The following is a 114592-nucleotide window of genomic DNA, read 5'->3' as shown; positions in this document are numbered from 1 at the left end:
ACACTACCCACGAAGACGCGAAGATTCGAAAAATAAGACCTTCGCGTCTTCGTGGGAAATCCCCGGCTGATCAAGAACGCAGAGGCTCTGATGCGCTGGGCGGGCCGTCGCTGCCGCCCAGCGCCGCCATCATCGCCCCCAGCTTCTCCTCGCCCACCACCCACAGCAGCTGCTCGATGCCCTGGGCCGAGGCGCTGATCGTGGCAAAGACCACGGGCGGCTCGCCACCCGTGATCAGCAGGCCCGCCTGGCCGTTGGCCTCCACCCATGTGAACTGCACCGCAGCCCACTGCCGCGTGGCGATGTTGGCCACGAAGCGGGCCACCAGCTCGCGCCCGACCACCGGCAGCCGGGCCACCCCAGCCCTGCCGTTGCCATCCGAGTACGAGACGATGTCATCCACAAACAGCCGCTCCAGCGCGGCCAGGTCGCCCTGCTGCGCCGCCGCGATGAAGGCCGCCAGCAGCCTGCGGTGCTCGGCATTGCTCACGGGCGCGGGGCGGGCCTCGGCCAGGTGCCGGCGCGCGCGGGTGACGATCTGGCGCGTGTTGGCCTCGCCCACCTGCAGCACGCTGGCGATCTGGGGGTAGGGGTAGTCGAAGGCCTCGCGCAGCACGTAGGCGGCGCGCTCGCGCGGCGGCAGCTGCTCCAGCAGGCGCAGCACCGCCAGCTCCAGCGCCTCGCCGCGCTCGGCCCCCAGCGCGGGGTCGGCGCTGGTGTCCACCGGCTCGGGCAGCCACGGCCCCACGTAGGTCTCGCGGCGGGCGCGGGCCGACTGCGCGGCGTTGATCGCCAGCCGCGTGGCGGCGGTGGCCAGGAAGGCCTGGGCGTCGCGCACCGCGCTGCGGTCGGCGGTCTGCCAGCGCACCCAGGTCTCCTGCACAATATCCTCGGCCTCGGCGGCGCTGCCCAGCATGCGGTAGGCGATGCCGAACAGCCTCGGGCGCGCCCGCTCGAAGGCGGCCAGCGCGTCGTCGTGCGGCGGTAGCTCCATAGTTCCTCTCTGCACCCCTCTGCCTTGTGGCGAGCAGGGCCTATGCGTTCTCGGCAGACTGAAGGTTTTTTACCACGAAGACGCGAAGACGCGAAGGTTGCTCTTCCTTTTTTGTTCGCGTCTTCGTACTTTCGTATTGTTCGCTTTCTTGCTTGGCTTCTTGGAGTCTTGGTGGTGAAAGCATCGGTGCCCTGTCGAGCACGTATAGACCCTATGTGGCGAGGCCCAGCACACGATGCGGGCGGGCTTTATGCCCGCCCAGTACGCCCACCCGTCTACTCCTGCGCCACCCTAGCCCATGCGCCGCGCCAGGCCGGTGTAGCGCGCGGCCACCTCGTTGTTCTGCACCGCGCGGGCCAGCGCGCGCCGATCGCCCGCCAGCACCACCAGCCGCTTGGCGCGGGTGATGCCGGTGTAGATCAGGTTGCGCTGCAGCAGGTTGTAGTGCTGCATCAGCAGCGGCACCACCACGCAGGGGTACTCGGCCCCCTGGGCCTTGTGGATGGAGATGGCGTAGGCCAGCGTCAGCTCGTCCAGCAGCCCGAAGTCGTAGGCCACATCGCGCGCGGCATCGTAGCGCACCGTCAGCTCCTGGGCCTCGAAGTCGATCCCCAGCACCTCGCCGATATCGCCGTTGTACACATCCAGGTCGTAGTTGTTGCGCAGCTGCATCACGCGGTCGCCCAGGCGGAAGGTGGTGCTGCCAAAGGTTTTCTCGGGGCGGCCCTTGGCGGGCGGGTTGAGCGCGGCCTGCAGCTGGGCGTTCAGGTTGGCCACGCCCGCCGGGCCACGGTGCATGGGCGAGAGCACCTGGATGTCGCGGCGCGGGTCCAGCCCGAACTTGTTCGGGATGCGGCTGGCCACTAGCTCGACCACCAGCTCGGCGCACGGCTCGGCCTGGGCCGCGTTGAAGAAGAAGAAGTCGGGCATGCCCTGCAGCTCGGGCATTTCGCCGTGGTTGATGCGGTGGGCGTTGGTGATGATCCCGCTGTCGGCGGCCTGGCGGAAGATCGTGTCGAGGTGCACGCTGGGCACCGCCATGCTGTCCAGCAGGTCGCGCAGCACGCGGCCAGGGCCGACGCTAGGCAGCTGGTCGGCGTCGCCCACCAGCAGCAGGTGGGCCTGCGGCGGTATAGCCTTCAGCAGGTTGTTGGCCAGCAGCACATCCAGCATGCTCACCTCATCCACCACCACAAAGCTGGTGTCTAGCGGGTTCTCCTCGTTGCGGCTGAAGTGGCCCCCGCCCGCCATCGAGTACTCCAGCAGCCGGTGGATGGTCTTGGCCTCGCCGCCGCTGGCCTCGGCCAGGCGCTTGGCGGCCCGCCCGGTGGGCGAGGCCAGCACCACCTTCTCGCCACGCTGGCGCAGCGCCGCGATGATCGTGCGCAGCGTGGTGGTCTTGCCCGTGCCCGGCCCGCCGGTGAGGATGGCCACCTTGCTGGTGAGCGCCATCTTCACCGCCTCGCGCTGCTTCTCGGCCAGCTCGATCCCGCGCTTCTCGGACAGGAACGAGAACACCCGCTCCCAGCTCACCCGCCGGAAGAACGGCACGATCTCGGATGGGGCGCGCTGGAGCGCGCGCAGCCGCTCGGCCACGCCGTGCTCGGCCCTATCGAAGGGCAGCAGGTACACGCAGCGCTCGCCGTCCCAGGTCTTCACCGCCACCTCGCGCGTGATCGCGATCGCCTCCAGCGTGGCGGCCACCGCCGCATCCTCGCAGCCCAGCAGCTTCGCGCCGCGCCGCACCAGCTCATCCCAGGGCAGGTAGCAGTGGCCGTCGTCCGCCGCCTGCGAGAGCGCGTAGCGCAGCCCCGCGCCGATGCGCTGCGGCGAGTCGGCGGGGATGCCCATGGACTGGGCGATGGTGTCGGCGGTCAGGAAGCCGATGCCGTAGATGTCGTCGGCCAGGCGGTAGGGTGTGGCCTGCACCACCCCCAGCGACTGCGCGCCGTACTGCTTGAAGATGCGGATGGCCAGCCCTGGGGTGATGTCCAGCTCCTGCAGGAACAGCATGATCGCCTTGATCTCCTGCTGCTCCTGCCAGGCGCGGGCGATCAGGTCGGCGCGCTTGCTGCCCAGGCCGGGCACCTCGGTCAGGCGGTGCGACTCGTGCTCGATCACGTGCAGCGTGTACGCGCCGAAGGTCTCGGCGATGCGCTTGGCGGTGGCTGGGCCGATGCCCTTGATCAGCCCCGAGCCGAGGTAGCGGCGGATGCCCTCGACGGTGGCGGGCAGCAGCGTGCGGTAGCGCTCGACCACAAACTGCCTGCCGTGCTCGGGGTGGTCGGCCCAGCGCCCCTCCAGCTCCAGCGACTCGCCCACCTGTACGCCCAGCAGCCTGCCCACGATGGTGACAAGGTGCTTCTTGTCGCGGGGCTGCAGCCGCGCGATCATGTAGCCGTCGGCGGGGCTGTGGAAGGTGATCCGTTCGAGCGTTCCTTCGAGGGTTGGCATAGGCGTTCTGCGGGCTACGGTGGGCTTCTGAATGCCGACAGTATAGCAGCTTTACCACTAGGCGACCAAGGGGGGATAAATACCACGAAGGCGTGAAGATTCTTTACCACCAAGCCAAGGGAGGACGAGAAACGAATACCACGAAGGCGCGAAGATTCCAACAGCGCTATCAAAAATCGAGCGTGCGCCACATGCCAAAACGCCTGCGCCGCTCATCTAGTGCACCTCGGCATCCAGCAGCGCATCGAGGCGATCCAGCAGGCCCCTTAGGATGGTCGACAGCTACTCGGCCACGGCCTCCACTTGTGGCAGCGTGGCGATGCCGAGCGCGCGGGCGAGCCGCTGGGCCTGCGCATCGGTCGCTATGTCCATATGTTTCCTCCCCAGTGTCATCCAATAGTCGCTGGTTCCTGCGCATCGGTTGAATCTATGATGTGAGGGTGTTTTCGCATACCAAAAGGAGCTATTCCATGGCTTCAGCCGACCCCACCGCCGCCAGCTACGACCGTGTGGCCGCCGAGTACACCGCCAATATCGCCGACGAGCTTGCCGGAAAGCCGCTCGACCGCGCGCTGCTGCTGGCCTTCGCCGAGCAGGCCGGGGCCGTCGGCCCGATCTGCGACATGGGCTGCGGCCCAGGGCACGTGGCCGCCTTCCTGGCCTCGGCGGGGGCGCAGGCCGAGGGCGTCGACCTCTCGCCGGGCATGGTCGATCAGGCCCGCCAGCGCTTCCCCAGCATCCCCTTCCGCCAGGGCGACATGCGCAGCCCAGATCTAGCCGACGCCTCGCTGGGCGGTATCGCCGCGTTCTATAGCATCATCCACTTGGCCCCCGAGGATCTGCTGCCCACCTTCGCGACCTGGCACCGCGCACTGCGCCCCGGCGGGCTGGCGCTGGTAGCCTTCCATATTGGCGCGGATGTGCTGCACCTCGACCGCTGGTGGGAGCAGCCGGTCGATCTCGACTTCCACTTTCTGGCGATGGAAGATGTGGCCGAGCGGCTGCGCCAGGCCGGGTTCAGCATCGCGGCCACTATCCAGCGCGCGCCCTACGCTGGGGTGGAGCACCCCAGCCAGCGCGGCTATGTGCTGGCGCGGCGGGATGCCTAGGTTTTTTTCTGCCTGAAAGGAGCACCCAATGGCTTTTGCACTGCGTGACACCGACCTCGGGCGGCTCAACTCCGCCACCAAGTACCCCTCGATCGCCACCTACCACCAGCTCGACCCGGCCAACGGCGGCCTGTTGGAGATCGCCACGCCCTACGCGCAGGCGGCGCTGGCCACCGAGAAGATCGACGGCACCAACGCCCGCATGATCTTCCTGCCCGACCAGAGCTACCTGCTGGGCAGCCGCGAGGAGCTGCTGTATGCGCGCGGCGACCTGATCGGCAACCCCGCGCTGGGCATCGTGGATGCGCTGCGGGCCGATGCCGAGCGGCTGGTCGGCCAGCTCGCCAGCGCCGACGCCATCACCGTGGTCTACGGCGAGCTGTACGGCGGCAAGGTGACCGGGGCCAGCAAGCAGTACACCGGCGAGCGCCGCGTGGGCTACCGCGTGTTCGACGTGGTGCGGCTGCCGCTGGCCAGCTACCAGGAGCTGCTGGCCTGGGAGCCGCAGCAGATCGCGCAGTGGCGCGAGCAGGGCGGCCAGCCCTTCCTGCCCGAGGAGGCGTTGCAGCAGCTGGCGGCGGACGCCGGCCTGCCGGTGACGCCGCGCCTGTTCAGCATCGAGCCGGGCGAGCTGCCGCAGAGCATCGACGCGGCGCTGGCCCTGCTGCGCGAGCGTCTGCCGCGCAGCCTCAGCGCGCTGGACGAGGGCGCGGGCGGCCAGCCCGAGGGCATCGTGCTGCGCACCCTTGACCGCGCCACCATCGCCAAGCTGCGCTACGAGGACTACGAGCGTACCATCCGCCGCCGGGGTGGCGCTGGACGCCAGCGCTGAGCGGGGCTGCGGCGCTGGCCGCCCTTTCCTGGTGCTTCCGCGTCGGGCCGACCTGCCCTGACTTTGATGATGGTAGTGGTGCTTGTTTCGTAGGTGCGTGCCCTGCGCGGGCGACGAGGGGCCAGCCCTTAAGAACACCGCCATGGGGCTACGCCCCCTTGGAACCCCTATTTTGAGCGTTCCTATGCTGTTCCCAAACTGCCGGTGTTCGTGCATATGGCCATCAAAACCGTAGCGGCACCTTCGCCGCATGGGCCGGATGGGGCTGGCCTCTCGCTATTTCACCCTCTTCTCTTCCCTTTGTGTTTTGGCGTCTTGGTGGTAAAGAATCCTCGCTAGGGCGCGGGCGGCAGCGCGTACTCCGCCCGCACCCCTGCGATGATGATCCGCACCCCCGTCTCAAAGCGTTGCTCGGCGTCCTGCCCGCGCTGCTGCCACTCGCGCAGCGCCGCGCCGATGCTGCTTGGGCTGGTCGCTGGCCGCCCCGCATCGGCATCTAGCCACCCCAGCGGCGGTGAGGCCTGCTCCTCGATCACAAAGCCGAACGCGAAGGTCAGCATCGTCATGGTTGCGGTGGCGGCGTCGCCGGTGCTCAGCCCGGCGCGGCGCAGCACCGCCACGGTGCGCTCCATCAGCGCTGTCAGCGTCACGGCGATGCCGAGGTGCGCCCCGGCCACCACCCGCGCGCCCTCGCGGCGGGAGAGCATGGCGCGGCGCAGCTCGCTGGTCATGCCGCCCAGCCACGCGGCCCAGCCGCTCCGCTCGTCGGCCAGATCCACGCTGGCGAAATGTGCGGCCAGGATGCGCTCGGCCATCTCGTCCATCAGCGCATCTTTGTTGGGGATATGCCAGTAGAGCGAAGCGGCCCGCACGCCAAGCTCGCTGGCGAGGCGGCGCAGCGTCACCCCCTCTAGCCCGTCGCGGTCGAGGATTGCGAGCGCGGTCTGGATGATCTGATCTTTCTGTAATGACATAGCTTGGCCCCTTGACAAACGATATATCGGGTTGTACTCTAACAGTGTTAGTCTAACACTGTTAGAGTGCTCACCATGCTGGCTGCCATCATACTGGCGGCGCGAGCGCAGCGCAACTGCCCGCAGACCGCGCCGCATTGCTATGCCTTACACAAGGAGGAATCCCTATGTCGCATGTTCTGTTTCTCTGCATCCCATCCCACGGCCACGTCAACCCCATGCTGGGCCTGGCCAGCGCGCTGATCGGCCAGGGCGAGCGCGTCACCTTCTTCAGCTCGCCGGAGTTCAAAGGCGTGATCGAGGCGGCAGGGGCCGACTTCCAATGCTACACGAGCGACCTAAACATCTTTGGCAAGCAAAAAAAACCAGCATCCGGCGGTAAGAAAAAGGGCGTGCCGGGGTTTGCCAGCGCGCTGCTCGCGCCCGAGCGGTTTATCGACGACGTGCTGGCCCTGGTCGCGGGCAGGCGCTTCGACTATATGGTCGCCTCGTCGGCCTACCCCTACGCCAGCGTGGTGGCGCACGCGCTAGGCATCCCCGCGATCTACTCGCGCGCCGTCTTCGCGCCGATGGAAAAAATGTTTTCCCAGGCACAGGGTACAGGCATGCGCGACATGATGACGCAGTATGACAGCGCATACCAAGCGATTTGCAAGAAGATCGCAGATCGCTACCATATCACGCTATCCAGCGACATGATGGAGCAGATGCACAACACCAGCGATCTCAACATCATCTACACATCAAAATACTTTATGGGCGATCTGGGCAGCTACGACGAGCGATTTATCTTTATCGGCCCGCCGATATACGAAAAGAAATATACTGTCGATTTTCCATTCGATGCGATTGCGGGCAAAAAGGTGCTGTATATCTCGCTCGGCACGGTGTTTGGCAGCGCCGCGCCCGCGCTCAACCGTATGTTCTTCGAGGCCTTTGGCGGCAGCGAGTTTACGGTGGTGATGGCCGCACACCACGTGGACACGGCGGGGGTGGAGATCCCCAGCAACTTCATTATTCGCGACTACGTGCCGCAGCTCGATCTGCTCAAGCACGCCGCCGTGGCCATCACCCACGCGGGTATGAACAGCATGGGCGACCTGATCGGCCACGGCGTGCCGTTCGTGTCTATCCCGCTGGGGGCCGACCAGTTCTACCTGGCCCGGCGCGCGGCGGAACTGGGTGCGACCGTGGTGGTGGATGCGGCCAGCGCCACACCCCAGGCCCTGGCCGAGGCGGTGCGCCGCGTGCTGGAGCAGCCGAGCTACCGCGCCAGCATCGCCAAGATTCGCCAGTCGTTTGACGAGGCGGGCGGCTATTCCTACGCCGTCGAGCGCATCTTTCAGCTCAAGCGCGCCAAGTGCATCGCTGGGTAGATAAAAAAGCGCCACCGTATCTTTTTTTGCCATGCCGCAAAACCATGTATGATATGCAGATTCATACGCGAGCAACAGAAAGATCGTAGGAGATGCATATCACTCGACAGATGTGGCGCTTTATTTGGCAAGATGTGCAGATTATGATTATATTGGTGCTGCTGGCGGGCATCGCGATAGCGTTTGGGCCGCCCGCCGTGCAGCAGCTGGCGCTTGTGGTGGCGGGCACGCTCTGCGTGCTGCTGCTGTGCATGATCGCGATGTATGTGGTGAACACGCGCAAGGCGCTGAAGCAGCGCGCCGCGATTCTGGCGCAGGCACCGGTGGCCACGTGGCGGCTCTCCGCCGAGGAGTGGGCGCAGTTTGGCGGCCTTGCCCAGGTGCAGCGGGCGCTGGATGAGCAGCTGGCGCAGTGGCAGCCCTCGCTGACGCGCAATGCGCTGATCGTGAGCGTGGCGATGTTTGTGATGCTTGGCCTGCTGAATCTGTACGAGCAGGATTTTGTGGGCGTTTTCGGCGCATTTTTGGTGGCGCTTGGCCTGTTCGGGCTGATGCTGCGCTCGGCCTACCGTGTGCGGCACAGCCTGCGCTACCCCTTCGGCATGGTAGTCGAGCCGCCGGATGTGATTATCACCGCTGGTGGCGCGGTGGTCGGCATGCAGGGGATCGTGTTTCAGCAGCCGCGCATGACGATCCAGAAGGCGTATGTCATCCCAACGGAGCCATCGCTGCTGCGCATCGACCTGAGCTACGCCATGGGCAAGCGGCGGGCGCTGCCCTACACGCTGATGATCCCGGTGGCCGCTGGCCACGAGCCGGAGGCCGAGCAGGCGGTGGCCTTTTTGCGCCGCACGTTCGGGGCGATCTAGGCGTATCAGCCCGCCATGCAGGCCTCTAGCTCGGCCTCTAGCCCGGCCATGGTGGCGTCGTGCACCTGGTGCTGCACGCGGCGCTCGTTCAGCAGCTTGGCCCAGCCATCGCGGTAGCGGAAGGGCAGCTGGCTGGCGAAGCGCGCCACCAGCTCGGCCTCGAAGTCGGCGAAGCTCAGATCCCACCAGCGGGCCATGCGCGGCCCCGGCGTGGCCCCGGCGGGCGTCAGGTCGCGCATGATCTTGCGCAGGGTGTCGCGCTCTAGCTCGGCGCGGTCGCGGGCCTGGATGACCAGCTGCTCGGCCAGATCGCCGATGCGGGCCTGGGCCTGCTCGGATGGCTGGGGGATGGGCAGCCTAAAGCTATCATCCGACCCGAGCGAGGGCAGCGCGGCGGCGGCGGCCTCCACGCGGCGGCTGCCCAGCGCGCCCAGCAGGAAGGTGGTGGGCGCGGTGGTGAGCGTGATGCCCGCCAGCAGATACACGCCCGCCAGCGATGGCGCGGCCCGCAGCGGGGCCTCGGCGGCCCAGATGATCGACTGGGCCGCGAAGAAATCCACCGGGTAGGGCGGCAGCTCCCACCAGAGCGGGCTGGCAGCGCGCTCGCGCAAGGGCTGCTCGTGGCGGGCAAGGTGGGCGGCCAGGGCCGCATGGCGCTGGCCCAGCGCCTCCAGCGCCTGCGCGGGCGTCAGCTCGCGCCCGAGGGTGGCCGCTGTCCAGCCGCGCGGTATGGCGATCAGCCAGTGCTCGGGGCGGGCGTAGTGCCAGCGCCGGATGGCCTGGGGGCCGATGGCCTGGCGGATGAAGGGGGCGCAGCTTGGGTCGAGCAGCACGAGCTTGTCGCGGGTGGCCTTGTCGAGCACCAGCGGGCTGTCGAGGTCGATCGGCAGGCTGTCGTAGACCTGGCCCTCGGTGGCCTCGCCCAGGCTGCGGGTGGGAAGCGGGTTGGCAGTCATCGTCGGTCTTTCATGTGTTAGGGTTGCAGTGCGAAGAGCGCCTCGCGCAGCGGCTGGGCGTCGGCCTCTAGCTCGATCCAGCTGAGGCTGCGGTAGAGCGCGGCGCTCTGGCCGCGCAGGGCGTAGACCCACAGCCCGCCGGGCGCTGCCACCACGAACGAGGGCAGCCCCATGGCGCGGGCGTAGCTGTGGGCCTGCTGGGCGGCCTTGGCCAGCTCGGCGGGCGAGCGGATGATCCGCTTGCTCTCCACCAGGCTTACCGCGCCGCGCTCGTCGTGGATCAGCACGTCGATCCGCCCGCCGCGCGCGCTGGGCCAGTTCACGCAGCGCTGCTGGCGGGTGTAGCCCAGCCCCAGCGCACCCAGCAGCGGCAGCAGCGCCACATCCTCAAAGGCCTCCTCCAGCGGCATCCAGATCCGGGAGTATTCACCATGGGCGCGGGCGGCGGCGTCGCACAGCAGCGCCAGCAGCGGCTCGGGCAGGAAGCCCACCGAGCGCAGCACCTCGGCCCCGTGGCGGAAGGCCAGCAGCGTGGGCGAGCTGGCCACCCCGTACTGCTCGGCGATGGACTGGGCGTCGGGGGCATCCACCACGGCCAGCAGGCCGCCCATGCGCGCGGCCTGGCGCTCAAGCGCGGGGCGCATGGCCTGTGTGGCCGGGCAGCCCGGCGCGCTGAAGCACACCAGCGCGGGCAGCGGCGCGCGCAGCACGCGGCTACGGAAGGTGGTCTCGTCGGCGGTCAGCATGTTCGGCATGGCGCTATGGTACCATATGCGCAAAAAGCGGCGGGCGGGGCCACTGGCCCCGCCCGCCGCGATCTATGCCACAGCTCTGGCTATTGCTCGCTATCCACCGGCACCAGCACGCCATAGTTGCCGTCGCGGCGGCGGTAGACCACGTTGATCTGGTCGGTGTCGGCGTCGCGGAACATGAAGAAGTCGTGCCCCAGCAGCTCCATCTGCTCTACGGCCTCGTCGCTGAACATTGGCTTGGTGTAGACCTCTTTGGTCCTCACCAGGCGTGGCGGCTCGGTCGGATCGACCTCGATAGGCGCGGGGGTGGGCTGCTCGATCTCGACGATCTCGCCCGCCTGACGGCGCAGCTTGCCCCGCCGCCAGTATTTGTCCTTGTATCGTTCGATCTGGCGCTGGAGCGAGTGCTGCACGCCATCGACGGCGGCGTACAGGTCGGGCGCGCGCTCCTCGGCGCGCAGCAGCACCCCACGGTTCCCCACCAGAGTCACCTGCACACGGTGAACGCTACCCTCGGTCTTGCGCTGCTCCTCGGCCACCTCGATCGTCGCCTTGTCGATCAGATCGAGATACCGCTCAAGCTTGGCCAGTTTTTCGGAGATGTAGTTCTGCTGGCGCTGCGTGATCTTACCGTTGCGGCTTTTGACAACAAGCTCCATAGCGTTCCTCCTCACGTTCAGGTACCCGTGTACCCCCTGCCGCGACACCGTTATCGCGCGGGATACGAACGGCCCTCGGATCACACGTGATCCAAGGGCCGGAATTTAGCACACAGGAAAGGAGCGGTTCTGATTGGCGTATCGGCTGCAAACGTTCTGTCGCATGCACTAGCCTTTTGATAAGAGGCTCCTATTACCTTCCATTGTACTATGCTGCGCGGCCCAGCGCAATAGAACTTTTTTAAGGGAAGATTAAAGGGCGGCGCTCGTTCTGGCGGCGGTTTCGCGCTGGGCCAGGCGGTAGTATCGTTGGGGCATCCGCAACAGACAAGGATGAAGTGATGCGTCTCTATGTGCTGCAGTATGGCCTCGTGCGGGATGTTGGCGTTCCTGTGCCGGGGTACCTCATCCAGACTGACGACGGGCGGAATATCTTGGTGGACACGGGCTTCTCCCGCGAGGCGGTGGGTGGCCCGCCGGTGCTGCCTGGGCTGTGGGTTGGCGAGGATGATCACGTGGTGGCCCAGCTGGCCCGCGCAGGCCTTGCCCCCGCCGATGTGGATGTGCTGATCTGCACCCACTTCGACCCCGATCACTCGGGCGCGCACGATCTGTTTGCCCACGCCCGCCTGCTGGTGCAGCGCGCCCACCACCAGGCCGCCCGCGCCCCCGGAGCCGCGCGCTACGCTGCCACCCGCGCCGCCTGGGATCACCCCAGCCTGCGCTACGAGCTGCTGGATGGCGATGCCGACGTGGCCCCCGGCGTGCGCGTGATCGAGACCGGCGGGCATGTTCCTGGCCACCAGTCGGTGCTGGTGCGGCTGCCGCGCACCGGCGCGGTGCTGCTGGCCATCGACGCCATTCCCGACGCGGCGATGCTGGAGCCGGGCGGCCCGCAGGCAACCATGGATGTGGATCCGCAGCAGTCCGCCCGCAGCATCGCCAAGCTGCGCGAGCTGATCGAGCGCGAGCGTGTGGCGCTCACTATCTTTGGCCACGACGAGCGGCGGTGGCCGGGTGTGCGTAAGGCCCCGGATTTCTACGAGTAGCGCGCGGCGCTAGCGCGCCCCGCCCGGCTGCGGCAGATGCAGCAGGGTGTTCTCCATCACCAGCTGGGGGTTCACGTTCTCGCGCAGCTGCTGGGCCGCCATGTCCAGCCGCGCGATGAAGCCGCTCACCTCGGCGATGCTGTAGCTGCTGGCCAGGGCGCCCAGGGCCTCGCGCTGGTCGATGTGGGTGACGGACTCGGGGCAGCCGCCCGCCGTCAGCATCACATCGCGCCACCAGCTCTGCCACAGCCGCAGCGCGTCGATCACTGTGGCCTGCTCGCCGCCACGGTAGGCCTTGGCGCACTCCTCGGCCCAGCGGAAGCCCTCGGCGCGGGGCTGGCTGGCCAGGGCCACCAGCTGCTCCAGCTGCTCCTGGCGCGCGGCCAGATCGTCGGGGCTGTCCACCATGTGTGCGGCCCAGCCGAAGCGCCCGCCGCTCCACGCCGCCAGCAGCTCGGCATCCTCCTGGGCGAGCTGGCGGCGTTCGACCAGGGCCTGGGCGATCTGCGCGCGCGGCACCGGGCGTAGCTTCAGCGGCTGGCAGCGCGAGACGATGGTGGGCAGCAGATCGCCCGAGGTGTTGGCCACCAGGATGAGCGTGGCGTAGGGCGGCGGCTCCTCCAGCGTCTTGAGCATGGCGTTGGCGGCGGCCTCGTTCAGCCGCTCGGCGTCGTGCAGGATGAAGACGCGGCGGCGGCCCTCGTAGGGCTTCAGGTTCACGTCGCTCAGCCACTCGCGCACGGTGTCGATCTTCAGGTCGCGCTGCTTGGCCGCGTCCTCGGCCTTCATGCCGATCGTCTGCACCGCCATCCCCGAGATCCGCACATCCGGGTGGTTGCCGCGCTCGATCCGCCTGCACGATCGGCATTCCATGCACGGGTCGATCTCGCCGCGCTCGCAGTTGAGCACCTGCGCCAGCCGCAGCGCCAGCAGCGCCTTGCCCACCTGGGCTGGCCCGCTGAGCAGGTAGGCGTGGCTAGCCCGCCCGCCAGCCAGCGACTGCCGCAGAAATTGGATGGCCCACTCGTGCCCCACGATGCCCCAGTTGCTCATGGCGATAGTACCTCGGTTACGCGCACAGCGTATTATTCTCCCGACAAACGTCATATAATTGTAGCATACGGATTTTTAACGAGGGTGGCCTATGAGCATCCTACAGCCTACGATCCTGCTGATCGATGACACCCCCGATCATCTTGAGGTGGTGCGGCGATTCCTGCTGTCGGCGGGCTACCGCGTGGTGGCGGCGGCCTCGGGCCACGAGGCGCTGGCATCTGCCGATGTGGTGATGCCCGACCTGATCATCACCGCGCTGTCGCTGCCCGGCCAGCTGGCCTGGGAGACGGCGCGGCGGCTGCACGCGCGGCCCCAGCTGTCGCACACGCCCATCCTGGGCACCACGGTGTACGGCACGCTGCTGCCATCCTCGCGCGTGCGCGACCTAGGCTGCGCCGATCTGATCGAGAAGCCCTTCGACTTCGATAACCTGCTCTACCATATCGGTCGGCTGCTGCCCGCCTCTTCGGCTGGCTAGCGCATGGAGCGCACAAGAACGCCGCCCCTGAACATTTCAGGGGCGGCGTTCTTGTGCGCTGGCGGCCCGGCGGCCTAGATCGTGGGCGGCGGCTGCTGGAAGATCAGCACCGCGTTGACCCCGCCGAACCCGAACGAGTTCGACATAACAACCTGCAGCGACGCCCGCCGCGCCGTGTGTGGCACATAGTCGAGGTCGCAGCGCGGGTCGGGGTCGAACAGGTTGGTGGTGGGCGGGATGAGGCTATGGCGCATGGCCAGGATGGCCGCGCTGGCCTCCACCGCGCCTGCCGCGCTGGTCAGGTGGCCCAGCATGGATTTCGACGCGCTGATCGGCACGCTGTAGGCGTACTCGCCAAACGCCTGCTTGATCGCCAGGGTCTCGGCCAGGTCGCCAGCGGCGGTGCTGGTGGCATGGGCATTGATGTAGTCTACCTGCTGTGGTGTGATCTCGGCCTTCTGCATGGCGCGGATCATCGCGCGGGCCGCGCCATCGCCGTCGGGGTGGGGCGCGGTCACGTGGAAGGCGTCGGAGGTGGATGCGTAGCCGATCAGCTCGGCGTAGATGCGCGCGCCGCGCCGCCGCGCGTGGGCCAGGCTTTCCAGCACCAGCACGCCCGCGCCCTCGGAGACAATAAAGCCATCGCGCTGGGCGTCGAACGGGCGGGAGGCGTGCTCGGGGTCGTCGTTGCGGGTGGAGAGCGCCCGCGCCGCGCTGAAGCAGGCCAGGGTGAACTTGCACACCGGTGCCTCCGAGCCGCCCGCCAGCATCACCGTGGCGTCGCCGCGCCGGATGATCTCGGCGGCCTCGCCGATGGCCTGGGCGCTGGCCGCGCATGCGGTGGCGATGCTGGTGTTGTAGCCGCGCAGGCCCAGCTGGATGGAGACCTGGCACGATGGCATGTTGGGCAGCGAGCCGGTGATGTAGAAGGGGTTGACCTTGTTCAGGCCGCGCTCGATCAGGGTATAGGCCGCCGCCTCGGTGTCGGGCGGCGATGAGCTGCCGTTGCCGATCAGCGCGCCGATCTGGTGGCTGTTGCTGGCGTCCACCGTCAGGTCGGCGTCCTCTAGGGCCATGCGCGCCGCCGCCACCGCGAACTGGCTGGCGCGGCTGATCCGGCGGGCATCCTTGGCATCCATATAGCTCTTGGGGTCGAAGCCGGGCACCTCGCCGGCGATCTGGCTGGCCAGGGTGCTGATGTTGAAGCTCTCGACGCGGTGGATGCCGCTCTTGCCGGCGGTCAGGTTCTGCCAGAACGGATCGAGGCCGATGCCGAGCGGCGTGACCACGCCCATGCCGGTCACGACGATCCGCTGGTCTTCATCCCAGCTCTCTTGTGGGGAGCGCATGGGCAGCGGGTCGAGGTCGGCCAGGCCAATGTCTTCGATCAGGGCGTCGATCTGCTGTTCTATTGTGGTGGCGTCGTGTGTCGCCGCTAGGTCGAGAAGACGGCGACGCAGGAGCGCACGCCGCTGCTGCGTATCCCTGGAAATGGGCCGCATCGCCAAATCCTCCTGCGTGCTGTGAGGGCATGGAAATCGCGAGTGTGAGCGCGCGAGTATGCCGTGCGGTTGTGCTAGGGATTATAGCACAAAGGCTCGCTGGCCCATGCTTAGCGTGGTTTTGCGATGGCTTTGCGGCGCTGTGCACTGTGGTGGCTCGGTGTGTATACAAACATGGCCAGAATATGACGAAAAGAGCTGCTTTGAATCTGTTCCGATAGTTCGGCGCTCGAAGCGCTTCGATCCAGGTTAAAAAAGCGTTCTACGTCGTATCATTGCTGTGAATAGTTTTTGAACGTACGGCATCCTAATAGGGACTGCAACTAGAAGTGATGTTGGAAATAATCGATGTTTGCTGGCAGAACACACCCATATATATTCGGCCAGCGAGCATGGTGCAACAGGCTATTAAGCAAGAATCTGGTAGATGTACGAGTATGTAGCAGAAATGGTAACAAAAATCTATAGAATCGTATTTGCAAAAAATAGTTTCTTAGAGTAGTATAATTGGTAGAGGCTTACGTAGCAAAGGAGAAATATATGCCAAAGGTGCGCAAGCTCAGTGTCGACGAAGTACGAACCATTGAGCACAAGAACAAGGGCCAGCGCAAGGTTGTCGAGGAACTCTACGATACCTTCCTTGATGGCTATAATGTGGGCGATTATGGCGAAGCGGAGCTGGAATCGGGCGAAAAGCGCATAACCGTGCGAAACCGCCTGAAAGCCGCCGCCGCCCGCCGACAGGTCAATCTCGAGTTTCGGCGTACAAAGGGCGATACGCTGCGTTTCCGCGTGATCGAACTGAGCGACATCGATAATAGCGATGACGAGGATGAGGAAGTCGCGCGCGTCGCTGCCGCCACGCTTCCGCCCATAACGCCAAAGCGCCGCGGTCGGCGCAAGAAATCCGAGGTATAGTCAGCGCTTCGGCAATTTCTGTTAGGAAACTCTACAAAAGAAAGCGGCTCTGTTTTCTAAAGAAACAGAGCCGCTTTTTTGCATGCTACGAGCCGCAACGTGTGGGATTTTGCGCCTGGCCGAAGACCCGGCTGAACTCATCGAGGTAGATGCTGGCTATCGTAGGGCTGTCGATGATCACGAGGTTTTCATCGTTGCTGCGCTCTGCGCTCGCGGTGAAGTTGTACGAGCCGGTGATGACAATATGGTCATCGATGATGATTGTTTTATGATGCATAATATAGCAGTTGCCATCGGTAAGGATATTCACCCCGCCATTCTGCAGCTTGCTAAAGTCGGCACCAGTTCCCTTGGCGTTCTGCGCCTCGAAGACACCATCGACGGTAAGCCCGGCCTTGTGCTTCGATATCATCGCGTCGGCGATCGGGTCGGCGGTGTACGAGAACGCCATAAATCGAATGCTCTTTTTGGCTTGGTTGAGCGACTCTAGCACATGTTTGGCTACGCCATCTTCTGGCGAATAAAAAACAGAGATCGTCGCATCGCCGATCTGTACGGTGGGGTAGGGCGTGCCACTTTTCTTTGCGGTGCCAAATGCGCCGCCAAACATCTGCTCGAACTCGTTGCGGTAGTCAGCGGCCAGCTGATCATTCACAAAGCGTATAAAGTTGTTATTGTTGCGAAATGTATCATTGGTGGTGACGTTCCACGATCCCATCCATGCGATCTTATCGTCGATCGAGGCGAACTTATTATGCATAAATGGTTCGCGATCGTCGAAATGCACAGGAATCCCCGCCGACTTTAGCCTTCCGGTCTCCTGCGCCACCTCCTCGGTCTCCAGATTCTCGCTATCGACGATCAGCCGCACCTCGACGCCGCGCTTTTTGGCTGCGATCAGCGCGTCGGTGACCTCGGGGATGTCAAAGTCGAAGGTAGCGAGGTCGATGCGCTTGCTGGCGGCGTTGATGTCGGCCAGAAAGGCCTCAAGCAGCGGGGCCTTGCCGCGCGTGCTCTGCTTGTCGGGGTAGACCAGCGCGGTGGTGGTGAAGTAGGGCGTGATCGCGCCGTCGGCGGCGGGCTGGCCGGGGGCGGTGGTGGGCGGCTGGGCCTCGTCGGTGACGCCTGGCCCGTTGCCCACTGGGGGCGTGCCGAGCACCCCACTGAGCCTGCCGCTCTCGTAGAGGTAGCCGAGGATGAGCAGCAGAATCACCCCGATCACCGCCAGCGGCGAGGTTTTGCTGCTGGATGTGCGTCTGTGCGAGGACTTGCTGGAGGATGAACGCCGGGGCATAGCTCTGCTCCTTTCGTGGGCAAGGGATAAAAGAGGTCGCCTGGGGCGCAAGCGCTGCGGGGCGACCAGAAGGGATGCTGCTGCGAGTGTGGGCTATCTGCCGAGCCAGCGGCGCAGGCGCTCGCGCCACTGCTGGAGGGCGTCGCTTTCGGCTGGCGCAGGCGTGGTGGCGTTGGCCGGTGCGGCGGGCTGTTCGGGTTGGGCTGGCGCGAGCGTGGCCTGGGTAGGCTGCGGCTCAGGCGTGGGCTGCTCGGGTTGGGCTGGCGCGAGCGTGGCCTTGGTAGGCTGCGGCTCAGGCGTGGGCTGCTCGGGCTGGGCTGGCGCGAGCGTGGCCTCGGTAGGCTGCGGCTCAGGCGCGGGCTGCTCGGGCTGGGCAGGCGCGAGCGTGGTAGGCTGGGCTGGCGCGAGCACGGCCTCGATGGGCTGTGGCTCAGGCGCTGGGCTGGGGGCCTGGGCCGCGCCGCGCAGGCTGGCCAGCTCGGCATCGGCCTGGGCGGCGATGGCCTGCGGGTCGTCGGCACCGCTCTTGGCGGCGCGGCGCGCTGCCGAGCGCACCTGGAGCACGGCAGGCTCGACCTCGGCATCGGGGCGCGCGGGGTCGTCGGTGAGGGCGCGCACCTGGGCCTCGGCCCAGGCCAGCAGGGCTGCGGCGGCCTCGTCGCCCAGGTCGCCGCGCAGGCGCTCATCCTCCTGCAGCCGCTCGATCATCTCCTGCTGGCGCTCGTTGTCTGGCATCGGCTCGCCTTTCGCTAAGACCATGTGCTACCGCGTGGGTCGCTCGTTGGGCGGGTGGCTCCATTCTCGTATTGTACTATAGCTGCCGGTAGCCCGCCTCGAATTGCGGGATGATCGCCTCCCAGTCGTAGGTCTCGCAGACCAGGCGGCGGCCCTCGGCCCCCAGGCACCTGCCCAGCAGTGGGTCATCGAGCAGGCGCAGGGTGGCCTGGGCGAACTCGTCGGGGCTGTCGGCCAGCAGGCAGTGCTCGCCGCCCACCAGCCCGGCCACGCCCTCGGCACCCATGGCGGTGCTCACCACTGGCGCGGCCAGGGCCAGCGCCTCCAGCAGCTTGAGGCGCACGCCGCCGCCGATGCGCATCGGCACGATGTATACGCTGGCCCCGGCGATGTAGGGCCGCGCGTCGGCCACCTCGCCCACCAGCGTCACCAGCTGGGGCGGCAGGGCCTGCAGCGCGGGCGCGGGCCGCCGCCCTATGAGCACCAGCCGCACGTCGGGGCGCTGGGCGTGGATGCGGGGCAGCACCTGGCGCACAAACCACAGCGCCGCATCCACATTGGGCCGATAGTCGAGCGTGCCGCTGAACACCAGGGTGGGCGGCCCGAACGAGAGCGCGCCCGCGCGGTCGTGCTCGAGCTGGGCGCGGCTGAAGACCGTGGTGTCCACGCCGTTGGGCGCGACCTGGATGGTGCTGTGGGGCGCGAGCGCCTGCATAGTGGCGCGGTCGTCGTCGGAGACAGCGAACACCACATCGGCCTGGGCGATAGCGCGGCGCTCGTAGCGGGCCAGCTTGGCCCACTGCACCGTGGAGTAGGCGGCACCGGCCAGGTTGCGCGGCGAGAGCGCGCCGCGCCGCAGCGCGTCGAAGCTGGTGATGGCGGCGCGCTTCTGGATGACGTACTCGGCGTTGAACTGGTCGAAGGCGCAGATCGGGCGGCGGTGGCCTGCGGCATCGGCCACCTGGCGCACGATGTCGAGGTAGGGGGCCATCTCGATGCTCTCGGCCTGCACGATGTCGAAGTGCTCGCGGGCCAGCAGGTCGCGCAGGGCCTGGGCGTAGCTGGCCGATGCGTTGCGCAGCGCCATGTCGGGCAGGGGCGAGAGCGCGGTGGAGACAGCGCGGCGGGCTAGGCTACGATCATCGGGGCCGCGCACCACCAGGGTACGGCAGACATCGCGGAAGGGCGCGAGGCCGCGCTCGGCCCGCGCGTCGGCGGCGAAGGTGAGGCATGTGACCCGGTGGCGGCGGGCCAGCCCGCGGGCGATCTGGTAGATGCGCATCGTACCGCCGCCGTAGGGTGGGTAGGGGGCGTAGGGCGAGAGCAGCAGAATATTCATGGGTTTAACGTATCACAAAGCTCAGCAGCGGCGGACCAAACACAAGCAGGCCGACAGCCACCGCGCCGATCGCGGTGAGCAGCACGGTGCCCGCCGCCACATCCTTGGCCACTTTGGCCAGGGGGTGGAAGTCGGGCGAGGCCAGATCGACCACGGCCTCGACGGCGGTGTTCACGCCCTCGGCGGCGATCACCAGGGTGCACGTGACCGCCAGGATGGCCCACTCTACGCGGCTGATGCCCAGCGCCGCCCCCAGCGCCACCACCAGCGCGATCGCGGCGCAGTGGATCTGGGCGTTGCGCTGGGTGGCGATCAGGTGGGCCAGCCCAGCGAAGGCGTAGCGGAACGAGGCCAGCACCGACTCGGCCCGCTTGTGGGGCTTGGCGGCGGCCTTGGCCTGCGATTTTGAAGCAAGGTGCATGGGTGCCTGTTTTTTCTGGTTACTCGCGGGTCAGGCCGATCTGGGCCATGGCGGCCTCCTCGCGGGCGCGCATGTCGGCGGCCTCGTCTGGCCCCAGCTCGTGGTCGTAGCCCAGCAGGTGCAGCAGGCCGTGGGCCACCAGGTAGGCCAGCTCGCGCGCGGGGCTGTGGCCGTACTCCTCGGCCTGGTCGAGCACGCGCTCGTAGGAGATCGCCAGGTCGCCCAAGAAGCGCGGCTCCTCATCGGGGCGCACGAAGGCCACCGGGGCATCGTCCGGCTCCTCCTCGCTGGCGAACGAGAGCACATCGGTGGGGCGGTCCACGCCACGGTAGTCGCGGTTCAGGCGGTGCAGCTCCTCGTCGCCGGTGATCAGGATGCTCAGCTCGATCTCCTCGTCGATGCCCTCGCCCGCCAGCACAGCGGCCACCGCGCGCTCGATCAGGCTCTGGTCGACCTTGCCCTCGAACGCCTCGTCGATCTCAATATCAATCTGCATAGGTTCTCACCGTATCCATATTATTGTGGCTATGTGGTCTTCACCAGCTGGGGCGCGTACTCGACGCGCGGGTGGTAGATGCCCTGGAGCGTGGTGATAAAGGCCTGCCGGATGCAGGCCAGCTCGTGCAGGGTCAGCGGGCTCTCATCCAGCTGGCCGCTGCGGATGCGCTCGTCGATGATGAACGAGACCATCTCCTCCAGCGTCTGCGCGCCGGGCTGGCCCTGGCCGCTGGCGCGCTGGCGCGGTGTCACCAGCTTGCCGTGCTGCGATTTCGAGCGCACCGTGGCCTCGACCGAGTCGGCCAGCATCAGGATGGCGTGCTCGCGCGTCTGCGGCTTGGGGCCGGGGTAGCGAAAGTCGGCCACATCCACGCTGTCCTGCTCGCGCAGAGCCATCTGGTAGAAGTGCTGGATGATGCTGGTGCCGTGGTGGGTCTGGATGAACTCGATGATCTGGATGGGCAGGTGGGCGGCGCGGGCCATATTGACGCCCTCGCGCACGTGGTCGGCGATGATCTGGGCGCTGGTGCGCGGGTCCAGCTCGTTGTGCACGTTCTCGCGGTCGTTCTGGTTGTCGGTGTAGAAGTAGGGCCGCGCCGACTTGCCGACATCGTGGTAGTAGGCGGCCACACGCAGCAGCAGCGCGTCGGCCCCGATCAGCTCGGCGGCGCTCTCGGCCAGGTTGCCCACGGTGACGCTGTGGTAGTAGGTGCCGGGGGCCTCGCGGATGAGCTTGCGCAGCAGCGGCTGGGTCGGGTTGGAAAGCTCCATCAGCTGAAAGGGCGTGACCACCCCGGCCAGCTGGCCCAGCAGGTTGTACAGCCCTAGGGCTAGGATGGAGGCCAGCGTGCCGTTGACCAGGCTCATGGCCAGGATCATGGGCAGCTGCTGCGGCGAGATCTGGCTGGCGCTGGTGGTCCACAGGGCGATCTGCACCAGCGCCACCACAGCGGTGAGGGCCAGCCCGGCGATCAGGAAGCGCAGCGAGCGATTGGCGCGGCCCAGCGCGAACACGCCAGCGGTCGAGCTGAGCAGCAGCGCCGCATTCAGCCCAAAGCTGCTGCCGTCGATAAAGGCGATCAGGAAGCTGAGCACGATCGCCACCAGCAGCGCGATGCCGCTGTCAAACAGCGCCGCGATCAGCAGCACCGCCGCGCCCAGCGGGAAGGCGTAGGGCCAGGTGTCGCCCAGCGGCAGCCCGACCAGCATGCGGGCCAGGGCCAGCGTGATCAGGGTGAGGCTATAGATCACCAGGGTGTAGCGGCGGCTGCGGCGCACGTGCTTGCGGGTGGTGGCCAGATAGCCACCCAGGATGCTGGCCGCCAGCCAGGCGAAGATGCCGCGCCCCAGCACCCTCATAATGTTCAGCTCGCCCTCAAGCTCGCCTAGGGCCTCCAGCTTCTCCAGCACGTCGGGGGTGATCAGGTCGCCGGCGCGCACGATGCTCTCGCCCTGCAGCAGCTGCACATCCACCGGCTGGATGGCCTCGCGGGCCTCCTGTTTGCGCTTGCGCGTGGCGTCCTCATCCACCAGCTGGTTGGCCTTGAGGAAGGGCGTGGTGAGCGAGATGACCAGATCGCGCATGGCCCCGTCGGCGCGCTCGGCGGCCCAGTAGGGCAGCGAGCGCTCGCGCAGGTTTTTCACATCCTGGTCGGTCAGCGCGAAGTTGTACTCGCGCATGGCCATGTCGTAGAGGTCGGTGCCGAGCTGGCGCACGCTCTTCCACTGGTCCTCGCTGAGCGTCACGATCGTGTCGGCCATGGTGGCGGTGATCACCAGGGTGCTATTTGGCAGCTCGGTGAGCCGCACGCGCTGGTCGTTGGCGCTGAGCGTGGGGTCGTCGCGGATCTGCGTGGCGGTGGTGAGCAGCTCGCTGAGCAGGTTGCGCTGCTGGGTGGGCACGGCGGTGTCGCGGGTATAGACGACGGTGCTGGGGTCGCTCTCGGCGCGGGTGCGGGCCTCCTCGGTGCGGGTGGCGCTGTAGTAACGCGCGTCGTGGCTGGCCTGGATGGTCACCGGGCTGGGCTTGCCGACCTGCAGGTTGGGGTCGAGCGGGGCGCGCACAACCAGAATAAGCCAGGCGATCAGGCCGAAGCTGAAGGTGAGCAGCCAGAACATGCGCTCGGCGTACAGTACGCTTTCTGCTATGGCAGGCGCGGGCGTGGTGCGCCTATTATGCCAGAAACTCCATCGCCGCCGCATAGGTATCTATTCGTGTGAAGGTGTGGGCAGGGCCGGGGTGGGGCGTGCGCCCGCACCCCTGGCCCGTGCTATTTGGAGGAGAGCACCTCGCGCGCGACCTGGTTGATCACGCGGCCATCGGCCTTGGTCTTGAACTCTTTCATCAGCGCGGGCATGATCTTGCCCATCTCGCTGGGGCTGGCCACGCCCAGGCCCGCGATGAACTCGGCCACCAGCGGGCGCAGCTCGTCGGCGGTGAGCTGGCGGGGCAGGTACGAGTCGAGGATCGCGCCCTCGGCCTCCTCGGCCTCGGCCAAGTCGGCGCGGTTCGCGCTACGGTAGACCTCGGCGGCCTCGCGGCGGCGCTTCGACTCTTTCTTCAGCACATCCAGCGCGGCCTCGTCGCTCATGGCTGTGTGGTCGAGCTCGATTGTCGACTCGTCGGTGGCGGCGGCGGCGCTGGCGTCGTACGCCTGCTTCAGCTGGGCGATGTGGGCGTTCTTGATTGCCGCCATCGCCATGCGGATAACCTCAACGCGGCGCTTGTCGCCCGAGCGCATGGCCGCCTTTAGATCGTTTTGCAGTTGCTCTTGCAGAGCCATATCCCTATCACTTTCTCACTAGATATTTGGCGGTATTGTAGCACACTCGTCGCCGCCATCCTTATTTATGGGTGTGCCCAGCCCGATGCGCTGCCGGCACCCGAGCGCTATGGGGGAAACCGGCTTACCCCTGCGACGCCATGGTTTTGGCGGTGCGCATGCTGCGCGTGTGTCGCTCTGGGAAGGGCAAAGCGCGTGCCACCCGCCTAGAGCGTCACCTTCTGGGGCACCACGCGCAGGCGCTCGGCGTGGATGATCGAGCGGATCTGGCCCACCGCCTCATCCAGCTTGTCCTCGCGGTTCACCACCACGTAGTCGAAGTTGCGCACCTGCTCCATCTCGGCCATGGCCACGCCCAGGCGGCGCTCCATCTCGTCGTCGGTCTCGGTGCGCCGCCAGCGCAGGCGGTTGCGCAGCTCGTCGATGCTGGCCGGGGCGATGAAGATGAAGATCGCCCCGGGCACCAGCTGGCGCATGGTGGCCGCGCCCTGCACGTCGATGCGCAGGATGACATCGCGCCCGCTGGCGTGAGCCTGGCGGATCTCGGATTTGGGGATACCCTTGTAGTGGCCGTAGACCTCGGCCCACTCCAGTAGCTCGTCGCCCGCGATCATGTCGCGGAAGCGCTCCTCGCTCACAAAGTGGTAGTCGTAGCCGTCGCGCTCGCTGGGGCGGCGGGCGCGGCTGGTGGCCGTGACCACAAAGTGGAAGGGGAAGCCCAGCTCGCGCATGCGCATGAGCACCGTGTCTTTGCCCACGCCCGACGGGCCAGAGATGACGACCAGCAGCGGCAGCGGCGGCTGGCCGGAGAGCACCGGGTTAAGATCTTCAAATGACATCGCGCTCTTGATCCCTCATGCTATACTTGTTAATCGGAAAATCACCTATTTAGCGTCTCTGACGCCTCACAATAATCTATGTATTTTGACACTCTGACCCTGGCCGCCGTGGCCGACGAGCTGCGCGCCACGATCGTGGGCGGGCGCGTGCAGCGCGTGGTGCGCCCCAATGCACTCAGCATCGCGCTGGAGATCTACAACCGTGGCCGCCGCCACCACCTGCTGATGTCGGCCCACCCCCAGCACGCCCGCGTGCACCTGCTGGGCGCGCGCGCCTCGCGCGGGGTGGAGGGCGAGACGCCCATGCTGCTGCTGATGCGCAAATATGTGCTCGGCGGGCATATTCTGGGCATCGAGCAGCCCGACCTAGAGCGGATTATTCTGCTTAGTATAGCCAAAGGCCCCGCTGCGCGCAACACGGGCGACCCCGCCCCCGACGAGCCGGAGGAGCAGCTGGATGAGCTGCACCGCACCGAGCTGGTGGTGGAGGCCATGGATCGGCGCAGCAACATCATCCTGGTCGGCGACGACAACATCATTAAAGAGAGCGTGCGCCACGTCTCGCCGCTGATGAGCCGCCGCCCAGTGCAGCCGCGCGAGCCGTACGAGCTGCCGCCCCGCCAGGACAAGCTGAACCCGCGCCGCGCCACCGCCGCTGGCCTGCAGCACCTGGCCGAGACCACCGCCGAGGCCGATTTCGCCCGCGCCCTGGTGAGCGCCTACAGCGGCCTCTCGCCGCAGGTGGCGCGCGAGGTGGTGTTCCGCGCCACCGGTGCCGCCAAGGCCGCGCCCGCGCCCGACCTGCCCTTCGAGCCGATCGTGGCCGCGCTGCACCAGATCCTGGCTGGCCCCTGGCAGCCCACCCTGGCGCGCGGCCCCGAGGGCGCGCCGCTGGCCTACGCGCCCTACCCGCTGGCCCACCTGGGCGGGGGCGAGCCGCAGCCCAGCATGAGTGCCGCGCTGGAGGCCTTCTACGCCGCCCGCGAGCAGCTCACCTCGCACGCGCAGCGGCGCGCGGCCCTGGCCGTGGCCCTGGGCGAGACCCGCGAGCGCCTGGACCGCCAGCGCCGCCAGCTGGCCGAACAGATGCAGCAGGCCAGCACGCTCGACCGCACCCGCTGGGAGGGCGAGATGATCTACGCCTTCCTGCACAGCATCCGCCCCGGCCAGATCGAGCTGGAGGTGGAGGGCGAGAAGATTGCGCTGAACCCCGGCCTAACGCCAGTGGAGAACGCCCAGGCCCGCTTTCGCACCTACGACAAGGCCAAGGGCGCGCTGGCCCACGTGCCCGAGCTGCTGGCCGCCACCGAGGCCCGCATCGCCGGGCTGGACGAGCGGCTGGCCCTGCTGGCCATCGCCGACAGCTTCGACCAGATCGAGGAGATCGCCCGCGAGGCCGAGGACCAGGACTACCTGAAGCCCAGCGGCAAGAAGCGCCTGAAGCTGCGCCGCCAGCCGCCGCTGCGCACCACATCCAGCGATGGCTACACCATCTATGTGGGGCGCAGCGCCAGCCAGAACGAGCACGTCACCTTCCACGTGGCCGCCCCCGACGACCTGTGGCTGCACGTGCGCGGCATCCCCGGCGCCCACGTGGTGATCAAGGGCGGCGACGGCGTGCCCGAGCGCACCATCCACGAGGCCGCCGCGCTGGCCGCCTACTTCAGCAGCGCGCGCGGCGAGGCCGCCGCCGATGTGGAGGTGGCGCGGCGCAAGCATGTGCGGCGCGTGCCCGGCGGCCCCACCGGCCTGGTCACCTACCGTTCCGAGCGTAGCGTGCGCGCCGCGCCCCAGCTGCCGCGCTGAAGCCCGCGTCTATTCTTCTGCTATAATAGCCCAGCCGATGAACGTGACGGCACGACAATGGGAGAAGGATATGACCGCAAAGCAGACCGTCCTAATCATCGATGATGATCTCGCGCTCCAGACGGTTCTTGAGATAGCTCTGCGCGATGCCGGCTACGAGGTGGTGCTGGCGAATAATGGCGAAGAGGGCATCGAGAAGCTGCACACGCTCAAGCCCAACCTGGTGATGAGCGATATTATGATGCCCCAGCTCGACGGCGTCGAGACCTTCCAGCGCATGAAAGAGACGCTGCAGGATGAGGGCATCCCCGTGTTCATCATGACAGCGCTGAGCCGCAAGCCCTGGTTTGCGGATCTAGAGGCCGATGGCGCGGTTATCATCCAGAAGCCCTTTGAGATCGATCAGGTGCTGCATCTGGTGCGCGACCTGCTTTCCTAACCATCGTACCTCCACCCTCGCGCGGCAGGCAGCGCCCTCGCGCCGCCCTACTACGGACACCCCGACCGTGCTCCTACGCGCATCGGTAGCGCCCCTACATGTGGAAAGAACAGCCTGTTTTCTCGTTTAACATCACGCCGACGGTCGCGTATCCTGCGCTGCCGTGGCGTCGGCGGGTCAAGCGAAGCGGCTTTGGCGTGCTGCATCTATGCTGCGGCGCGCCCTCTGTGATGCCATGTTTTGGCTATACCGAGCCACACTTCACCTATACGCATGCTGTAACACATCTTTGAGGTGGCCCTTGGATCGATGCAATGTACGCCGTCTGCTGGTAGCCCTTTTCATCCCCATCCTGCTGACGGTCGCCCTGGTGCCGCCGCACGAGGCCCAGGCGGAAGACCTGCCCTGGCGGGACAAGAGCACCCCCTTCGGCATGGTGGCTAATGTGGCCAACCGCGTGCGCCGCGACGAGATGTCCTCCTACATCCAGCTGCTGCAGGAGGCGAATGTCCAGTGGGTGCGCGAGGAGATCTTCTGGCACGAGGTGCAGTTCTCGCCGGGCGGCGAGTTTCGCTGGGGCGGCAACGACGCCGGGCTGTACGACTATGACATGAGCATTGGCGCCCTGCACAACGCCAATATCAGCATCTTGGGCCTGCTGGACTACAACCCGGCATGGACCAAGGGCACCGCGCCCAATATCAACGAGTGGATCGGCGCGTGGGGCGACTATGTGTACCAGACCGTGGCGCGCTACGGTCGCACCGGCCAGATCCGCTACTGGGAGATCTGGAACGAGCCGAACCTCAAGCATTTTGGCTACGAGAGCGGCCTGTACACCATCGCCGACTACGTGCGGGTGCTGAATGTGGCCCGCGATGCGGCCAAGGCCGCCGATCCCAACGCGGTGATTGTGCTGAGCGGCCTAGCCAGCGTGTGGAGCGAGCCGCCCTCGCCCTATACCTACGACTACTTCGACTATCTCGACCAGCTGGGCAAGCTGGGCGCGTGGCAGCTGTTCGATGTGCTGGCCATCCACCCCTACCGCCCCGACGCCCCCGAAGGCTCGCCATGGCGTCGCGACACTGGCCAGACCTTCCCCGACGAGATGGAGCATCTGGACGCCATGATGCGCAAGTACGGCGCGAAGCCGGTCTGGCTCACCGAGGTGGGCTTTCCATCCAGCGGCTGGAATGTGGGCGTGGGGCTAGATCAGCAGGCCCAGTTCATGGTGCGGCTGTATGTGCTGGCGATCGCCCACCCCAGCGTCGAGAAGATCTTCTGGTACGACTTCCGCAACGACATGAGCTCGTCGGTCTACGATCAGCCCAACTATAACTCCAACGAGCCAGAGTTTCACTACGGCCTGATCCGGCGCACCTTCCCGCTGAATGTGGCCGACCCCAACCTGCGCAAGCCAGCCTTCCTGGCCTACCGCACCATGGCCGAGCTGCTGCGCGGCAGCTACCTGAAGTCTACCTTCGCCAACGGACGCCAGCCCGATCTGCCAGCCACCTACTGGTTCCGCTTCGAGGGCGAGCGCCGGGTGGATGTGCTCTGGAACACCGACCGCGCCGATCAGGTGGTGAATATCCCCTGCAACTGCCGCGAGGCCATGGTGCGGCGCTGGAACGGCGAGATCCGCTATGTGATCTACCCGGTGAACGGTGTGCTGTCGCTGAAGCTGGATGAGCAAGGCTCGCCGACCTATCTGGAGTTCGACCCGGCGGTGCAGAGCGGCGGGCGCTACTTCGCCGAGACCGGTCACTCGGTGCGCGGCGGCTTCCTCAGCTTCTGGCAGAGCAACGGCGGCCTGCAGCGCTTTGGCTACCCCCTGACCGAGGAGGTGACCGAGCCTGCCGCAGGCAGCGGGCGACCCAAGACCGTGCAGTACTTCGAGCGCGCCCGCCTGGAGTACTTCCCCGATCTGGCGGGCACATCCTACGCGGTGCAGCTGGGCCACCTGGGCACGGCGGTGCTCAAGCAGTTTGGCATCGACTGGACCACGCTGCCCAAGGTGGAGAGCGCGCCGCCCGAGTGCCAGCTGTTCCCCGAGAGCGGCCATAGCATCTGCCCGCCGTTCCTGTCGCGCTGGCAGCAGCTGGGCGGGCTAGAGTTTGTGGGCCTGCCGATCACCGAGCCGTTCCCCGCCACCGACCCGAGCACAGGGCAGAGCTACACAGTGCAGTATTTCGAGCGCGCCCGCTTCGAGTTCCACCCCGACAAAGCTGGCACCGACTACGAGGTGCAGTTTGGCCTGCTGGGCCGCGAGATCCTGACGCGCTGGGGCGGCACCTAACGAAGATGGCGAACCTGCCAAGCGGCTCGATCCAGAACGGATCGGGCCGCTTTTTTGCGTGCTCTGCAGTCAATCGGGCATCTGGCGCATACCATAGCCATGGGCCTCTTGGCGGTGCCTAGCGGCCACTGCCCCCGAGCCTCGAATGTTAACAAAATGCTACCGCGCACTTGCTGGCCTGTGCCTCACTGTACCTGCGGATTGTGCGCTGGGAAGCGATCTATTGCGCGCGCTCGTAGAAATGATAGCGAATACAGCTGTTCTCATGCTCTAGCGATTGTGCTACAATAGACGCGCTCCACTATATAGCGACCATGTCTGTTGGCTATGGAACATAGACATACTATTCCAGCACGAAGCCGCCATCGCGCCACCTGGGCGTTCGTATGCCCAACGACGGACTTTGCCACCTACCTTTTTCCCCCGCCGTATCGCTGCGCCTGCGGCTGCTGGCTGCCCGTTGCGCCCGCCTGTGGCTCGCCCACGCCGGGCGTGCGCTGAGTGCACCTGCGCATCAGCGCGCCGATCACCCGCGATCAACCAGTAGCATAGGAAAACAAAACACTGCTATGGAAGCCGCACTTGCCTTTGCCACCACCACTGAGCGTTCGGAGCTGTACCGCGACCTTGCCCACGCCGCGCAGGAGATCCGCCTGCTCACCGATGTGCTAGATGTTGTCACCGCATCGGCCAGTATTGAGGATGTCGTACGGATTCTTGAGGGCGGCATCAAAAGCGTGCTTCCCGCCACCCACTGGAGCGCTATCGAGCTTTCGCTGCTGGATGAGGGCGGGCAGCTGCGTGATTTTCGCGTGACTGGCACGGTGAGCAGCCGCTACTGGAGCAATGTGCGGCGCGGCGCGGCGACGGCGGCTCGCGACCTAGGTGTGGAGCTGCGCTATGTGGCGGGCAGCAGCGACGATCAGCTGCGCCTGTTCGACGCGGCGCTGGCCGATGGCTCGCACGGCGTGGCGATCGCGCCGATCGACGCGGCCCTGGCCGAGCCGAAGTTCTCCGCCGCTGCCGCCCGCCGCGTGCCCGCGATCGCCTTCGACACCCCGCCGCTGCCCAAGAGCGCCGCCCTGGCCTACGTGGGCACCGACAACTACCAGGCGGGCGTGCTGGCGGGCGATGTGCTGGCCCGGCTGCTGCCCAAGGGCGGCCTGATCGGCGCGTCGATCGACTCGGCCATGACCGAGAACTCGATCGACCGCATGATGGGGCTAGAGGCTGGGATCGCCGGCGTGCCCATCCGCATCCTGCCGCCCTTCGAGGAGGAGCACGACGCCCACCTGGGGCTCCAGCGCTCGTGCCAGACCCTGGCAGACTACCCGATGCTGGCCGGGGCGTTTGGCGCGTGCGGCTCGAACGGCCCGAACTGGGGCATGGCGGCCCTGCATGCGGGCAAAGACGAGTCGTTTAAGATCGTCTGCTTCGATGTGACTGCCGACACCATCTACATGCTGCGCGAGGGCACCATCCAGGCCACCATCGCCCAGCGCGAGTTCTCGATGGGCTACCAGTGCATCGAGCTGCTGGCCCGCATCCTGACCGATGGCGAGGAGCGCGCGCTGGATACGCTGCCCGACGACCGCGTGCTGAACACCGGCGTGGATGTGGTGACGCTGGAGCCGACCGACTGGTCGATCGCCCTGGCCGACTACCTGCACGACACCGACCGGCAGAAGCCCGACATCAGCCTGCGCGAGCGCATCCGGGCGCGCGGCAAGAAGCTGGTGCTGACCATGATCGGCATGGCTGATGCTGGCGATGAGGGCGTGGTCGAGCGGCGCGCCACCCTCGATGCGGCCTCGCCGCTGGCCCAGGTGTTCAACACCGGGCGCACGCTGGTGCAGCGCGAGAGCGGCGAGGTGCAGACCAGCGTGCTGGTGCCGCTGCTCATCCACGGTACCGTGTTTGGGGCCATCCGCCTGGCCAGCCCGCAGCCCGACGCCTGCAGCCGCCACGACCTCTCGCTGATCGAGCGGATCGCCGGGGCCATGGCCATGGTGATCGAGAACGCCCGCCTGTTCAGCCAGCTGGAGCGCCGCGCCAAGGAGATCGAGGAGGCCTACCAGCGCCAGGAGCAGATGCTGCGCACGATCAGCGAGCTGTCGAGCACCGTCATCCCGATCGCGCGCGAGATCCTGATCGTACCGCTGGTGGGCACGATGGACACCCAGCGCGCCGCCGAGTTCGTGGAGACGATGCTGGGCGCGATCAGCGAGCGCCACGCCCGCGTGGTGATCATTGACATCACCGGCGTGACGGTGGTGGACACCAGCGTGGCCAACCATATCCTGCAGGCGGCCCAGGCGGCGCAGCTGCTGGGGGCCGAGGTGATCGTGGTGGGCATCACGCCCGCCGTGGCGCAGACGATCGTGCAGCTGGGTGTGGTGATGGCGGGGGTCTCGACCTACGCTGATCTGGAGAGCGGCTTCGCCTACGCCATCCAGAAGGTGGGCGGGCAGATCGTGTACCGCGAGCGGCAGATGGGCGGGCTGGCCCAGTTCACGCGCTCGCGCAACTAGTCGCTGGGGTCGCAGCGGGCGTGGGGCAAGCTGCCCCACGCCCTTTTTGTTTTACACCTCGGGCGGCTGCCTGCGCCCGCGCTCGGCCTGCAGCTGGCCGACCAGCGCGGCCAGGGCGTCGATCTGCTCGCGCAGGCGCTCGATGTCGCTGGCGCTGGGCAGCATGGACGGCGGGCTGGCGGCGGGCGCGCGGTGCGGGGCCAGCAGGGCCAGCATGCGCTCGTGCTCGTCGGGGGCGATCGCGCCGCTGTGCACTAGCGCATCCAGACGCCGCGCGATCTCCTCATCCACCTCGTCGCCGCCGCCGATGGCGCTGGCCAGGGTACGGCGCAGCCCGCTGAGCGTGTCGTTTCCGGCCTGGATCAGGCTGGTGAGCACCGCGATGGGCAGCGGGCTAGGCCCGCCCAGCGCCACCTGGGCCAGGATCTGCGCGGTGATGTTCTGGCCAGTCTCATTGTCAATAATTTCCACCGGCTCGCCTCGACGCACCAGCGTCGAGATCCCATCGAGTGTGATGTACTGCTTCAGCGCGGTGTGGTAGAGCTTGCGGTTGGCGTATTTTTTGATCGTGTGCATGGTGGTGCGGGGCTAGGCCGTAGGCTCGCGCTTGATGATCACCATTGTGATGTCGTCGAAGGGCGGGCGGCCCTCGGTGAAGCGGCCCAGGGCCTCGCCGATGGCGCGGCGGATGGCGTCGGCACTGGCCTCGCGCTGCTGGCGGATGACCTCGGTGAGCCGGGGCACGCCGAACTCTTCGTCGGCGTTGTTGATCGCCTCGGTGATGCCGTCGGTGTAGCACACCAGCACATCGCCGGGGTGGAAGTCGACCGCCGTCTCATAGAGCCGCGCCTCCTCCAGCACACCCAGGGCGATGCCGGGCGTCTTCAGCTCCTCCACACTGCCGTCGGCGCGCACCAGCAGCGGCGGGTTGTGCCCCGCGCACGAGAAGCGCATGCAGCCGGTCTGCAGCTCCAAGATGCCGTAGAACAGGGTCACAAACATGGCCGAGTCGGAGTCGCGGGTGATCCAGCGGTTGGCGCGCATCAGCGCGGTGCTGGCCGAGGATCCATCCAGGGCGGCGGCACGCACCAGGCTGCGCGAGAGCGCCATGAACATGGCGGCGGGCACGCCTTTGTCCGACACATCGGCGATCACAAAGCCCAGCTTCTCGCTCTGGCCCAGGATGGGCGCGGCCTGTTCGATCTGGGGCTGGTGGTCGGGGCCGTGCAGCGGCCAGAAGTCGTAGAAGTCGCCGCCCACCAGCCGCGCCGAGCGCCAGTCGGCGGCGATGCCCCAGCCGGGGATGTGCGGCACCTCGGAGGGCAGCAGCGCGGTCTGGATCTCGCGGGCCACGCGCAGCTCCTCCTCCAGGTGGGCGGCCTGGGCGGCGTCGATGGCTAGGAAGGCGGCCTCCAGCGCCGAGGCGATCTGGTTGGCGATGCCGGTGATCATGGCCTGGGTGCGCGGCGGCAGATCGTGGCGGGGGCTTTCGTAGTCGAGCACCAGCGCGCCCAGCGGCAGGTTGCGGGCCATCAGCGCGTGGGCCACCAGAGTGCCGCCGCCCAGCTCCACCACCGAGGGCAGGCGGCGCATGTCGGCCTCGACGTTGCATGCGGCCACCAGCCCCGCGCTGTCGCGGGCCTCGGCCAGCATGGGGGCCGAGGCATCGTCGAGCAGCGTGGCGAAGAAGCGCTTGCGCTGGTCGTCGGCTAGGCCGTAGGCGGCCAGCGGCGCGAAGTGGCCGTGGGCGGCATCCCACTCCCAGCAGTAGCAGCGGGTGCAGCCCAGCAGCAGCGGGGGCAGCCGCACGATCGTGGGCAGCAGATCTTCCAGCGTGGATGCGCGGGCCAGATTCTCGGCCACCTGCAGCAGCGCGTTGAGCGTCCAGGCCTCCTCGCGCTGGGCCTGGAAGGCGCGGGCGCTCTCGATCGCCACCGCGATCTGGCCAGCCAGCGTCTGCATGATGAACATGTCGTCGTTGGTGAAGGCGTTGGCGGTGTCGCTCTGCACATCCAGCACGCCCAGGTTCTGCGCGCCGAAGCGCAGCGGCACGGCCAGCTCGGCGCATGTGTTCGGGTCGTCGCTGATGTAGCGCGGGTCGGCGGCCACGTCGTTCACCAGCAGCGGCATGCTGCTCTGCGCGGCCACGCCGATCAGGCCCTGGCCGGTGTGCAGCATGGTCAGGCGGCTGCGGCCCTCGGACTCGGCGGTGGAGGCGCGGAATAGCAGGCGGCCATCTGGCTCGATCGAGAAGATGTGGACGGGGTGGTAGCCGAAGCGCTCGCGGATGAGGCTCACCACCGAGGGCAGCAGCTCATCCATGTCGAGGATGGCGGTGATCTGCTCGCCAACGCTGTGGATGGCCTGCAGCTGGCGCGCGCGCTTGGAGGCCTGGTCGAACACGCGGGCCTTGGAGATGGCCACCGCCGCCTGGTCGGCGATCAGCGAGAGCATGCGCATGTCGTTGATGTCAAAGGCGCGGGGCCGGTAGCTCTGGATGGAGATGGTGCCGATCACGTGCTCGCCATCGCTCAGCGGCACGTAGATGCCCGAGCGCGGCGGGTGATCGCTCTGGTAGCGCGGGCGGGCGGGCAGCTTCTCCATCTCCAGCTCGAAATCCTCCACCAGCAGCGACTGCCCGGTCTCGCGCATCCAGCCCACGATCCCGTCGCCCATAGGCAGATCCATGCTGATCGGATCGAGCCGCACCCGCTGCTGCACGCGCACCACCAGGGTATATTGGTCGCCCTGGGCCGCGAACAGGCCCAGGTGGAATGAGGATGTGTCGACGAGCTTGGAAGCCTCGCGGTAGATCAGCTCGCACAGCTCGCCCACGTCCATGTCGGCGCGGATGATCGCGCGGCTCACCTGGTTCAGCAGGGCCAGCTCCTGCACCGAGCGGCGCTGGCTCTGCACCTGGCGGGTGGCGCGGCGCACCGTCAGCCCCACCACGAACAGGCCCGCGCCCGCCAGCAGCATGTAGAGGCTGCCCAGCCGCAGGTAGATCGCCGCGCCCAGCCATGCGATCGGCAGCGGCAGCAGCTCGGTGCTGAGCGAGGAGCGCCATGTCGAGCGCCACCAGATGCCCACGCCGGTGGGGCCGCCCTGGATGTACTCGCGGATCACGCGGTTGAGGTGGATGATCGCGGGGTAGCAGACCAGCAGTGCCACCAGCTGGGCCAGCAGGCTGGGCGCGGGGCCGGCCAGCGCGCTGGCCGCGCCGTAGCTGCCCAGCACGCCCAGGGCGCGCACGCCGCTGCGCAGGAAGGGCCTGGCGAAGATGTAGAAGGGCGTCTTGGCGCGGCGGTAGAACAGCGGGGCGGCCGTGCCGAACACCAGGCCCGAGAGCGCCGCCAGCAGCGCGCCATCGGCGGGGCCGAGCACCAGCGCGGCGGTCAGCAGCACCACGCCCACCAGGCTCACCGAGTCGGCGGGCGGGGCGCGGAACCCGGTGCTCTCCACCAGCAGCGCCAGGGCCAGCAGCCAGAGCAGCTGGGGTGAGGTGGGGTGGAGGGGCTGGGCCAGCAGCAGCACCCAGCCCAGTGCGCCAGCGCATACGCAGTAGATGATCAGCCAGCTCTCGCGCCGCACAGCAACCCCTATCTAAATGCCGCCAGGGCCTCCTCGCGGGTCTGGTGGATGGTGAAGACCTGGGTGAAGCCGGTCAGGAGGAAGACCTCGTACACATGGTCGCGCATCTCGCACAGCCGCAGCTCGCCGCCGTGGGCCAGCAGATCTTTGCGCAGCAGCAGCAGCGCCCGCAGCCCGCTGCTGGACATAAAGGTGACCTCGGCCATGTCGAGCAGCACGCGGTTGGCCCCCGAGGCGATCGCCGCCAGCGGTCGCTCCAGCGCGTGCTGGCTGGCCACCGCATCCAGGCGCCCGCTGAGCGCGAACACCTGCACGTTCGCGCCGGTGTTCGCCAGCCGCTTGGTCATCACCAGCGTGTTGCCGTAGGTGGCGCTGTGGGTGTACTCCACCGTGTCCATCAGCTGGTTCATCAGGAAGATGCCCAGGCCGCCTGGGGCGCGCTCCTCAAGTGGGGCGGTGATGTTGGGCGAGGGCACCTGGTTGGGGTCGAAGCGCCGCCCGTGGTCGCGCAGGCTGATCTCGAGCGTGCAGCCGTCGATCAGCCGCCACTCTAGCTCGATGGTCCCCCGCGACTCGCCATCATAGCCGTGCTGGATGATGTTGGTGGCGGCCTCGTCCACGGCCAGCTGCACCTGCCACGCGGCGTGATCGTCGAAGCCCACCTGGCCAGTGGCGCGCGAGACGAACTGGCTGATGGACTCGAGCGAGTCGAGCGTTGCGGGAACGATCAGCGATTCCATAGTATGTTGGGGGTGGAACGCGAGCGATGCGAATCCTTGGTGGGTGGTGGTGTCAAACATCGCTCGCGCCGCCTTTTGATCCTAGAACGATCCAACTGCTTCGGTCACGTCGTCGTAGATCTCGAACAGCGAGGTGAACCCGGTGAGGTCGAACACCTCTTTGATGTTGCCGGGCAGGTTCACGATCCGGATGTCGCCGCCATCCAGGTCCGGCAGCTTCAGATCGCGCGCCCGCTTGCGTGCCTCGATCAGCACACGCAGGCCGGGGCTGGCGATATAGGCGAGCTTGGCCATATCGATGACGATCCGGTAGCGCCCCTGCTCGAACAGCTCGTCGATCTGCTGCTTGAACTGCGGTGCGCTGGCCGCATCCATGCGGCCCTCGATCGAGAGGAGATCGACTCGATTATACGCCTTGTGTGTGATGACCATAGCGCCTCCAACATTCACTGTCATACCTTCAAACTCGGTGCCTGGCTAGTGCTTCTTGCCGCCTGCGGCTGCCCGCCTGGCCCCCGGCATGCTGGGGATGGCCTGCAGCGGGGTCTCGGTGTCGGCGGTGGGCTTGGGGCGGTAGAACATGGCCGCCAGCGCGATCACGATGGTGAGCACCGACATGCCCACCAGGGCCAGCGCCGCCGTCATATCGCGGGTCAGCTCGACCGCCGTGGCCGCGTAGGGGAAAATGGTCGCAACAATAATCAGGGCGATTAGCAGGACGTTCTTCATCGCTCTCCTCTTCCTCTTCTCGTTGTACTGAGCGTGTTGGTGCCAGCTGCTGATGTACCGATAATAATACCATATACGGCGCAGGCGAAAGCTGGCAGATCTGGCCTGTGGCAGGGCCGCTGTGCTTTCGTTCGGCAGAACGTTCTACCACCAAGACTCCAAGACACCAAGGGGTGAAGAAACGCCGTTATTTTTCTGGGTTTCTGGTGTTGTCTGGTCGGCGGCGGGCGTATTTCCCATGAGTGCTGGCGGTGATGGTTGTTCGGTGGGTGGATGCCCTGCGCGGCCATCAGGCAGCTGGTGTTCGTGCATATGGCCAGTTTGCAGGAGCGACACCTTCGCCGCATGGGCCGAGTGGGGAAGGTTGGCGTTACGCCCATTCCTTCTTTGACCATTATTCCTTCGCGTCTTTGGATATTCGTTTCTTGCGTTCCTTGGTGTCTTGGCGTCTTGGTGGTGAATCGTCCGCGTCTTCAAGGTTGGCGTTACGCCCATCCCTTCTTTGACCATTATTCCTTCGCGTCTTTGGGTATTCGTTTCTTGCGTTCCTTGGTGTCTTGGTGTCTTGGTGGTGAATCGTCCCCCTTCGAGCCTTCGCGTCTTCGTGGTATCCGTTCTTTTGCGTTCCCTCGCTGTCTTGGTGCCGTGGTGGTGAGAACGCAGTGGCCCCGTAGCTGGGCACGAGGCTTGCTTGCGATGCTATAATTGCCAGTGAGCGAAAGAGAAAGATGGTGCATAGGCTATGCCCGCCACGCTGACAAACCACGATATCGCCGAGGTGTTTGCCAAGATCGCCCTGAGCCTTGAGGTCGCGGGCGAGAGCCGCTACCGCTTCCAGGCCTACCAGCGCGCCGCCGACTCGATCGGCGAGCTGCCCGCGGCGCTCGCCACCTACCGCGAGCGCGGCGAGCTAGAGGCGATCCCCAACATCGGCAAAACTCTGGCCGACAAGATCATCGAGCTGTTGGACACCGGCCAGCTGCAGTTCTACGAGAAGCTGAAGCAGCAGGTGCCGCCCGGCGTGCTCGACCTGATGAAGGTGCCCAGCATCGGCCCGCGCACCGCCGGGAAGCTCTACAAAGAGCTGGGCATCGACAGCCTGGCCGCGCTGAAGCAGGCCGCCGACACCGGCAAGCTGGCCGGGGTGAAGGGCTTCGGCGCGAAGACCATCGCGGGCATCTCCGCAGGCATCACCGCCGCCGAGCAGGCCGACACCCGCGTGCTGATGGGCGAGGCCCTGGCCATGGCCGAGCAGCTGCTGGCCGCGCTGCGCGAGGCCGTGCCGCTGCGCGAGGCGGCCTACGCGGGCAGCCTGCGCCGTGGCCGCGAGACCACCGGCGACCTCGACATCCTGGCCGCCGCCGAGGACACCGCCTCCGTGGTGCGCGCCTTCACCGCGCTGCCCATGATCGCCTACGTCGACTCATCCGGCGATGCTAAGGCCACCGCCTACCTGCACAGCGGCATGCAGGTCGATCTCTACGCGGTAGACCCCGCCGTGTGGGGCGCGGCGCTGCACCACTTCACCGGCAGCCGCGCGCACAACATCCGCTTCCGCGAGCTGGCCCTGGCCCAGGGTATGAGCTTCAGCGAGCACGGCTTTAAGCGCCTTGAGAGCGGCGAGACCGTGCCCTGCGCCACCGAGCAGCAGGTCTACGCCACGGTGGGCCTGCCCTGGATCGCCCCCGAGCTGCGCGAGGACGCGGGCGAGTTCGAGGCGGCCCAGGCTGGCGCGCTGCCCCGCCTGGTCGAGCTGGCCGACATCCGCGCCGACCTGCACATGCACAGCACATGGAGTGATGGCAAGCACAGCATCCGCGCCATGGCCGAGGCCGCCATGGCCCGTGGCTACAGCCACATGGCCATCACCGACCACAGCGCCTACCTGGGCATTGTAAACGGGCTGGACGCCGCACGGCTGAAGGCCCAGGCCGAGGAGATCCGCGCGCTGAACGCCGAGCTGGGCGGCTTCCGCATCCTGCGCGGCGTGGAGGTGGACATCACCCCCGACGGTGGGCTGGCCCTGCCCGACGAGGTGCTGGCCGAGCTGGATATCGTGGTGGCCTCGCCCCACGTGCAGCTGCGCCAGCCCGCCGAGCAGGCCACCGAGCGCATCCTGAAGGCCATCCGCAACCCGCATGTGGACATCATCGGCCACCCCACCGGGCGGCTGATCGGCGGCAGGGCCGGGGCCGAGCTGGACATCGACGCGGTGGCCCGCGCCGCCGCCGAGACCAACACCCTGCTGGAGGTGAACAGCGGCCCCGACCGGCTCGATCTCTCGGCGGCGCACGCGCGGCGCGCGCTGGAGCTGGGCGCGCTGCTGGTGACCGACAGCGATGCCCACCACACCGATAACCTGGCCTGGATCAGGCTGGGCGTGGTCACGGCGCGGCGCGGCTGGGCCGCCGCCGACCAGCTGGCCAACACGTGGGATCTGCCGCGCCTGCTGGCGTGGCTGGCCGCCCCCAAGCCCGAGCGGCGCTAGGGGCCTTCCCCCGCACCCTTTTGCGGCGGTGCTATGGCCCCGCCGCGCCCGAGCGTATAGAAGCAGGTGATCAATGGCCTCGATCTTCTCGAAAATTATCAGCGGCGAGATCCCCTCGACCAAGGTCTACGAGGATGCGCACACCTACGCCTTCCTCGACATCGGCCCGGCCTCGCGCGGGCATACCCTGGTGGTGCCCAAGCAGGAGTACCCCGACATCTACAGCATCCCGCCGGATGTGCTGGCCGCCGTGATGGCCTCGGTCCAGCGCGTGGCGACAGCCATCAGCCAGTCGCTGCACCCCGATGGCCTGAACATCGTGCAGAACAACGGCGCGGCGGCGGGGCAGACCGTGTTCCACTTCCATGTCCACCTCATCCCCCGCTGGGATGGCGACCGCGCCATGCTGCCCTGGAAGACCCAGCAGTTCGAGCAGGATGAGCTGAGCGCCATCGCCGCCAGCATCCGCCAGCATCTCTAGGCCGTTCTACCGCCATGGGGTGTCGGGCCTGCTGGTGTTCTCTGGCCTTGCCACCTCTCTCATCAATGGGTGCATATGAGCGATAAAGATAACCGCACCACTACCGCCGCCACCTCCAGCGATGCCGTAGCGGCTGCCCGCCGCGAGGCCGACGAGAAGATCCAGCGCGAGCGCGCCGCCCGCGAGGCCGCCGCCCTTGAGCAGGGCAAGACCGAGCTGGTGGCCAGCGAGACGGCGGCGCTGGATACCGAGGCCGACCGCATCCGCCAGGAGATCGCCCGCAAGACCCCGGCGGAGGAGCGCGCCGAGGCCCGCGCCCGCGCGCCGGGGCACATCCTGCTGCTGCTGCTGATCTTCCTGATCTGCTACCTGATCGCGGCGGCCACCGGCCACGCTGGCATCATCTCGTTCCCCGGCACCCGCGCCGCCGATAGCCCAGCGCCGCTCACGGCGGCGCTGGGCGGCACGGGCCAGGCGGGCACGCGCGGCGCGGCCATCACCACATCCTACGAGGTCGCGCCGGTGTTCCGCGACTACTACCAGGCCCACAGCGGCGAGCGCGTGTTCGGCAGGCCGATCAGCGGGCTGGTGCAGGTGGGTGGCCGCGAGGCCCAGTGGTTCGAGCGCTCGCGCCTGGAGTACTGGCCCGAGCACAAGGGCACGGCCTACGAGGTCCAGCCCGCTCTGGTGGGCGTCGAGTTCACGCAGAACGTGCCCTTTCCCAACCAGCAGTTCTTCCCCAGCAACCCCGAGGTGGTCTACTCGCCGATCACCAACCACGGCGTGAGCGATCGCTTCTACACCTTCTGGGAGCAGAACGGCGGGCTGGATGTGTTCGGCTACCCGCTGAGCGACGAGCTGCAGGAGCGCTTTGGCGAGAAGATGTACACCGTGCAGTACTTCCAGCGCGCCCGCCTGGAGTACCACCCTGACGCGGGCGACGGCAGCCAGATCCTGATCGGCCTGCTGGGCCACGCGCTCTACTTCCAGGATAGCGCGCCCAACATCGTGTCGGCGGCCAAGCCCACGCCGGTGCCGGTGGTAGCGCCATGAGCGAGCCAGACAACACCATGGAGACCTTCGCGGCCTACGGCATCGCCCCCGAGCACATCGCGGCGCTGCTGGCCAGCCTGCGCCCGCAGCTGCCGGGCGAGGTGTTCTACGTCTTTCAGGCGGGCAGCGCCACCGGCGCGGGCGGCAGCGGCGGCACGGGCAAGCCGCGCACCCTGCTGGCCTTCGCCTCGCCCGATGTGGCGCTGCTGTTCGCCCAGCGCAACGGCCTGATCAAAGACCAGACCCCGCCCCGCCTGCGCGCGGTGCCCATCCCCCGCCTGCTGCTGGCCATGGCCGTCGGCCCCAACATCCGCGCCCTGCTGTTCGTGCCCGACAGTAGCGACCCCCAGCGGGGCCGCCTGCCCGAGGGCGTGGTGGTCGAGCGCGCGGCGCTGGGCGGCGCGGCCTAGCCCTCGGGCTCGGGCTGGCAGTGCGGGCACACGTGGGTGCCGCGCTGCGCCACCACCAGCTTCTCGATCTGCGCCCCGCACCGCTGGCACGCCTTCCCCTGCTGATCGTACACCAGAAAGTGCTTCTGATTCTCCCCGGCCTCGCCGTAGCTGTTGCGGTAGTCGCGCAGCGTGCTGCCGCCGTGCTCCAGCCCCGAGCCGAGCGCGGCCTGGATGCCCGCGTGCAGCGCCCCCACCTCGGCGGCGCTGAGCGTGCAGGCGGCGCGGCGTGGGTGGATCTTGGCCCGCCACAGCGCCTCGTCGGCGTAGATGTTGCCCACGCCCGCGATCAGGCTCTGGTCCAGCAGCAGCGGCTTGATCTTGGTGGTGCGCCGCCCGACGATCGTTCCCAGCGCCTCGGGGGTGAAGGCGGGGCCGAGCGGCTCGATGCCGTGGGCGGCGTCGAGGGCCAGCAGGCCCTGCGCATCCAGCAGGCGCGCGCGGCCAAACTTGCGCGTGTCGTGGAAGAAGATCTGCCGCCCGTCGGTCAGGTCGATCACTAGGTGGGTGTGCTTGTCCGGCTCGCCGCCGCGCTGCACGGTGATATAGCCCGACATCCGCAGGTGCAGGGCCAGCGTCCACCCGCCATCCAGCGTCGCCACGATCCACTTGGCCCGCCGCCCCACCGCCTCGAACCGCCGCCCTTCCAGCAGCGCCCGGAAGCTGGTGGGGTCAGGCGTCTCGACCATCGGCTCCCAATCCAGCTTGCTGACATGGGCGATGGTTCTGCCGCATACTTGCGCGCCGAGTCCGCGCGCCACGTGCTCTACTTCAGGTAATTCTGGCATAGCTGTATTATAGCGTCGCCGCGCTGCATTTTTCACCGCGAAGATTTTTACCACCAAGACACCACGGCACCAAGAGAACGAATACCACGAAGACGCGAAGGCTCCAAGAATACAAAAGGTGCGAGGAAGTGGCGAGAGGCCAGCCCTACCCACCCGGCCCATGCGGCGAAGGTGCTGCTCATGTTTTGATGGCCATATGCACGAACATCAGCCGTGCGCTGGGAGTATTGGAACGCCTCACATTGGGGGTTCCAAGGGGGCGATGCCCTCTGGTGGGGTTCCTAGGGGCTAGCCCCTAGGTGCGGCCCGCGCAGGGCATCCACCCAGTAGCCAACCACCACCGCTGTAAACGAAGGCACACCCTGGCCGAATCAACCACAACGTATATTTTTACCAAAAATGTGGCGGAAACCCGCACAAAGTGACATCATGTGAGGTGCAGTGCCCCCTGGCTGCCGCCCGCGTGGGGCATGCAAAAAGGGGGCAGCGCGCCCCCTTTCGCCCCCGCATGTGCTGCCGAACTAATCGCTGGCCCCGGACAGCGCGGGCTTGCCCCGCCTGCGCAGAATGCGCTGGGCCACGGTGGTGATCAGCCCGCCGATGGCCGTGAGCACCAGCACGATCGCGAGGTTCTTGAACAGCTCCATGATGGCGTTTCCGCCGCGCTCGCCGCCGCGCCCGCCGCGCTGCTGGCCCTGCCCGGCGCTGGTGGTGGCCGCGTCGGCGCTGGGTTGGGCGCTGCCCTGGCCCTCGCCTTGCTCGCCCGCAGGCGGGCCGCCCTGGCCGCCCGAGGGCATGCCGGTGAGCGACTGGCCGAACGTCGAGTGGATGAGCGTCTGCCCGCCGAAGCTGACGACCGCCGCCGCCGCGAGGATGATCACGACCCGCAGAAGGATCTGAAGTGTGCTTTTCATGCTAGGCCCCCTTCGTCTGCTTGCTGGCCCCGCCGTGCGCCAGCAGGCCTCGGATGGGCGCGCCGATATACTTCTTGGCCATGCTGGCCATCCAGCCCCAGTGCAGCGCCAGGTGCAGCCCCAGCAGCAGCACGCAGGCGTTCGAGGCCAGCCCGTGGATACGCCGCCACGACATGTCGCGCCCGATCTCGATGCCTAGCGCGGGCAGGGCGTGCTCGGAGATCATGATCCCGCTGAAGATCACGATCGTCATGGCTAGGAAGAACAGCACATTCAGCACATAGTTGGCGCGCGCCGACCCCTTGGCGCTGCGGAAAAACTGCTTGGTGATGCCCACGATCCACTGCCAGTGCAGCAGCAGGTGGGCGATGATTGCGGCCCCGAAGGCCAGGCTCAGCCACTCGTGGATGGCGATGCCGCTCAGGTGCGGCGCGGTGGTGACCAGGAAGACGATGAAGACCGCGCTATCGAGCGCGATGTTGATGAGGTTTCGGTTTGCCTTGGGTTTGCTCTGCTGCATTGTTCGGCTCTCTTTCGGACGTTGTGCGTGTTGCCAATGCAGCGTATGGTAGTGCAAACTTTTTAGGAACCTGTGAAGAAGTTGTGGCAAGCTGGCGAACTTTTGGGGCCCACATGCAGAACGGCCAGGGGAAGTGCTCCCCTGGCCGTTCTGGTTGCTGCGGTGCCGCGCTAGCCCTGCGGTGTGGCCGACTGATCGGCGGTGGCCGCATCCTCGGCGGGGGCGGCGGTGGCTGCGGCTGTGACCGGTGGCTGCTGGGCCTGGGCCTGCTCGGCGGCCAGCCGCGCCTGCTCGGCGTACTCGCTCTCGACCTCGGCGGCGGGGCGGGCCTGGCGCATATGGTTGTAGATCAGCCCGGCTGCGCCGATGGCCACCAGCGCCAGGCTGGCGATCTGGGCGGCGCGGAACGAGCCGTCGCACGAGCCGCCCACGCCGTTGGTGCATAGGCTGTCGGTACGGAACGACTCGACCCAGAAGCGGCCCAGGCCATACCAGATGGCGTAGAGCGCGCCTAGGTCGCCCACCCGACGCCAGCCGCGCAGCCTGCGCTCCAGCCACATGATCAGTCCGAAGCCAATGACGTTCCACACCGCCTCGTAGAGGAAGGTGGCGTGAAACAGCGTGGTGTCCAGCGGGTACTTGGCCGGGTCGTCGAAGGGCGGCAGGCGCTGCTCGGGGCGGTTGATGATCACGCCGAAGGGCGGGAAGCCGCCCTCGATGGCGCGGCCGTACGCCTCCTGGTTGAAGAAGTTGCCGAAGCGCCCGATGGCCTGGGCCACCAGCACGGTGGGCATACAGATATCCACCCACTGCCAGAAGGGCAGCTTGCGCCAGCGCGTGTAGATCAGGCCCGAGATAATCGCGCCGATCAGCGCGCCGTGGATGGCGATGCCGCCGTTCTGCGGGTTGATGATGTACAGAAACGGCTTGTCGGCAAAGCGGTGCCACTCGAAGGCCACGTAGTAGGCGCGGGCGCAGGCGATGCTGATGACCATGCCGATCATCAGCTGGTTCCATATGTCCTCGGGGTCGAAGCCGCGCCGCTCGGCGCGACGCGACGCGATCCACGCCGCCAGCATCGCGCCGCCGACGATGAAGATGCCGTACCAGCGCAGCTGGATGGGCAGGTTTCCGATCGTGGTGTTGATCAGAAATGGGTCATCTGGTGGGAGAAATCCCATAGTGTTCCCTCTGGTGTGCGGCGTCGTGCGCCGCGCTATCGATTGCATCTGGCTGGGAGGCTGGCCCTATTGTACGTATGGCTCTAGCCCATGTCAAAATGGCCAGCGCGCCACAGCGCGCCATAAAGCTAAAGATCCGATTAGATCAGGGCGAAGGCCACGGCCAGCGTCAGCAGGGTGACCGGCAGCCCCACCCGCAGGTAGTCCATAAAGCTCACCCGCGCGCCCCAGCGCTCGGCCAGCTCGGCCACGATCAGGTTGGCCACGCTGCCCAGCAGGGTCAGGTTGCCCGCCAGCGTGGATGCGGCGGCCAGCATCAGCCAGCCGCGCTGCGGGTCGGCCAGGCTGGGCACCAGGCCCTGCAGCAGCAGCACGGCGGGCACATTGCTGATCAGGTTGGAGAGCACCACGGTGGCGATGCCAAACGGCACCAGCCCGGCCTGGGCCAGCGGGGCCAGCAGCGCAAACAGCTGCTGGGTCCAGCCCTGCACATCCAGCCCGTGGGTGAGCGCGAACAGCCCGCAGAAGAACACCAGCAGCGGCCAGTCCACCGTGGCGAACACGCGCTTGGGGCGCAGCCGCCGCGTGGCCGCCATGGCCGCCGCCGCCAGGAAGGCAGCCATGGCCACCGGCACGCCCGCCAGGAACATGACGAGCATGCCGCCCACCGCAAGGCCGCCCTTGATCAGCAGGGGCCGCAGCACGGCGCTGCGCGACACATCCGGCACCTGGAAGGAGCCGCCGCGAAACTCGCGGCGGTGCACCGCCACCACCACCAGCCAGCAGATCGCCAGGCCGATGAGCGAGGTGGGGCCGATGGCGGCGGCGAAGCGCAGGTAGGGAATGCCGGATGCGCTGCCGATCACGATGTTCTGCGGGTTGCCGGTGATGGTGGCCGCCGAGCCGACGTTGGCGGCGGTGGCCAGCCCCAGCAGGTAGGGCAGCGGGTTGCGCTTCAGCGCCCTGGTGGTGTCCAGCACGATCGGTGTGAGCATCAGCACCACGGTGTCGTTCAGGAACAGCGCCGAGAGCAGGCCCGAGGCCACGATGATCAGGGCTAGAAGCGTGCGCGGGCCGCTGGCCACCCGCAGGATCTGGCGCGTGACCACGCCGAAGAACCCGGCGAGGAACAGGGTGCCGTTCAGCATCATCATGCTGAACAGCAGCAGGATGGTGCCGTAGTCCACCGACTCGTAGAGCTGGGGCGGGGTGAGCGCGCCGACGGCCAGCAGCAGCGCCGTGCCCAGCAGGGCGATCACGGGGCGGTTGGCGCGCAGCAGCGGCCAGCGCCCCACGGCGATGCCCGCCAGCGCGGCGGCTACGATCAGCAGGGTTGCCCAGGGTAGGGCACTAGACCACATGGGGAATCTCCTCTTCTCACACATCGGGCGGGCGCACGTCGCGCCTGCTGGCCAAGTGCATTATCTATGCCTTTTCTCTTTCGTGCGAGGAGAACTGTTTCCCACCAACCCACCAAGGGAACGAATACCACGAAGACACGAGGGCGCGAAGGGATCCAGCGCACCGTTTACCACCAAGACGCCAAGGCACCAAGGGGATGGGTTTCTGGGTGTGGGCAATGGCTTGGGAGGCGTGGGGAGTTGCTTGGGATGCGTGGGGAGTTGCTCGGGAGGCGTGGGGAGTCGCTCGGGAGGCGTGGGGAGTTGTTCGGGAGGTGTGGGGAGTTGCTCGGGAGACGAGGGGGGTTGCTCGGGAGACGAGGGGAGTTGCTTGGGAGGCGTGGGGAGTCGCTCGGCGGCAGTGCTGGAGTGTTGCCCAGCCCCGCGCTGGCAGGGCCAGCATGCCAGCGGCCTTGCCCATCCAGCGAAGGCGCATGACCAAGGCAGCTAGTCATAATCCCGCCCAGCGCGGTACGGCTGCGCTCGTGCGGCGGCGCTTTTTTTCTTCCTGTACTGCTTGTGCCTCTGCGGGGTGCTGCGCTCCCACGGTCGTGTCTTTGCCCCTTGGAGTCGTGGTGGCCGGGCCAAGCTGGGGGCGCGATCCCCTATAGCGTCGGTGCTTGGTTGGTGGATGCACTGCGCAGGCGGCACCTAGGGGCCTGCTCTCACATAGTGTCTTGCTCCCCATGAAGTGATGGCGTAGTGCTTGTTCGGTGGGTGGATGCCCTACGCGGGCAGCGCCTAGGGGCCTGCCCCTAGGAACCCCGCGAGGGGGTGTAACCCCCTTCGAAACCCCCAATTTTGAGCGTTCCCGTGCTGTCTCCTGGTGGCTGGTGTTCGTGCATATGGCTATTAAGACTCTCGTGGCACCTTCGCCGCATGGGCTAGGTGGGATGAGGAGAGGAGCCTGCTCATACCTATTCCCTGATCCCTATTCCCCTTGGTGCCTTCGTGTCTTCGTGGTATTCGCCCCCTTTTGTCCCCTTGGTGTCTTGGAGCCTTGGTGGTAAAGAGCCTTCGTGTCTTCGTGGTATTCGCCCCCTTTTGTCCCCTTGGTGTCTTGGAGTCTTGGTGGTAAACGGTTCCTATGGATGTGGCGCGGCAGTTGAAAAGCGCGGCGGGATGCGGTATAACAGACGGCATGAACACCATCCGCGCCGTACTAGCCGACGACCACGCCGTGGTGCGCTCGGGGATCGCCAACGCCCTGCGCGACCTGAGCGCCATCCAGATCGTGGATGAGGTGGGCGACGGCCAGGCCCTAGAGCGGGCCTTGGCCCAGCACCAGCCCGACCTGCTGCTGACCGATGTGACCATGCCGAACTTTGAGCCGATCGTGGGCGTGCAGCACATCCGCCAGCGCTACCCGCTGCTCAAGATCCTGATCGTGAGCGCCTACGCCGACGATGTGTATGTGCAGGGACTGCTGAGCGTGGGCGTGAACGGCTACCACCTGAAGGATCAGCCGCTGAGCGACCTGCGGCTGGCCGTGCAGCGCGTGTTGGCGGGCGAGCGCTGGATCTGCTCGCCGATCGTCGAGAAGCTGCTGCACTACAACGAGGCGGTGGCCAGCGGCCCGGCGCTGACCCCGCGCCAGCAGGATCTGCTGCGCCACCTGCAGCAGGGGCTGGACAACCAGGCGATCGCGCGGCACACCGGCCTGAGCGTGAAGACGATCGAGAACCACCTGACGCGGCTGTACCGCCAGCTGGGCGTGCAGAGCCGCCTGGAGGCGGTGAACTACCTGGCGCAGCACCCGGCGGCCATCCGCAGCGGCGGCGCGCCCCACCCCGCCGAGCCGCCCGCGCCCCACGCGGGCCTGCGTATCCTGCTGGTGGATGACAACATGCGCTACCGCACCCAGATGCGCAAGATGATCGGCAGGAGCTACCCCCACGCCCAGATCGGCGAGGCCGACCAGATCAGCGCCGCCGTGGCGCTGGCCCGCCGCACCCAGCCGCAGCTGGCCTTTGTGGATGTGGTGCTGGGCGACGAGAACGGCATCGAGTGCACCCGCCAGCTGAAGGCGGCGGCCCCGACCACCCGCGTGGTGCTGATCAGCGCCTACCCCGACCGCGAGTTCCACCGGCGCGGCATCGAGAGCGGGGCGGTCGCCTTTCTGGACAAAAAGGATCTGGATGCCGCCGCCATCCGCCTGGTGATCGACGACCTGGGCGATTAGGGGAAATCCCCTAATCAGAATCAGGGTCGCGGGGGGTTGAGCGCGCCCACGCGATGGCGTACACTATCCGCTATCAGCACTCATTTGAGCTATACGCGATCTGTAGATCCTCGCTAACAGCGTCAGTTAAGGGGACAGATTCTATGCACAGCCCTACACCCCACCGCGCCGATGGGGCAGGCGGCCCACCGCCAACCACGCCTGTCTCGGCACCACCTAGCGATCTTCACCACCCTATGTAGCTGCGGCACCGCGCCACAGCCGCGCGTCTACGCGCCCTCGCCATCGTATGGCCTGGGCCAGGCAGCGTGCGCCCTGTGGCCGCGCAGATAGATTCTACGGCCCTGGATCATTGCAGAGCAAAGGAGCTACCAATGCACCGCCTGTTCTCCCGCTACTCGCTGCCCACGCTGGCGCTCAGCGCCGCGATGGTCGGCATCACCGCGTGCGGCCAGCCCGCCGCGCAGACCCAGCAGCAGCCCGCGCAGGGCGCTGGGGCCACCCAGGAGGCAGCCCCCGCCGCCGCTGGCGGCCAGATCACCGTCGGCCTCTCGTTCTCCGATTTCGCCACCGAGCGCTGGAAGCCTGAGTCCGAGCTGCTGACCAAGCTGCTGAAGGAGAAGGGCTACAACGTCGTCGTTCAGCAGGCCGACCAGGATGTGAAGGTGCAGAACGACCAGATCGACAACATGGTGGCCCAGGGCGTGAAGGCCCTGATCGTGGTGCCGCAGGATGGCGACGCGGCCTCCACGGCGGTGGCCAAGGCGGCCAAGGCGGGCGTGAAGGTGGTGGCCTACGACCGCCTGATCAAGTCGCCCGACATCGCGGCGTACCTGTCGTTCGACAATGTCGAGGTGGGCCGCCAGCAGGCCGACGGCATCATGAAGGCGCTGGACATCGAGAAGTGGGACGTGGCCGCCAAGGGCAAGGTCAAGCTGGTGAAGCTTGGCGGCAGCCCGACCGACAACAACGCCATCCTGTTCCGCAAGGGCCAGGATGAGGTGCTGGCGAAGTACGCGGACAAGATCGACGTGGTGGCCGACCAGTGGGTGGAGAACTGGGACCCGGCGAACGCGGTGAAGATCATGGAGAACATCCTCTCCTCGCAGGGCAACAAGATCGACGCCGTGGTGGCCTCGAACGACGGTACGGCGCTGGGCGCGCTGCAGGCGCTGAGCGCGCAGAAGCTGGCTGGCGTGGTGCCGATCTCGGGCCAGGACGCCACCGCCGATGGCTCGAACAGCATCGTGAAGGGCGAGCTGACCCTGACGATCTATAAGGACATCCGCCAGCTTGCGCCCAAGGCGGCGGATCTGGTGGACGCGCTGCTGAAGGGCCAGCCGGTGCAGGGCCTGGAGACCAAGAGCCTGGCCGAGCTGACCAACGACACCGCCCAGCAGGGCAGCGTGCCTGCGCTGTTCCTGCCGGTGAAGCAGGTGACCAAGGCCAACGTGTACGACGAGATCGTGAAGAGCAGCTTCCAGTCGTACGACGATGTCTACCGCGACATCCCCGAGGGCGAGCGCCCGGCGAAGCCGTAGGCCCTGCCCCCCGCCGCTGCGCCGCGCCCCACGGGGCGCGGCGCAGCGGTGCCACGCCCGCATCCCCGAGCACATGGCGGCACCCCTGGCGCACCGAGCGCCGCAGGGCCACCGGCCCCGCCGCCAAGGTCTGTCAAGGAGACCCCCATGGATGACAACATCCTCGATCTAAATAGTGTGACCAAGCAGTTCCCCGGCGTGCTGGCGCTCAGCAACATCAGCTTCCAGGTGCGGCGCGGCAGCGTGCACGGCCTGTGCGGCGAGAACGGCGCGGGCAAATCCACGCTGATGAAGATCCTCGCCGGACTCTACCCCTACGGCAGCTACGATGGCAGCATCCTCTACGACGGCAGCGAGCTGCGCCTTGAGGGCGGCTCCATCCGCCAGGCCAGCGAGGCCGGGATCGCCATCGTCTACCAGGAGCTGACGCTGGTGCCCAACATGACGGTGGGCCAGAACATCTACCTGGGCCGCGAGCCGCGCAACGCGCTGGGCGGCATCGACTGGGACAAACTCTACATCGACACCCAGCAGCTGCTGGACACCTACCGACTCGACATTGACCCGCGCGCCCTGGTGCGGCACCTGGGCGTGGGCAAGATGCAGATGACCGAGATCGCCAAGGCGCTCTCCGAGCACGCCAAGGTGCTCATCCTCGATGAGCCGACCAGCGCGCTCTCCGAGGCCGAGATCGACAAGCTGATGGAGATCGTGGACACCCTGAAGGCTCGGGGCGTCACGTGCCTCTACATCACCCACAAGCTCGACGAGTTTTTCCGCATCACCGACAACATCACGATCATGCGCGATGGCAAGGTGGTGACCACCCAGCCCACGGCGACCCTGAACAAGGAGAAGCTGGTGAGCTATATGGTGGGCCGCGAGATGAAGGAGCGCTTCCCCAAGGGCAACCGTGTCCCCGGCGAGGTGCTGCTGGAGGTCGAGGGCCTGCGCGCCAGCGACCCCGCCGCGCCCAGCCGCGAGGTGGTGAAGGGCGTGAGCTTCAACCTGCGGCGCGGCGAGATCCTGGGCATCGCGGGCCTGATGGGCTCGGGCCGCACCGAGCTGGTCACCACGCTGTTTGGCGAGTACGGCACCATCACCCAGGGCCGCATCCGCATCGACGGTAGACCGGTGACGATCCGCAGCTCGCGGCAGGCCATGCGGGCGGGCCTGAGCCTGGTGCCCGAGGACCGCAAGCAGCACGGACTGGTGCTGATGCAGTCCATTCTGAAAAATATCTCGCTGGCTAACCTCGACCGCTTCTCGGGCTTCGGCTGGATCAACAGCAGCGAGGAGCACGTGGCCAGCAGGCAGTTCGCCAAGAGCCTGTCGATCAAAGCGCCCCACCTCGACACTGTCTGCGACTCGCTCTCTGGCGGCAACCAGCAGAAAGTTGTGATCTCAAAATGGCTGATGTCGCAGCCCAAAGTGCTGATTATGGATGACCCCACGCGCGGCATCGATGTGGGCGCAAAATATGAGATCTACAAGCTGATGAATGATCTGACCGAGCAGGGCATGGCGATCATCATGATCTCCAGCGAGCTGGAGGAGGTGCTGGGCATGAGCGATCGCATCATGGTGATGTGCGAGGGGCGCTCGGCGGGCATCCTTCCGGTGGCCGAGGCCACGCAGGAGAAGATTATGGCCCTGGCGACCGGCCTAGAGACCGCCCCGATTGTGGAGAGATGAAAGGTATACGATTATGAGCACTGCTGCTTCAAGCGTTCCGCAGACCCCGGTGCAGCGCATCACCAAGGGGTTCCGCGCAAATGTCCAGACCTATGCGCTGCTGGTGGCCCTGGTGGCGATCTGGGGCATCTTCTTCAGCGCCACCAATGGCAACTACACCACGCCGCAGAACATCTCGAACCTGTTCCGCCAGATGACCGTCACCAGCTTCCTAGCGGTGGGCATGGTGCTGATCATCGTCACCGGCAACATCGACCTGTCGGTGGGCAAGCTGGCGGGCTTTGTCTCGGTGGTGGTGGCCTTCTTCCAGGCGCGTATCTGGCCGCAGGTCTTCCCCAACCAGGAGGTGCTGACCACCGTGCTCTCGATCGTGGCAGGCATCGGCGTGGGCCTGCTGTTCGGCATGCTGCAGGGCTCGATCATCGCCTACCTGAAGGTGCCGTCGTTCATCGTCACCCTGGGCGGCATGTGGATCCTCAACGGCGCGCTGCTGCTGGTGACAGAGGGCAAGACCATCCCGGCCAACCAGCCGCTGTTCTCCGAGATCGCGCAGGGCTACCTGCCGCCCGCCGCTGGCTGGGTGCTGGGCGTGGTAGTGGCTGCGGTGCTGTTCGTGCTGATGGTGATGGGCAGGCAGCGCAAGCAGCGCTACGGCCTGACGCTTGAGCCGATGTATATGGACGCGCTGAAGACCGGCCTGGTGGCGGCCCTGGTGCTGCTGTACGTGGGCATCGTGAACCAGTACAACGGCGTGCAGACCCCGGTGCTGCTGCTGGCCATCGCCGCCGTGGTGATGAGCTACGTGTCGGACAACACGCGCTTCGGGCGCTACGCCTACGCCATCGGCGGCAACCGCGAGGCCGCGCGGCTCTCGGGCGTGAACATCCGCAAGAACATCTTCCTGATCTACGTGCTGATGGGCTTCCTGTGCGGCATCTCGGGCACGGTGCTGGCCTCGTACGTGGGCTATGGCACCATCGCCGCAGGCCAGGGCTACGAGCTGGATGCGATTGCCAGCTGCGTGCTGGGCGGCACATCCACGCTGGGCGGTTCGGGCACCATCCTGGGCGCGATCATCGGCTCGCTGATCATGAGCAGCCTCACCAACGGCTTGCAGATGATGAACGTGCAGCCCGCCTGGCAGTACCTGCTGAAGGGCGCGGTGCTTGTCGCGGCGGTGTACGCCGATGTATACTTCAAGAAGAGCCGCTAGGTTTTGCTGAAGATACGCTGCTGGTCGATCTGATCTGCCAGATCGGCCAGCGCGGCTGCACACCGTAACGCACACGCCACACAGGGGAGCAGGATGGAAAACATCGCCGTTTTCTCGCCCAAGGAGCCGCGCTCGCGCATCCAGCGGGCGATGCGCTACGGCTGGGGCCGGCTGCTCCAGCGCCAGGAGCTGTTTGTCGCGCTGGTGCTGCTGGGCATCGGCGTCGCGCTGAGCCTGAGCACCAGCACCTTCTTCACCAACGCCAACCTGCTGAATGTGGCGCTCGGCCTCTCGTGGTATGTGATCGCGGCCTTCGGCGCGGCGATCGTGATCATTGTGGGCGGCATCGACCTCTCGGTCGGCTCGACCATCGCGCTGTCGGGCATGGTCTGCGCGATGGCGCTGCAGCAGGGGCTGGGCGTGCCCGCCGCCCTGCTGCTGGGCCTGCTCAGCGGCGCGGCCATCGGCCTGGCCAACGGGCTGCTGGTGGGCCACACGCGGCTGCCGCCGTTCATGGTTACGCTGGGCACCATGGGCATCACGCGCGGCCTAGTGCTGAGCCTCACGGGCGGCGCGCCAGTGAGCCGCCTGCCCGCGCCGTTCCTGTTCCTAGGCCAAGGCGAGCTGACGCTGGGCTGGCTGGCGGTGCCGCTGCCGATTGTCTGGATGCTGCTGGTGGCGGTGGCCGTGAGCGTGCTGTTCCACCAGACCGTGCTGGGGCGCTACATCTTCACCATCGGGCGCGACGAGCGGGCCATGCTGGCGGCGGGCATCTCGCCCGCGCACCTGAAGACGGTGGCCTACACCATCAGCGGCATGCTGGCCGCGCTGGCCGGGCTGGTGATGGTCGCCCGCCTGGGGGTGGCCGCGCCCATGGCCGCCTACGGCTACGAGCTAGACATCATCGCGGCGGCGGTGATCGGCGGGGCCAGCCTGTTCGGCGGCGAGGGCTCGGTCACAGGCGTGATCTTGGGCGCGGCGCTCATCCAGATCATGCGCAACGGCGTGGTGCTGCTGGGGCTGCCCAACCAGAACCAGTGGCAGTTTGTGTCGATCGGCGGGATGGTGCTGCTGGTGCTGCTGCTGGACTTCTGGCGGCGGCGGCGGGCCTAGCCGATGCGCGCGCCGCACACCCGCCGCATCTGGCTGCTGGCCGCCGCGCTGCTGGCGCTGGCCGCATGCCAGCCCGCGCCAGCCTCGGGCCGCCCCAAGCTCACCATCGCCTGGGTCACCAAGTCGCTGGGCAACCCAGTGTTCGACCCCGGCAAGGCCGGCGCGCTGCAGAAGGGCCGCGAGCTGACCGAGGCCGGGCCGTACGATGTGGAGGTGCTGGTGGTCGGGCCGGTCTCTGCCGATGCCATCGAGCAGGCCCGCATGATGGACGACCTGATCGCCCGCCGCGTGGATGGCATCGCCATCTCGTGCAACGACCCCGCCGCCTGCGTCGCGCCGATCGACCGCGCGGTGGCTGCGGGCATCCCCGTGATGACCTGGGACTCGGACTCGCCCGACAGCAGGCGCTTCAGCTTCCTGAGCATCGACAACTACAAGATGGGCCAGGAGTCGGCGCGCATCCTGGCCGACTCGATCGGCGGGCAGGGCAAGGTGGCGATCATCAGCGGGGTGCCGGGGGCGCTCAACCTCGACCAGCGCGTGGCGGGGTTCAAGGACGCGGTGGCCGCATCCTACCCGGGCATCCAGGTGGTGGCCACCATCGCCAGCAACGAGGATATCAACCTGGGCGTGCAGGGCGTGGAGGAGACCATGCAGGCCCACCCCGACCTGCGCGGCTGGTTCTTCGCGGGCCTCTGGCCGCTGTTCGCCGACCGTGGCTCCATGCCGCTGTGGGAGCGCGCCACCCGCGAGCGCGGCCTGAAGACGGTGGCCTTCGACACCCTGCCGGTGGAGATCGCGCTGATGCGCGAGGGCTATGTGGAGGCCCTGATCGGCCAGAAGTACCGCAGCTGGGGCTATCAGTCGGTGCAGATGGTGTACGATTACATCGCCCTCGGCACGCGCTACCCGCCCTTCATCGACATGGGGGCCGACATTGTGACCCGCGACACCCTGGATGCCTTCGTGCAGGCCCAGGCCACCGGCACGCCGCGCTAGGGCTGGTTGCCCAGCGCCGCCCACGCTGCGCAGCGCGCCGCCCACTCGCGCTGGGCGGGTGTATCGGGCACAGGGCGTCCGCGCGCCAGGGCGATGGTGGTGAACGCCTGCTCGGTGGTGTCGCCCAGCGCGGCCATGGCCAGCGCCGCCAGCAGCGATGACCGGCCTATACCCTGTCGGCAGTGGATGGCCACTCCCGCCCCGCCCCGGATGCGCTCGGCCAGCGCGCCCGCCAGCTCCAGCGCCGCGCCCATCGACTCGGGCACCTGCATGTCGGCCACGGGCAGGCGGTGGAAGGCCAGCGGGGTCGCGCCGCACAGCTCGGCCTCGCGCTCTAGCTCTAGCTCTAGCTCCTCGCCGGGCGTCAGCAGCGAGACCAGGTCGGTGAAGCCCAGCGCGGCGATCTCGCGCAGCTCATCGGCCAGCCAGTCGCCGCCGCGCGGGTGCGGCATGGTGGCCAGCAGCCCCGGCGCGGCCAGCGGGATGCGGTAGATGGTCGGTCTCATACAAGTCGCTCCTCGATAGATGCGATGACCAGTGGCATGATTGTACCGGCATTTCTTCAGAATGTGCCAGCCGCGCCCAGCTTGGAGCCTTGGCGTCTTGGTGGTAGATAAGGCGAGACCGCTATGGAACCACAGCCCCTCCTCCGCTGCATCAACCTCTCCAAGACCTTTGGCGAGCTGCCGGTGCTGCGCCAGATCAGCTTCGACGTGGCGCAGGGCGCGGTGGTGGGGCTGGCGGGCCGCAGCGGCGCGGGCAAGTCGGTGCTGGCCATGCTGCTGGGCGGGCTGGCCGTGCCCAACGAGGGCGACATCTACCTGGGCGGCAGACGCCTGCCCTGGCCCATCCGCGCCCGCCACGAGGGCATCGCCGTCATCCCCCAGCACCCCGCCCTGGCCGACCGCCTCGACGTGACCTCCAACATCTTCCTGGGCGACGAGATCGGCTGGCCCGCGCTGGGCAGCTGGCTGAAGGTGCCCGACCGCCGCCGCATGGACCAGCGCGCCGCCGAGATCCTGGGCCAGCTCGATGCATCCGTGCCCTCGCTGCGCGAGACCGTGGAGAACCTCACCAGCGAGCAGCGCCAGATGATCTCGATCGCCCGCGCCCTGGTGCGCCCCGCCCGCCTGGTGGTGGTGGATGAGCCGACCATGCCGCTCAACTACGCCCACCAGCAGAAGCTGCTGGCCCTCATCCGCTCCTGGCAGCAGCAGGGCGTCGCGGTGATCTTCGCCAGCAACAACCTCGACCACCTGTTCGCGGTGTCCGACCGCATCCTGGTGCTGCACGATGGCCGCCTCACCGCCGACTTCTGCGCCGACACCACCAGCCGCGAGGATCTGGTCTCCGCCATCGTCGGCTCTAGCGACCGCCAGCAGCTCACCCCGATCATGTGGGCGCTCGACAGCTACTACCAGACCCGCGACCAGTCCGAGCGGCTCAGCCACCAGCAGGCCCTGCTGGAGCAGAACCTCGCCGCCAAGGACTCGCTCAACCGCCAGCTGATCGACCAGCTGGGCGAGCAGGTCTCGGCCCTCGACCGCGCCAACATCGCCCTTCAGGATGCCCACCGCCGCCTGCTCACCGAGCGCGAGCAGGAGCGCAAGGCCCTGGCCCGCGAGCTGCACGACCAGATCATCCAAGATCTGCTCAGCATCAACTACCAGCTCGAAGACCTAGGCAGCGAGGATAGCGAGGCCGATCTGAGCGCCGAGCTGGCCGATGTGCGCGGCAGCATCCGTGGCCTGGTGGATGATGTGCGCCGGATCTGCGGCAACCTGCGCCCGCCCACCATCGACAGCCTGGGCCTGGGGGCCGCCATCAAGTCCTACGCCCGCGACTGGGCCGCGCGCACCGGTATCCGCGCCGAGCTTGACCTGGGCACCGAGCTTGGCCGCCTGCCCGAGGCCATCGAGCTGTCGATCTTCCGCATCGTGCAGGAGGGCCTCAGCAACGTGCGCAAGCATGCCCAGGCCCACGCCGTGCGCATCGCGCTGCGCCACACCTCGCCGCGCACCCTGCTGGTCTCGCTGTCCGACGACGGGCGCGGCCTGCCCGAGGGCTTCGACCTGGCCGCGCTGGCCGCCGAGGGCCACTATGGCCTGCTGGGCATCACCGAGCGCGTGGCCCTGCTGCAGGGACGCCTGAGCGTGCAGAACCAGCCCGAGGGCGGCCTGCTGCTTCAGGTCGAGATCCCCCACCCCCGCATCGGCTGATCGTCTGGGGAAAATTAGCCCGCCTCACGGCCCGCGCCTCGTCGCTGCGGTCTGGATTATGGCCAGCCTCCTCACGTGCCACCTTCGCCGGATGGGCTAGGCGGCGTCTTTTCTTCCACACCCTCGCTGGTCGTGCCAGCCTCCGCGCATATGTTCCCATTGCGCTGTATCGCGCTCATCGCTCGCATCGCGTGTGGATCGATGTTTGCGATGTGTTCGATGATATCAATGTGGGCAGACATAAAATCTGCCCCTACACCCATGGTCGCTGATTGTACGCATCGTATGGGAATGCGATGGATGCAATGCCAGATCATCGCGCGGGCGATGTTCATTCACCGCCGTAGGGGCGTATCTCGTGTCCGCCCGCAGCGAACCGCATTGCGGGCATCGTGTGTCTTCTGATGTGCCACAATGCGGTTCGCTGATGGCCACATGGGCATATCCGCTGGTACGCAGCTTGCCCAGCTTGCCTAGATCGTTCATAGCGCGACACCAAACGCCAGATACTACGTACATGGAACCATAGCAGAGTTCACGTTAGGAGGAAGACCAATGTCACTCTATCGCTGGATGTATCGTGGCGGACGCCCCAACGGCGTGGCCAAGTTCCTGAACGGCATCTCGGCATTCATCCACTCGCGCGGCGTCGCGCCCAGCTACCTGGTGACGCTGGAGGTGCTCGGGCGCAGCTCGGGTAAGCCGGTGAGCTTCCCGCTGGTGATGACGGTGATCGACGGCGAGCGCTACCTCGTCTCCATGCTGGGCGAGGCCAACTGGGTGCGCAACGCCAAGGCCGATGGCAACCGCGCCACGCTCCACCACGGCGCGACCGAGCGCGTGCTGCTGGAGGAGGTTCCCGTCGAGCAGCGCGCCCCGATCATCAAGGCGTTTCTGGCCCATGCCCCCGGCGCGCGCCCGCACATCCCGGTGGAGAAAGATGCGCCTCTCGCCGCCTTCGAGGAGATCGCGCCCAAGTACCCCGTGTTCCGCGTCCTCCCGGCGGAGTAGCAGTGGCTAAATTGATCACGTATCGACCTTATGGATAACGTACGCCCCAATTTCATACGCTACGATACAATCAATAGATTTTGCGCCGATGCCGTATCGCAGCGTATGAAAAACAGCGAAAACGACCGAACAGCCACTTTCTAGTGAAATGGTTTTGCACCACGCAATTATTTGCCCCCGCCCCAAAAAAGCATCTTGGAGCCTTGGAGTCTTGGTGGTAAACGGTCTTTTTTTCGTGTCTTCGTGGTATTCGTTTATTCTTCGCGTTTAGACGCTCTCCCCCGCGTAGACCCGCTCCACCTGGGCCACCACGCGCTGCGCGCTGAAGCGCTCGCGTGCGGCGGCCTGCGCTGCCGCGCCCAGCCGCGCCCGCAGCGGCGCGTCGGCCAGCAGCGCGGCCAGGTGCCCCGCGAAGCCCGCCGGGGTCGCCGCCAGCAGCCCCTGTGTGCCATCGGCGATCACATCGTGGATGCCGCCGGTGGGCATGGCCACGATGGGCGCGCCGCACGCCGCCGCCTCCAGCCACACGCGGCTCAGCGGCTCGCCCCAGGCGCTGGGGAACAGCAGCGCGGTGCAGTGCGCCATCAGCCGCAGCACCTCGTCGTGCTCGGCCCAGTCGAGGAAGCGCACATCCACCCCCAGCGCGGCCAGGTCGCGCTCTAGCTGCGGGCGCAGCGGCCCGCTGCCCGCCACCACCAACGGCGGCAGCGCCGCGCCGGTGTAGCCCCGCTCGCGCAGCGCCGCGAAGATCGGGGCCAGCAGCTGCGCGCCCTTGTTCATGTCCAGCTTGCCCACGAACAGCAGGTACTCGCCCGTGATCGAGCGCGGCAGCTCGGCGGCCACATGCGCGATCGCCTCGGTGTCGACCATATTGGGGATGACGTGGATCTTCTCATCCGGCACGATCCCGCGCAGCCTCTGGGCGATGTAGCCGCTCACCGCGATCACCGCGTCGGCCTGGCGCAGGTAGGCCTGCCGCCGCCGCAGGTGGCCCAGCATGTAGGGGATGGCGGGCAGCGCTAGCGCGCCGCGCAGCGGCCCCTCGCGGGCCGCTAGGTCGGTGGCCAGCGAGGCCCAGGTCTGTCCCTGGTAGGGGATCCTGTTGCCGTGCAGCCCGGTGGCGAAGTAGTCCCACGGCCAGTGGTCGCGCACCGTCACCACCACGCGCGCCCCCAGCGCGCGCCCGGCCATCACCGCCGCCGGGGCCACCTGCACGTGCTGGGCGTGGATCACCAGTGGCCTCGGCGTGCCGCCCGCCTCGGCCACAATCGCGCGGGCCAGGCGCGGCCACAGCAGCTCGTGGCGGAACATATTCTTGACAAACGGGATGCCGGGGGCGCGGTAGGGCACGCGGGCGGTCGGCACCCCCAGCACATCGGCGTGCGGCGCGCCGGGGCCGGGCACCACCGCCGCCACTGTGTGCCCGCGCGCGATCAGGGCCGTGGCCAGGGCGTGGCTGCTCCAGCCCGCGCCGCCGCAGCGCGGGGGGAAGACATCGCTCGGGATGATGATATGCATATCGGTGTCCGCTCACTTTTCATAAAAAAAGGCGAAAGCCAGATCGTGATCCAGCCTTCGCCCTGAGTCTCTGCGATTATGCTACTCGATCGGGCGGATCTCCATGCCCAGCTTCTCTAGCGCGTACTCCACGCCGCTCTGCAGGTCGCTCAGCGTCACCAGCGAGCCAAGCTCCACATTCATCATCACCAGGGTCTGCGCGATCTCGGCGCTGATGCCCACCAGCACCACCTGTGACCCCAGCAGCGAGGCCGCGCTGGCTGTCTGCATCAGGTGGTTGGCCACGCTGGTGTCCATCGTCGAGATGCCGGTCACATCCATCAGCACGATGTCGGCCTGCTCGCGGGCGATCGCGTCCAGCAGTTGCTCGGTGATGTTCTGGGCGCGGGCGTCGTCGATCCGGCCCACCAGCGGCACGCCCAGGATGCCGCTGTAGAGCGGGATGATCGGCGTCGAGAGCTCCTGCACGGCGGCGCGCAGGGCCATCTTGTCGGCGCTGCTTTCCTGCAGCTGCTGCTGCAGCTGGTCGCTCATGCGTTTGGTGACAGCGCGATTGCGGCGGACCGTCAGGCGCTCAAGCTCGAAGACCAGGTTCAGCGCCTCGGCGCTCTCGGGATACTTCTCTAGGATGGCCGCGCGCACCGCATCATGCTCGTGAAGGATGGTCTGCATGGCCGGGTCGATATCGTCGGAGTAGGCCAGCTGGCTGCGGGTCAGCTCCTGGAGCGTCTGTTCGAGAATCTGGTCGGACTGGTCGGACATGCCGATCATGCTATCGATCTGGGCGAGCGCGATCGCGGTGCGCTCGTCGGCATTCTGGGGTGTCTGGCCGGTCGGGGCTGCGATTCGCTCGGCGATGGCCGCCTTGTGCTCGCGGATGAGCTGTGCAAGTGCGCTTGGCATAACGTTCCTAGGTTGATTGTAGGCGAGATCTGGCTACCGTCTGCTATCTCGTGCCAGGGGAGCGAAGGAGCTGCACAGTCGCCGGAATCGTCGCGTTGTCTCTAGCGCATAGCGTTCGCTCATATCCATGCTACCGCAGGATGAGGAAGCCTGCAACCTAGCCACGTGACAATTTCGTAGCCTAGCGCAGCTGGGCGCTGGCCGGTGCCGCATCGCACAGCTCGTGGGCGATCCGCTCAAGCTCGGCGCAGTGCCTGGCCCAGCTGTAGTGGTCGGTCACGCGCTGCCGGGCCTGCTGGCCCATGGCCCTGGCCTGCTCGGGCGCATCCAGCAGCCCGCCGATCGCCTGGGCCAGAGCGGCCACGTCGCCCTCGGGGTAGAGCCGCCCCTCCTTGCCGTCGCGGATGATCTGGTTGAGCGGCGGGATGTCGGCGGTGACCACGGGCAAACCTGCCGCCATGTACTCGTAGATCTTCAGGGGCGACCAGAAGAAGCCCGCGTGGCGCAGCGCCGGGTGCCGGGCGGTGTTGAAGGGGGCGATACCCACGCTGGCGCTGGCGATCAGGCCTGGCACCTGCTCGTACGGCACCGCGCCGGTGAAGGTGAAGCGGCCTGGCCACGCGCTGGCGGCCTGCTCCGCCGCCGCGCGGTCGGGGCCGTCGCCCACGAACAGGAAGCGCAGGTCGCGGCCCTGCTCCAGCAGCGCCGCCCCCGCCCGCACCCCATCCAGCACGCCGTGCCACGCGCGGAACGAGCCGAGGAACAGCACGGTGGGCGGGCCATCCGCGGGCGCGGGCGGCTCGATGTGGGCTAGCCGCTCGACATTCGCGCCCCAGGGCAGCTCCTCGATCTTGGCGCGGTCGATCTCCTCGGGCACCGTGGTGTGCAGCGGCGTCACGATCCGGCCCGCCATGCGGCACTGCGCCACCGCCCAGCGGCGCATCGGCCCGCCCAGCGCATCGTCGATCTGGCGCTTGCGCACCTGCGGCGGGTCGACGATCAGCGCGTTCACCTCCAGGATGCTGGGCAGACCCATGGCCCTGGCGGCCAGCAGCCCGCCGCCCGCGAAGTTGTAGTAGCGCTCCATCACCACATCGGGGCCTAGGGCCTCGGCCAGCCGCCGGATGACCGGCGCGCCCAGCAGCGACGCAGCCTTGGGGATGTCGACATAGTGCAGGGTGATGCCATCCAGCCGCGTGGACTCGGGGCGGAGCAGCGGGGCGATGCCCCGCCAGCCCATCTGGGTGCAGGCCACCACGTGCAGCTCGTGGCCGCGCGCGGCCAGACCCCGCGCCACCTCGATAGTGTGGGTCGAGCCGCCCAGGGTGCCCGGCACAGGGATGCCGCTGGCGATGTAGAGGAACTTCACAGTCGCTCGTAGCGATCCAGATCCAGCGCGATCACCAGCGCGCCGGGGGCGGTGCGCTTCACGATCGCCACCGCGCTGTCGATGGCGCTCTCCTCAAGGCCCACCAGCAGCGTGGTGTTGCCCTTGCGTAAAAAGCCGCCCGTCGAGGCCAGCCGCGTCACACGGAAGCCCTGCTCAACCAGCGCATCCACGGTCGGGTCGGCCACATGGGCCTCGGTGATGAACATCAGTAGTTTCATGGAGAACCTCTATGCTTGATACGCTGGCCGCATGCTATCCGCCGTCTGTATGCCCTGGCCGCCGCGCAGGAGCCACTCTTCCAGCGTTTTGCCCACCGCCGCGAGGCTTGGGGCGCTCACCTTGTCGAGCGTGTCCTGGGTGGTGTGCCAGTAGGGGTAGTCGAAATCGATGATGTCGATGGCGCGGTAGCCGCGCTGGAGGAAGGGCGTGTGGTCATCCAGCATCGAGTAGCGCACCTGCGGCACAAAGCTGGCCAGGGCCAGGTCGCCCGCCACACCCCAGATCGCCTCGCGCAGCGCCGGGTCGGAGCTGCCCTCGTAGTAGATCTGCTGGTCGGCGTCGCCGATCATGTCGATCACGATCACCGCCGCAGGGGCCTCGGTCAGCGAGTTGGCCATGTAGCGCGAGCCGACCACCCACTCCCAGCCGTCGATGTCGCCGTTATCCTCGGCGTCGAAGGCAGCTAGCCACACCTCGAAGCCCAGCTCCTCGGGCCGCAACACGCTGGCCAGCTCCAGCAGCACGGCGATGCCACTTGCCCCATCGTTGGCGGAGGGCACCACCTCATTCTGCTTGGCCGGGTCTTTGTCCTGGTCCGAGCGCCGCCGCGCGTCGTAGTGCGCCCCGATGATCACGCGTGGGCCGCTGCCGCGCCTGCCAATTATGTTGCGGCACTCCACATCGTGGTAGGGGAAGCGCTGGTTTTCCACCTGCCACCCGGCCTGCTGGAGCTGGTCGGCGATATAGTCGCCGCACTGCTTCCAGCCCTCGCTGCCGGTGTCGCGCGGCTGCCACTGCATCTGGGCCGCGGCATGGGCCAGCGCGCGCTCGCCGCTGAACTGGGCGGCGCTGGGCATGGCGGTGGCGGCAGGCGAAGGCAGGGTGGTGGCGGCAGGCGAAAGCAGGGTGGTGGGCGTGATAGTGGGCGGGATGGTGGGTGTGATAGTGGGCGGGATGGTGGGTGTGATAGTGGGCGGGATGGTGGGTGTGGCCGGCGTGGCGGCGCGGCATGCCGAGGCCCAGGCGGCTACAGACAGCAAAAACCCACCCCGCAGGAACGTTCGTCGGCTGTTCTGGATCGGCATAGTGCTCAGAGATATCCTTCTGCGGAGGGGCTAGGCAAGTGCTGGTGTGGGTGCTATAATCACCAGAACGACCAGCGACAGGCCTTGCCTGAACGTGGTGCGCCTGTCCAATCGAAAGGAGCGGACCAATGGGCGACAAAAATCCGAAGAACAAGCAGAAGCAGGATAAGCAGAAGATCAGCAAGAAGACGCCGAAGATTTAGTTCTGCTACGGTCTCTCTTGGGGGCTGACATCAGTTGGCCCCCGCTCCTTTCCCGCAGGCGTGAGCATACCACACCCCGTAAGATCCGGTCAAGTCGCGTTGACATCCACCAGCGCCGCTGCTACAATCCCGCCCCAGGAAACGACGAACCCGCCGCCACATACACAGAAATGCCCATATGCGATACACCCCCGCTCTCGGCGCGCTGCTGGCCAGCGCCGCCCTGGCGCTGCCCGCGCTGAGCGCCTGCGCCCCGCCCGAGTCGAGCCTCAACCGCCCGACCGCAGCTACCATCCTTGAGATCACGCCAGCGCCCACCCAGAACATCGACGCCACCGCCACCATGTACGCCAGCAAGCTCATCCCCACGCCCACGCCCGCTGGTCTCTACATCGTGCAGCAGAACGACACGCTCGGTGGCATCGCCGGGGAGTTCGGCTCCACCGTCGAGGAGTTGCTGGCCGCCAATGGCCTGACCGACGCCGACGCGCTGCAGGTTGGCCAGGCTTTGCTCATCCCCTCGCTGATCAGCCAGACCCTGGTGCTGGGCACGCCCGTGGCCGATGCCACCGCCGAGGCTGCGCCCGCCGCCCCAGCAACCCCAGCGCAGACCCTCACGCCCACGCCCACCTTCACCTCGCCCTGATTGCCAAAAAAGCTCTTTTCGCAGCTGTGAAAAAAAGTGCTTGACATTTGGTCATGCGGCATATATACTAACACCTGTCAGCATCATTTGGAGATATGCCGATCAGGCGTAAAGGAGGTGATGCCCATGAGTGATAGTATGCGTATGGGCATTGCCGGGAGCGCTTCCCGCTAAGTTGCCCCGGTAGTGCCCGACCTGTGTCTAGACCCTCGCCACCACGGCGAGGGTCTTTTTTTGTCCCAGCGCAGGGCACAAAAAAACGGGCGCGGGAAAACCCCGCGCCCGCCAGAAGCTAGCCCTACTCGGCGTCCGCGCCGCGATCCTCGCGCACCAGCTCCGGCTCAGCCGGGGCCTCGTCGGAGGGAGCAGTCTCGACGGTGGCCGGGGTCACGCTGGCCACCACCTCGTCGGCGGCGGTCACGATCGTGGCCTCGCCGGGCAGCTTGATGTCGCTGACCAGGATGTTCTTGTCCAGGCTATCCAGCACGCTCACATCCACCTCGATGTGCGAGGGGATTTCGGTGGGCAGCGCGTGCACCGAGACCGTGGACAGCGTGTGGTTCAGCACCGCGCCCTCGTTCTTCACCACCGGCGACTCGCCGATCAGGTGCACCGGCACATCCACCGTGATCGCCGTCTTCAGGTCGACGATCAGCAGGTCGGCGTGGATGAACTCGCGCGAGACCGGGTGCCGCTGGACCGCGTGCACCAGCGCCGTGCGCACCGGCTGGCCGGGGATGGAAACCTCGATCAGGCCGGTCTTGCCCGACTTGCGCACCAGATCGCTGAAGGTGCGGCCGTTGATCTGCACGGCGAACGGGCCGATGTTCTTGCCGTACACGGTTGCGGGCAGGATGCCCTCGCGGCGCAGCCGGTTGACCTTCTTGCCAAACAGGGTGCGGGTCTCAAACTCGAGCTTGAATGTTTCTGCCATGGTTGCTTTGCTCCTTGAGCTGCAAATTCCTTCGCCAAAAGCTATGGGGATTCGCCCGTTAGCTCCAAGCGGGCAATGTTACCATATTGTGCGCTGTGGCGCAAGTGGGCGCTCGGGCTTCTGGATGCCGCAGTCGGCATCTATGGCGTGTGGCGATAGATTGCGTCGGCGATCCGCGCGGCGCGCAGGTTCATCTGCACGTTATGCACGCGCACCACATCGGCCCCGGCGGCCACGGCCAGCGCGGTGACGGCGGCGGTGCCCTCGTCGCGCTCCTGTGGCGGCAGGCCCAGCGGCAGCCCGATGAACGACTTGCGCGAGGCCCCCACCAGCATGGGCAGCCCCAGCGCGCGGAACTCGGCTAGGCGGCGCACCACCTCTAGGTTCTGCTCGGGGGTCTTGCCGAAGCCGATGCCGGGGTCGATGATCAGGCGCTCGCGGGGGATGCCGCGTGCCACCGCGTAGGCCACCGACTCGGCCAGCCCCGCCAGGATCTCGCCAATTAGGTCGGCGTAGGCCACCTGGGCGTAGTGCCCGCCCAGGTGGCTCTGCTGGGCCTGGGCGCGGCGGTTGTGCATCAGCACCAGGGGTGCGCCGCGCTGGGCCACCGCGTGGGCCAGCGGCTCGTTCCAGCCGCCCTCGGGCGTGCGCAGCCCCCAGATGTCGTTGATGATGTGCGCCCCGGCGTCAAGCGCCGCCGCCGCTACCTCGGCGTGGTAGGTGTCCACCGAGATCGGTAGCCCCACCTCGCGGGCCAGCGCCGCCACCACTGGCACCACGCGCTCGCGCTCCTCGTCGAGGCCTACCGGCGCAGCGCCAGGGCGCGTGGACTCGCCGCCCACATCGAGGATGTCGGCACCCTCGGCGGCGAAGCGCTGGGCCTGGGCGCAGGCTGCCGCGATCGCCCCCTCGGCGCGCTGGGCCAGCCCATCGGCGCTAAACGAGTCGGGGGTGATGTTGATAATGCCCATCACAAAGGTCTTGCTGCCCCAGCGCAGCGTCGAACCGGCGATCTCGAGCTGCATAGCGCGCCTCCTGTTTTTGCAATGAAAAGAGCGCAGGCCAGAACCTGCGCTCGGACAATGGGAGAGGGGTAGGTTTTTAGGCTACGTCTTTGGAGGCCTTGGCCACCGGCTTGGCCTCGGAGCGCGACTTCAGCCACTCGACGCCCATAGGCAGCACCGAGATCAGCACGATCGCGATGGCCACCCACTCGAAGTTCTCTTTCACGAAGGGGATGTTGCCAAACGTGTGGCCTGCAAAAATAAAGATCGCCACCCAGGCGATGCCGCCGATCACATTGAAGAGGATGAATTTTGAGTAGTCCATTTTGCCCACGCCTGCCACAAAGGGCGCAAAGGTGCGCACGATCGGCACAAAGCGGGCCAGGATGATGGTTTTTCCGCCATGCTTCTCGTAGAAGGCGTTGGTCTTATCAATATATTCCTGCTTCATGAACGGGATATTTTTCTGCAGCAGCTTCTCGCCCAGAAACGCACCGATGAGATAGTTGACCGTGTCGCCGGCGATCGCCGCGATGGCCAGCAGCAAGAAGATAAAGAACACATTGATCGGGCTATTGTCGCTGGCCGAGAGCGCGCCGACAGCAAACAGCAGTGAGTCGCCCGGCAGAAAAGGAGTGACGACCAGACCGGTCTCACAGAAAATGATCAGAAAAAGCAGCGCGTAGGTGAGCGCCCCATGTTCACTGGCAAAGGCATTAAGATGCTTGTCAACATGGAGGAAGAACTCGATAAACTGCTGGATCCATGACATCGTGTGTACATCCTTTTGTGTAGTGGGCAAAGCCAGCTAGAAGCCGCGCGAGGCGCGCTCCGCCTGGTAACGCTGGCGCTCGCGCCGGTAGGAGCGCAGCGCCTCGAAGACCAACAGCGGGATGAGCACCGGCCACCATGGACGGAAATCCAAAAACACCTGGACAAATAGCCGTGCCGGTGCGAGAAGGGGGGATTGCCACACCTGCTGAAGGAGTGATACCTGCTCGACCTCGGCCAGCGCTGGTAGGCCCTGGCGAATGAGTGAACGCATGCTCATGTGCGGCCCTCTTTGTGCATAGGTGCTTTCTGCACCATCAGCAGAAGATTGTACTTCACGTGAAAAGGGCAGTCAACCACTCGGCTGGGGCATGGCGGCGTCGGCGGCAGCTGCGCTCAGATGTGGGGAGTAGGAGGGGTATTTGCGCTAGGCGCTGCTATACGATGGTTCGTAGTAGAAATCTGTTTTGCGCCACCCTGGGAATAAAGGCATAGAAAAGCAGGATCGAATGGTATGTCGCGCCGAGAAAAACTGGACATAAGTACTATTTTATTCATGGGCTATAAGTAAGGGTGACTTGTGGGCTATTGCAGCAACTGGTATACTTTCTCATGATATGTTAACTTTCTTGAACACATATACTAGTGCGTATTGAAAGTTATGGGGCGGGCTGCAAGGTGTCTCAACGCATAACTCTTTCAATGGCACTAGATTCTTACCATGAAAGGGGGTGAATGGCGAGTGAGGTACCTTTTCACATTGTTTGCCGCAGTGCATCTGCGGTTCCTTCAGGCTCAGCTACGGCTTCGCCGTGCTGCTGCGCCACTTCCAGGCCAAGGTTTGGTCGAGTATTCTCTTGTTCTTGTTCTGATTGCTGTCACCTGCATTGCGATCATGTCTGCTATGGGCACAAATCTTAGCAGGGTATGGTACGAGCAGATCATCGGCGCGTTTGACTCGCACTAGTTCTTAACCCTTTTGTCGTTTCTGCAGCACCTCTGGCAGTACTGCCAGAGGTGTTGTCATGCCTGGGAAAGACACCTGAGCGGTGTTTGACCATACCTACGCCCTGCGGTAGAGTACCGGCAGGATGTGAACGTAGGATAGGACGCCTGTGCTATGCAATCTGTCTCGCGCATTCTCGACGTACTCGGGCGATACCCCACGCTGCGCCAGTATATGCCCTCGGTCGCCGCACAGCAGCGTCGGGTTGATGAACGCCTACGCCATATTGTCCAGCGCACCGAGCTGTTCGCTGAGTTTGACACCCTGGTCGGCGAGATCGGCAGCGGCCTGCTGCTGGTGGAAGGCCCGGCGGGAGCTGGGGCCACCACCCTGCTGTGCCAGCTGGCGCAGCAGCGCGGCTACCCGCTGTGGCTTCCCGACGACGACCTAGGCGAGGGCCTGGCCGCGCTCTGCGCCCAGATCATCGCCGCACACGATCTGCCCATAGCCGTGGTGCCGCCTGCCGCCGGTCGCGACTCTTCGGCCACCGAGCTGCTGATCGCCGAGGCGGCGGCGCGCAGGCCCGCCAACGATCCGCTGATCATCCTGGTGGATGCGCCCCCGCCACTCTACGCCGCCCACCCGCCGCCGCTGCCCATCCATATGCCCCCAGGCGCGGTGCTGGTCTACACCACCAGCGATCCGAGCGCGCCCCCGCCAGTGGAGCCTGCCGCGCGCCTGCGCCTGCCCACCGCCGGGCCGGTGCTCATCCGCTCGCTGGTGGAGGCGGCCATGGCGCATGGCCTAGCCAAGCAGACGGCGGCCCACGTGGCGGCGCACAGCGGGCGCTCGTTTCTGTATGTGGCGCTGGCCTGCAGCCTGATCGAGCAGGGCATCATCCAGCGGCGCGCGCTGCCCGAGGGGTTGGCCGCCCTGCACAGCATCTGGTGGGGCCAGATCGGCCAGCGCGGGCAGGATGTGGCGCGGCTGCTGGCGGTGGCCGCCGAGCCGCTGCCGCTGCCGCTGCTGGCCGAGGCCAGCGGCACCACCGCCCCTGCGCTGGCGAAGATGCTGCGCGGCTGGGGTGCGCTGGCCGAGCTGCACGATGGCCACGCCGCGCTGTACCACCATGTGACGCGGGCATTTGTGGCGCAGCAGGGCGACCTGCAGCCTGCCCACGCAGCCCTGATCGCGCTGGGCCGCGCTCGATTTGGCCAGGATCTCGATCTGCTGCCCCAGGCCGAGCGCTACCTGACCCACCACCTCTCACGCCATATCGCGCTGTCGCAGCCCTACGATGGCGAGGCCAGCGCCCCGCTGATCCAGCGATCGTGGGTGCTGGCCCAGGAGCGGCGCGCTGGCGACCTGCGGCAGGCCGCCCAGGATGCAGCCTGGGTGGCGCGCGCCACGGCGGGCCAAGATCTGGACATGATGATCCGCGCGGCGATCACGGGCGGCACGCTCACCACACTGAGCCGCCGCATGCTGCCGGATGTGGGCGGCGACGCCTTCGTGGCTGCGCTCGACCGCGGCGAGCCACGCGAGGTGGCGCTGCGCCGCATGCGCGCCCTGCTGGACCAGCTGCCCGATGGCCGCGAGAAGGCGCTGGTGCTGCGCAGGCTTGGCGAGATCTGCTTCGAGCGCGGCTTTCGCACCCAGGCCATGCGGCTGCTGGCCGAGGCCCTGGACCTGGAGGTGCCGGGCCTGCCGCGCACCTGGCGCGACGAGCGCGAGGAGGCCCAGGTGACGCTGGCTCGCGCCGCGCTGACAGCCAACGCCTACGACCGCGCGCTGGGCATCACGGTGCGGATCGCCCACCCCGAGCGGCGCGGCATGATCGAGACCGAGGTGGTGCGCCACCTGATCGCCAGCGGCAACCTGACGCGCGCCGAAGAGGTGGCCCACGCCATTGGCCACGAGCATACCCACGAGTGGGCCATGGCCGAGGTGGCGGCAGGCCACGCCCGCGCGGGCCAGACCCGCCGCTTCCGCGAGGTGCTGGGCACCCTGAAGACCGACACGGCCAGCGCCTGGGCCAGATCGGAGCTGGCCTGCGATGCGGCGCGGCGCGGCGATACGGCGGCGGTCGAGCAGGTTGCCCTGATCACCAACGAGCGCCTGCGCCACCAGGCGCTGGGGCTGGTGGCGCAGGCGCTGGTGGTGGGCGGCCAGCCGCCCAGCGCGCTGATGGCCGCTCGCATGATCACCCAGCGCGAGGTGCGGGTGCGCACGCTGATCGATCTGGCGCTGCTGAAGGCTCCCAACGCGCCGGTGGCCCTGGGCCTGGCCTACGACGATGTGCGCCTGATCGGCGACGACGAGCATATGCCGCTCACCGTGCTGCTGGCCACCGCCTACGCCACCATCGGCGATCTGGCCGCGGCCATGCACACGGTGGAGATGCTGGATGAGGGCGAGGAGCGCGACCGCGGCTACTCGCGCGTGGCGGCGGCGCTGGCCCGCGCGGGCGAGCTAGACACCGGCGTGCGCATCGCGCTCTCCATCCCCGACGCCGACGAGCGCGACTGGACGCTGCACGAGCTGGTGGTGGCCTACGGCAACGCGGGCAAGGTTGAGCGCGCCGCCGAGCTGCTGGAAAAGATCGCCGACGACGCCCAGCGGGCGCGGGCTATGGCCGACTTGTGCATCGCCAGGGCGCGCGGCGGGCGGATCGCCGGTGCGATCACCGCCATCGGGCAGATCGGCCCGAGCGCCGAGCGGGCGCGCGCGCTCAGCGGCATGGCCGAGTCGATGGTGACGCGCGGCTTTGAGGCCCGCGCCGAGACCGCGCGCGAGATGATCGCCGACATCGCCGCGCGCAGCCGCTACACCCTGGCGCTTACGGTTGCGCTGGCCGGGGCGGGCCAGATCGACGCTGCCGAGCGCATGGCGCGGCTGGCCGACCGCCCGCTCGATCGGGCGCGCGCCCTGGTGGCCTGCGCCCGCGCCTCGGCCCAGCCCGATGCGGCGCGGGCGGCGCGATTGCTAGGCGCGGCGCTGCTGCACGCGGCGGCGCTGGGCCGCAGCGAGATCGTCGCCGTGGTCACCGCCGCCGCCGACCTGCTGGTGATGCTGGGCGGCACCGAGCTGCTGCTGAGCGCGGCCCACGCCCTGGATGAGGTGGATAGCTGGTGGGGGTAGCGCCCACGCAAAAAGCGCCCGGCGGGTATATGTCCGCCGGGCGCTTTTTGCTGGGTTCTGGGCGCTAGCCTCGGCCCTCGTGCAGATCCTGGGGGGTGAACCCGCCGGGCAGCAGCGCCTCGGGCGTGGTCGCCACCGCCGCATCGCCCATGTTGGCCAGGATGATACGCGCGTCGTGGGCCAGCTCGAAGATGACCTGGCGGCAGCTGCCGCAGGGGCTGACCGGCCCTGGCGTGTCGGCCACTACCGCCAGCGCCACAATATCGCGCTGGCCTGCGGCGTAGGCGCTGAAGATCGCCACCCGCTCGGCGCAGCATGTGGCCGGGTAGGCCGCATTTTCGATATTGCAGCCGTGGAAGATCTGCCCGCTGGCTGTTCGCACCGCCGCGCCCACCGCAAACTGCGAGTAGCTGGCGTAGGCTCGCGCCCGCCCTTCGCGCGCCGCTTCGATCAGCGCGGCGTCATCAGCTGTTATCATCGCTCTGCGCTCCTCGTCCACCGCCATTGGCGGCTATCTCCTGCTCCTGCGGGAAGGTGATCTTCAGCCGTTTCGGCCCCAGCCCCTCGACCGAGAGCACCGTGATCACCACATCGCGCTCTAGCTCGACTGTGTCGCCCACCTGCGGCACGCGCCCGAGCTGCTCGTAGATCAGGCCGCCCAGCCGATCCGAGTCGCTCGACTCCAGGCGCAGGTCGGTGGCGTCGTTCAGATCGTCGAGCGAGATGCGGGCGTCGGCGATCACCTCGCCCTCGCCAATGTGCTCGATCGCCAGATCTTCGGCGTCGGACTCATCCTGGATGTCGCCGACGATCTCCTCCAACAGATCCTCGATAGTGGCCAGCCCGGCGGTGCCGCCGTACTCATCCACCATGATCGCCAGGTGGCTCTTGCGGGTGCGCAGCTCTTTGAGCAGCTGGTCGACCTTCATCGTCTCGGGCACAAAGTAGGCGGCGCGCAGCAGCCCGCCGATCGCCTCATCGCGTCGACCCTCGCGCAGCACCGGCAGCAGATCTTTGATGTAGAGGATGCCCACGATCTGGTCGATGCTCTCCTCGTACACTGGCACGCGCGAGTGCCCGTGCTCGATCATGCAGTCCAGCGCCTCATCGAGCGATGCGTTGGCCTCAAGCGCCACGATGTCCATGCGCGGCAGCATCACCTCGCGCACCAGCGTGTCGCCAAACGAGAAGATGCCCTCGATCATCTCGCGCTCGCCCGAGTCGATCAGGCCCTCCTCCTCGCCCACGTTGACCAGCAGCAGCAGCTCCTCCTCGGTCACCAGCGGGGCCTTGGCCTCGGCTGGCCCGGCGATGATCCGCACGAACGGGCCGACGACCCAGCCCACCAGCCGGATGAACGGGCTGAGCAGCATGGTGATCAGCACCATCGGGCGGGCGAACAGGCTGGCCGTGCCCACCGGGTTGCGGATGGCGGCGGCCTTGGGCAGCGCCTCGGTGAAGATCAGGATGAGCACCAGCAGCGCGAACATGGTGCCGATCCGCCAGAGCGGCGTGAGCTCGCGGCTCAGGTAGAGCGTAAAGGCGGTTGCGGCGATGATCGCCCCGGCGTTGAGGCAGAGGATGGTGGCCTTGAACTGGTATGGCTCGTCGATCAGGCGCGTGACGAACCGCGAGCGTGGCGACTGCTCGTGCTGCAGCTCGCTCAGGCGGTGCCTGCTGACCGCGCTAAAGGCCGCATCGACCGCCGAGGTACATGCGAGGATGAAGAGGCAGGCGACAACACCAAAAATGTACGAACTAGGGTCAGGGTCCAAAGGGACACACTCCTTGTGTTGGGCGGTGGGGCGGGCGGCGGGCACAGTTGCCCGCCGCCGGATGCCGGACCGCCTACGAGAACAGCGCGCTCAGCGATAGGTCTTTATGGATGCGCAGGATGGCCTCGGCGAACAGCGGCGCGACGCTGATCACCTTGACGCGGGCCTTCTTGTGGTCGGCGGGCAGCGGGATGGTGTTGGTGACGATGGTCTCCAGCAGCATCGAGTTGGCCATGATCTGCAGGGCGTTGTCGGCAAACACGCCGTGGCTGGCGCAGCAGTAGACCGCGCGCGCGCCGCGCTCCTTCAGGGCCTGGGCGGCCTGGGCGATGGTGCCGCCGGTGGAGATCAGGTCATCCACGATGATCGCGGTCTTGCCCTCGACCTCGCCCACCATCTCCAGCATCTCCACCGCGTCGGGCTGGGGCCGCTGCTTGGCGATGATCGCCAGCCCTGCGCCGATCTGCTCGCGGAAGGCGTTGGCGCGGCCCACGCCGCCCACATCGGGCGAGACCACCACCGGGTCGGGCAGGTTGAGGCTGTGGATGTACTCGGCCAGGATCGGCCCGGCCTGCAGGTGATCGACCGGGATATCGAAGAAGCCCTCGATGGCTGGGGCGTGCAGATCCATGGTCAGCACGCGGTCGGCGCCGGCGGTGTGGATCATGTTGGCCACCAGCTTGGCCGAGATCGGCTCGCGCCCGGTGGTCTTCTTCTCCTGCTTGGCGTAGCCGTAGTAGGGCACCACCACGGTCACGCGGGCGGCGGATGCGCGGCGCAGCGCGTCCACCAGCAGCAGCAGCTCCATCAGGTGGTGGTTCACGGGCGTGCAGGTCGACTGGATGACAAACACATCGGAGCCGCGCACGTTCTCCTCGATCTTGATTCGGGTCTCGCCGTTCTTGAACGAGCCGACGATCGCGCGGCCAAGGCTGACATTCAGATGGCCGCAGATCTCCTGGGCCAGGCCACGGTTCGCATTGCCGCTGAATATCTGTAATCGTCCTTCCACAGTCCTGTTCCTTTGTATGGTTCCTATCGAAAGCTACGCATGGCACGTGCCACGGCGGCGGATGGCTGCGATGTTAGGATTCTGCGCCTCGCACATGGGCGAACGGCCCCACCTGCGCCCCTGGCGCGATGGCGGCTCCATCGACCACGGCGTAGGTGATGTGCGCGCCGTCGCCCACGGCGGCGTCGGTGAGCGTGGTGTGCGGGCCGATGCGGCAGCCCTGGCCCACGCTGGTGCTGCCGCACAGCATGGTGCCTGGCAGCAGCACGCTGTCGCGGCCCACGGTCACGCCCGCATCCACATAGGTGGTGGCCGGGTCCACCACGCGCACGCCCGCGCCCATGAGCGCGGCCAGGTGGCGCTGGTAGAGCACCCTGGCGGCGTCGGCCAGCTGCTGCTGGTCGTTGCAGCCCCAGGCGTCGCGCGGGTCGGGCGCGGGCACGGCGATCGCGCCGCCTGGCCCGAATTCGGCCACGGCCATGCCCACCAGGTCGGTCAGGTAGTACTCGCCCTTGGCCGGGTTGAGCGGCACCTGGGGCAGCCTGCGCCACAGCCACTGCGCGTCGAAGGCCATGAAGCCGCTGTTGGCCTCGGTGATCACGCGCTGCTCGGGGGTGGCGTTGCGCTCCTCGACAAGGGCGGACACCGCGCCGCTGGCGTCGCGCACCACGCGCCCGTAGCTGTGCGGCAGCTCGGCCTGGAAGCTGAGCAGGGCCAGCGCGGCCCCGCTGGCGCGGCGCTGCTCCACCAGCAGCCGCACGGTGTCGGGCTGGATCAGCGGCGAGTCGCCGTAGAGTACCAGCACGTCGCCCTGGGCCTGGGATAGCAGTGGCTGGGCCTGCAGCACGGCGTGGCCGGTGCCCAGCCGCTGCGCCTGCACCACATATGAAAAATGCGGGCCAAACGTGGCTCGCACCTGCTCGATGGTATGTTCGGCCAGCACCACAACGGTGTGTTTCGATCCAAGCGACTCGGCGGTGGCCAGCACGTGACCGAGCATGGTGCGCCCGGCCAGCGGGTGCAGCACTTTGGGCAGCGATGACCGCATGCGCGAGCCTTCGCCCGCCGCGATCACAACGATGGAGAGTTGAGTGCTCATAGCGAGGCCAGGCCTCTAGCCTTTCGTCGTGGGCAACAAAAAAGCACAGTCAAGCGGCTGCTTCACTGTGCCACATACGACACCGCCCGATGCGGTTGAGCGCGTCCTGGTGAGTTCTTCAACCGATTGGAACATCGCTCGTGGTGTACTTGGTTGCCGGGCCAGGATTCGAACCTGGACAGACGGATCCAAAGTCCGTAGTGCTACCGTTACACAACCCGGCAGTGCTGGTAGAACACGCGCCATTATAGCATAGCCCGCTAAATCTATGCAACTGGGTCGGTGCTGCGTAGGCCGTTTGGCTGGGCCTGCGCGATCGTGAGCCGGGGGCGGTTTTCCCTACATCGGGTAGGGAAAACCGCATCAGATTGGGTCGAAAATCTATTAATGGATTCTTGACAAATCAAGCATGCGTGGCTACAATTCAGTAGTTGGGGAGTAGCCACCTACGCATGGTAGGCTGGGCAGTCGTCAGGACAGGGCAGGAATGCCCTCGGCTGTCCACCAGTGGATAGACACTGTTGGCGAGACCATCACGGCATAGCTATGCCGTGATGGTCTCGCCTTTTTGTATTCGCTGGCAGGCTTTTTGTTGGCTGGGCGGGCTTTATACCGCGGGATCTCGGTTTTTCGGGCGTGCTGTGGGATATCGGGAAGGTTGCTTCCTCCTACCCATTACGGCTTCACCACAAGGGCCGACGCGTTTCTCTGCTTGTGTATAAAACCAGCGTTGCGGTGTTGATGCGTCGAATAACGAGAGGCGGCAGATGATGGATGTCAGTGTGTGGATCTGGGTTGGGTTTATTGCATTTGTTCTTGCCATGCTTGCGATCGATCTTGGCGTGTTTAATCGCAAGGCCCACGCCCCATCAATGCGCGAAGCAGGAATGTGGACGGTGGTGTGGGTGACGCTCGCCGCTATCTTCGCCGGGGTGATCTTCCTGTGGGAGGGCCACGACGCGGGGATGCAGTTTGTTACCGGCTACCTGATCGAATATTCGCTCAGCGTTGACAACATATTTGTCTTTGTTCTGCTGTTCGGCGCCTTCCGCGTGCCACCGGCCTACCAGCACCGCGTGCTGTTCTGGGGCATCCTGGGCGCGCTGATCATGCGCGGCGCTATGATCATCCTCGGCGCGGCCCTGCTGGAGCGCTTCGAGTGGATCATCTACGTGTTTGGCGCATTCCTGGTCTACAGCGGCCTCAAGCTGATCTTTCAGGGCGACGAGGAGGAGGAGGTCCACCCCGAGGGCAACCTGCTGGTGCGGATCGTGCGGCGGTTCCTGCCAGTGGCGCAGGACTACCACGGCGAGCGCTTCCTGGTGCGCCAGGGCGGCAAGCTGATGATCACGCCGCTGCTGATCGTGCTGCTGATCGTGGAGAGCACCGACCTGATCTTCGCGGTGGACTCGATCCCGGCGATCTTCGCGGTGACGCGCGACCCCTTCCTAGTGTTCACGTCGAACGTGTTCGCCATCCTGGGCCTGCGCTCGCTGTACTTCCTGCTGGCCAATGTGGTGGGCAAGTTCTACTACCTGCGCCACGCCCTGTCGGTCATCCTCACGTTTGTGGGCATCAAGATGCTGTGGCCCGAGATCACGGTGCTGCTCACCGGCGAGGCCCACCATATCTCGATCGGCCTGTCGCTGAGCGTCATCCTGGGCGCGCTGGCGCTGGCGGTGCTGGCCTCGTTCATCCGCGCGCGCAGGCAGCCTGCCGAGCCCGATGCGCCTGCCGATGCCCCCGCCGAGCCGGTGCTGCACGGCTAGGATTCATCCCGGGTGACTCCGCTGGCGGCGGCGCGCATGCGCCGCCGCTTTGCTATGCGCTCGGCGGCGCACATCACGCGGCTATCAGATCGGCGTCAGGATGGGTGCATCTTGCCGTAATCGCACTGTTAACAACGTGCATTGTTCCGCGCGCCCGCGCCTGCTACAGTTGTACGCAGTACGACACGGCTACGCACGCTGCCCAGCAGCTACGTCCGCAGCAGGAGCACAACCTTGAATCGACAGACCCGCATCATCCTGGCGCTGGTGGCGGCGCTGGTGCTCGCCAGCACTGCCCTGATCGCCTGCTCGCATACCAGCCTGACCCAGGCCCAGCTGGCTGGGCTGCCCACCCCGGTGGCCCAGGGCGCGCCGCCGGTGGTAGTGCCCTCGCTGATGCCCACGCTCACCATCCAGCCCTACCAGCCCACCTCGGCCCCGGCACCCACGCCTACCATCCAGCCGGTCGGGCCGGGCGGCCTCGCCTTCCCGCTGCGCACCCAGCGGCTAGAGTTCGGCGCGGCCTCGCACCTGTTCTACACCGAGCGCTACACGCCGCTGACCATGGCGCGCGAGGCCGGGTTCACCTGGGTGCGCCAGCAGATCCACTGGAAGGATCAGGAGGGGCCTGCGGGCAACTATGTGTGGGGCGAGCTGGAGTCGATCATCAACGATGTGGATGCCCAGGGCCTGAAGCTGCTGATCTCGATCGTGCAGTCGCCCGACTTCTACACGCTGAACGGCGGCAGCGGCATGCCCGCCAACCCCGAGACGCTAGGCAACTTCGTGGCGGCGCTGACCGAGCGCTACAAGGGCAAGATCGGCGCGATCGAGATCTGGAACGAGCAGAATCTGGCCTACGAGAACGGCGGACAGGTGTCGGTGAAGGATGCCGGGCACTATGTGGAGCTGCTGAAGGCCGCCTACACGCGGATCAAGGCGGTGGACCCTAATGTGTATGTGATCGCCGGGCCGCCCGCATCCACTGCGGTGAACGCGCCCGGCGTGGCGGTGGACGACCTGAGCTACTTCAAGGCCATGTACGCCTACCAGAACGGGATCATCCGCAACTACATGGATGCGCAGGCCGTGCACCCCGGCGGCTCGGCCAACCCGCCCGACACCCTCTGGCCCGACAGCCCCAGCGCGGCAGATGGCTGGACGACCGACCGCACGTTCTATTTCCGGCGGGTGGAGGATGTGCGCGCGCTGATGGTGGAGTACGGGATGGAGCGCACGCCGATCTGGATCACCGAGTTCGGCTGGGCTACGGCCAACAGCTCGCCGGGCTTCGAGTTCGGCAACCAGGTCTCGTACGATCAGCAGGCCGAGTATATCGTGGGGGCCATGCGCCGCACCGCCGAGCAGTACCCATGGGTGGGTGCGATGTTCCTCTGGAACCTGAACTTCGCGCCGATCAAGGCCCAGCAGGGCGAGCCGACCCACGAGCAGGCCTCATTCTCGATCGTGAACGGCGACTACTCGCCGAGGCCATCCTACACCGCCATCCAGCAGTATATCGCGCAGCTGCGGGCCAGCGGTCGCTAGGGCGGCCAGGCCACACGCAAGGCGCACCGTGGGCTTGCCCACGGTGCGCCTTGTGTTCGGATGGGTCGTGCTGGCTAGAGCACGATCTTGCGCTCTAGGATCAGGCGAGATCGGATTTTCTTGAACAGGTCGTCGTAGCTCATGCGGCCCATGGTGATCTCGTATTTGTAGGCCTGGAGCATCTTGTGCACCTCGGCGTCGAGCTTCTCCTCGATCATCAGCTCGTCGGTGATGATATCGCGCATGGCGATGCGGATGGCCCCATCCTCGGCCTGGAACAGCACCCCATCGATCTCGGCCAGCTGGTCGATCAGCCTTTCCGAGATATCCTCGATCTTGGCAGGTGAGAGTTTCATCGCGCCTCCTTGTGTCTGGCGGGTGCATTGTAGGAAGCCGCCCCGCCCTTGTCAAGGCGCTAGCGCGGGGCGGATGGCATGCCCAGCGCGGCGGCAAGCTGGCGGATGCGCTCGGTGACCTCGGCGGGCGGGCTGTCGGCCAGCATGGCGGCGATGTGGGGGCCGAGGTGCTGCTGCGCCCACTGCTGCGGCAGCGCCTGCAGCGCCAGCCGCGCCGCGCCAGCCTGCGGCACCCAGGCCACCAGCCACACCATATCGGGGGCCAGTGCCTGCTGCTCGGCCTCTTCGAGGAAGCCGATGGTTGCGAGCACGGTGGCGATGCCGTGCCTGCGCCGGATCGCGCGGCGGATGATGCCCACGCGGTCGAGGCTGGGGTGAAAGATAAAGGCGTGCAGCGCGGGCGTGAAGACGGTGGCGTCGCCGGTGTCCGCCCCCACCAGCTGCTGCCACTCCGAATCTATAGGGTGCTTTTCCATGGTTGCTGCTTTCTGCGCACCGCGTCGAAGCCCAGCAGCGCAGCGGCGCGGTGCCAGTGTGGGCCCTGTGGTGCGCCCACTTGTTTAGTGCGACTACGATAGCATAATTCTGCGCGCCTGCAAATGGCTGTGGGGCCTATGCGTTCTCGATAGAGCGCCGATACTTTTCCCACCAAGACACCAAGGGGACAAAAGGGTCCGAATACCACGAAGGCGCGAGGGCGTGAGGGTCGGCAAGGGACGCCTGATGCGGGTGGTTCTTTAATAGCAGGGTGAAAGAAGGCCCTAACGGTTCGCTCTTGTGGGTACAGGTATTCGATCTATGGCAGGAGGCCAGCGATGACTCGCGCATGTGCTGCGCTATGGGCGTCATCTTTACATGGGGGGTCACGTTTGAACGGTTTCTTCTACTTTTTTTCGCCCTGCGCGGGCGGGCCTCGTGCCCGCCCCTACGGCGATGATTCTATCGCGTTCATGCCTAAACGCTACCCGTGATAACCACTGATCATGCCCTGGCACGCGGAGCAAAATCGTGTGTCGCATCCCAATGCCCACCCGACAACGTGATACCTGTTGGGCGTCATCACCCCTCCAGCGGGGCCACGGGCGTGGCGGCTGGGGCGGCCTCGCTGGCCTGCTGGGCCTGGCGGCGGCTGTCGGCCTGGGCCTCGGCGTGTGCCGAATCCTGCTCGATCATCTTGGTGTGGGCGTCGCGCATGGCCATGAAGCGCATGTCGTCGGATGACATTACGGGCAGCTGCACGATGTCGGCGTGCAGCACCATCTCCAGCGCCCAGTCGAGCAGCACGCGCACTCGCTGCGCCAGCGAGGGCAGCTTGGCCAGGTAGACCGCGCGCCACGCCAGCCATGCCGGGAACCCCGAGAACGACACGCCGAAGATACGTGCCACCGCCTGGTAGTGGCCGATGCTGGCTAGGCTGCCCATGGGCACGAAGTGGAAGGCCCGCAGCCCGCCGCCGCGCATATGCGCCGCGATGTTCTGGGCCACGGTCGCGGCCTCGCGGATGGCGTTCTGGGCGGTGGGGGCGTAGGTGCCAGTGGCGCTGGGCACCGCCGCGCAGTCGCCTAGCGCGAAGATCTGGGGGTGGCCCTCCACCTGCAGCGCGCTGGAGACCTTGATCGCGCCGTGGCGGTCTTTGGGCAGGTCGATCGACTCGACTACGGGGCTGACGGCGATGCCCGCAGCCCACAGCACGGTGCGGGTGGGGATGCTGCCGCCCGGCTCTAGCACCACGGCGCGCTCGCTCACCGCCGTCACGCTCACGCCCAGCCGCACATCCACGCCGCGCTCGCCCAGCTTCTGGGCCACATAGCCGCCCAACTTGGTGTCCACATCCTTCAGCAGCTCGCGGCTGTGCGAGGCCAGCAGAAAGCGCAGCTCGTCGCGGCGCAGGCTGGGGTAGTAGCGCAGCGCCTTGGACACAAAGTCGATCAGCTGGCCCAGGCCCTCCAGCCCGGCGTAGCCCCCGCCCGCCGCCACGAAGGTGAGCAGCTCTTGCCGCACGGCGGGGTCGGCGGTGTGGTCGGCCAGCTCCAGCATCAGCAGCACGTGGTTGCGCAGGCGGATGGCGTCCTCAAGGCTCTTGAGGTCGAAGCTGTTCACGTCGGCGCCGGGGGCGTGGGCGTAGTTGGTCACCGAGCCAAGCCCGATCACCAGGTAGTCGAAGCTGATCTGGGCGGTGCGCTGGTCGGGGTAGAGCACCTGCACCTGCCGTGCGGCCACATCCACCGCCAGCACCTCGGCCTGCTGGAAGCGGGCCTTGCGCATGAAGATGCGCACCGGCGGCGCAGCGTGGCGCGGCTCGACGATATTGCCCGCGATCTCGGGCAGCAGCGGCGAGAACACCATGTAGTTGTGGCGGCTGATCATGGTGATCGCCACATCGGTCTCTCGGCGGAAGATCCGCTCAAGCTCGCGCACCACCGTGGTGCCCGCAAAGCCGCTCCCCAGCACAACGATCTGCTTCATAGGTGCTTCTCCCATCCCTTCCTCGTGAGCCTGGGCCGGTGCCGCTGTATCATTTTGTGTGCCACAGGTGGCGCTAGGGCAGGGCGTAGAGCGAGCGGGTCGACTCGCGGATGATTAGGTCGGTGCCGACCGCGATATGCTGGTGCGGGCTGGTGTCGCCACGGATGCGGGCGAGCAGCTGCTGGATGCCGATCCGGCCCAGCTCGCGCGGGTGGTTGTTCACGGTGGTGAGCGGCGGGTGGGCCATGTGGGCGATCGCGCCGTTGTCGAACCCGATCACCGAGATGTCGTCGGGCACCTGGCGGCCCAGGTTACGCAGCACCTCCATCACAAAAACCGCAAACTCATCATTCACGCAGAAGATCGCTGTCAGGTCGGGGTGGCGGTCGAGCAGGTCGAGCAGCTCGGCGCGGATGGATGCGCGATCCCACACGCAGCTGATCGGGCTGATCGGGCTGATCTCGAACTCGGCGCATGCCATGGCGTAGCCACGGTAGCGCTCGCGAAAGGTGACGCGGTCGAAGTAGCTGCCGATCACGGCGATGCTCTGGTGGCCATGATCGATCAGGTAGCGCGTGGCCAGGAAGCCGCCGCCCACGTCGTCGGCCATGGCGCTGTCGTAGGGCATGCCCATAGACAGGTTGTCGATCAGCACCAGCGGGCGTTCGAGCCGGGCCATACACTCGATAGCGCGGCGCTGGTACGGCCCCACCAGCAGCACCCCGGCGATCGGCTGGCTGCTGAGCAGTGCTGGGATGGCGTCGCAGTCGACGGGCATCAGCGTGAAGGTGATCCCCACGCCCATGTCGGCGCAGGCCTGGTTGGCCCCGCTCAGCACCTGGCCGTAGAAGGGGTTGGCCGTCACGGGCCGGTCGCCAAAGTCGGGCATCACAAAGGCCACCTGCTGGATGTCGGTGGGGGTGGGCTGGCCGCGCGGGGTGTAGATGTAGTTGAGACGCTGCGCTGCCGCGAGTACGCGCTCGCGGGTCTCGGCGGGGATGCCGGGCATGCCGCGGAGCGCGAGCGAGACGGTGGTAGGTGAGACCTGGGCCAAATGTGCGATCATGCGGATCGTGGGTTTTGACCGCTCAGGTTCATCAGCCGCCATGGCAGACCTCATCGTGTTATCTCGGCGTTGTGTCGTCCGTTTATTGTATGCACCATGGGCTGGTATGTCAATGTTTACTAAACATGGTTGAGATTTAGTTAATAAATCGGGTACCATGCCGACCCACAGCGCCGATGGTATAATCCTGAATCATCGGAGGCAAGGTAACATGACACGAAACTGGCGCGACTACAACTTTTTTATGCTGGGCTGCGTGCTGGTGCTCACCGGCTTCAGCTTGGCATTGGTCTATAGCGCAACCAAACATGGCGTCTACGTGGGCAACGGCACCTACGCCACCGGCTACTTTGTGCGCCACGTGGGCAATATTGCGGTGGGCATCGCCGCGATGCTGGTGTTCACCTTTATCGACTACCACGCCTTCCAGTCCTGGGCGTGGCCGCTCTACCTGGCCGCGATCGTGCTGCTGGCGATCGTGCTGCTGAAGGGCACCGTGCGCGGCGGTGCGCAGAGCTGGCTCGACTTTGGCGTGCGCTCGCTCCAGCCATCCGAGATCGCCAAGCTGCTGATCGTGATGGCGCTGGCAGCCTTCTGGGCGCGCAACGAGAGCCGGGGCGACACCTGGATGGTGCAGTTCGGCAGCCTCATCCTGGCGGGCGTACCCCTGGGGATGATTTTCATCCAGCCCGATTTTGGCACGGCCTTTGTGGTGATGACGCTGTGGGCGGCTATGGCCTGGTCGGCGGGCATGCGCCCCTGGCAGATCGTGCTGCTGCTGCTGATCTTCATTCCCGTGGCCTATCTTGGCTGGACCCATGTGCTCGATGATGAGCAGCGGTCTCGCCTGCTGATCTTCACCGACCCCGACAAGTACGACCCGACCGGTCTAGGCGATTCGTGGAACATCCGCAAGGCGCTGGAGGCGATTGGCACCGGCGGGATCGCGGGCCAGGGCTGGCTCAAAGGCCCGCTGACCCAGACCGGCATCCTGCCGGTGGCCTACACCGACTTCATCTTCGCCGCATCCGGCGAGGAGCTCGGCTTCGTGGGCAGCACGCTGATGATCCTGTTCCACTGCATCATGCTCTGGCAGGGCGTCAACATCGCCCAGAGCGCCCGCGATACCTTTGGCCGCCTGCTGGCCGTGGGCATCACCGCGATCTTCTTCTGCCACATCATGGTCAATATCGGCATGAATATGACGATCATGCCCGTCACTGGCATCCCGCTGCCGTTTATCTCCTACGGGGGCAGCTTTACGCTGATCACCTTCGCCGCCGTGGGCCTGCTGCAGAGCGTGGCGCTGCGGCGCAGAAAGATCACCTTTGGATAGGAGCATATGGCAGAACTGCTTATCTGCGCAGCCGATGGCACCTATGAGAAAGACCATAGCCCGCAGCATATCGGCCAGCTGCTGGCGCGGCCCGAGTGCATGATCTGGTACGATGTCGCCGACCCGACCGACCAGGATCTGGAGCTGATCCGCAGCACCTTCGGCGTCCACCCGCTGTCGATCGAGGACATCCGCCACAACAACAACCGCGCGAAGATCGAGGTGCACGAGAGCCACTACTTCATCGTGTTCTACGCCCTGCGCGTGAGTGGCGGCGAGCAGCGCTTCGAGCGCCAGCCGCTCTACCTGTTTGTTGGGCCAAACTACCTGGTGAGCGTGCACCACCAGCCGCTCTCGCAGATCGAAGAGACCATGCATCGCTGGCAGGATCCTAACATCCCGCCGGGCGACCACATCGGCGCGCTGGTCTACGCCCTGCTGGACACGATCGTGGACGACTACATGCCCGTGCTCGATGCGATCTCCGATGAGACCGAGGAGCTGGAAGACCAGATCTTCGAGAACTTCGAGCAGAGCTCTATCCAGTCGATCTTCCAGCTCAAGCGCGAGCTGCTGGGGCTGCGCCGCGTGCTGGCCCCCGAGCGCGACGTGCTGAATGTGCTGATGCGCCGCGAGCTGGGCATCTTCCGCGAGAGCGACATCGCCTACCTGCAGGATGTCTACGACCACACTCTGCGCCTAACCGACGGCATCGACAACTACCGCGAGCTGCTCTCCAGCGCGCTGGACAGCTACCTCTCGGTTGAGGCCAGCCGCCAGAACCAGATCCTCAAGGTGCTGACCATCGCCTCGATCATCCTGATGATCAACGCCCTGATCGCCGGGATCTACGGCATGAACTTCGAGTTTATGCCCGAGCTGCACTGGCGCTTCGGCTACGCCTGGGCCTTGGGCCTGATGGCGGCCATCAGCGTCGGCCTGATCCTTGTCTTCCGCCGCCTGCGGTGGATCTAACCCGGAACCCCATGAAACACCTGTATATCCATATTCCCTTCTGCCACCGGCGCTGCTCGTACTGCGATTTCAACACCTACGCCAACATGGATGACCGCATCGAGGCCTATGTCGATGCGCTCTGCTCCGAGCTGGCCCTGCGCGGGGCTGGCCTGCCCGCCCCCGCCCGCGCCGCTGGCCCGCCCGCGCCGCTGGCCGATCTCGCGCCCACCATCACCCGCGCTGGCCTGCGCCCCACGATCTTCTTTGGCGGGGGCACACCCACCATGCTCAGCCTGGCCCAGTTCGAGCGGGTGCTGCGCGCTGCCGACGCTATTGTGCCGCTGGCCCAGGCCGAGGTGACGGTAGAGGCCAACCCCGGCACCGTGCTGGGCGGCGACTACCTGCGCGGCCTGCGCGCGCTGGGCGTGAACCGGATCAGCATGGGCGTGCAGAGCCTAGACGATCCGACGCTGCGCGTGCTAGGCCGCATCCACACCGCCGCCGAGGCCCGCCAGAGCTTCGAGGATGCCCGCCGCGCCGGGTTCGAGCGCATCAACCTGGATTTTATCTTCGGCCTGCCCGGCCAGTCGCTGGGGCAGTGGCGGCGCACGCTGGATGAGATCGTGACCTGGGGGGCCGACCACTTCTCGCTCTACTCGCTGATCTTGGAGGAGGGCACGCCGCTGCACGCCCAGGTGACGGGCGGGCGGATCAGCGTGCCCGACGACGACGCCTCGGGCGAGATGTACGAGCTGGCCATGGAGCGATTTGCGGCGGCGGGCTATGCCCAGTACGAGATCTCGAACTGGGCCAGGGGCAGCGCCGCTGCGCCAATTGCAGGCGGCATCCCGGCCCAGGCCTGCCACCACAATCTGGCCTACTGGCTCAACGCCGACTACTTGGCGGCGGGCGCGGGCGCGCACGGCCATAGCTTCCCGCGCCGCTACTACGACATGCTGAAGATCGACGACTATATCCAGACATTGCGCGCAGGCCAGCTGCCCACCGCCGAGGTCAACGAGCTGACCGAGCGCGACCTGCGGGTGGAGACGATGTTTATGGGACTGCGCCTGAACACCGGCGTCAGCGAGGCCCACTTCCGCGACCGCTGCGGCCTGGCGCTGTGGGAGGCCTTCGGCCCCACCCTCGACGACCTGATCGGGCGCGGCCTGCTGGAGCGCACATCCTACGGCGTGCGCCTGACCGAGCGCGGGCGCATGCTGGGCAATCAGGTGTTCGCTAGCTTCGTGTAGCGCCGATGGGGTGAACAGGCCCGTCGTCTGCGTGATGGCAGGCGGCGGGCCTTTTGATTGGTGCGATACCGCTTTGAGACCGGCTAGCGCCGCTGGCCTAGCCCTCTGGCGGCACGGGCAGATCGGTGGAGACCAGCACATCGGCCTCGGCCACCCAGCCGATCTCCCATGGGCCACCGTGGGTGAAGACCAGATACCAGCCCTCGCGGTGCTCAAGCGCCACCAGCGGCGTGGCCAGCCCCACCGTGATGATCACGCCGCTCTCGGGCCTGGGGCTGTGGCGCATGGGCACGCCCTCGGCGGCGGGGCGCAGCATGGGCAGGCCGCTGGGCTGGCGGGCGGTAGTGTCGGCGGGATCGCGCTGGGCCAGGTAGTGCAGGATGCCCTGGCTGATGCCCCTGGCCGTCAGCTCGGGCTGGCGGAAGATGATCTCGCGGTCGGCGGCGTTGGTCATAAAGCCCACCTCGATAATCGCGGCGGGCGTGGTGGGCGCGACGGCGTGGTGGTAGCGGTAGGGCGCGAAGGCATAGTAGGCCTGCATGTTCACCGATGGCTCCTGGGGGTCGCGCGGCATGCCCGTCACCTCGGCGTAGCTGGCGGCCAGGGTCTGGGCCAGCGCCTGCGCGGCGGCGGGCGAGCGCCATGGCTCGGTCACCTTCCAGCCGCGCCGTGATGCCGGGCGGGTGGAAGTGCCGTCGGCGTGGATGGCCACGACCGCGTCGGCGGTGTAGCTCACCGGGATGGTGGCGGGTAGCAGATCGACCGCCACGCCCTGCTCCTCTAGCTGCTGCTCGACAAACTGCGCGATGGCCAGGTTTACTTCCCACTCGTTATAGCCGCGGTAGTAGTTGCCAGTCGATGTGCGCAGCTTGGCCTGCTCGTCGGGAAGCTCTTCGTTCTGCCAGTGCCCCACCTGGATTCCCACATGCGGTGTGGGGATAGGCGTGGGGGTGGGCGGCGGGCTGGGCGTGGGGGCGGGCGTAGGCGTGGGGGGTGCCTTTTCGTTGGCCAGGGCTGGAGGGGCGTCGATGTTCTGGGCCAAGGGCGCGGGGCCGCACGAGCTAAGGGTGAGCAGCAGTGCCAGGCAGGGCAGGGTCAATCTCATGCAGCACCTATGCGGGGAAGTGGAATGCTTCGCCATACGAAGTATATAGGTATTATACGTTACTTTTTTGGGATCATGTTAGGTTGAAACGTGAGAATATTCTGAGCGCAGCTGGCGACTTTAGGCATACTAGCCGAGAGAATAAGCGCTTTGATGGAGCATATGCACAAAGTGCAAGAAAAAAGCTGGGTATACCCCAGCTTTTTTTCTTGCGCGCTATCACAGTGGTGCTAGAGGAAATCGGCGGCGTCGAGCACCTGGAAGCTGTAGCCCTGCTCGGCCAGGAACAGCTGGCGGTTGTGGGCGAACTCCAGCTCGCGGGTATCGCGCGTCACCAGGGTGTAGAAGTGGGCGCTGCGGCCATCGGGCTTGGGGCGCAGCACGCGGCCAAGGCGCTGGGCCTCCTCCTGTCGCGATCCGAAGGTGCCCGAGACCTGGATCAGCAGCTCGGCGTCGGGCAGATCCAGCGCAAAGTTGCCGACCTTTGAGATCACCAGCACGCGCTCCTCGCCGCGCCGGAACGCGTCGAACAGGCGCTCGCGCTCGCGCTGTGGCGTTTTGCCGCTCACCAGCGGCACGGCCAGGTTGTCGGCGATATAGGTGAGCTGGTCGATGTACTGGCCGATGATCAGGGTGGGCACGCCTGCGTGGGCCTGCATGATCTTGTGCAGCAGCGGCAGCTTGCGCGGGTTCTCGGCGGCGATGCGGTAGGCGTCGCGCGGCTCGGCCACGGCGTAGGCCATGCGCTCGTCGTCGGGCAGGCTCAGGCGCACCTCGGTGCACAGCGCCTCGGCGATCCAGCCGCGCCGCTCTAGGTCGCGCCAGGGCACGTTGTACTTCTGCGGGCCGATCAGGGCGAACACATCGCTCTCGCGGCCATCCTCGCGCACCAGTGTGGCGGTGAGGCCCAGCCTGCGGCGGGCCTGGATCTCGACGGTGGCGCGGAAGACCGGGGCGGGCAGCATGTGCACCTCGTCGTAGACGATCAGGCCCCAGGGGCGCTCGCCCAGCAGCCGCATGTGCGGGAAGCCCTCATCCTGCCCGCTGCGGGCGATCAGCATCTGGTAGGTCGAGATCGTCACCGGCGCGACGGCCTTGCTGGCCCCGGTGTACTCGGCCACCTGCTCGGGGGCTAGGTCGGTCTTGGCCAACAGCTCGCGGTGCCACTGGCTCACCGAGGTGTTGTTGGTGGTGAGGATGAGCGTGGCCTGGCCGACCATGGCCATGGCGGTGAGTCCCACCACGGTCTTGCCTGCGCCGGGCGGCAGCACCACCACGCCCGAGCCGCCGCTGGCGTCGCCGCCCGCGTAGAAGGCCTCGGCGGCCTCGAACTGGTAGTCGCGCACCTCGAACTGGTCCTCGCGCAGGCCGATCGGCAGCGGCTCGCCCTCGATGTATCCCGCCAGATCCTCGGCGGGCCACCCGGCGGCCACCAGGGCCTGCTTGAGCAGGCCGCGATGCTCCACGGGCAGGGCGAAGGCAGCCTGGCCACGCGGCCCGCTGAGCAGCCGCCCGATCTCTGGGCGGCGGGCCAGCTCGATCAGCAGCGCGCGGTCGTCGGCCAGCAGGTGCAGCTCGTCCTCGGCCTGCACCAGCCGCAGGCGGCCCCAGCGCCCGGCCAGCTCGCGGATGTCGGCGGCCACATTCTGGGGCAGCGGGAACTTGGCAAAGCGGACAAGGCGTTCGACCATCTCGGCGGCGGGCAGGCCAGCCGAGGCGGCGCTCCAGAGCGCGAGCGGCGTGATGCGGTAGGTGTGGATGTACTCGGGGCTTTTCTCAAGCTCGGCGAAGGGTGCGATGGCATCACGCGCAACCTCGAACAGCGGGTTTTGCACCTCAAGCAGCAGGGTGCGGTCGCTCTGGATGATCAAGGGGTTTGTGGGTATGTATGCCTGCATCGCTGAAATAAGTGCGGTAAAAGACTCATCCAAAAGAAGAACTTGGGTTCTATTATACCCGCTTCTGCGCAGGCCGCTGGGCGCTTTCTTATGCGCTGTCGTTTCCTTGTCTTCTGCCCAACGTGCAGGTGCTCGTGCGCGCTGCGAAGCCACGCGGCGCGGCGCAGGCCCCCGGCCCCGCCGCGCCGCGTGGCTGGGCTACCCCGCCACGATGGTGTTGCGCAGCACGCCGATCTGGTCGATCTCGATCTCCACCACATCCCCAGGCTTCAGGAACTCCTGCGGGTCGCGGCCCATGGCCACGCCGCTGGGCGTGCCGGTGGAGACGATCGTGCCCGGCTCAAGGGTCTGGCCCAGCGAGAGCGAGGCGATGATCGTGGGGATGTCGAAGATGAGCTGGCTCACGGTGGCGCTCTGGCGCTGCTCGCCGTTCAGGCGCAGGCGCAGGCCCAGCGCGGCGGGATCGGGGATCTCGTCGGCGGTGACGATCCACGGGCCGATCGGGCAGCTGCGGTCGAGGCTCTTGCCCTTGAAGAACTGCACGTGCCAGTTCTGCAGGTCGCGCGCCGAGATGTCGTTGACGATGGTGTAGCCGAAGATGTGGCCCAGGGCCTGCTCGGGCGCGATGTTCTTGCCGCCCCGGCCCACCACGAAGGCAAGCTCGGCCTCGTAGTCGAGCTGGGTGGTCACGTCGGGGTCGAGCGGGATCTCGTCCTCGTGGGCGCACACGGCGGTGACGGCCTTGGTGAAGAAGATCGGGCTGCCGGGCAGCTTGGGGTCGCGGCCACGGGCGCGCTGGGACTCGTAGGCGTGGTCGACATAGTTCATGCCCAGGCACACCACGTTCTGGCGCGGGCGCGGGATGGGCGCGAGCAGCCGCACGCCCTCCACGGGCTGGGCGGGGCCGCTGGCGGCCAGGGCGCGGGCCTTGGCCAGGGCCTCTGGCCCGCCGTCGATCAGGTCGAGCATGCTGGCTGCCACCGCATCCAGCGCCACCACGCCACCTTCGCTGAGCGCGCCAACATGGGTTCCGCTCACATCGCTGTAGGTCACTAGTCGCATGACGTTCTCTCCTCAGGGCTATTGGTGCCGCCGCCATCGTAGCACAGGATCGCGGGAGCGGTTTCATGAGGGCACTGCGAGGCGACATAAAAAAGCGTACGGGAGCAGCGCCCCGTACGCTTTTTGCGGTAGATGCCTAGCGGCCTAGCTCCAACAAGGTGATCGAGCTGGCTGGGAAGCTCGCGCTGATCGCGCCCGCGCTGATCGGCAGCGCCTCGCCCGCCACGATCTTGGTCAAGTCGGCCTGGCTATAGCGGTAGACCTTGGCCTGCTTGGCGTCCACGTTCTGCAGCTTCAGGGTGGTGCTCAGGTCGCCGCCAGTCTTGTTGATCACCACTAGAGTCACCACCTTGTCAGATGCGCGCTCGGCGGCGTAGACCGCCAGCTTGTCCGGATCATCGCTAGAGGCGAAGATGCTGGTGTCGCCGAACGTCGCGCCGCCGCCGTCGTAGTTGCGGTAGATGCGGAAGGCGAACTCGCCCGGCTCGCCGGGGTCGGGCGGCCCCCAGAGCGTGGCCAGATCCAGCGCCTCGCGCCCGAAGATGCCCAGGATGTCGGCCTGGGCCAGCGCGCCGTTCATGGTGTCGAGCGCGCCCCAGTTGTACTCCGAGATCGCCAGCTTGGTGCCCGGGTAGTTCTCATCCACCCACGCGCGCATGCGCGGGATGAGGTTGACCGGCTCGGCGATCCAGCTCTCATCCTTATAGTTGGCGTCCCACAGCGCGCGGGTCGAGCGCAGCCGCAGGGCCTGGGTGGCCTCGCTGCCCGCGCCCTGCAGGGCCACGCCCTCGGCCTGGGGGTAGAAGTGCAGGTCGAGGTAGTCGAGGATGCGGGTGCCATGCTGGGCCTCGTAGTCCTTCATCTGCTGGAGGTACCAGGCCACGAAGGGTGTGTCGCCGTGGGCGCTGCGGTCGGGCTTGCTGTTCCACCAGCTGCCCTCGCCCGCCGCATCCTTGGCCGAGTAGAAGTAGCCGGTCCAGCCCCACTCGGCGGGGCCGAGGGTCTTGGCCGCCGGGTCGGCCTGCTTCACCGCCGCGCCGTAGGTGTAGGTCAGGTCGCGCAGCTCGTCGTAGGTCACCGGCTCGGGGTGGATGTCGCGGTGGGTCTTGTGCCACAGAAACGGCTCGTTGTCGAGGTTGTAGAAGGCCACGCCGCCCTGGTCGGCAGCGCCAAACTGGCCCTTCAGGTGGGCGATCCACTCCTTCACAAAGTCGGCCCCGATCTTCTCGCTGGTGTCCGCCGGATCGTTGCCGGTGATCGGCGTGCCGTCGGCCTTTAGGCCGTTGCCGCAGCCGCGCTGGTCGTCGGCCTGCTGCTGCGCGCCATACTTGGCCACTGCGAAGCCGCACAGCACATCGCGGCTCTTGGGTGTCCAGCCCATCATCGGCACCGTCATGATCACCTGCGCGCCGTTATCCTTGGCCTTGCTGACGAAGCTGTCTGACGATGACCCTTTGGGCAGGGCGGCCACGTCGGCCACATCGTTGGGGATGTTCTCGAAAAACCAGTCGGACGCGCGGTTCGAGACATCGAGCTTCCAGTTGTAGCGGGTGGTGGCGTTGCCGCCCCAGCGCTGGATGGTGGGCTGGATGTTCTTGGCCAGCTGGTCATTGGGGAAGTTGATGCCGTAGATCAGATCGCTGATCGGGTGGCGCTGGATGTTGGCATCCACCAGCAGCGTGGGGCCTTCGCCCGCTGGCGTGGCGCTTCCCTCTGCCGCTGTGGCCGGGGCATCCTTGGCCGCGCCCGCTGCGCCCGCGCCCACCAGGGCGATGTCGTCGAGGAACAGCTGGGTCTGGGTGCCGCTGGTCAGGTTCTGCCAGATCAGGTCGCTGAGCGTGGATGTCACGCCGAGCTTGGCCAGCGGCACATCCACCTGCTGCCAGGTGTTGGCGGCCAGGGTGATCTCGTCGCTGGACTGGTTGCACTTGGCGTCGCCGCAGAGGCGGATCTTCTGCCCGCCCGCGCTGCCGCCGTTGGCCCAGAAGCGCACGGCGGTGGCACCGCTTGTGCTGATCGGCTCGTGGTGGATGTAGAGGCCAGCCCAGCCCTCGGTGTAGGTGAGGCCGATGGCCTTGCCCGCGCGGGCCGTGGTGCTGGCCATGTCGATGGTGCTGCCCCACGACCAGTTGTCCCATCCGGCGGCCAGCGCGTCGTCGTAGATCACGGCGAGGGTGGCGGCGGCATCGGTGGCGGGCTGGGCCGCTGCGGTGGGCTGGCTGGCCACACCGTCGCTCGGCTGGGCCGCTGCGGTGGGCTGGCTGGCCGTGGTCTGGGCGGCCAAGCCCCCGCCTGGGCAGGTGATGGTGGCCTGCTTGCCGCCCTGCAGCGCCACCGACAGGTCGTTCGGGCAGCTGACCGTCAGCTGGCTGCTGGGGCCGAGCACCGTGGCCACGCCGCCGCTGCGTGTGAAGATCGGCAGGGCGATGGCCGCTATCAGCGCGAGCGCGAGGATAAGCACGATAGCCCGTAGAGCTTTCGGCGATTCTAGCATGGGTTGCTCCCGTGGGGCCGCGTGTGGGGTACACCTCGGCCCATATGAGGTTGGCAGCGCGTCTGCGAAGCTATGTGCATTGTAGTGGAAGAAGGGCGGCGCTGCGGCGTGATCTGCCCACAGTGGTAGTTGTACCCTGTGGCGATGTGCAAACGCTGACTTGCGGCGGGGTGAAAATAACGAAAATGTCATAATCAAAGACGACCTACCCAGCTTTTTTGAACAAACGCTTTGTTCGGCTACTTGACAAACCCATACCCCCGTGCTATAGTCAGGGCAATTCCTAAACCGATTTAACTAGCGCTTTGAAGCGTCTAGAAGCCGCGATGTCGCGAGGATGTTGCCGTGTCCGATGCGCCGACAGTCGATCTCCCGCAGCTGCGAGAGCGCAACGAGCAGATGGTGCTGAATCTCATCCGAGATGAAGGCCCGATCTCGCGCGCCGAGCTGGCGCGGCGCAGCCGCCTCAGCCGATCGACGATCTCGACGATCATCGCCGCGCTGCTCAGCTCGCACGATGTCTACGAGATAGGCATCGGCGAATCGCAGGGTGGCCGCCGCCCGATCATGCTCGACTTCAACTACCAGTCGAGCTACGTGGTCGGCATCGATGTCGCCACCAGCAGCCTCACCCTTCTGCTCACCGACCTTCAGGCCCAGGTCATCCAGCGCGCCAGCGCGCCCTTCCTCCTTTCCTCTGGACCCGACACATGCATCCCGCAGATCGCCGAGCAGTTCCGCGCCCTCGTGCAGGCCGCGCAGATCGACCCGGCGCGTATCGGCGGGGTGGGCATCGGTATCCCCGGCCCCATCCACACCGAGACGGGCAGCACGATTGCGCCGCCGGTGATGCCGGGCTGGGGCGGCGTGCCGCTGCTGCGCAGGCTGGAGCAGGCGCTGGGGCGGCGGGTGCTGCTGGAGAACGACGCCAACCTGGGCGCGCTGGCCGAGCAGACATGGGGCGCGGCGCGCGGCCTGGCCGATGTGGCCTACATCTACTTCGGCTCCGAGGGCATTGGCGGCGGCATCATCCTGGGCGGCGCGCTCTACCGCGGCCACATCGGCTCGGCAGGCGAGATCGGCCACCTCACCATCGATGAGGATGGCCCGCCCTGCCGCTGCGGCTCGCGCGGCTGCCTGGAGGCTGCGGTGGGCACGCCAGCGCTGCTGGCCCGTGCCCAGGCCCAGGGCATCGCGGTGGGCAGCATCGGCCAGCTGGTGAGCCTGGCCCAGGCCGGTAGCCCGCAGGCCCAGGCGCTGCTGGCCCAGGCGGGCGAGCAGCTGGGCGTGGCGATCGCCAGCCTGCTCAACCTGCTGAACCCCAGCGGGGTGGTGCTGGGCGGGCAGCTGGCCCAGGCGGGCGAGCTGGTGCTGGGGCCGCTGCGGGCCACGCTGGCGCGGCGCGGCCTAGCCGTGGCCTCGCAGCAGGTCGAGCTGAAGCCCGCCGCGCTCGGCCCCGACGTGATCGCCATCGGCGCGGCGGCGCTGGCCATCCGCCACCTTTTTCGCACACCGAACGCTGCTGGCGGCCCGCGCCACGCCCCCGATGGGGAGCGCGTAGGCCAGCCAGCGTCGGCGTAGGGCGGGCGCACCGCCACACGCCGAGCACGCGCAGAATATATCCGAGGGCAGGACGATCTGCCAGGGCCACTCGCGGCGGGCCAGCGGCCAGACGCGACGCCGGGCAGCTTCGTGAGAAGGAGGCTGAGCGGCGCAGCGTACGAACTGGCTGGGGCTCGCCACCCCGCAACGGCTTTCTGCAGATTCTCCCGCCACTGTTGGCACCTATAAGCTAAGGAGCACACCGACATGAAGCAGGTCAAAGTCCAACTGCTCGCCATGCTGTCGCTGTTCACGCTGCTGCTCGCGGCGTGCGGCGGCGGCACCGCCGCGCCGAGCGCCACCACCGCCCCCGCCGCTGGCGGCGAGGCTACCGCCGCGCCTGCGGCAGCCGAGCCGACCGCAGCCGCCCCCGCCGCTGCGGCCACCGAGGCCCCCGCGACCACCGATGCCACCGCTGAGCCGACCCCCGAGACCTCGACCGTGGGCAGCGGCAGCACCAAGGTGGTGATCTGGCACAACTGGCAGGGCGCATACTACGATGCCATCCAGAAGCTCTTCGCCGACTACGCCACCAAGAACAACGTCACCATCGACTTGGTGCGCGTGCCCGACGTGAGCGCCAAGGCCCAGGTGGCCGTGCCCTCGGGCCAGGGCCCCGACCTGGTGGCCTGGGTGAACGACCAGATCGGCTCGCAGGCGCTGGCCGAGATCATCGTGCCGGTCGACGACTACGGCATCAACGCCGACTACCTGAAGCAGAACTTCACCGACGTGGCCGCTAACGCCGTCACCTACGAGGGCAAGACCTGGGCCGTGCCCGAGTCGATGGAGGCGCTGACCTTCATCTACAACAAGGCCCTGATCAGCGAGACCGACATCCCCAAGGACACCGACGCGCTGATCGCCAAGACCACCGAGTGGAACGCGGCCAACAGCGGCAAGTACTTCTTCATCTACAACGCCCGCAACGACGGCTACTTCTCGGCCCCGTGGTGGCAGGGCGCTGGCGTGGAGCTGGTGAAGCCCGATGGCTCGACCACGCTGAACAGCGAGGCTGGCGTGGCCGCCGGTACGCTCATCCAGCAGTTCAGCAAGCTGATGCCCAAGGAGCTTGACTACAACGTGGCCGACTCGCTCTTCAAGGAGGGCAAGGCCGCGATCATCATGAACGGCCCGTGGTCGATCGCCGACTACGAGCAGGCCAAGATCGACTTCGGCCTGGCCACCATCCCCGTGGTGACCAGCTCGGGCAAGCCGGGCGCGCCGATGGTGGGTGTGAAGGTGCTGATGCTTGCCAACAAGGCCAAGCAGCCTGAGGCCGCCGCCGAGGTGATGAAGTACTGGGGCTCGAAGGAAGTGCAGCTGGAGCTGGCCAAGGCCAACAAGCAGGTGCCCGCCAACAAGGCCGCCCAGGACGAGATGAAGAGCGACCCGGTGATCGGCGCATTCATCGCCCAGGCCGCTAACGGCATCCCCCAGCCCAACTCGCCCTTCATGGGCGCGATGTGGGACCCGCTGGCCAAGACCATCGAGTCGATCTGGAACGGCACCGCCGACCCGAAGGCCGCTGTCGAGGCTGGCGCTGCCCTCTACGATGAGAAGGCTGCCGACCTGAAGTAGCTTGCCCGCGCGCGGGGGTGGCGCTGCCGCCCCCGCGCCCCCTTCCGCCGCACCCGTGTGTTTGAGGAGACATGCCATGGCACAGCAGGCAGCAGCGCGGGCCTCCTCGCCCGCCGCAGGCCGTGGCAAGAGCGCCCAGCGCAAGCGCAACCTGACGGCGCTGGCCTACCTTGCCCCCGCGTTGATCGGCATTGTGCTGATCAACATCTTCCCTATTCTCTATACGTTTTACACGTCGCTGACCAACCGAAACAGCCAGGCGCGTTTCCCCGAGGGAAAATACCAGATCACGACGCTTGACTCCATTCCGTGGCTGCCGGATTTTGCCAACTATACGCGGCTGCTTGGGACGAGTAATTTCTACACGGTGTTTGGAAAATCGCTGCTCTACGCGGCAGTCTGTGTGTTTTTCTTCTTTGCTGTGGGTCTTCTGTTTGCGCTCATCCTGAATAACCCCTATATCAAGGGCCGCGCGATCTTCCGCACCCTGATGATCCTGCCATGGGCGGTGCCCTACTGGATCACTGCGCTGATCTGGAAGTTCCTGTTCCACGAGCAGTTCGGCCCGATCAACCAGATCCTGCGCGCCGTGGGCGTGGCCAACCCGCCCGCGTGGCTGCTGGATGCCAACTGGTCGTTTGTGGCGATCACGGTGGTGAATATCTGGCTCAGCTACCCCTTCTTTATGCTGATCCTGCTGGGTGGCCTGCAGTCCATCCCGGATGATATCTACGAGGCTGCCGACATCGATGGCGCGAGCTACTGGACCAAGCTGCGCAGCCTAACGCTGCCGCTGCTGCAGCCTGTGGCCCTGCCCGCGATCATCTTGAGCGTGATCACCACGCTGAAGATCTTCGAGACGGTGTGGCTGATGACCAAGGGCGGCCCCTACGGCCTGCCTGGCAAGCCCGGCGCGACCGAGCTGCTGATCGTGTGGGCCTACAACCAGGGCTTCCAGGGCCAGTTCCGCTTCGGCCTGGTGGGCGCGTTCTCGATTGTGGTCTTTGTGCTGCTGCTGGTGCTGACGCTGGCCTACACCCGCATCACGAATGCCACGAAGGCGGTGTACGAATGAACCTACGACGACCCTCTGCCGCCGCTCTGGCGCTTCAGTATGCCATCCTCGCGCTGGGCCTGATCTTCTCGGTCTTCCCGATCTACTTTGTGATCCAGGCGGCGCTGCGGCCCGGCAATCAGCTCTACTCGACCGAGCTGCAGCTGCTGCCCACCAACCCGACCTTCGACAACTTCCGCGATGTGCTGACCCGGCACGATGCCTCGCTGAACCTGCCGCTGTGGCTGTGGAACAGCATCAAGATCGCTGGCGTCACCACCGTGGTCACGCTGATCATGACGGTGGCGGCGGGCTACGCGCTCTCGCGCTTCAAGTTTCGTGGGCGCGGCGGCGTGCTCACCGGCATGCTGGCGCTGCAGGCCTTCCCGGCCTCGCTGGCGCTGCCCGCCTACTACCTGCTGCTGAACTGGCTGGGCCTGCTCGACAGCCACTGGGGCCTCATCCTGGTCTATGCCTCGGGCGCGATCGTGTTCAACGTGTGGAACCTGAAGGGCTACTTCGACACCATCCCGATCGACCTGGAGGAGGCCGCCATGATCGACGGCGCGACGCCCACCCAGGCCTTCCTGATGGTGATGCTGCCCCTGGCCCGCCCGGCGATCGCGGTGACGGCGCTGTTCGGCTTCCTCTCGGGCTTTGGCGACTTCATCGTGGCGCAGACAGTGCTGTTCGACCCGAACAAGTACACCGCCACGGTGGGCGTGTTCGCCCTGCAGGATGGCTACCGTAACCCGTGGGGCCTGTTCGCGGCCTGCGCGCTGATCATCTCGCTGCCGGTTACGGTGCTGTTCCTCTACCTGCAGCGCAATCTGGTCTCGGGTCTGAGCGCTGGTGGCGTGAAGGGTTAGGCTATCTTTTGTTTTGACGATATGCGGGTGCGGCGAGATGCCGTACCCGCATATTTCTCTTTGGCATCGCTAGGTTGATCGAGCTGTGAACATATCGCAATATACCGATATTGTAGTAGTTATGATCGGATGAAAGTGGTACTATAGGAGCTAGTCTTTTTTGCCGCCGCGCGGCCTAGCCACAGGGGCGCGGCGATGATCTGAAGAGAGTGCTTCCACGCAGAGCCGCAGGGGCGCAAGGTGCGCAAGCCTGCGGCTTTGTTACGCTCGCCGTCCCTCCTGCCAGATCGGCCATAGGATGGTTGACGATGGAGGGGGGAATCTGGTATCTGATATGTATCCATACTACCATTGAGGAAGCCATGAACGCAGATCCCTCCACCCTCTCCCCCCGCCTCGCTGGCCCCCAGCTCCCCCTCGAACACACCTACTCCGCCGAGCACCCACTTCAGACTCTGCTCTACCTCTACAGTGGTGACAAGCTGCGCATCGCGGTGGCGATGCTCTGCTACTTTGTGAAGCATAGTCCATCGTGGATGATTCCCCTGATCACGGCCAACATCGTCGACATCCTCTCGAACCCGCACAGCCATGGCATTGCCGACCTGTGGGTGAACGCGGTGGTGATGCTGGTGCTGCTGGTGCAGAACATCCCGATGCACTTTTTCTATAGCCGCTACACCAGCATGGCCATCCGCCGTGTGGAGAAGATCCTGCGCTCGACGATCTGCCGCCAGATGCAGCAGCTCTCGATCGGCTACTACAGCCGCGCCAGCACCGGCACGCTGCAGACCAAGGCGCTGCGCGACGTGGAGATCCTGGAGCAGCTGACGCGCCAGGTGTTCAACTTGGTGCCTGCGGCGCTGTTTACCATGGGCGCGGCGATCGTGATCACGGCCATGCGCGCGCCGTGGTTTCTGATCTTCTTTGCGGTGACAGTGCCCGCCTCGGTTGGCCTGGTGCGGGCCATGCGCACGCCCATCCAGAACCGCAACAACGCCTTCCGCGCCGAGATTGAGCAGATGTCCTCGCGGGTGATCGAGATGATCCAGCTCATCCCCGTGACCCGCGCCCACGGCATCGAGCGCGACGCTATCGCCCGCGTGGATACCAAGCTCTCGCAGGTGAATGACGCGGGCCTACGGCTCGACAGCATCAACGCCTGGTTCGAGGCGCTCTCGTGGGTGACGATTAACTTATTTAACGTGTTATGCCTGCTGGTGGCGGGCTATATCTGCTACACCCAGATCCTGCCGATCAGCGTGGGCACGGTGGTGCTGCTCACCGGCTACTTCAACACGCTCACTGGCACGGTGATGACCCTGATCAACCTGGCCCCGCAGATCACCAAGGGGCTTGAGTCGGTGCGCTCGATCGGCGAGGTGCTGGAAAGCCCCGACCTGGAGCAGAACGAGGGCAAGGATGAGGTCTCGACGGTGGGCGGCCACTTCGTGTTCGACCACATCAGCTTCCGCTACAAGGGCAGCGACACCCACTCGCTCAGCGATTTCTCGCTGGAGGTGCAGCCCGGCGAGACGATTGCGGTGGTCGGGCCGTCGGGCGCGGGCAAGAGCACGCTGCTGAACCTGCTGATCGGCTTCATCCGCCCGTCCAGCGGGCATATTTTGCTGGATGGCGTGGACATGGACCAGCTCGACCTGCGCACCTACCGCCGCTCGCTCTCGGTGGTGCCGCAGGAGACGGTGCTGTTCGATGGTACAATCCGCGAGAATATCCTCTACGGCGTGCATAATGTGAGCGACGAGCAGCTGCAGCAGGCGCTGGAAGATGCCAACGTGCTGGAGTTCGTGAGCCAGCTGCCCGATGGGCTGGAGACGCTGATCGGCGAGCGCGGCGCACGGCTCTCGGGCGGGCAGAAGCAGCGCATCGCGATCGCGCGGGCGCTCATCCGCAACCCGCGCGTGCTCATTCTGGATGAGGCGACCTCGGCGCTGGACACGCGCTCGGAGCGGCTTATCCAACAGGCGTTGGGCCGGCTGATGCAGGGCCGCACCACCTTCGTGGTGGCGCACCGGCTCTCGACCATCCGCAACGCCGATAGGATCATTGTGCTCGACAAAGGCCGGATCGTCGAGGTCGGATCGCATGCGGAGCTGGTGGCGTGCAACGGGATGTACGCACGGCTGCGCAGGCTGCAGGATCTTGGCGAGGCGGCCCTGATTAACTGATCGCCCTATGACAAAACTCTCACCTGCCGGGGTGGCGCTGGCTCGGCCAGCCGCCCCGGCGGCGCGGCTGGCGGCCTACGCCCTGCTGGCCCTGCTGGCTGGGCTGGTGGCGCTGAACCTGGGCTTCTTCGCGCTGCACGTGGCCCAGGTGCTGCGCTACCCCTACCCTCTGGACTATGGCGAGGGGCCGCTGATCAGCCAGGTGGACCTGATGCGCTCGGGCACCTCGCTCTGGCAGCTCTACGGCCCGCTCGATCAGCCGCCCTTCATGGTGGTGAACTACCCGCCGGTTTTCCTGCTCGTCACCTTTGCGCTCTCCTCGATCATAGGCAATACCCTGCTGGCCGGTCGGCTGGTGTCGCTGCTGGCCACGCTGGCCTGCGCCTGGGGCGTGGCCGCGCTGGCGGGCCGCGCCCCGCAGCGACCGCCGCTGCTGGCGCGCGTGCTGCTGGGGCTGGCCTTCCTGTGCCTGCCGATCGTGCGCGAGTGGGCGGTGGTGATGCGGGTGGACATGCTGGGTGTGGCGCTGGGCGTGTGGGGCCTGCTAGCGGCGCTGCGCGCGGGCGACGAGCGGGCGGGCCGCCGCTGGGTGGCGCTGGCCGCGCTATTGCTGGCGCTCTCGCTGCTCACCAAGCCTTCGCTGCTGGCCGCGCCCGCCGCCGCCATGGCCGCGCTGCTGCTGCGGCGCTGGCCGCGCGGGCTGGCGCTGGCGGGCCTGGTGCTGGCGCTAGGCGGGCTGGCCTGCGCCGCGCTGGCGTCGCGCAGCCGGTTCTTCGACCACGTGGTGCTGGCCAACGCCAATACGTGGCAGGCCGATCTGGCGCTGGGCTTCTGGCAGCAGCAGCTGGCCATCCACGCCACGCTGTTCGCGGCGGGGGCGCTGGGCACGCTGGTGGCGCTGCTGCCGCTGCGCCAGCGCGCGGGCTGGCGGGCCGCGCTGGCCGTGGCCGCGCCGCCGCTGGTCTACGCCGCGCTGGGCACGGCCACGGCGCTGGGCGTGGGCAAGGTGGGCGCGTACCTAAACTACTTTCTTGAGCTGTACGTCGGCCTGATCTGGCTGGCCGCGCTAGCGCTGCGCCGCGCGGATGCGGGCGACACGCGGTTTCGCTGGGCCGACCTGCTGCCGCACTTGGCGCTGCTGCTGCTGGCGGGGGCGCTGGTGCGCTACTACCCAAGCTGGAGCGAGCACTTTGTGAAGGGCGCGGGGATCATCGAGGGCAGCAACCCGCCGCGCCTGATCGTGGGGCGGCGCGGGGTCTGGCAGGATCTGCGGCGCGAGCGCCAGATCCTGGCGGTGATGGCCCGCAGCAACGCCGCGCTAGTGCGCGAGGTGGCGGTCGCGCCCGCGCCCATCCTCACCGACATACCGGGCGTGGCCGCGCAGGCCCGCCACACCTCGCGCCTGCAGGCCTTCGAGCACAGCCAGACCCTGGCGCTGTGGGACATGCGCTCGCTGCGGGTGGATCTGGCCAACGGCGCGGTGCCGCTGGTGGCGCTCGACTACCTGGGCAACTGGCTCATGCCCGAGGTGATCGCCCTGATCACCCACCGCTACGCCCAGGATGGCTCGCGCGGCACTATCGACCTCTACCGCCCGCTTGATACCGGCGAGCTGCACCTGGCCGACACGCCGCTGGGCGCGGGGCTGCGCCTGGGCAGCTACGGCCTGCCGCCCCAGCCGCTGCACCCCGGCGAGATCCTGCCCGTGACGCTGGTGATCAAGGCCGAAGCGCCCAGCACCGCCCAGCCCGAGATCGCTGTCACGCTGGCCGACGCGGCGGGGGCCACGCTGGCCCAGGCGCGGCAGCCGCTGGCCTACGGCGCGGTTGCCCCCGCCGAGATCCCGCCCGCCGGGGTGCAGCACATCCAGCCGCTGGCGCTGCCCGCCGACCTGCCGCCCGGCACCTACACGCTCTTCGCCCAGGTGGATGGCGGCCAGCCGCAGCGCGTGGCCAGCGTGGCGGTGGCGGCGGGCGGCGCGATGATGGCGAGCGGCTGGATCGCGGGGCGCAGCGAGTATGTGCCCCCGGCGCTCTACGCCGAGTGGCAGCGCCTGGGCGGCGAGCCGCGCCTGGGCCTGCCGCTCGGCCCTGCCGCGCCCTTCGTGGGCTACACCCAGCAGTGCTTCCTGCGCGGCTGCCTGCGCCTGCCGCTTGGCGGCCTAGCGGCGCAGGCCCCTGTGGGGGTGTGGCTGGCGGCTGGCGATATCGGGGCCAATGGGGCGATGGAGCAGCCCACGGTGGGGGCGGGCTTCGCGGCGTTCTACCAGCAGCACGGCGGCCAGGCCGACCTGGGCGCGCCGGTGACGAACGAGTTCCGCAGCGGCGACCGCGTGGTGCAGTACACCGAGTTCGCGCGGCTGGAGCGCCCGGCGGCTGGCGGCGCGGCCTCATTCGGGGCGGTGGGGGTGGATGTGCTGCGCCTGCCCGAGGGCACGCCCTACCGCTGGCCGAGCGAATAACCACGAAGCCGCAAAGGGGAACGATTAACCACCAAGACTCCAAGACACCAAGGGAACGAAAACCACGAAGACGCGAAGGCGCGAGGGAAGCGATTAACCACCAAGGCTCCAAGGGGAAATCAGCTTGCCAGCGCTGGGCACAGCCTTCCCGCTACGTGCCGATCATGGCCAGCATGCCTATAGGTGCGCCTTCGCTGGATGGGCTAGGCTGCTGGCTCGCAAGTTCCCGCCCAGCCCTACCTACTCGGCCCATGCGGCGAAGGTGCTGCTAAAGTCTGGATGGCCATATGCATGAACCCCAGCAGCCAGGGAAGAGCACGGGAACGCCCAAAATTGGGGGTTCGAAGGGGGCGATGCCCCCTCGCGGGGGTTCTGGGGGCTGGCCCCCAGACGCTGCCCGCGTAGGGCACACACCCAGCAATCAAGAACTACCATCATGATCGAAGCCGCACCCGGTCGGCCCGACCGCGCAACGCTGCAAGCATTGCCGCCGGTCGGCCCAAAACGACGCGGAAACAACCCAGAAAGTAGTGATACCTGTTGAACCCTTTTGCCCCCTTCGCGCCTTTGTGTCTTCGTGGTGAATTGGTTCTTTGCTTTTGTAGTGAAGCGGTGCTTTTGCTCCCCGGCCTGGCCCATCCGGCGAAGGTGCTGCGTAGGGGCTGCTGGCCATGATCCAGCCCGCAGCGGTACGGCGGCTGCGCACGCGGCGGCGCATGTTTTTCAAAAAAGAAGCGGCCAGCAGAGTGCACCTCTGCTGGCCGCTTCTGCGCCGTGCGCTAGAGCTTGCCGGGCTGATCGACCGGCTCGGGGTGGGGCGCGTGGAGGTCGGGGTAGAGGCCGAGCATGGCCTTCCAGCGCACCGCCAGCACATCGCGGAAGTTGCGGTACGAGTCGCGCAGCGGGTCGACCTTGGTATCCTCGCCGTAGTACCACACCACCGGCACCTCGCGGATCTGGTAGCCGCGCCTGCGGGCCAGGAACAGGATCTCGACATCGAAGGCGGTGACGGCAGCGCCCACCACCGGCTTGGCGTCCTCGCCGTAGAGCTGGGTGCGGCCAAATAGGTCGCGGGCCACCGGGCGGGTGAAGGCCTTGAAGCCGCACTGGGTGTCCTGGATGCCCTGGAAGGCCACCAGCTGCACCACGGTGTTGAACACGCGGCCCATCACGTGGCGGTGCCACGGCTCGCCTAGGCGCTTGGCCCCCATCCCCTCGCGCGAGCCAATGACCACCTGGTAGCCCTGCTCGAAGAAGGGCGCGAGCTTCTCCCACTCCTCGATCGGGGTGGCCAGGTCGGCGTCGCACAGCAGCACAAAGCGGCCCCGCGCATCGAGCGCGCCGGAGCGCACCGTCGCGCCCTTGCCGCGGTGGGGCAGGCGCAGCAGGCGCAGCGTGGGGTGGGCGGCGGCCAGCTGATCGACGATGGCGGCGGTGGTGTCGGCGCTGCCGTCGTCGGCCACGATCACCTCGCTGCTGTAGGGCTGGGCATCTAGGTAGGCCAGCACGCGCCGCAGCGTCTCGGGCAGGCGGCGCTCCTCATTGTAGGCCGGTATAACGACCGAGAGAGTCACAGTTTCCATAGAGCCTTGTCCGTTGTTGTCGGGCGGGATGCTGGGGGCGGCGCGCTGGGAGCGCTTGGCGATGAACTGGGGCAGGGCGCGCAGGCCATCCAGCTGGCCGCGCAGGCGCATGCGGGCGGCCTTCTCGCGGATGTGGCGCAGCGAGTGGAGCGCGAAGCCCAGCTCGGAGAGCACCAGGCCGGGCCAGGCGCGGCGGGCCAGGTGGGCGGGCATGTTCTTGGCCCACACCAGCATGAAGTTGCGCCCGCAGTAGTAGCTGGCCAGCACGCCGCCGCCGGATGCGCTGAGCCGGTGGTAGACCACGGCCTCGGGCACGTAGATGGTGCGCAGGCCGCGCCGCCAGGCCCGCAGGTTCAGGTCGACATCCTCGCAGTACATCTTCAGGTCGGGGTCGAGCACGCTGCCGCCCTCGGCCAGGGCCAGCAGGTCGGCGCGGCGGTAGGCGGCGGCCCCGGCGCATGGCCCGAACACTGGCTCGGGGGTATTGTACTGGCCGGTGTCGCGCTGCCACACGCCCCGGCTGAAGGGCACGCCGTCGCTGCGGTAGCCGTCGCCCGCCGAGTGGAAGGTATCGCGCTGGGTGAAGAGCATAAGCTTGCTGGCGGCGAAGCTGTACTCGGGGTGCTGCTCTAGCGCGCCCACCAGGGCGGCTAGCCAGCCGGGCGTGGCCTCGGTGTCGTTGTTCAGCAGCACCACGTACTCGCCGCTGGTGGCGGCGATGCCCGCGTTGGCGGCGCGCACGAAGCCGCCGTTCTGCGCCATGGCCAGCACCTGCACCTCGGGGTACTCCCGGCCCAGCAGGTCGAGCGAGCCGTCGGCGGAGCCGTCATCCACCACCGTGATACGAAAATCGCCGCGCGTCTGGCGGCGCAGCGAGTCGAGGCAGGTGGGCAGGTGGGCGACGCCGTTGTAGTTTGGGATGATGATGTCGATCATGGTGATAGCGGCGCTGGCGCGCCATGCTCCCAGCAAATGGCGGGCCTGCCTTGGCCCGCCCCAGTGTGCCCGCTAGCGCGCCAGGAAGGCGGCCACGGCCTCCTGCCACGGGCGCAGCGTGATGCCCAGCGCGGCCCCGGCGGCGTTGGCCAGCGGGGTGTAGGGCGGCACCACGCTGTCGCGCTTGAATGCGGCCAGCGGTATGCGCTTGAGCGGGAAGTCGGCCCTGCCAGCCTGGCGCAGGATCTCGGCGGCGAAGTCGTAGCGCGAGCAGCTGCCCTCGTTCACCACGTGGTACGTGCCGAAGTGGCGGGTCTGGGCCAGCTGGCCCACGGCCTCGGCCACGTCGTAGGTGTAGGTGGGCGAGCCGATCTCGTCATCCACCATGGCCAGCTCGGGGCGCTCGGCGGCTAGCCGCAGCACGGTGCGCACGAAGTTGCGCTCGCCGCCGTACAGCCAGGCCACGCGGGCGATGTAGAACTCATCCAGCAGCTCGCGCACGATCTGCTCGCCGCACCACTTCGACCAGCCGTAGGGGTTGATGGGCGCGGCCTGGTCGTACTCGTAGTAGGGGCGGCTGCCGTGGCCCGAGAAGACCTCGTTGGTGCTGATGTAGACCAGCGGCGCGCCCAGCGCGCGGCAGCCGAGCGCCACATGCTTGGTGCCCAGGGCGTTGGCGCGGTAGGCCCGGCCCGGCTCGCGGGCGCAGCCATCCACGTTGGTGTAGGCGGCGGGGTGGATGACCAGCTCGGCCCCGGTGGCGGCCAGCTGCTCGACAGCGGCGGGCTGCTCGATATCGAGCTCGGCGCGGCTGAGGGCGATGATCTCGTGCTGCTGGCCGAGCACCTGGCCCAGCGCCTGCCCGAGCTGCCCGCTCGCGCCTGTGATTGCGATGCGCATATGTACCCTTGGTATCTACGGCGATAATGTGCCTATCATAGAAGATCGCGGGGAGCGCGTCAAATGTAGGTTACACCGCTTGCCACGAAGATGCGACGTTTTCTACCATCAAGACTCCAAGGCACTACGTTGTTGGATGAGTGGCGATGGGGTGAACCATGGGGCTGCTTTAATTCCCTCGATTTTGGGTCAATCTACGCGCCATCCTATTACTCTACGCGTTTCTTGTGATGTAGGAGGGTAGCCGTAATACGGGCGAAAACCTGCAATAAACGAAAACATGTAAGCGCTTTGAAGCATCCCCATGCAGAACATACGCAATGCGTTTCTAATTATCTCTAGTGATTTCGGACGCAAAAAGGTGCTCTTTTGCCCCCGTGAGTGGGTTGTAGCTCTCTGCACGCGCATCTGTTCTGGTGTATTTGACCGTTTTGAGGGATTATGCAAAAAAACCATATGAGGAAGCAATGTACACGAATCCGCTTAACCGGGCTTTCCGTTCCATTGCTCCCAGAACCCCTGGTACTACTTACAGGCCAACAACATCGACAAACGTCTCAAGGGGTGGCTAGAACGTGTCATTTCCGGCGGCGAGGTCATCCACCATCGTGCCGGTATTGATGAGGCGTGCCCGAACCTCGTCTGGCGCCGACTCTGCCCAAGTGAGCAGCTTATCGAGCACCGGGCAGAGGGTTTGCCCCCAGGCAGTGAGATGGTACTCCACCCGAGGCGGCACCTCGGCATGGACAATGCGGGTGACAACGCCGTCGGCTTCCAGCTGCCGCAGCTGCTGGATCAGCATCTTCTGGGAAATGCCTGGGATGGCTCGTTCCAGCTCCGAGAACCGGCGGATGTTGGAGTCAAACAGCTGAAACAAGATCACGAGCTTCCACCGACCTTCAAGCACACGAATCACGTTTTGCGCATTCTGCGCGGCATTCTGAGGCGAGTAGCTCATACACTTACCTTTTGGTATGTACCCAACTTCTTTGTCTGTTCTTGACATTCCTTCAGCATATCACTATCATTTCTGAAACGCAACAATGGAGAGGATGCCAAATGACAGCAGCATTACCCAAGCCTATAGCCGACTATGTCGAGGCAAACGCACAACTCGATGTGGACGGCATGTTGAAGCCCTTTGCCGCCGACGTGGTTGTCTTGGACAACGGACGCCGTTACGATGGCCACGCCGAACTGCGGACCTTGCTCGAAGAGGCGGTGGTCGGCGCAAAAGCGATCTTCACGCCAGACACCGTCCGGTACGAGGACGCTCAGATCGTCGTCGAAGGCCCCGCCTACGGCGATTTCCCGGGCAGCCCGATCCGTTTCACCTACCGCTTCACGCTCGACAACGACGCCATCAAAGCCCTGGAGATCACGGTATGACCTTCCATGTTCATTCGACCGAGTTTGCAGGCAAGCGTGTTCTCGTCAGCGGCGGCACCAAGGGTGCGGGCCGCGCCACCGTCGACCGCTTCGTGGCAGGCGGCGCCCAGGTGATCACTGCCGCACGCGGAACCCCGGATCCCATCGACGGCGTCGAGTTCGTCCAAGCGGACCTGACGACGGCCGAGGGTGGGGAAATCCTGGCTAAGGCGGCACTCGAACGCATGGGTGGCGTCGATATCCTCGCCCACGTGCTCGGCGGTTCGGCCACGCCGGGTGGGGGTTTTGTCGCCTTGACGGACGATCACTGGCTGGCCGAACTGAACCTGAATCTTTTGGCGACCGTTCGCCTTGATCGCCTCCTCATTCCGCAGATGATCGAACGCGGCAGCGGCGCGGTGGTGCACGTGACTTCTATCCAGTCGGTCCTGCCTCTTCCCGAGGCGACCACTGCCTATGCAGCCGCCAAGGCCGCACTCAAGACCTACAGCAAGTCCCTTTCCAAGGAGCTGGGGCCGAAGGGTGTGCGGGTGAACGTTGTCTCCCCCGGCTGGATCATGACCGAGTCGTCCGTTGACCTGCTGAAGCGCCTGCAGGCCGCCAATGGCGGCACGATCGAGGAGGCGCGCCAAGTCGTGCTCGACAGTTTAGGCGGCATCCCGATTGGGCGTGCGGCCGAACCCTATGAGGTCGCTGACCTTATCGCCTACCTAGCCTCGGATCGCGCCGCTGCAATTCATGGCGCTGAGTTCGTTATCGACGGTGGCACCGTTCCGACCGTCTGAGGTCATCCCTCCGACGTTCGCACCGGGTGGCGGAGGTCGGGTGATAAACGCTTACGATAGTGGCACACCGCACTCGCCAGGCTGTGGCGGCCTTCGCCACGGTTGAGCTCATCAGCCCCAGTCGCTGCAGGTTGAGATCACGGCAACGACGAATAAAGTCGTTGCCTTCAACAGCTTCCAATAGTGGCTGACCTTTGGCCGTAAGGGACGTATTCCTGATGGCGACTCCGACAGAGGCGGAGAAGGGGGGCAACTATGTCGATGTGCTGGCCGACGCGGTGATCCTACACAATGTCTACCTTTGGTGCCTACCAGCGCTCATCGGAGCCACCGCCCCCTTCGCGGCGGTGCTGAGCTGGGCCTTGCCGAACATCAATCCCTGAACGCCCTCTGCAGGCAAGTATGCGGACGTAGCGGCCCCATGTTCTTGGACATGGGGCCTAACCATGTCAGCGCCACAGTGGACAAGCTGGCGATTTTTGACTGCAAAACTGAAGGAGGTGGTGCGAGCATTTCGCATGGGGAAGCCTTAAGGCGCTTACATGTTTTTCGTTTACTGCAGATTTTTACATGTATCACGACTGCCACCCATGTATGCGGCCGATTGTTCTGCAGCAAGGGGCCGACCATGCTGCTGCAAGAGAGTAGTTCCGTTTGTTTGGTGGGTGGATGCCCTGCGCGGGCGGGTTCTGGGGGCTAGGGCCCAGAACCCCTGCGAGGGGCGACGCCCCCTTCGAACCCCCAATTTGAAGCATTCCAATGCCGAATGCTGGCGGCTGGTATTCGTGCATATGGCCAGCAAAACACTAGCGGCACCTTCGCCGCATGGGCCGGGCGGGATGGGGTCGCGTTGATTTTCATCGACGTAGGGTCGGGTCTGGTGCCCGCCCGCGCTGGGTTGCATCGCATGCATTGCAGGGGTGTTCGTGCATATGGCCAGTGTGCACGAGCAGCAGCTTCGCCGCATGGGGTTGGTTCTATCGAGGGGCGTGCGAGCCAGCGGCCCGCGCGGGCAGGCCAGCGGCCTCGCCCATCCAGCGAAGGTGCGACTATCGGCCTGCTGGCCATAATCTTCACCGCAGCGGGAAGGCTGCGCCCAGCGCTGGCAGGCTCATTTTTCTTGGAGCCTTGGAGTCTTGGTGGTAAACGGTTCTCCTTAGCGCCTTCGCGTCTTCGTGGTATTCGTCCCCTTCGCGCCCTTGGTAGTAAAACGGTCTTCAGCGTCAGCGCAGGCGGGCCAGCCAGGCTTTGAGCCAGCCGTACTCCGAGCCAGCCAGCAGGGCGGCGGCGCGGGCGAGCGCGGCCTGTGTGGCGGGCGCATCGCCCAGCAGCTGGTGGGTCTCGGCTAGGCGCAGCTCGACCTGGGCCAGGAAGAAGCCTGCCTCGGCCTCGGCGCGCACCTCCTCCAGCATGGTGGCGGCGCGGGCCACGTCGCCACGACCGCGCGCCACCATGGCTAGGTTGGCGTGGTAGGTAGCCACGTGCTCGCGGTTGCCGTAGCGCTCGGCCAGCACCATGCCGCGCCGCAGCCAGGCCTCGGCGGCGTCCCAGTCGCCCTCGGCCAGGGCGATCTCGCCGCGCGTGCTGTAGAGCCACTGGCGGGTGAGCATCAGGTTGTGGCGCTCGACCAGGGCGAAGGCGGCGTCGATATCGGCGTGGGCGGTGGCCATGTCGCCCAGCAGCATGGCGTGGTAGGCCAGGTTGTTATGGCCGATCACGCGCACCAGCACCTCATCTGCCGCCTCGCCCTTGGCCACCAGGGTGCGGTAGAACTGGATGGCCAGCGGCAGATCGCCCTGCTGCGCGGCCACGTTGCCCTGCTCCAGCAGGATGTCGAGCAGCAGCTGGGGGGCCTTGCCCAGCTGGGCCAGCACATAGGCTCTGCGCAGCAGGCTGGCGGCCTCGGCCAGCGAGCCACCGCTGACCCGCATGCTCGCGCCCAGCAGGTAGGCCGCGCGGGCCTGCTCCACGGGGTCTTGCTCGTCGGCCAGGTGCTGCCGCCCGCGCTGCACCCATAGCTGCACCTTCCCCACATCGCCCGTGCCCAGGAACGAGCGGGCCAGCTCTAGGCAGGCCATCGCCGCACCTCTGGTATCATCCTGCGCCTCGTAGCCCTGCACGGCGGCCTCGAAGCAGGCGCGCGCCGCGTCTAGCTCGCTCAGGCGGTAGCGGGCCAGTCCCAGCCCGAAGATGCGGGCGGGGTGCGGGTCCAGCTCGTGCGCCATCTGGTAGAAGTGGGCGGCCTCGGCGTTGGCGTTGAGCGCCAGGGCCTGGTCGCCCGCCTGCTCGGCGTAGCGGGCGGCGCGGCTGCCCTCGCCCGCCTCGCGGTAGTGCCAGGCCATGCGGCCAGCGGCCAGCCGCAGCTGGGCTGGCTCCAGCCGCTCCCAGGCGGCGGCGGCGCGGCGGTGCAGCAGCACGCGGCGGGCGCTGCCCAGGCCGCGCTCCACCACCGCCGCGATCAGGGGGTGGCCGAACACATAGCGCTCGCCGTCGTCGCGCAGCAGCCCGGCGGCCTGCAGCAGGTCGAGCGCCCGCAGCAGGGTCGCGTCGTCGCAGCCGCTGGTCTGCTGGATCATGAAGAAGTCGGTCTCGGGCTGGAGCACGGCGGCGGCCTGGATGACCTGCAGCGCCTCGTCGGAGAGGGCGGCCAGCCGCGAGGCGATCAGGTCGGTGAGCGCCACCGGGATGTCGCCGGGGGCGGCCTGGGCCAGCTCGCTGATGAAGTAGGGGTTGCCGTCGCTCTGGGCGTAGATCTGCTCGACCTGGCTGAGGTCGCCCACCAGCGAGGCCACCAGCGCCGCCGTCTCGTCGCGGCTGAGCCTGCCCAGCGCGATCTTGCGCAGCAGCCCGGCCTGCGACCAGGCGGCCACCAGCCCCAGCAGCGCGGGCGGCAGCTCCTCGGGGCGGTAGGTGATCACCACCAGCAGCGGCATGGCCTGGGCGCGGTGGGTCAGGTAGCCCAGCCAGTCGAGCGTGGCCTTGTCGGCCCAGTGCACATCCTCCACCACCAGCACGGCGGGCTGGCCGGGCGCGAGCCCCAGGCCCAGCACCAGCGCCTCGAACAGGCGCAGCTGCTCCTCGGCGGGGGGCAGCGCGGGGGGCGTGGGCAGCGGGTGGGCGGGTGCGTGCAGCTCGGGCATGATCCGCGCCAGATCGGCCAGCCAGCTGGGCGGGGTGAAGCTGGCCATAGCCAGCAGCCGCTCGCGGGATGGCTCGGCGCGCAGCAGGCCGATGGCGGGGGCCAGCGGCATGTGCTGCGTCATGGGCAGGCAGCGGGCCGCGAGCAAGGCGGGGCGGGCATCCAGCCCGGCCAGCCAGGCCTGCCACAGGCGCGATTTGCCAATGCCCGCCTCGCCCTGGAGCGCCACCACCTGCGCGCGCCCGGCGGTGGCCTGCCAGGCCTCGCGCATGGCCGCCAGCTCGGCCCCGCGCCCGATCAGCGGCGCGGGGCTGGCCTGGGGCGGCTGGGCGGGCGGCGCGGCCTGGGGCATGTCGCCGCTCAGGATGTCCAGGCGGAGCTGCTCGGTCTCGGGCAGGGGCGCGACGCCCAGCTCGCGCTGGAGCACATCGCGTAGGGCGTCGTACTGGCGCAGGGCGGCGGCGCGGTCGCCCATGTGGGCGTGGGCCTCGATCAGGGCGCGGTGGGCTGGCTCCTGCAGCGGGTCGCTGGCCAGCGCCTCGCGGGCGATCCGCGCCACCTCGGCCCAGCGCTGGGCGGCGCGGGCGGATTCTACCAGGGCGGCCAGGGCCTGCTGGTAGCGCTCGAAGTAGAACTCGCGCGCGCCCACCAGCCACAGCTCGAAGTCGGCGGCGTCGCCGAACGACAGGCCGTCGAGCAGCGGGCCACGGTAGAGCCGACGGATGATCTGGTGCGGGCTGGCCAGGGCGCGCCCCGCCGCCTGGGCCGCGCTGGCGGCGTGGGCGGCCTGCTGGAAGGCGCGCACATCGGTCCAGACCCGCTCGTGCAGCGACAGGTGGGTGGTGCCCTGCACCGTGTCCTCGCCCAGCGCGGCGCGCACCTTCCACAGCAGGTTGCGCAGGTTCTTGCGGGCCGCCTCGCCCGCGCTGTCGGGCCACAGCAGGGCCAGCAGCTGCTCGCGCGGCTGGGGCTGCTCGTGGGCGGCCAGGTAGGCCAGCAGCCCCAGCGCCTTGGCCGCGCCCAGCGCCACCGGCTGGCCCGCCAGCGAGATCGCCGCCGTGCCGAACAGGGCGGCGCGCGCTGCCGCAGGCTGGCCAGCCCCAGACATCTGCGCGGCCAGGGCGCGCAGCCGCTCGGATGTCACCGCCGCGTCGCGCCCCAGGTAGTGCTTCTGCAGCTGCCGCCCCTGGGTGCGGTAGGCGTACCAGTACCACTGGCGGCCCTTCTGCTCGCGCCGCACCGTGAGCGCGCCGCCCGCGCCCTGGTACGAGAACGAGGTGGCCCCGCCGAGCCACGCGAACCACTCCGCCGTGTCCAGCGGGATGTCGCGCTCGCCGGGGCCGAGCGAGAGCGTGGTGTTGCGCACGGTGGGGAGCCGTCGGGATGCCATGGGCGTGTCCTTTTTGGTGGTGGTGGCCTGTTCTCTGCAAGTATAGCGGAACATGGGTAATACAACCAGCGGTAGAATAGGGCATTCTAGCGCAGAAAAATGAGAGCTTGAGAAGGACGCCGTAAGGGACAGAGCAGATGACATGCGGCAGCTACACTGCTGCCATCGAATATGTTCAGCGAACGCAATAGTATCGGTATAGAGAGAGAGAAAGGGAACCCCATGTTTGCAAATGTCTGGGCGCGCACGCAGCCCTACGGCCTGACCGTCCTTCGCATCTTCACCGGCATCGTCTTTTTCATGCACGGCTGGCAGAAGCTGACCATGATGGGCATTGAGGGCACGGCTGGCTTCTTCGGCAGCCTGGGCATCCCGCTTCCGGCGGTGGCCGCCGTGATCGTGATCGCGCTGGAGCTGCTGGGCGGCCTGGCGCTCATCCTGGGCCTTGGCACACGCTACATCGGGCTGCTCAGCGCCTTCAACATGCTGGTGGCGCTGCTCACTGTCCACCTCTCCAAGGGCTTCTTCGCTGGCGACGGCGGCTACGAGTTCGTGTTCCTGCTCATGGGCGCGTCGCTGGCGCTCGCGTTCAGCGGCAGCGGCGCGCTGGCGCTGGAGAACCTGTTCGGCTCACGCGATCTGTCGGCCAGCAGCGCCTCCGCGCGGCAGGCGGCCTAGCCCCTATGTGGCGCTAGCGGTGGGAAAAAGAAAACGGCACCTGCTGTCGGGCAGGTGCCGTTTTTGTGTGTGCCGTCGCTGGTGCTAGGCCGGGGAGACGCCCTCAAGGCCCAGCCGTTTGGCGTCGGCCCGCAGCGCCTCGATCACGCTCTGGATCAGGTCTTCCAGCGGCACGCCCAGCAGCTCGGCCCCATTGCGGATGTCGTCGCGGCTGACGGCGCGGGCGAAGGCTTTGTCCTTCATCTTCTTCTTCACCGAGGCCACATCCACATCGGCGATGCGCTTGGATGGCTTCACCAGCGCCACGGCGGTGACGAAGCCCGACAGCTCATCCACCGCGCGCAGGCTCTTCTCCATGGGGCTGATCGGCTCGACGCCGCTGTAGTCGGCGTGCGAGAGGATGGCGCGGGTTATCTCCTCGCTCCAGCCGTGCTCGCGCAGGTAGGCCACGCCCACGTAGGGGTGGTTGGATGTCTCATCGGTGCCCAGCGTGGGGTAGCGCTCGTAGTCCATGTCGTGCAGTAGCCCGACGGCGGCCCACAGATCCTCGTCCGCGCCCTGCTGGCTGGCCAGGTAGCGCATGGCGTCCGAGACCGCGTAGCAGTGCTTGCGCAGGCTCTCGGACTGCACCCACTCCTCCAGAAGCACCTGGGCCTGATCAAGATAGCTCATCATTGCCTCCCAAACTGCGCACCGAGAAGAATACCGTCTGGCGAACGTGCGGCTACTCGGCCCGCGCGCGCCACGCGCTGTACAGCAGCAGCGATCCGGCCACCGCCGCGTTCAGCGACTCGATCTTGCCCGCCATGGGCAGCTTCACCAAGAAGTCGCACTTCTCGCGGGTGAGCCGGGCCAGGCCGCTGCCCTCGGCCCCGATCACCAGGGCCAGCGGCATGTTCAGGTCGACCTCGTCGAACACCTTCGAGCTCTCATCCTCGTCGGCACCCACCACCCAGATGCCCTCTTTCTGCACCTCGGCGATGGTCTGGGCCAGGTTGGTCACCACCACGATGTTCAGGTGCTCGGTCGCGCCCGCCGAGGCGTTGGCCACCGCCGCAGTCACCTCGGCGGCGCGGCGGCCCGGCATGATCACGCCGTGCGCGCCCACCACCTCCGCCGTGCGGATGAGCGTGCCGACGTTCTGCGGGTCTTGCAGGTGGTCGAGCATGAGCAGTAGGGCAGGCTCGCCGCGCTCCTCGGCCAGGCGCAGGCAGTCCTCCACCTCCACATAGGGGTAGGGGCCGCACTCCAGGGCCACGCCCTGGTGATTCACCTCGCGCAGCTGCTTATCGAGGTCGCGGCGGTCGATGCGCTGGGCGGGGATGCCCGCCGCCTCGGCCAGCTTGATGATCTCGGCCAGCGCGCCGGTCTCCTGCGCGCCGCTGGAGATGAGCACGCGCTTGAAGCTGCGCCGCTTCGCCCGCAGGGCCTCGCGCACCGCGTTGCGCCCGTACAATATGTCTGCCATGCCTAGCAATCCTTCTGGTAGTGTGTTCGAATACGATGCCGTGAGCTTGGTGCGCCGGAGTGCCGAGCAGAGACGGCGCAAGGCGAGAAGCGGAGGCCCGCGCCCCCGCTTCCCGCCTGAAAGGGATGCGATCGGTTGCTAGAGCCCAAAGGTGCTCTTCAGCCAGCCTTTGAACCCGCCTTCGTCCTGGCCGTTGTTGGCCGGGTCGCTGCGCAGGGCCTGCTCCAGCTCCTGGAGCAGCCGCCGCTGGTTGTCGTTGAGCTTGGTGGGCACCACCACCCGTGTCACCACAATCTGGTCGCCGCGCCCGCCGCCGCGCAGGAAGGGCACGCCCTTGCTGCGGATCTTGAAGGTTGCGCCGTGCTGGGTGCCGCCGGGCACCTTCAGCTTCTCCATGCCGTCGAGCGTGGGCACCTCTAGCTCGGTGCCCAGCGCGGCGCTGGCGATGCTGAGCGGCAGCTCCAGGATGATGTCGTTGCCGTCGCGCTGGAAGAACTCGTGCGGCTGCACATCCAGGGCAACGTACAGGTTGCCGTGGGGGCCGCCGTGGGGGCCTGCCTCGCCCTCGCCGCTGATGCGGATCTGCGAGGCCCCATCCACGCCCGCCGGGATCTTGACGGTGAGCTTGCGCGGCTTGCGCAGCCGCCCCTCGCCCTTACAGTCGCGGCATGGGATGGCGACCACCGAGCCGGTGCCGCCGCACATGTCGCAGGTGGTGACGGTGACCATGTTGAACAGCGGGGCGCGCTGGCGCACCTCGCCCACGCCGTTGCACTTGGGGCAGCGGGTCGGCTCGGTGCCTGGCTCTGCGCCGTTGCCGCCGCAGGTGCCGCAGGCCTCTAGCCGCCGGAACTCGATATCCTTCTCCACGCCGAACACGGCCTCCTCGAAGGTGATCGAGAGCATGTAGCGCAGGTCGGCCCCGCGCTGCGGCCCCCGGCTGGCCCGCCCGCCGGCCATGCCGCCGCCGAAGAAGGTCTCGAAGATCGTGCCGAACGGGTCGCCGCCCATGCCGCCGAACGGATCGTAGCCCGCGCCCGCGCCCGCCCCCGGGCTGTTGTGGCCGAAGCGATCATACATTGAGCGCTTCTCAGGGTCGGAGAGCACGTCGTTGGCCTCGTTGATCTCCTTGAACTTGGCCTCGGCCTCCGGGTCCTTGTTGACATCGGGGTGGTACTGTCGCGCCAGCTTGCGGTAGGCCCGCTTGATGTCGTCTGGTGTCGCGTTTCGCTCGACGCCAAGCACTTCGTAGTAATCGCGCTTTGCCGCCATTGTATACCTCGGTATGCAGCCGTGGGCCGTGGCGCGGGCCCCCCCCAGGTGGGGGGGCGGGGGGGTGCGGC

96 protein-coding genes, 1 tRNA gene and 2 pseudogenes are annotated in these 114592 nt (G+C 66.9%); 41 read left to right on the top strand and 58 right to left on the bottom strand.

The genetic code is table 11. From position 1 onward, the window contains the following. Positions 1 to 70: 70 nt before the first annotated feature. Positions 71 to 994: an RNA polymerase sigma-70 factor gene (locus tag F8S13_08995; protein ID KAB8144014.1), complete on the bottom strand. Its 924-nt coding sequence runs from the start codon at positions 992 to 994 to the stop codon at positions 71 to 73. A gap of 291 nt (positions 995 to 1285) precedes the next feature. Beyond that, positions 1286 to 3448 carry an ATP-dependent RecD-like DNA helicase gene (locus tag F8S13_08990; protein ID KAB8144013.1) on the bottom strand — a complete coding sequence of 721 codons (2163 nt, stop codon included), beginning with the start codon at positions 3446 to 3448 and terminating at the stop codon, positions 1286 to 1288. Between the two features lie 470 nt (positions 3449 to 3918). On the opposite strand from F8S13_08990, the gene F8S13_08985 reads away from it, so the two are divergent. Together F8S13_08985 and F8S13_08980 are read left to right on the top strand one after the other, a co-directional pair. After that, positions 3919 to 4557 carry a methyltransferase domain-containing protein gene (locus tag F8S13_08985; GenBank protein KAB8144012.1) on the top strand — a complete coding sequence of 213 codons (639 nt, stop codon included), beginning with the start codon at positions 3919 to 3921 and terminating at the stop codon, positions 4555 to 4557. A 28-nt stretch (positions 4558 to 4585) separates the two neighbouring features. Then, entirely contained in the window at positions 4586 to 5389 is an 804-nt protein-coding gene (locus F8S13_08980) for a hypothetical protein (protein KAB8144011.1), read from the top strand. Between the two features lie 335 nt (positions 5390 to 5724). Here the strand turns inward: F8S13_08980 and F8S13_08975 are convergent, their stop codons facing one another. Beyond that, positions 5725 to 6501 (bottom strand): TetR family transcriptional regulator, encoded by a 777-nt coding sequence (locus tag F8S13_08975; GenBank protein ID KAB8144010.1) that lies wholly within the window; start codon positions 6499 to 6501, stop codon positions 5725 to 5727. A gap of 29 nt (positions 6502 to 6530) precedes the next feature. On the opposite strand from F8S13_08975, the gene F8S13_08970 reads away from it, so the two are divergent. Both F8S13_08970 and F8S13_08965 read left to right on the top strand, forming a co-directional pair. Further along, complete coding sequence (locus F8S13_08970) at positions 6531 to 7739, top strand: glycosyl transferase (protein KAB8144009.1); 1209 nt, start codon at positions 6531 to 6533, stop codon at positions 7737 to 7739. Positions 7740 to 7882: 143 nt separating this feature from the next. Then, a complete protein-coding gene (locus tag F8S13_08965; GenBank protein ID KAB8144008.1) occupies positions 7883 to 8608 on the top strand; it encodes a hypothetical protein in 726 nt (241 codons plus the stop codon). Between the two features lie 5 nt (positions 8609 to 8613). Here the strand turns inward: F8S13_08965 and F8S13_08960 are convergent, their stop codons facing one another. The 3 genes from F8S13_08960 to raiA all read right to left on the bottom strand — a co-directional run bounded on the left by F8S13_08960 (position 8614) and on the right by raiA (position 10975). Further along, complete coding sequence (locus tag F8S13_08960) at positions 8614 to 9564, bottom strand: hypothetical protein (protein ID KAB8144007.1); 951 nt, start codon at positions 9562 to 9564, stop codon at positions 8614 to 8616. Between the two features lie 17 nt (positions 9565 to 9581). Continuing rightward, the gene (locus F8S13_08955; GenBank protein ID KAB8144006.1) at positions 9582 to 10319 is read right to left on the bottom strand and encodes a hypothetical protein; all 738 of its coding nucleotides are present in this window, start codon (positions 10317 to 10319) and stop codon (positions 9582 to 9584) included. An 80-nt stretch (positions 10320 to 10399) separates the two neighbouring features. Then, positions 10400 to 10975, bottom strand: a complete 576-nt coding sequence (raiA, locus tag F8S13_08950; protein KAB8144005.1) for a ribosome-associated translation inhibitor RaiA — start codon at positions 10973 to 10975, stop codon at positions 10400 to 10402. 341 nt (positions 10976 to 11316) lie between these two features. On the opposite strand from raiA, the gene F8S13_08945 reads away from it, so the two are divergent. Then, complete coding sequence (locus tag F8S13_08945; GenBank protein KAB8144004.1) at positions 11317 to 12024, top strand: N-acyl homoserine lactonase family protein; 708 nt, start codon at positions 11317 to 11319, stop codon at positions 12022 to 12024. Between the two features lie 9 nt (positions 12025 to 12033). Here F8S13_08945 and holB read toward each other — a convergent pair whose 3' ends face one another. Next, positions 12034 to 13077 (bottom strand): DNA polymerase III subunit delta', encoded by a 1044-nt coding sequence (holB, locus tag F8S13_08940; GenBank protein ID KAB8144003.1) that lies wholly within the window; start codon positions 13075 to 13077, stop codon positions 12034 to 12036. Between the two features lie 91 nt (positions 13078 to 13168). Here holB and F8S13_08935 point away from each other — a divergent pair, with 91 nt between their 5' ends. Next, a complete protein-coding gene (locus F8S13_08935) occupies positions 13169 to 13558 on the top strand; it encodes a response regulator (protein ID KAB8144002.1) in 390 nt (129 codons plus the stop codon). A gap of 74 nt (positions 13559 to 13632) precedes the next feature. On the opposite strand, the gene fabF is transcribed toward F8S13_08935, so the two are convergent. Then, the gene (gene fabF, locus F8S13_08930) at positions 13633 to 15060 is read right to left on the bottom strand and encodes a beta-ketoacyl-ACP synthase II (GenBank protein KAB8144001.1); all 1428 of its coding nucleotides are present in this window, start codon (positions 15058 to 15060) and stop codon (positions 13633 to 13635) included. Positions 15061 to 15600: 540 nt separating this feature from the next. Between fabF and F8S13_08925 the strand changes: the two genes are divergently transcribed. Next, positions 15601 to 15978 (top strand): hypothetical protein, encoded by a 378-nt coding sequence (locus F8S13_08925; protein ID KAB8144000.1) that lies wholly within the window; start codon positions 15601 to 15603, stop codon positions 15976 to 15978. A gap of 85 nt (positions 15979 to 16063) precedes the next feature. Here the strand turns inward: F8S13_08925 and F8S13_08920 are convergent, their stop codons facing one another. The 8 genes from F8S13_08920 to F8S13_08885 form a co-directional block, all read right to left on the bottom strand. Next, a complete protein-coding gene (locus F8S13_08920; GenBank protein KAB8143999.1) occupies positions 16064 to 17272 on the bottom strand; it encodes a phospholipase in 1209 nt (402 codons plus the stop codon). A 93-nt stretch (positions 17273 to 17365) separates the two neighbouring features. Beyond that, positions 17366 to 18007: a hypothetical protein gene (locus F8S13_08915; protein ID KAB8143998.1), complete on the bottom strand. Its 642-nt coding sequence runs from the start codon at positions 18005 to 18007 to the stop codon at positions 17366 to 17368. 76 nt (positions 18008 to 18083) lie between these two features. Further along, entirely contained in the window at positions 18084 to 19346 is a 1263-nt protein-coding gene (locus F8S13_08910) for a glycosyltransferase (protein ID KAB8143997.1), read from the bottom strand. A gap of 4 nt (positions 19347 to 19350) precedes the next feature. After that, complete coding sequence (locus F8S13_08905; protein ID KAB8143996.1) at positions 19351 to 19767, bottom strand: diacylglycerol kinase family protein; 417 nt, start codon at positions 19765 to 19767, stop codon at positions 19351 to 19353. Positions 19768 to 19786: 19 nt separating this feature from the next. Continuing rightward, the gene (gene ybeY / locus F8S13_08900; GenBank protein KAB8143995.1) at positions 19787 to 20263 is read right to left on the bottom strand and encodes an rRNA maturation RNase YbeY; all 477 of its coding nucleotides are present in this window, start codon (positions 20261 to 20263) and stop codon (positions 19787 to 19789) included. 29 nt (positions 20264 to 20292) lie between these two features. After that, on the bottom strand, positions 20293 to 22467 hold the full coding sequence (locus tag F8S13_08895; GenBank protein ID KAB8143994.1) for an HDIG domain-containing protein: 2175 nt from the start codon (positions 22465 to 22467) through the stop codon (positions 20293 to 20295). A 68-nt stretch (positions 22468 to 22535) separates the two neighbouring features. Next, positions 22536 to 23048: a glutamyl-tRNA amidotransferase gene (locus tag F8S13_08890; GenBank protein ID KAB8143993.1), complete on the bottom strand. Its 513-nt coding sequence runs from the start codon at positions 23046 to 23048 to the stop codon at positions 22536 to 22538. Between the two features lie 206 nt (positions 23049 to 23254). Continuing rightward, positions 23255 to 23887, bottom strand: a complete 633-nt coding sequence (locus F8S13_08885) for a guanylate kinase (GenBank protein KAB8143992.1) — start codon at positions 23885 to 23887, stop codon at positions 23255 to 23257. A 78-nt stretch (positions 23888 to 23965) separates the two neighbouring features. Here F8S13_08885 and F8S13_08880 point away from each other — a divergent pair, with 78 nt between their 5' ends. From F8S13_08880 to F8S13_08865, 4 genes are all read left to right on the top strand, one after another. After that, a complete protein-coding gene (locus F8S13_08880; protein ID KAB8143991.1) occupies positions 23966 to 25693 on the top strand; it encodes a fibronectin/fibrinogen-binding protein in 1728 nt (575 codons plus the stop codon). Positions 25694 to 25763: 70 nt separating this feature from the next. Continuing rightward, entirely contained in the window at positions 25764 to 26132 is a 369-nt protein-coding gene (locus tag F8S13_08875; protein ID KAB8143990.1) for a response regulator, read from the top strand. Positions 26133 to 26340: 208 nt separating this feature from the next. Then, positions 26341 to 28431 (top strand): hypothetical protein, encoded by a 2091-nt coding sequence (locus F8S13_08870; protein KAB8143989.1) that lies wholly within the window; start codon positions 26341 to 26343, stop codon positions 28429 to 28431. 386 nt (positions 28432 to 28817) lie between these two features. Then, a complete protein-coding gene (locus F8S13_08865; GenBank protein KAB8143988.1) occupies positions 28818 to 30962 on the top strand; it encodes a substrate-binding domain-containing protein in 2145 nt (714 codons plus the stop codon). 51 nt (positions 30963 to 31013) lie between these two features. On the opposite strand, the gene F8S13_08860 is transcribed toward F8S13_08865, so the two are convergent. The 5 genes from F8S13_08860 to F8S13_08840 form a co-directional block, all read right to left on the bottom strand. After that, a complete protein-coding gene (locus F8S13_08860) occupies positions 31014 to 31538 on the bottom strand; it encodes a pesticidal protein Cry15Aa (GenBank protein KAB8143987.1) in 525 nt (174 codons plus the stop codon). Positions 31539 to 31550: 12 nt separating this feature from the next. Further along, positions 31551 to 34553: a SpoIIE family protein phosphatase gene (locus F8S13_08855; protein ID KAB8143986.1), complete on the bottom strand. Its 3003-nt coding sequence runs from the start codon at positions 34551 to 34553 to the stop codon at positions 31551 to 31553. Between the two features lie 8 nt (positions 34554 to 34561). Continuing rightward, positions 34562 to 35293: an anti-sigma factor antagonist gene (locus F8S13_08850; protein ID KAB8144108.1), complete on the bottom strand. Its 732-nt coding sequence runs from the start codon at positions 35291 to 35293 to the stop codon at positions 34562 to 34564. Positions 35294 to 35374: 81 nt separating this feature from the next. Next, positions 35375 to 35725, bottom strand: a complete 351-nt coding sequence (locus tag F8S13_08845; protein ID KAB8143985.1) for an STAS domain-containing protein — start codon at positions 35723 to 35725, stop codon at positions 35375 to 35377. Between the two features lie 45 nt (positions 35726 to 35770). Beyond that, positions 35771 to 36022 (bottom strand): hypothetical protein, encoded by a 252-nt coding sequence (locus F8S13_08840; protein KAB8143984.1) that lies wholly within the window; start codon positions 36020 to 36022, stop codon positions 35771 to 35773. Positions 36023 to 36764: 742 nt separating this feature from the next. Between F8S13_08840 and polX the strand changes: the two genes are divergently transcribed. The 4 genes from polX (at position 36765) to F8S13_08820 (ending at position 40454) form a co-directional block, all read left to right on the top strand. Then, the gene (gene polX, locus F8S13_08835) at positions 36765 to 38510 is read left to right on the top strand and encodes a DNA polymerase/3'-5' exonuclease PolX (protein ID KAB8143983.1); all 1746 of its coding nucleotides are present in this window, start codon (positions 36765 to 36767) and stop codon (positions 38508 to 38510) included. 73 nt (positions 38511 to 38583) lie between these two features. Beyond that, positions 38584 to 38991, top strand: coding sequence for an HIT family protein (locus tag F8S13_08830; GenBank protein ID KAB8143982.1), 408 nt, complete (start codon positions 38584 to 38586; stop codon positions 38989 to 38991). Between the two features lie 75 nt (positions 38992 to 39066). Then, a complete protein-coding gene (locus F8S13_08825; GenBank protein KAB8143981.1) occupies positions 39067 to 40044 on the top strand; it encodes a hypothetical protein in 978 nt (325 codons plus the stop codon). Then, the gene (locus tag F8S13_08820) at positions 40041 to 40454 is read left to right on the top strand and encodes a hypothetical protein (protein ID KAB8143980.1); all 414 of its coding nucleotides are present in this window, start codon (positions 40041 to 40043) and stop codon (positions 40452 to 40454) included. Before F8S13_08825 ends, F8S13_08820 begins: the two co-directional genes overlap by 4 nt. Here the strand turns inward: F8S13_08820 and mutM are convergent. The 6 genes and pseudogenes from mutM to F8S13_08790 form a co-directional block, all read right to left on the bottom strand. Further along, the gene (mutM, locus tag F8S13_08815; protein KAB8143979.1) at positions 40451 to 41281 is read right to left on the bottom strand and encodes a bifunctional DNA-formamidopyrimidine glycosylase/DNA-(apurinic or apyrimidinic site) lyase; all 831 of its coding nucleotides are present in this window, start codon (positions 41279 to 41281) and stop codon (positions 40451 to 40453) included. The two genes, F8S13_08820 and mutM, sit on opposite strands and share 4 nt — an antisense overlap. 521 nt (positions 41282 to 41802) lie before the next feature. Next, positions 41803 to 42195, bottom strand: a complete 393-nt coding sequence (locus F8S13_08810) for a hypothetical protein (GenBank protein ID KAB8143978.1) — start codon at positions 42193 to 42195, stop codon at positions 41803 to 41805. Position 42196: 1 nt separating this feature from the next. Further along, a complete protein-coding gene (locus F8S13_08805) occupies positions 42197 to 42715 on the bottom strand; it encodes a DUF4405 domain-containing protein (protein ID KAB8143977.1) in 519 nt (172 codons plus the stop codon). A gap of 170 nt (positions 42716 to 42885) precedes the next feature. Next, complete coding sequence (gene lgt / locus F8S13_08800; GenBank protein KAB8143976.1) at positions 42886 to 43896, bottom strand: prolipoprotein diacylglyceryl transferase; 1011 nt, start codon at positions 43894 to 43896, stop codon at positions 42886 to 42888. 140 nt (positions 43897 to 44036) lie between these two features. Beyond that, positions 44037 to 45257 (bottom strand): anion transporter, encoded by a 1221-nt coding sequence (locus tag F8S13_08795; GenBank protein KAB8143975.1) that lies wholly within the window; start codon positions 45255 to 45257, stop codon positions 44037 to 44039. 235 nt (positions 45258 to 45492) lie between these two features. After that, a pseudogene (locus tag F8S13_08790) lies at positions 45493 to 45591 on the bottom strand (succinylglutamate desuccinylase). Between the two features lie 846 nt (positions 45592 to 46437). On the opposite strand from F8S13_08790, the gene F8S13_08785 reads away from it, so the two are divergent. The 6 genes from F8S13_08785 (at position 46438) to F8S13_08760 (ending at position 54039) form a co-directional block, all read left to right on the top strand. Further along, a complete protein-coding gene (locus F8S13_08785) occupies positions 46438 to 47478 on the top strand; it encodes a response regulator transcription factor (GenBank protein KAB8143974.1) in 1041 nt (346 codons plus the stop codon). A 428-nt stretch (positions 47479 to 47906) separates the two neighbouring features. Next, complete coding sequence (locus F8S13_08780; GenBank protein KAB8144107.1) at positions 47907 to 49019, top strand: sugar ABC transporter substrate-binding protein; 1113 nt, start codon at positions 47907 to 47909, stop codon at positions 49017 to 49019. Positions 49020 to 49166: 147 nt separating this feature from the next. Continuing rightward, positions 49167 to 50714 (top strand): ATP-binding cassette domain-containing protein, encoded by a 1548-nt coding sequence (locus tag F8S13_08775; GenBank protein ID KAB8143973.1) that lies wholly within the window; start codon positions 49167 to 49169, stop codon positions 50712 to 50714. 13 nt (positions 50715 to 50727) lie between these two features. After that, positions 50728 to 51927, top strand: coding sequence for a sugar ABC transporter permease (locus F8S13_08770; GenBank protein KAB8143972.1), 1200 nt, complete (start codon positions 50728 to 50730; stop codon positions 51925 to 51927). 150 nt (positions 51928 to 52077) lie between these two features. Then, positions 52078 to 53040, top strand: coding sequence for an ABC transporter permease (locus F8S13_08765; GenBank protein ID KAB8144106.1), 963 nt, complete (start codon positions 52078 to 52080; stop codon positions 53038 to 53040). A 3-nt stretch (positions 53041 to 53043) separates the two neighbouring features. Next, positions 53044 to 54039, top strand: a complete 996-nt coding sequence (locus F8S13_08760; GenBank protein KAB8143971.1) for a sugar ABC transporter substrate-binding protein — start codon at positions 53044 to 53046, stop codon at positions 54037 to 54039. Here the strand turns inward: F8S13_08760 and F8S13_08755 are convergent. Further along, a complete protein-coding gene (locus F8S13_08755; GenBank protein ID KAB8143970.1) occupies positions 54036 to 54545 on the bottom strand; it encodes a tyrosine protein phosphatase in 510 nt (169 codons plus the stop codon). The two genes, F8S13_08760 and F8S13_08755, sit on opposite strands and share 4 nt — an antisense overlap. 123 nt (positions 54546 to 54668) lie before the next feature. Here F8S13_08755 and F8S13_08750 point away from each other — a divergent pair, with 123 nt between their 5' ends. Both F8S13_08750 and F8S13_08745 read left to right on the top strand, forming a co-directional pair. Next, complete coding sequence (locus tag F8S13_08750) at positions 54669 to 56258, top strand: ATP-binding cassette domain-containing protein (GenBank protein KAB8143969.1); 1590 nt, start codon at positions 54669 to 54671, stop codon at positions 56256 to 56258. Positions 56259 to 56813: 555 nt separating this feature from the next. Beyond that, entirely contained in the window at positions 56814 to 57269 is a 456-nt protein-coding gene (locus F8S13_08745) for a nitroreductase family deazaflavin-dependent oxidoreductase (GenBank protein ID KAB8143968.1), read from the top strand. A gap of 267 nt (positions 57270 to 57536) precedes the next feature. On the opposite strand, the gene F8S13_08740 is transcribed toward F8S13_08745, so the two are convergent. The 5 genes from F8S13_08740 to F8S13_08720 all read right to left on the bottom strand — a co-directional run bounded on the left by F8S13_08740 (position 57537) and on the right by F8S13_08720 (position 62156). After that, on the bottom strand, positions 57537 to 58787 hold the full coding sequence (locus F8S13_08740; protein KAB8143967.1) for a glycosyltransferase family 4 protein: 1251 nt from the start codon (positions 58785 to 58787) through the stop codon (positions 57537 to 57539). Between the two features lie 81 nt (positions 58788 to 58868). Beyond that, positions 58869 to 59690, bottom strand: a complete 822-nt coding sequence (locus tag F8S13_08735; GenBank protein KAB8143966.1) for an STAS domain-containing protein — start codon at positions 59688 to 59690, stop codon at positions 58869 to 58871. Positions 59691 to 59871: 181 nt separating this feature from the next. Beyond that, positions 59872 to 61059, bottom strand: a complete 1188-nt coding sequence (locus F8S13_08730; protein ID KAB8143965.1) for a glycosyltransferase family 4 protein — start codon at positions 61057 to 61059, stop codon at positions 59872 to 59874. Then, on the bottom strand, positions 61056 to 61298 hold the full coding sequence (locus F8S13_08725; protein ID KAB8143964.1) for a hypothetical protein: 243 nt from the start codon (positions 61296 to 61298) through the stop codon (positions 61056 to 61058). The genes F8S13_08730 and F8S13_08725 overlap by 4 nt, the downstream gene beginning before the upstream one ends. 9 nt (positions 61299 to 61307) lie before the next feature. Continuing rightward, a complete protein-coding gene (locus F8S13_08720) occupies positions 61308 to 62156 on the bottom strand; it encodes a M28 family peptidase (GenBank protein KAB8143963.1) in 849 nt (282 codons plus the stop codon). Between F8S13_08720 and F8S13_08715 the strand changes: the two genes are divergently transcribed. Beyond that, entirely contained in the window at positions 62112 to 62615 is a 504-nt protein-coding gene (locus F8S13_08715; protein ID KAB8143962.1) for a hypothetical protein, read from the top strand. The genes F8S13_08720 and F8S13_08715 overlap by 45 nt on opposite strands. A gap of 150 nt (positions 62616 to 62765) precedes the next feature. Then, the gene (locus F8S13_08710; protein ID KAB8143961.1) at positions 62766 to 63233 is read left to right on the top strand and encodes a LysM peptidoglycan-binding domain-containing protein; all 468 of its coding nucleotides are present in this window, start codon (positions 62766 to 62768) and stop codon (positions 63231 to 63233) included. Between the two features lie 298 nt (positions 63234 to 63531). On the opposite strand, the gene F8S13_08705 is transcribed toward F8S13_08710, so the two are convergent. The 4 genes from F8S13_08705 to F8S13_08690 all read right to left on the bottom strand — a co-directional run bounded on the left by F8S13_08705 (position 63532) and on the right by F8S13_08690 (position 66222). Continuing rightward, positions 63532 to 64167 (bottom strand): 50S ribosomal protein L25, encoded by a 636-nt coding sequence (locus tag F8S13_08705; GenBank protein KAB8143960.1) that lies wholly within the window; start codon positions 64165 to 64167, stop codon positions 63532 to 63534. 140 nt (positions 64168 to 64307) lie between these two features. Next, positions 64308 to 65192: a dihydropteroate synthase gene (gene folP / locus F8S13_08700; protein ID KAB8143959.1), complete on the bottom strand. Its 885-nt coding sequence runs from the start codon at positions 65190 to 65192 to the stop codon at positions 64308 to 64310. A gap of 76 nt (positions 65193 to 65268) precedes the next feature. Next, positions 65269 to 65943 carry a DedA family protein gene (locus F8S13_08695; GenBank protein KAB8143958.1) on the bottom strand — a complete coding sequence of 225 codons (675 nt, stop codon included), beginning with the start codon at positions 65941 to 65943 and terminating at the stop codon, positions 65269 to 65271. 36 nt (positions 65944 to 65979) lie between these two features. Beyond that, positions 65980 to 66222: a hypothetical protein gene (locus F8S13_08690; protein ID KAB8143957.1), complete on the bottom strand. Its 243-nt coding sequence runs from the start codon at positions 66220 to 66222 to the stop codon at positions 65980 to 65982. A gap of 498 nt (positions 66223 to 66720) precedes the next feature. Here F8S13_08690 and F8S13_08685 point away from each other — a divergent pair, with 498 nt between their 5' ends. Together F8S13_08685 and F8S13_08680 are read left to right on the top strand one after the other, a co-directional pair. Next, a complete protein-coding gene (locus F8S13_08685; protein ID KAB8144105.1) occupies positions 66721 to 66909 on the top strand; it encodes a pilus assembly protein in 189 nt (62 codons plus the stop codon). A gap of 153 nt (positions 66910 to 67062) precedes the next feature. Continuing rightward, on the top strand, positions 67063 to 70029 hold the full coding sequence (locus F8S13_08680) for a hypothetical protein (GenBank protein KAB8143956.1): 2967 nt from the start codon (positions 67063 to 67065) through the stop codon (positions 70027 to 70029). A gap of 64 nt (positions 70030 to 70093) precedes the next feature. Here F8S13_08680 and cdd read toward each other — a convergent pair whose 3' ends face one another. The 5 genes from cdd to F8S13_08655 all read right to left on the bottom strand — a co-directional run bounded on the left by cdd (position 70094) and on the right by F8S13_08655 (position 74139). Next, positions 70094 to 70507, bottom strand: a complete 414-nt coding sequence (gene cdd / locus F8S13_08675; GenBank protein ID KAB8143955.1) for a cytidine deaminase — start codon at positions 70505 to 70507, stop codon at positions 70094 to 70096. Further along, positions 70494 to 71804, bottom strand: a complete 1311-nt coding sequence (locus tag F8S13_08670) for an HlyC/CorC family transporter (GenBank protein KAB8143954.1) — start codon at positions 71802 to 71804, stop codon at positions 70494 to 70496. The genes cdd and F8S13_08670 overlap by 14 nt, the downstream gene beginning before the upstream one ends. 73 nt (positions 71805 to 71877) lie before the next feature. Next, positions 71878 to 72816, bottom strand: coding sequence for a ribose-phosphate pyrophosphokinase (locus F8S13_08665; protein ID KAB8143953.1), 939 nt, complete (start codon positions 72814 to 72816; stop codon positions 71878 to 71880). A 73-nt stretch (positions 72817 to 72889) separates the two neighbouring features. Then, positions 72890 to 73915, bottom strand: coding sequence for a bifunctional N-acetylglucosamine-1-phosphate uridyltransferase/glucosamine-1-phosphate acetyltransferase (locus F8S13_08660; GenBank protein KAB8143952.1), 1026 nt, complete (start codon positions 73913 to 73915; stop codon positions 72890 to 72892). 150 nt (positions 73916 to 74065) lie between these two features. Continuing rightward, positions 74066 to 74139, bottom strand: a tRNA-Gln gene (locus F8S13_08655). A 546-nt stretch (positions 74140 to 74685) separates the two neighbouring features. Between F8S13_08655 and F8S13_08650 the strand changes: the two genes are divergently transcribed. Together F8S13_08650 and F8S13_08645 are read left to right on the top strand one after the other, a co-directional pair. Then, entirely contained in the window at positions 74686 to 75684 is a 999-nt protein-coding gene (locus tag F8S13_08650) for a TerC family protein (protein ID KAB8144104.1), read from the top strand. A 252-nt stretch (positions 75685 to 75936) separates the two neighbouring features. After that, positions 75937 to 77232: a cellulase family glycosylhydrolase gene (locus tag F8S13_08645; GenBank protein ID KAB8144103.1), complete on the top strand. Its 1296-nt coding sequence runs from the start codon at positions 75937 to 75939 to the stop codon at positions 77230 to 77232. A gap of 74 nt (positions 77233 to 77306) precedes the next feature. Here the strand turns inward: F8S13_08645 and F8S13_08640 are convergent, their stop codons facing one another. The 4 genes from F8S13_08640 to F8S13_08625 form a co-directional block, all read right to left on the bottom strand. Beyond that, positions 77307 to 77588, bottom strand: coding sequence for a DUF507 family protein (locus tag F8S13_08640; protein KAB8143951.1), 282 nt, complete (start codon positions 77586 to 77588; stop codon positions 77307 to 77309). A gap of 59 nt (positions 77589 to 77647) precedes the next feature. Further along, positions 77648 to 78064, bottom strand: coding sequence for a hypothetical protein (locus tag F8S13_08635; GenBank protein ID KAB8143950.1), 417 nt, complete (start codon positions 78062 to 78064; stop codon positions 77648 to 77650). Positions 78065 to 78647: 583 nt separating this feature from the next. Further along, positions 78648 to 80069, bottom strand: coding sequence for an NAD(P)/FAD-dependent oxidoreductase (locus F8S13_08630; GenBank protein KAB8143949.1), 1422 nt, complete (start codon positions 80067 to 80069; stop codon positions 78648 to 78650). Between the two features lie 58 nt (positions 80070 to 80127). Then, positions 80128 to 81279 carry a LacI family transcriptional regulator gene (locus F8S13_08625; protein ID KAB8143948.1) on the bottom strand — a complete coding sequence of 384 codons (1152 nt, stop codon included), beginning with the start codon at positions 81277 to 81279 and terminating at the stop codon, positions 80128 to 80130. Positions 81280 to 81331: 52 nt separating this feature from the next. Between F8S13_08625 and F8S13_08620 the strand changes: the two genes are divergently transcribed. Genes F8S13_08620 through hemW form a run of 3 tightly spaced genes read left to right on the top strand, consistent with a single transcriptional unit; the run spans position 81332 to position 84666 of the window. After that, complete coding sequence (locus F8S13_08620; protein KAB8143947.1) at positions 81332 to 82456, top strand: rod shape-determining protein RodA; 1125 nt, start codon at positions 81332 to 81334, stop codon at positions 82454 to 82456. A 6-nt stretch (positions 82457 to 82462) separates the two neighbouring features. Continuing rightward, positions 82463 to 83431 carry a magnesium/cobalt transporter CorA gene (gene corA, locus F8S13_08615; GenBank protein ID KAB8143946.1) on the top strand — a complete coding sequence of 323 codons (969 nt, stop codon included), beginning with the start codon at positions 82463 to 82465 and terminating at the stop codon, positions 83429 to 83431. A gap of 11 nt (positions 83432 to 83442) precedes the next feature. Beyond that, positions 83443 to 84666, top strand: coding sequence for a radical SAM family heme chaperone HemW (gene hemW, locus F8S13_08610; protein ID KAB8143945.1), 1224 nt, complete (start codon positions 83443 to 83445; stop codon positions 84664 to 84666). Positions 84667 to 84763: 97 nt separating this feature from the next. Here hemW and F8S13_08605 read toward each other — a convergent pair whose 3' ends face one another. From F8S13_08605 to F8S13_08590, 4 genes are all read right to left on the bottom strand, one after another. Further along, positions 84764 to 85771, bottom strand: coding sequence for an N-acetylmuramoyl-L-alanine amidase (locus F8S13_08605; protein KAB8143944.1), 1008 nt, complete (start codon positions 85769 to 85771; stop codon positions 84764 to 84766). A 230-nt stretch (positions 85772 to 86001) separates the two neighbouring features. Next, entirely contained in the window at positions 86002 to 87669 is a 1668-nt protein-coding gene (locus F8S13_08600; GenBank protein ID KAB8143943.1) for a DEAD/DEAH box helicase, read from the bottom strand. A 198-nt stretch (positions 87670 to 87867) separates the two neighbouring features. Continuing rightward, positions 87868 to 88731, bottom strand: coding sequence for a fumarylacetoacetate hydrolase family protein (locus tag F8S13_08595; protein KAB8143942.1), 864 nt, complete (start codon positions 88729 to 88731; stop codon positions 87868 to 87870). 136 nt (positions 88732 to 88867) lie between these two features. Beyond that, positions 88868 to 90835, bottom strand: a complete 1968-nt coding sequence (locus F8S13_08590) for a hypothetical protein (GenBank protein ID KAB8144102.1) — start codon at positions 90833 to 90835, stop codon at positions 88868 to 88870. Positions 90836 to 91570: 735 nt separating this feature from the next. On the opposite strand from F8S13_08590, the gene F8S13_08585 reads away from it, so the two are divergent. The 6 genes from F8S13_08585 to F8S13_08560 all read left to right on the top strand — a co-directional run bounded on the left by F8S13_08585 (position 91571) and on the right by F8S13_08560 (position 100981). Further along, positions 91571 to 92806, top strand: a complete 1236-nt coding sequence (locus F8S13_08585) for an ROK family transcriptional regulator (protein ID KAB8143941.1) — start codon at positions 91571 to 91573, stop codon at positions 92804 to 92806. 228 nt (positions 92807 to 93034) lie between these two features. Further along, a complete protein-coding gene (locus tag F8S13_08580) occupies positions 93035 to 94408 on the top strand; it encodes an extracellular solute-binding protein (GenBank protein ID KAB8143940.1) in 1374 nt (457 codons plus the stop codon). A gap of 76 nt (positions 94409 to 94484) precedes the next feature. Continuing rightward, complete coding sequence (locus tag F8S13_08575; GenBank protein KAB8143939.1) at positions 94485 to 95483, top strand: sugar ABC transporter permease; 999 nt, start codon at positions 94485 to 94487, stop codon at positions 95481 to 95483. Continuing rightward, positions 95480 to 96331, top strand: coding sequence for a sugar ABC transporter permease (locus F8S13_08570; protein KAB8143938.1), 852 nt, complete (start codon positions 95480 to 95482; stop codon positions 96329 to 96331). Before F8S13_08575 ends, F8S13_08570 begins: the two co-directional genes overlap by 4 nt. 362 nt (positions 96332 to 96693) lie before the next feature. Then, complete coding sequence (locus F8S13_08565; protein KAB8143937.1) at positions 96694 to 98520, top strand: ABC transporter ATP-binding protein; 1827 nt, start codon at positions 96694 to 96696, stop codon at positions 98518 to 98520. A gap of 7 nt (positions 98521 to 98527) precedes the next feature. Further along, positions 98528 to 100981, top strand: coding sequence for a glycosyltransferase family 39 protein (locus tag F8S13_08560; GenBank protein ID KAB8143936.1), 2454 nt, complete (start codon positions 98528 to 98530; stop codon positions 100979 to 100981). A gap of 779 nt (positions 100982 to 101760) precedes the next feature. On the opposite strand, the gene F8S13_08555 is transcribed toward F8S13_08560, so the two are convergent. From F8S13_08555 to F8S13_08540, 4 genes and pseudogenes are all read right to left on the bottom strand, one after another. After that, positions 101761 to 102564: a glycosyltransferase family 2 protein gene (locus F8S13_08555; protein KAB8144101.1), complete on the bottom strand. Its 804-nt coding sequence runs from the start codon at positions 102562 to 102564 to the stop codon at positions 101761 to 101763. Between the two features lie 48 nt (positions 102565 to 102612). Further along, positions 102613 to 103500 (bottom strand): annotated as a pseudogene (locus F8S13_08550) (glycosyltransferase family 2 protein). Between the two features lie 72 nt (positions 103501 to 103572). Then, positions 103573 to 104400, bottom strand: coding sequence for a dTDP-4-dehydrorhamnose reductase (gene rfbD, locus F8S13_08545; GenBank protein ID KAB8143935.1), 828 nt, complete (start codon positions 104398 to 104400; stop codon positions 103573 to 103575). Between the two features lie 568 nt (positions 104401 to 104968). After that, positions 104969 to 105406 (bottom strand): winged helix-turn-helix transcriptional regulator, encoded by a 438-nt coding sequence (locus F8S13_08540; GenBank protein KAB8143934.1) that lies wholly within the window; start codon positions 105404 to 105406, stop codon positions 104969 to 104971. Between the two features lie 53 nt (positions 105407 to 105459). Here F8S13_08540 and F8S13_08535 point away from each other — a divergent pair, with 53 nt between their 5' ends. Together F8S13_08535 and F8S13_08530 are read left to right on the top strand one after the other, a co-directional pair. After that, positions 105460 to 105789 (top strand): nuclear transport factor 2 family protein, encoded by a 330-nt coding sequence (locus F8S13_08535; GenBank protein KAB8143933.1) that lies wholly within the window; start codon positions 105460 to 105462, stop codon positions 105787 to 105789. Beyond that, complete coding sequence (locus tag F8S13_08530; protein ID KAB8143932.1) at positions 105786 to 106574, top strand: SDR family oxidoreductase; 789 nt, start codon at positions 105786 to 105788, stop codon at positions 106572 to 106574. The genes F8S13_08535 and F8S13_08530 overlap by 4 nt, the downstream gene beginning before the upstream one ends. Positions 106575 to 107797: 1223 nt before the next feature. Here F8S13_08530 and F8S13_08525 read toward each other — a convergent pair. Next, the gene (locus F8S13_08525; protein ID KAB8143931.1) at positions 107798 to 111103 is read right to left on the bottom strand and encodes an AAA family ATPase; all 3306 of its coding nucleotides are present in this window, start codon (positions 111101 to 111103) and stop codon (positions 107798 to 107800) included. Between the two features lie 222 nt (positions 111104 to 111325). On the opposite strand from F8S13_08525, the gene F8S13_08520 reads away from it, so the two are divergent. Beyond that, a complete protein-coding gene (locus F8S13_08520; protein KAB8143930.1) occupies positions 111326 to 111781 on the top strand; it encodes a DoxX family protein in 456 nt (151 codons plus the stop codon). A gap of 84 nt (positions 111782 to 111865) precedes the next feature. Here the strand turns inward: F8S13_08520 and F8S13_08515 are convergent, their stop codons facing one another. The 3 genes from F8S13_08515 to dnaJ form a co-directional block, all read right to left on the bottom strand. Continuing rightward, on the bottom strand, positions 111866 to 112453 hold the full coding sequence (locus tag F8S13_08515; protein KAB8143929.1) for an HDIG domain-containing protein: 588 nt from the start codon (positions 112451 to 112453) through the stop codon (positions 111866 to 111868). Between the two features lie 52 nt (positions 112454 to 112505). Next, positions 112506 to 113249, bottom strand: coding sequence for a 23S rRNA (guanosine(2251)-2'-O)-methyltransferase RlmB (gene rlmB, locus F8S13_08510; GenBank protein ID KAB8143928.1), 744 nt, complete (start codon positions 113247 to 113249; stop codon positions 112506 to 112508). 138 nt (positions 113250 to 113387) lie between these two features. Continuing rightward, entirely contained in the window at positions 113388 to 114521 is a 1134-nt protein-coding gene (gene dnaJ, locus F8S13_08505; GenBank protein ID KAB8143927.1) for a molecular chaperone DnaJ, read from the bottom strand. Positions 114522 to 114592 lie beyond the last annotated feature (71 nt).

It is taken from the genome of Chloroflexia bacterium SDU3-3 (assembly GCA_009268125.1).
Classification (GTDB): domain Bacteria; phylum Chloroflexota; class Chloroflexia; order Chloroflexales; family Roseiflexaceae; genus SDU3-3.
This window is presented reverse-complemented; position numbering and strand designations above follow the sequence as displayed.

Excerpts from the sequence above, each read along its gene's own strand:
- F8S13_08995 (KAB8144014.1), bottom strand. The coding sequence starts at position 994 with ATGGAGCTACCGCCGCACGACGACGCGCTGGCCGCCTTCGAGCGGGCG.
- F8S13_08990 (KAB8144013.1), bottom strand. The coding sequence starts at position 3,448 with ATGCCAACCCTCGAAGGAACGCTCGAACGGATCACCTTCCACAGCCCC.
- F8S13_08985 (KAB8144012.1), top strand. The coding sequence starts at position 3,919 with ATGGCTTCAGCCGACCCCACCGCCGCCAGCTACGACCGTGTGGCCGCC.
- F8S13_08980 (KAB8144011.1), top strand. The coding sequence starts at position 4,586 with ATGGCTTTTGCACTGCGTGACACCGACCTCGGGCGGCTCAACTCCGCC.
- F8S13_08975 (KAB8144010.1), bottom strand. The coding sequence starts at position 6,501 with ATGCGGCGCGGTCTGCGGGCAGTTGCGCTGCGCTCGCGCCGCCAGTAT.
- F8S13_08970 (KAB8144009.1), top strand. The coding sequence starts at position 6,531 with ATGTCGCATGTTCTGTTTCTCTGCATCCCATCCCACGGCCACGTCAAC.
- F8S13_08965 (KAB8144008.1), top strand. The coding sequence starts at position 7,883 with ATGATTATATTGGTGCTGCTGGCGGGCATCGCGATAGCGTTTGGGCCG.
- F8S13_08960 (KAB8144007.1), bottom strand. The coding sequence starts at position 9,564 with ATGACTGCCAACCCGCTTCCCACCCGCAGCCTGGGCGAGGCCACCGAG.
- F8S13_08955 (KAB8144006.1), bottom strand. The coding sequence starts at position 10,319 with ATGCCGAACATGCTGACCGCCGACGAGACCACCTTCCGTAGCCGCGTG.
- raiA (KAB8144005.1), bottom strand. The coding sequence starts at position 10,975 with ATGGAGCTTGTTGTCAAAAGCCGCAACGGTAAGATCACGCAGCGCCAG.
- F8S13_08945 (KAB8144004.1), top strand. The coding sequence starts at position 11,317 with ATGCGTCTCTATGTGCTGCAGTATGGCCTCGTGCGGGATGTTGGCGTT.
- holB (KAB8144003.1), bottom strand. The coding sequence starts at position 13,077 with ATGAGCAACTGGGGCATCGTGGGGCACGAGTGGGCCATCCAATTTCTG.
- F8S13_08935 (KAB8144002.1), top strand. The coding sequence starts at position 13,169 with ATGAGCATCCTACAGCCTACGATCCTGCTGATCGATGACACCCCCGAT.
- fabF (KAB8144001.1), bottom strand. The coding sequence starts at position 15,060 with ATGCGGCCCATTTCCAGGGATACGCAGCAGCGGCGTGCGCTCCTGCGT.
- F8S13_08925 (KAB8144000.1), top strand. The coding sequence starts at position 15,601 with ATGCCAAAGGTGCGCAAGCTCAGTGTCGACGAAGTACGAACCATTGAG.
- F8S13_08920 (KAB8143999.1), bottom strand. The coding sequence starts at position 17,272 with ATGCCCCGGCGTTCATCCTCCAGCAAGTCCTCGCACAGACGCACATCC.
- F8S13_08915 (KAB8143998.1), bottom strand. The coding sequence starts at position 18,007 with ATGCCAGACAACGAGCGCCAGCAGGAGATGATCGAGCGGCTGCAGGAG.
- F8S13_08910 (KAB8143997.1), bottom strand. The coding sequence starts at position 19,346 with ATGAATATTCTGCTGCTCTCGCCCTACGCCCCCTACCCACCCTACGGC.
- F8S13_08905 (KAB8143996.1), bottom strand. The coding sequence starts at position 19,767 with ATGCACCTTGCTTCAAAATCGCAGGCCAAGGCCGCCGCCAAGCCCCAC.
- ybeY (KAB8143995.1), bottom strand. The coding sequence starts at position 20,263 with ATGCAGATTGATATTGAGATCGACGAGGCGTTCGAGGGCAAGGTCGAC.
- F8S13_08895 (KAB8143994.1), bottom strand. The coding sequence starts at position 22,467 with ATGCGGCGGCGATGGAGTTTCTGGCATAATAGGCGCACCACGCCCGCG.
- F8S13_08890 (KAB8143993.1), bottom strand. The coding sequence starts at position 23,048 with ATGGCTCTGCAAGAGCAACTGCAAAACGATCTAAAGGCGGCCATGCGC.
- F8S13_08885 (KAB8143992.1), bottom strand. The coding sequence starts at position 23,887 with ATGTCATTTGAAGATCTTAACCCGGTGCTCTCCGGCCAGCCGCCGCTG.
- F8S13_08880 (KAB8143991.1), top strand. The coding sequence starts at position 23,966 with ATGTATTTTGACACTCTGACCCTGGCCGCCGTGGCCGACGAGCTGCGC.
- F8S13_08875 (KAB8143990.1), top strand. The coding sequence starts at position 25,764 with ATGACCGCAAAGCAGACCGTCCTAATCATCGATGATGATCTCGCGCTC.
- F8S13_08870 (KAB8143989.1), top strand. The coding sequence starts at position 26,341 with ATGCTGCGGCGCGCCCTCTGTGATGCCATGTTTTGGCTATACCGAGCC.
- F8S13_08865 (KAB8143988.1), top strand. The coding sequence starts at position 28,818 with ATGCCCAACGACGGACTTTGCCACCTACCTTTTTCCCCCGCCGTATCG.
- F8S13_08860 (KAB8143987.1), bottom strand. The coding sequence starts at position 31,538 with ATGCACACGATCAAAAAATACGCCAACCGCAAGCTCTACCACACCGCG.
- F8S13_08850 (KAB8144108.1), bottom strand. The coding sequence starts at position 35,293 with ATGGAATCGCTGATCGTTCCCGCAACGCTCGACTCGCTCGAGTCCATC.
- F8S13_08845 (KAB8143985.1), bottom strand. The coding sequence starts at position 35,725 with ATGGTCATCACACACAAGGCGTATAATCGAGTCGATCTCCTCTCGATC.
- F8S13_08840 (KAB8143984.1), bottom strand. The coding sequence starts at position 36,022 with ATGAAGAACGTCCTGCTAATCGCCCTGATTATTGTTGCGACCATTTTC.
- polX (KAB8143983.1), top strand. The coding sequence starts at position 36,765 with ATGCCCGCCACGCTGACAAACCACGATATCGCCGAGGTGTTTGCCAAG.
- F8S13_08830 (KAB8143982.1), top strand. The coding sequence starts at position 38,584 with ATGGCCTCGATCTTCTCGAAAATTATCAGCGGCGAGATCCCCTCGACC.
- F8S13_08825 (KAB8143981.1), top strand. The coding sequence starts at position 39,067 with ATGAGCGATAAAGATAACCGCACCACTACCGCCGCCACCTCCAGCGAT.
- F8S13_08820 (KAB8143980.1), top strand. The coding sequence starts at position 40,041 with ATGAGCGAGCCAGACAACACCATGGAGACCTTCGCGGCCTACGGCATC.
- mutM (KAB8143979.1), bottom strand. The coding sequence starts at position 41,281 with ATGCCAGAATTACCTGAAGTAGAGCACGTGGCGCGCGGACTCGGCGCG.
- F8S13_08810 (KAB8143978.1), bottom strand. The coding sequence starts at position 42,195 with ATGAAAAGCACACTTCAGATCCTTCTGCGGGTCGTGATCATCCTCGCG.
- F8S13_08805 (KAB8143977.1), bottom strand. The coding sequence starts at position 42,715 with ATGCAGCAGAGCAAACCCAAGGCAAACCGAAACCTCATCAACATCGCG.
- lgt (KAB8143976.1), bottom strand. The coding sequence starts at position 43,896 with ATGGGATTTCTCCCACCAGATGACCCATTTCTGATCAACACCACGATC.
- F8S13_08795 (KAB8143975.1), bottom strand. The coding sequence starts at position 45,257 with ATGTGGTCTAGTGCCCTACCCTGGGCAACCCTGCTGATCGTAGCCGCC.
- F8S13_08785 (KAB8143974.1), top strand. The coding sequence starts at position 46,438 with ATGAACACCATCCGCGCCGTACTAGCCGACGACCACGCCGTGGTGCGC.
- F8S13_08780 (KAB8144107.1), top strand. The coding sequence starts at position 47,907 with ATGGTCGGCATCACCGCGTGCGGCCAGCCCGCCGCGCAGACCCAGCAG.
- F8S13_08775 (KAB8143973.1), top strand. The coding sequence starts at position 49,167 with ATGGATGACAACATCCTCGATCTAAATAGTGTGACCAAGCAGTTCCCC.
- F8S13_08770 (KAB8143972.1), top strand. The coding sequence starts at position 50,728 with ATGAGCACTGCTGCTTCAAGCGTTCCGCAGACCCCGGTGCAGCGCATC.
- F8S13_08765 (KAB8144106.1), top strand. The coding sequence starts at position 52,078 with ATGCGCTACGGCTGGGGCCGGCTGCTCCAGCGCCAGGAGCTGTTTGTC.
- F8S13_08760 (KAB8143971.1), top strand. The coding sequence starts at position 53,044 with ATGCGCGCGCCGCACACCCGCCGCATCTGGCTGCTGGCCGCCGCGCTG.
- F8S13_08755 (KAB8143970.1), bottom strand. The coding sequence starts at position 54,545 with ATGAGACCGACCATCTACCGCATCCCGCTGGCCGCGCCGGGGCTGCTG.
- F8S13_08750 (KAB8143969.1), top strand. The coding sequence starts at position 54,669 with ATGGAACCACAGCCCCTCCTCCGCTGCATCAACCTCTCCAAGACCTTT.
- F8S13_08745 (KAB8143968.1), top strand. The coding sequence starts at position 56,814 with ATGTCACTCTATCGCTGGATGTATCGTGGCGGACGCCCCAACGGCGTG.
- F8S13_08740 (KAB8143967.1), bottom strand. The coding sequence starts at position 58,787 with ATGCATATCATCATCCCGAGCGATGTCTTCCCCCCGCGCTGCGGCGGC.
- F8S13_08735 (KAB8143966.1), bottom strand. The coding sequence starts at position 59,690 with ATGCCAAGCGCACTTGCACAGCTCATCCGCGAGCACAAGGCGGCCATC.
- F8S13_08725 (KAB8143964.1), bottom strand. The coding sequence starts at position 61,298 with ATGAAACTACTGATGTTCATCACCGAGGCCCATGTGGCCGACCCGACC.
- F8S13_08715 (KAB8143962.1), top strand. The coding sequence starts at position 62,112 with ATGGGCCAGCGCGCGCTCGCCGCTGAACTGGGCGGCGCTGGGCATGGC.
- F8S13_08720 (KAB8143963.1), bottom strand. The coding sequence starts at position 62,156 with ATGCCCAGCGCCGCCCAGTTCAGCGGCGAGCGCGCGCTGGCCCATGCC.
- F8S13_08710 (KAB8143961.1), top strand. The coding sequence starts at position 62,766 with ATGCGATACACCCCCGCTCTCGGCGCGCTGCTGGCCAGCGCCGCCCTG.
- F8S13_08705 (KAB8143960.1), bottom strand. The coding sequence starts at position 64,167 with ATGGCAGAAACATTCAAGCTCGAGTTTGAGACCCGCACCCTGTTTGGC.
- folP (KAB8143959.1), bottom strand. The coding sequence starts at position 65,192 with ATGCAGCTCGAGATCGCCGGTTCGACGCTGCGCTGGGGCAGCAAGACC.
- F8S13_08695 (KAB8143958.1), bottom strand. The coding sequence starts at position 65,943 with ATGTCATGGATCCAGCAGTTTATCGAGTTCTTCCTCCATGTTGACAAG.
- F8S13_08690 (KAB8143957.1), bottom strand. The coding sequence starts at position 66,222 with ATGAGCATGCGTTCACTCATTCGCCAGGGCCTACCAGCGCTGGCCGAG.
- F8S13_08680 (KAB8143956.1), top strand. The coding sequence starts at position 67,063 with ATGCAATCTGTCTCGCGCATTCTCGACGTACTCGGGCGATACCCCACG.
- cdd (KAB8143955.1), bottom strand. The coding sequence starts at position 70,507 with ATGATAACAGCTGATGACGCCGCGCTGATCGAAGCGGCGCGCGAAGGG.
- F8S13_08660 (KAB8143952.1), bottom strand. The coding sequence starts at position 73,915 with ATGAGCACTCAACTCTCCATCGTTGTGATCGCGGCGGGCGAAGGCTCG.
- F8S13_08650 (KAB8144104.1), top strand. The coding sequence starts at position 74,686 with ATGGATGTCAGTGTGTGGATCTGGGTTGGGTTTATTGCATTTGTTCTT.
- F8S13_08640 (KAB8143951.1), bottom strand. The coding sequence starts at position 77,588 with ATGAAACTCTCACCTGCCAAGATCGAGGATATCTCGGAAAGGCTGATC.
- F8S13_08635 (KAB8143950.1), bottom strand. The coding sequence starts at position 78,064 with ATGGAAAAGCACCCTATAGATTCGGAGTGGCAGCAGCTGGTGGGGGCG.
- F8S13_08630 (KAB8143949.1), bottom strand. The coding sequence starts at position 80,069 with ATGGGAGAAGCACCTATGAAGCAGATCGTTGTGCTGGGGAGCGGCTTT.
- F8S13_08625 (KAB8143948.1), bottom strand. The coding sequence starts at position 81,279 with ATGGTACCCGATTTATTAACTAAATCTCAACCATGTTTAGTAAACATT.
- F8S13_08620 (KAB8143947.1), top strand. The coding sequence starts at position 81,332 with ATGACACGAAACTGGCGCGACTACAACTTTTTTATGCTGGGCTGCGTG.
- corA (KAB8143946.1), top strand. The coding sequence starts at position 82,463 with ATGGCAGAACTGCTTATCTGCGCAGCCGATGGCACCTATGAGAAAGAC.
- hemW (KAB8143945.1), top strand. The coding sequence starts at position 83,443 with ATGAAACACCTGTATATCCATATTCCCTTCTGCCACCGGCGCTGCTCG.
- F8S13_08605 (KAB8143944.1), bottom strand. The coding sequence starts at position 85,771 with ATGAGATTGACCCTGCCCTGCCTGGCACTGCTGCTCACCCTTAGCTCG.
- F8S13_08600 (KAB8143943.1), bottom strand. The coding sequence starts at position 87,669 with ATGCAGGCATACATACCCACAAACCCCTTGATCATCCAGAGCGACCGC.
- F8S13_08595 (KAB8143942.1), bottom strand. The coding sequence starts at position 88,731 with ATGCGACTAGTGACCTACAGCGATGTGAGCGGAACCCATGTTGGCGCG.
- F8S13_08590 (KAB8144102.1), bottom strand. The coding sequence starts at position 90,835 with ATGGCCAGCACCACGGCCCGCGCGGGCAAGGCCATCGGCCTCACCTAC.
- F8S13_08580 (KAB8143940.1), top strand. The coding sequence starts at position 93,035 with ATGAAGCAGGTCAAAGTCCAACTGCTCGCCATGCTGTCGCTGTTCACG.
- F8S13_08575 (KAB8143939.1), top strand. The coding sequence starts at position 94,485 with ATGGCACAGCAGGCAGCAGCGCGGGCCTCCTCGCCCGCCGCAGGCCGT.
- F8S13_08570 (KAB8143938.1), top strand. The coding sequence starts at position 95,480 with ATGAACCTACGACGACCCTCTGCCGCCGCTCTGGCGCTTCAGTATGCC.
- F8S13_08565 (KAB8143937.1), top strand. The coding sequence starts at position 96,694 with ATGAACGCAGATCCCTCCACCCTCTCCCCCCGCCTCGCTGGCCCCCAG.
- F8S13_08560 (KAB8143936.1), top strand. The coding sequence starts at position 98,528 with ATGACAAAACTCTCACCTGCCGGGGTGGCGCTGGCTCGGCCAGCCGCC.
- F8S13_08555 (KAB8144101.1), bottom strand. The coding sequence starts at position 102,564 with ATGGAAACTGTGACTCTCTCGGTCGTTATACCGGCCTACAATGAGGAG.
- rfbD (KAB8143935.1), bottom strand. The coding sequence starts at position 104,400 with ATGCGCATCGCAATCACAGGCGCGAGCGGGCAGCTCGGGCAGGCGCTG.
- F8S13_08540 (KAB8143934.1), bottom strand. The coding sequence starts at position 105,406 with ATGTCAAGAACAGACAAAGAAGTTGGGTACATACCAAAAGGTAAGTGT.
- F8S13_08535 (KAB8143933.1), top strand. The coding sequence starts at position 105,460 with ATGACAGCAGCATTACCCAAGCCTATAGCCGACTATGTCGAGGCAAAC.
- F8S13_08530 (KAB8143932.1), top strand. The coding sequence starts at position 105,786 with ATGACCTTCCATGTTCATTCGACCGAGTTTGCAGGCAAGCGTGTTCTC.
- F8S13_08525 (KAB8143931.1), bottom strand. The coding sequence starts at position 111,103 with ATGGCATCCCGACGGCTCCCCACCGTGCGCAACACCACGCTCTCGCTC.
- F8S13_08520 (KAB8143930.1), top strand. The coding sequence starts at position 111,326 with ATGTTTGCAAATGTCTGGGCGCGCACGCAGCCCTACGGCCTGACCGTC.
- F8S13_08515 (KAB8143929.1), bottom strand. The coding sequence starts at position 112,453 with ATGAGCTATCTTGATCAGGCCCAGGTGCTTCTGGAGGAGTGGGTGCAG.
- rlmB (KAB8143928.1), bottom strand. The coding sequence starts at position 113,249 with ATGGCAGACATATTGTACGGGCGCAACGCGGTGCGCGAGGCCCTGCGG.
- dnaJ (KAB8143927.1), bottom strand. The coding sequence starts at position 114,521 with ATGGCGGCAAAGCGCGATTACTACGAAGTGCTTGGCGTCGAGCGAAAC.